This window comes from Enhydrobacter sp. (assembly GCF_030246845.1).
Taxonomy (GTDB): domain Bacteria; phylum Pseudomonadota; class Alphaproteobacteria; order Reyranellales; family Reyranellaceae; genus Reyranella.
On record NZ_CP126889.1, the window covers coordinates 604782 to 716439 of the forward strand.

Genomic DNA, 111658 nt, shown 5'->3' on the forward strand with positions numbered 1-111658 from the left:
GTTCAGGAGCTCGCGGTACTTGAGCGGCGTCAGGCCGGGCTCGGTCACCACGTAGTTCTCGAAGTAGAGGATGCGCTCGAGGTCGCGCAGGGTCATGTCGAGCAGGAGCCCGATGCGGCTCGGCAGCGACTTCAGGAACCAGATATGGGCCACCGGCGAGGCCAGCTCGATATGGCCCATGCGCTCGCGGCGCACCTTGGTGAGCGTCACCTCGACGCCGCACTTCTCGCAGGTGATGCCGCGGAACTTCATGCGCTTGTACTTGCCGCACAGGCACTCGTAGTCCTTGATCGGTCCGAAGATGCGGGCGCAGAACAGGCCATCCCGCTCCGGCTTGAAGGTGCGGTAGTTGATGGTCTCCGGCTTCTTGATCTCGCCGTGGCTCCAGGCGCGGATGCGCTCGGGACTGGCGATCGAGATGCGGATCTCGTCGAAGGTCGGGGTGCCCTGCGGCTGGCCCAGTACGTTGATGAGGTCGGTCATATTCGGGGTCCTACGGGTTCGTTGGACTTAAATTCACGAAAGAGAGAGGCCGGCCGCCGTCAGGCGGCCGACTGGTTGAGTTCGACATTGAGGCCGAGCGAGCGCAGCTCCTTGACCAGCACGTTGAAGGACTCGGGGATGCCCGCCTCGAACGTGTCGTCGCCGCGCACGATGGCCTCGTAGACCTTGGTGCGGCCGGCCACGTCGTCCGACTTCACGGTCAGGATCTCCTGCAGCGTGTAGGCGGCGCCGTAGGCCTCCAGGGCCCACACCTCCATCTCGCCGAAGCGCTGGCCGCCGAACTGCGCCTTGCCGCCCAGCGGCTGCTGGGTGACCAGGCTGTAGGGACCGATCGAGCGCGCGTGGATCTTGTCGTCCACCAGATGGTGCAGCTTCAGCATGTAGATGTAGCCCACCGTCACCTTGCGGTCGAAGGCCTCGCCCGTGCGGCCGTCGACCAGCGTCACCTGGCCCGACTTGTCGAGCCCCGCCATGTCGAGCATGCCGACGATGTCGGCCTCGTGCGCGCCGTCGAACACCGGCGAGGCGAAGGGAACGCCGCGGCTCAGGTTCGCGGCGAGCTCGATCACGCGCTCGTCGTCGAGGTCGGCGATGTCGGCCTTGTAGGACTTCTCGCCGTAGACCTCGCGCAGCGTCTTGCGGACCGTGGCGACCGACGCGTCGCGCGCGCCGTTCACCATTTCGCCGATCTTCCGGCCGAGGCCGGCGGCGGCCCAGCCGAGATGGGTCTCTAGGATCTGGCCGACGTTCATGCGGCTCGGCACGCCGAGCGGGTTCAGCACGATGTCGACCGGCGTGCCGTCCTCGAGATACGGCATGTCCTCGAGCGGCATGATGCGGGAGATGACGCCCTTGTTGCCGTGACGGCCGGCCATCTTGTCGCCGGGCTGCAGCTTGCGCTTGGTCGCCACGAAGACCTTGACCATCTTCATCACGCCCGGCGGCAGCTCGTCGCCGCGCTGCAGCTTGTCGACCTTGCTGTCGAAGCGGTCCTGCAGGCGCTTCATCGATTCGTCGAACTGCTTGTTCAGCGCCTCGATCTCGCCCTGCCGCTTGTCGGTCTTGACCGCGATCTGGCGCCATTGGCCCGGAGTGTACTCGCCCAGCACCTTGTCGGTGACGCGCGTGCCCGGTTTCAGGCCCTTCAGACCGCCCGCCACGGTCTGGTTCAGCAGCATCTCCTGGAGCTGGCCGTAGAAGCTGCGCTCCAGGATGGCCTTCTCGTCGTCGCGGTCCTTGGCCAGGCGCTCGATCTCGTCGCGCTCGATGGCGAGCGCGCGCTCGTCCTTGTCGACGCCGCGGCGGTTGAAGACGCGCACCTCGACCACGGTGCCCTCGACGCCCGGCGGCACCTTGAGCGAGGTATCGCGCACGTCGGCCGCCTTCTCGCCGAAGATGGCGCGCAGCAGCTTCTCCTCCGGCGTCATCGGGCTCTCGCCCTTCGGCGTCACCTTGCCGACCAGGATGTCGCCCGCCTTTACCTCGGCGCCGATGTAGACGATGCCTGCCTCGTCGAGGTTCTTGAGGGCCTCCTCGCCGACGTTCGGGATGTCGCGGCTGATCTCCTCCTGGCCGAGCTTGGTGTCGCGGGCCATGACCTCGAACTCCTCGATGTGGATCGAGGTGAAGACGTCATCGCGCACGATGCGCTCGGACAGCAGGATCGAGTCCTCGAAGTTGTAGCCATTCCACGGCATGAAGGCGACGAGCACGTTGCGGCCGAGCGCCAGCTCGCCGTCGCGGGTCGACGGACCGTCGGCCACGATATCGCCCTTCTTCACCTGGTCGCCGACCTTCACGAGCGGCTTCTGGGTGATGCAGGTGCTCTGGTTGGAGCGCTGGAACTTCAGCAGATTGTAGATGTCGACGGCCGGCCGGTTGGGGCCGACGTCCTCGGTCGCGCGCACGACGATGCGCATGGCATCGACCTGGTCGACCACGCCGGTGCGGCGCGCGGCGATGGCCACGCCCGAATCGCGGGCCACCACCTCCTCCATGCCGGTGCCGACCAGCGGCGATTCGGCCTGGATGAGGGGCACCGCCTGGCGCTGCATGTTGGAGCCCATCAGCGCGCGGTTGGCGTCGTCGTTCTCGAGGAACGGGATCAGCGCCGCCGCCACCGAAACGATCTGCTTGGGCGAGACGTCGATGAAGTCGATCGTCTCGGGCCGGGCGAGGATATACTCGCCGCCCTTGCGGCATTGCACCAGCTCGGACACGAACTTGCCCTTGGCGTCGAGCGCGGCGTTGGCCTGGGCGACCGTGTACCGCCCCTCCTCCATGGCCGAGAGGTAGACCACCTCGTCGCTGACGCGGGCATGCGAGACCTTGCGGTACGGGCTCTCGATGAAGCCGTACTGGTTCACGCGGGCATAGGTCGCCAGCGAGTTGATCAGGCCGATGTTCGGCCCTTCGGGCGTCTCGATCGGGCAGATGCGGCCGTAGTGCGTGGGATGCACGTCGCGCACCTCGAAGCCCGCGCGCTCGCGGGTGAGGCCGCCCGGGCCCAGCGCGGACAGACGGCGCTTGTGCGTCACTTCCGACAGCGGGTTGGTCTGGTCCATGAACTGCGAGAGCTGGCTCGAGCCGAAGAACTCGCGCACCGCCGCGGCCGCCGGCTTGGCGTTGATGAGGTCGTGCGGCATCACCGTATCGATGTCGATCGAGCTCATGCGCTCGCGGATCGCGCGCTCCATGCGCAGCAGGCCGACGCGATACTGGTTCTCCATCAGCTCGCCCACCGACCGCACGCGGCGATTGCCGAGATGGTCGATGTCGTCGATCTCGCCGCGGCCGTCCTTGAGGTCGTGCAGCACCTTGACCACGGCGAGGATGTCCTCACGGCGCAGCGTGCGCTGGGTGTCGGGAACGCCCTCGAAGCCCAGCCGCATGTTCATCTTCACGCGCCCCACCGGCGAGAGGTCGTAGCGCTCGATGTCGAACAGGAGGCCGCCGAACAGCGACTCCGCCTGCTCCAGCGTCGGCGGCTCGCCCGGCCGCATCACGCGGTAGATGTCGAGCAGCGCCTCCTCGCGGTTGGTGTTCTTGTCGGCCGCCAGCGTGTTGCGGATATAGGGCCCGACATTGGCATGATCGATGGCGAGCGTCGGCAGCGTGTCGATGCCGTTCTCCTCGAACAGATCGAGTACGGCCTGCGTGATCTCCTGGCCCGCCTCGACATAGATCTCGCCCGTCTTGTCGTTGATGACGTCGAGCGCGGCGTAACGGCCGATCAGCTCCTCGGGCGACACGCGGATCTCCTTCAGTCCCGCCTCCTTGAGGCGGGCGAGCAGACGCGGCGTCATCTTGGCGCCGGCGTCGGCCACGGTCTTGCCGGTCTTGGCGTTGACGAGGTCGTGCGTGAGCTTCACCCCCTTCATCGCCTCGGCGTCGAAGGTCGTGTTCCAGCCTTCCTTGTCGCGCTTGTAGACGACCTGGCCGTAGAAGGCGGCGAGGATCTCCTCCGGCGACATGCCCTGCGCCTCGGCCGGGTCGAGCTGCTGGCCCTTGGCGACGGCGGATGCGCGCTTCTTGGCCGTGGCATCGTTGTCGAGCGCGAGCAGCAGCGTCGTCACCGGAATCTTGCGGCGACGGTCGATGCGGACATGGATCAGGTCCTTGGCGTCGAACTCGAAGTCGAGCCACGAGCCGCGATAGGGGATGATGCGCGCCGCGAACAGGTACTTGCCCGAGCTGTGGGTCTTGCCCTTGTCGTGGTCGAAGAAGACGCCCGGCGAGCGGTGCATCTGGCTCACGATCACGCGCTCGGTGCCGTTCACGATGAAGGTGCCGTTGTCGGTCATGAGCGGCATGTCGCCCATGTAGACGTCCTGCTCCTTGATGTCGCGGATCGAGCGCGAGCCGGCTTCCTCGTCGACGTCCCAGACGACGAGCTGAAGCGTCACCTTGAGCGGCGCGGCGTAGGTGATGCCGCGCTGCTGGCATTCCTCGACGTCGTACTTCGGCTCCTCGAACTCGTACTTCACGAACTCGAGGCTGGCGCGCTCGGCGAAGTCCTTGATGGGAAACACCGAGCGGAAGACTTCCTGAAGGCCGCTCTGCGTGCGCTTGGCGGCCGGCGTCATGCGCTGCAGGAAGCTCTCGTACGAGCTCTTCTGCACCTCGATGAGGTTGGGCATCGGCGCCACGGACTCGATGTGGCCGAAGAAGCGACGAATCCGTTTGCGCGTATTGAAGGCCGTGGCCATCCTGCGTCCTCGAAGGTTCAAGGGCGGAGAAACACCCGCTGCTTTCTCGGAGCTCGCGGCCCGCCAGCCGCTTGCCCCATCCGTTGCAGAGGGCCACTTGTCGGAAGGGACCCCGCAGGATCCGCTCGGAGAAGAGGCCCCGATGGGGCCGACCTCGGGAGAGGCCGGCCCGACCGGAAAGATTGCTACTTCAGCTCGACCTTGGCGCCCTCGGCCTCGAGCTTGGCCTTGAGCTTCTCGGCATCGGCCTTCGGCACCGCTTCCTTGACCGGCTTGGGCGCGCCCTCGACCAGGTCCTTGGCCTCCTTGAGGCCGAGACCGGTGATCTCGCGCACGGCCTTGATGACGTTGATCTTCTTGTCGCCGGCTGCGGCCAGGACGACGGTGAACTCGTCCTTGGCTTCCGCCGGAGCGGCGCCCGCGGCGGCAGCGCCCGGCGCCGCGGCGATAGCGACCGGCGCGGCGGCGCTCACGCCCCACTTCTCCTCGAGCAGCTTGCTGAGCTGAGCGGCCTCGAGGACCGTCAGGGTCGAGAGCTCCTCGACCAGCTTTTCCAGATTGGCCATTGTCTATCTCCTGATAACCCGAACTTCGTTGATCGTGACTTCGACAGATTGACTCACGCCGCCTTCGCGCCGTCCTTGGCTCCGTAAGCGCCGAACACCCGAGCGACCTGACCGGCCGGCGCCTGCAGCACGCCCGCGACCTTGGTCGCCGGAGCCTGCAGAAGGCCGATGATCTGGGCCCGCAGAGCATCGAGGGAGGGCAGCGTGGCGAGAGCCTGGACGCCCGCGACGTCCAGTGTCTCCTCGCCCAGCGCACCGCCGACGATGCTGAGCTTCTCGTTGTCCTTGGCGAAGGTCGCGACGACCTTCGCCGCCGCGACCGGATCCTTGGAGTAGGCGATGGCGGTCGGACCCGTGAACAAGGACCCGAGCGCCTTGAAGGGCGTGCCCTCGAGGGCACGCAGCGTGAGCCGGTTCTTGGCGACCTTGTAGCTCGCACCGGCCGCCCGCATCTTGCGACGCAGGTCCGTCACTTCCTGGACGGTGAGGCCGGACTGGCGGGTGACCACCATCAGGCTCGCGTCCTTGAAGATCTGGTTCAGCTCGGCGATCGCTTCGGCCTTCTCCGAACGATTCACGGCTTTCTCCAATTGAGGCCCGACCCGACGATCGGATCGAACCGGCTGCGTTAAGACCACGCAGCCTCCGTTTGCGGTTCAGCGAACGGAGACCTCGCGGCCCTGCTCGCCTGCCCCGGAAGTTCGGGTGCGCGCGCATGCCTTCGCAAAGGAATGCATGCGCCGATACCCTTGCCCCCGTCTGCGCTGGCGGGTTTCCCCTTTACGCTCCGCCCGAAGGCGGAAAGCACCGGCGGTCTCGGACAGGTGGAGGTCGAAAGCCTCTCGGCTCCTTCCCTCCTTGCCAGCGCCAGCCGGGACGGCCGACGCCGGAAACTCGTGACCGGTCTCCGCGCTCAGCCCGCGAGCGCGGTGGCGGGATCGAGCTTGATGCCCGGCCCCATGGTCGAACTGATCGACACCTTCTTGATGAAGGTGCCCTTGGCGCCGCTCGGTCGCGCGCGGCTGATCGCGTTGACCAGCGCCTTCACGTTGGCGGCGATCGCCTCCTCGCTGAACGAGGCCTTGCCGACGCCGGCATGGACGATGCCGGCCTTCTCGGCGCGGAACTCGATCGAGCCGGCCTTGGCCGCCTTCACGGCCGCGGCCACGTCCTGCGTCACCGTGCCGAGCTTGGGATTCGGCATCAGGCCGCGCGGGCCGAGAACCTTACCCAGCCGTCCGACCACGCCCATCATGTCGGGAGTGGCCACGCAGCGGTCGAAATTCATCTCGCCGCCGTTGATCTTCTCGGCGAGATCCTCGGCGCCCACGATATCCGCGCCCGCCGCCTTGGCCTCCTCGGCCTTGGCGCCGCGGGCGAACACCGCCACGCGCACCGTCTTGCCGGTGCCGCTCGGCAGCTCGACCATCCCGCGCACCGCCTGATCGGCGTGGCGCGGGTCGATGCCGAGATTCATCGCCACCTCGATGGTCTCGTCGAACTTCGCCTTGGCGTTCGCCTTGACGATCCTGACCGCCTCGTCGAGCGAGTAGGTCTTGGCATGATCGACCGCGGCGGACGCGGCCTTGTATCGCTTGCCGTGCGCCATGGTCCTACTCCACCACCTGCAGGCCCATCGAGCGGGCCGAACCCGCGATCTGGGCCACCGCCGCCTCGACCGAGTCGCAGTTGAGATCGGGCATCTTCTGCTTGGCGATCTCCTCGACCTGCTTGCGCGTCACTTTGCCCACGATCTGGGTGCCGACCATCTTGGCGCCCGACTCGACGCCGGCCGCCTTCTTGAGGAAGTAGGTCACCGGCGGCGTCTTGGTGATGAAAGTGAAGCTGCGGTCCTGGAACACGGTGATCACCACCGGGATCGGCATGCCTGCTTCCATCTTCTGCGTGCGCGCGTTGAACTGCTTGCAGAACTCCATGATGTTCACGCCCTGCTGACCGAGCGCGGGCCCGATCGGCGGCGACGGATTGGCCTTGCCCGCTGGCACCTGCAGCTTGACGTAGGCCTGGATCTTCTTGGCCATGCCTGCCCCTTTCCGTTGGGCGGCGCGGTACGGCCATGGCCGGCCTCCCGCACCTGTACCTGATCAAGTCCTTGATCTACAAAGATTCCTGGACGTGACCGACCACACGAGAAAAGGCCGGCGCGCAGCCAGCCCTTCCGAGGGCGCGGGGTTTAGCAAACTCCCTGCCCCTCTACAACCCCCTGATTCGGGCTTTATATAGGCAGAATTTAAAGCTTTTCCACCTGTGCATAATCGAGTTCGACCGGCGTCGACCGGCCGAAGATCGAGACGGCGACTTTCAGGCGGGCCCGTTCCTCGTCCACGTCCTCGACCGTGCCGTTGAAAGAGGCAAACGGGCCGTCGGCCACCTTGACCTGCTCGCCCACCTCGAAGCTGACCGCAGGCTTGGGCCGCTCCACCCCCTCCTGGACCTGGCGCAGGATGCGAGCGGCCTCGGCGTCGGAGATCGGCACCGGCTTGCCGCGGCCGCCGCCGCCCAGGAAGCCCGTCACCTTGGCGGTGTTCTTGACGAGATGCCAGGTCTCGTCGTTGAGATCCATCTTCACCAGCACGTAGCCGGGGAAGAACTTGCGCTCTGTGTTCACCTTCGAGCCACGGCGGACCTCCACGACCTCCTCGGTCGGCACGATGACCTCGGAAATCTCTTCGCTCAGGCCTTTCTTCCCGGCCTGCTCGCGGATCGACTGGGCGACCTTGTTCTCGAAGCCCGAATAGGCATGAACGACGTACCAACGATGAGCCATGTCACGAAATCCCGAGCAGCGTCTGGACGACGAAGGCGATCACCTTGTCGGACACCAGGAAGAACAGCGCCGCGATCACGACGAAGATAAAGACCATGCCGGTGGTGACCATGGTCTCGCGCCGGGTCGGCCAGGTGACCTTGCTGGCCTCGGCCCGGACCTCCCGGACGAATTCGACTGGATTCATCGACATGCTCGCCATTCAGAAAGTGGCAGGAGTGGAGGGACTCGAACCCCCGGCCCTCGGTTTTGGAGACCGATGCTCTACCAACTGAGCTACACTCCTACGCGCCGCCGCCGGACATAGCCGGCGGCGGGTTCGATTTATAGCATTACTTGACGATTTTGGTGACGACGCCGGCGCCGACGGTTCGGCCGCCCTCGCGGATGGCGAAGCGCAGGCCCTCGTCCATGGCGATCGGCTGGATCAGCTCGACCGTCATGCGCGCATTGTCGCCCGGCATCACCATCTCCGTCCCCGCCGGCAGCGTCACCACCCCCGTCACGTCGGTCGTGCGGAAGTAGAACTGCGGCCGGTAGTTGGTGAAGAACGGCGTGTGACGGCCCCCCTCCTCCTTGGTCAGGATGTACGCCTCCGCCTCGAAGTTGGTGTGCGGCGTGATCGACCCCGGCTTGGCCAGAACCTGGCCCCGCTCCACGTCCTCCCGCCCGATGCCGCGCAGCAGCGCTCCGATATTGTCCCCCGCCTCGCCCTGGTCCAGGAGCTTGCGGAACATCTCCACCCCCGTCACCACCGTCTTGGCCGTCGCCTTCAGACCGACGATCTCGATCTCCTCGCCCACCTTGATCACGCCCCGCTCGACCCGGCCCGTCACCACCGTGCCCCGGCCCGAGATCGAGAACACGTCCTCGATCGGCATCAAAAACGGCTTGTCCTTGTCCCGCGTCGGCTGCGGAATGTAGCGGTCCACCTCCGCCATCAGCTTCAGCACCGCCTGCTCGCCCTGCTCCGGGTTCTTGTCCTCCAGCGCCATCAGCGCCGAGCCCCGGATCACCGGGATGTCGTCCCCCGGAAACTGGTAGCTCTTCAGAAGCTCCCGAACCTCCAGCTCCACCAGGTCCAGCAACTCCGGGTCGTCCACCATGTCGACCTTGTTCATGAAAACCACCAGCGCCGGCACACCCACCTGACGCGCCAGAAGGATGTGCTCGCGCGTCTGCGGCATCGGGCCGTCCGCCGCGCTCACCACCAGGATCGCCCCGTCCATCTGCGCCGCACCCGTGATCATGTTCTTCACGTAGTCCGCATGCCCAGGGCAATCCACGTGCGCGTAGTGCCGGTTCTGCGTCTCGTACTCAACATGCGCCGTCGAGATCGTGATCCCACGCTCCCGCTCCTCCGGCGCCTTGTCGATCTGGTCGTACGCCGTGAACGTCGCTCCCCCAGTCTTCGCCAGGATCTTCGTGATCGCCGCCGTCAGCGACGTCTTCCCATGATCCACATGACCGATCGTCCCAATGTTGCAGTGCGGCTTCGTCCGCTCAAACTTCGCCTTCGTCATGGTGTCATGGCCCTCGTGATTCTCTTTTCCGCCTCGACAATTCGCCCCGAACTGGAGCGGGTGACGGGAATCGAACCCGCATAGCCAGCTTGGAAGGCTGGAGCTCTACCATTGAGCTACACCCGCAACTCCTGAACAGAGCCACCTGCACACTGCAGCCGTTGGTGGAGGGGGAAGGATTCGAACCTTCGTAGACGCGAAGTCGGCAGATTTACAGTCTGCTGCCATTGACCGCTCGGCCACCCCTCCGAACCTGCGGCATGCAGCGCGAGATAAGCCTGTTCGGCCCGCCAAAACGGGCGCGCGTTGCTCGCAAATCCAATGAGTTACGTCAAGCGCCAAATCCCTCTACAACCGTCGCCATGCGCCCGCACCGCCCGGCCAGGCCGGCCCGCGGCGGCCATCAGCCGGTCTGGCTCTACGGCCGCCATCCGGTCCTGGCCGCCCTCGCCAATCCCGCGCGCCGGATCGAAAAAATCCTGGCGACGCCGGAGATGGCCGACCGGCATGCCGCCGAATTCGCCGGCAAATCCCTGCAGATCCTGCCGCGCGACGAGCTGGCGCGGCGCCTCCCGCCAGGCGCCGTCCACCAAGGCATGGCGGCTCTCGCGGCCCCGCTGGACGAGCCGTCCCTCGACGATGTCCTCGCCCGCTGCCGCGACGATGCCCTGGTGCTCGCCCTCGACCAGGTGACCGACCCGCACAATGTCGGTGCCATCCTGCGCTCGGCCGCGGCGTTCGGCGTCGCCGGCGTGATCGTCACCGAACGACACGCGCCGGCCGACACCGGCGTGCTGGCCAAGGCCGCGTCGGGCGGCCTCGAGCTCGTGCCGCTGGTGCGCGCAGTCAATCTCGCCCGCGCGCTCGAGCAGCTGAAGAAGGCGGGCTTCTGGCTCTATGGCCTCGACGAGCGCGGCGACACGCCGTTGGGCGCGCTCGACCTCGCCGGCCGGGTCTGCATCGTGCTCGGCGCCGAAGGCGAAGGCTTGCGCCGGCTCACAATGGAAAAGTGCGATCGTCTCGCGATCATTCCCACGACCGGCCCGCTTTCGGCGTTGAACGTCTCGAACGCCGCCGCGATTGCCGCCTATGAATGGGCGCGGCGGCGCTAGACTAGCCGCCGCAAATGCCATCGGCCTTTGGTCAGCGGCCTGACAGTTCAAACGCCTGGCCGCGCAGCTCTCTTGCATTGCAAACACCAGCGCCGCAAGAAATTCCTATGCCAGAGAGGTTTGGGCTGCTCGGCTAACCTGCCGCCACAAAATCATCGCAGGCCTTCCATAGGCGTTTCCCTGTACCTCAAGGGAGGCTAGGTTGAGGTTGCAACTTGGCCTCGTATCTAGGGCCGTTACTCCGGCATCGAACAGGTAGCTTCGCCGATTGCTTCATGGGTGACCAAGTTGCGGACAAATATGGATAAATGCCGGGTTAGCACAGCGGTAGTGCAGCGGTTTTGTAAACCGAAGGCCGGGGGTTCAAATCCCTCACCCGGCACCAGTCCCGGAGCCGGCCCGTGAGCGGCGCGGTCCTGGTGGCCGGCGGCGCGGGCTACATCGGCAGCCATGTCTCCAAGGCGCTGGCCGAGGCCGGGTTCGTCCCGGTGTGCTTCGACACGCTCGAGAAGGGCCACGAATGGGCTGTCCGGTGGGGACCGCTGGAGCGGGGCGATATCGGCGACCGCGCCCGGCTCGACGAGGTGTTCGCACGTCACCGGCCCAAAGCGGTCGTCCATCTGGCCGGCTACATCGAGGTCGGCGAGTCGGTGCGCGAGCCCGAGCGCTACATGCTCAACAACGCAACCAAGACCGAGGTCCTGATCGACGCCGCCGTGCGCCATGGCGTCGACGGCCTGGTCTTCTCGAGCACCTGCGCCGTCTACGGCCTGCCGCAGACCGACCTGCTGACCGAAAGCCATCGCATCGCGCCGCTCAGCCCCTATGCCGAGTCGAAGGCGCGCGTCGAGCAGGCGTTGCAGAAGGCGGCCTGTTCGGGCTTGCGCTCGGCATCGTTGCGCTACTTCAACGCCGCCGGCGCGGACGCGGGCGGAGAGATCGGCGAAGCCCATTCCCCCGAGACGCATCTGCTGCCGCTCGCCGCCGATGCCGCACTTGGGCTCGGCCCCTCCCTCACCGTGCTCGGCACGGACTATCCGACCTCCGACGGCTCGTGCATCCGCGACTTCATCCATGTGACCGACCTCGCCGATGCGCATGTGCGGGCGCTCGGCTGGTTGACCCGTCGCGCGGGCAACGGCGTCCACGAGTGCTTCAATCTCGGCAGTGGCGCGGGCTACAGCGTTCGTCAGGCGGTGGCCGAGACCGCGCGCATCGCCGGCAAGGCGGTTCCGCACCAGGTAGGACCGCGCCGGCCCGGCGATTCGCCCAAGCTCGTCGGGGACATCTCCAAGTCGGCGCGCGAGCTGGGCTGGCGGCCGACGCGCGATCTCGCGGCACAGATCGAGGACACGTTGCGCTGGCGACGCGCGATGCCGCGCTAAGATGGCAAAAAGTTGGTGGCCGCAAATGCTTGAAACGAGCCGCTTTATTCAGAGCGCTTGCAACCAATCGGTGACATTTCGGAGCGAGGCTTGACGGTCGCGCGGCGGACGCGCAAACGAGCGATATCGCAGTCAGTCCAGAAGCGAGCGCTGGCGTGAAGCCGAGGCATTGGAAGTCTGGCAAGCACCCCTCGTATTGATTCGAAAGGCCTGTTCATGTCCAAGGATGATCTTGTTGTCGTTACCGGTGCGGGTGGATTTATCGGCGGCCATCTGGTCCGCGAGTTGCAGAAGCGCGGCCATACGAAGATCCGCGCCGTCGATGTGAAGCCGCTCGGCGAGTGGTACCAGAAGATCCCGGGCGTCGAGAACCAGGTCGGCGACCTCTCCCTGCTCGAAGCCTGCCGCGCCGCCGCCAGGGGCGCCCGCACCATCTACAACCTCGCGGCCGACATGGGCGGCATGGGGTTCATCGAGACCCACAAGGCCGAGTGCATGCTGTCGGTCCTGATCAACACGCACATGCTGATGGCGGCCAAGGAAGCCGGCACCGAGCAGTTCTTCTATTCCTCCTCGGCCTGCGTCTACAACGGCGACAAGCAGACCGATCCCAACGTCACCGCGCTCAAGGAAGAGGATGCCTACCCGGCCCTGCCCGAGGACGGCTACGGCTGGGAGAAGCTGTTCAGCGAGCGCATGGCGCGCCACTTCCGCGAGGATTACGGCATCGCCAGCCGCGTCGCCCGCTATCACAACGTCTACGGCCCGCACGGCACCTATGACGGCGGCCGCGAGAAGGCGCCGGCCGCGATGTGCCGCAAGGTGATCGAGGCCAAGCTCTCGGGCAACCACGAGATCGAGATCTGGGGCGACGGCCAGCAGACCCGCTCGTTCATGTACATCGACGACTGCACCGAGGGCACGATCAAGCTCCTCAACAGCAACATCGTCGAGCCGCTGAACATCGGCAGCGACCAGCTTGTGAGCATCAACCAGCTGGTCGACATCGTCGAGAAGATCGCGGGCATCAAGCTGAAGCGCCGCTACAACCTCGACGCGCCCAAGGGCGTGCGCGGCCGCAACAGCGACAACACGCTGATCAAGAAGCTGATGAACTGGGCGCCCTCGATCCGCCTCGAGGACGGCATGGAGAAGACCTACAAGTGGATCTATGACGAGATGACGTCGGGCAAGGCGTCGGTCGTCAACGCCGTGCCGCGCGCCGTCGCCGCACAGTGATGTCTTCGATGCGCGGGCCGTGAGGCCTGCGCATCAGCGCCCGACGCGGCGCACCGCCTTGTTGCTCCTCAGGAGACCGTCGAAATAGGCGATGGTCTTCCTGAGGCCCTCGTCCAGCGGCACCTTCGGCTCCCATTTGAGCTTCTCGCGCGCCAGCGTGATGTCGGGGCAGCGCTGCATCGGATCGTCGACCGGCAACGGCCGGAACACCAGCTTCGACTTGCCGTTCACCAGTTCGAGGATCTTCTCGGCCAGATGCCGGACCGGCGTCTCGACCGGGTTGCCGAGATTGACCGGCCCCGTGAAATCGTCCGGCGTGTCGTCCATGAGCCGGATCCAGCCCTCGATCAGGTCGTCGACGTAGCAGAAAGCGCGGGTCTGCATGCCGTCGCCGTAGATCGTGATGTCCTCCCCTTTGAGCGCCTGGACGATAAAGTTCGATACCACGCGCCCGTCGTTGGGATGCATGCGGGGGCCGTAGGTGTTGAAGATGCGCGCCACCTTGATGCGCAGCTTGTGCTGCCGCCAATAGTCGAAGAACAGGGTCTCGGCGCAGCGCTTGCCCTCGTCGTAGCAGGCGCGCGGCCCCAGCGGATTGACGTTGCCGCGATAGCTCTCGACCTGCGGATGCACGGTCGGATCGCCGTAGACCTCGCTGGTCGAGGCCTGGAAGATCTTCGCCCGCACCCGCTTGGCCAGCCCCAGCATGTTGATGGCGCCATGCACGCTGGTCTTGGTCGTCTGCACGGGGTCGTGCTGGTAGTGGATCGGCGAGGCCGGACAGGCGAGGTTGTAGATCTCGTCCACCTCGACGTAGAGCGCGAACGTCACGTCGTGGCGCATCAGCTCGAAGTGCGGATGGTCGAGGCAGGCCGCCACATTGTCCTTGCTGCCGGTGAAGTAGTTGTCGACACACAGGATGTCGTTGCCGGCCCGCAGCAGCCGTTCGCACAGATGCGAGCCCAGGAACCCTGCGCCGCCGGTCACCAATATGCGCTTGCCCATATTCTCGCCAATCCCCCTTTTGACCTGAGACTAGGCGATCAAACTCTTGAAATCACTCGAAATTCGTCGCACTCCAATGAGCACAAGGGCACGTAAAGGGAGTAACGCCATATGGACAGCGAGCTGGTCGGACTGGGCGATATCGTGCGCAGGCACGCGAGCCGGCGGGGCGACGCGGTCGCCCTGGTGCACGAGGGCAGGAGCACGACCTACCGCCAGCTCGACGGCGCCGCCAACCGCGTCGCCCAGGCGCTGATCGCCGAAGGGATCGGTCCGGGCACGCGCATCGCCCATCTCGACAAGAGCAGCGACCTCTACTTCGAGCTCCTGTTCGGCGTGGCCAAGGCCAATGCCGTGATGGTCTCGGTCAACTGGCGGCTCGCGCCGCCGGAGGTCCTGCACATCGTGAACGACGCGGAGGCCGAGATCCTGTTCGTCGGCGAGGACTTCTTCCCGGTGATCGACAAGATCCGCGACCAGCTGCGCATGGTGCGGCGAATCGTGTCGCTCTCGGGCAGCCATCCGGGCTGGGATCCTTACGCCACCTGGCGCGACCGCCATCCCGACCGCGACCCGCATCTGCCGGCCAGCCCGTCCGACACCGCGGTCCAGTTCTACACCAGCGGCACGACGGGGCTGCCCAAGGGCGCCGAGCTGACGAACGCCAACTTTGCCGCCCTGTTCCGGGAGTGGCCGCGGAGCTGGCGCATGAAGCCGGGCACGCGCACGATCGTCTGCCTGCCCATGTTCCATATCGGCGGCGCGGGCTGGGGGCTGGTCGGCCTCTATGCCGGCGCGGTCAACCATGTGGTGCGCGAGTTCGTGCCGGCGCAGATCCTCGACATCATCCAGCGCGAGCGCATCGAGGTGATCCTGCTGGTGCCGGCGATGATCCTGTTCCTCGTCCAGGCGCCGCAAATCCGCGAGACCGATCTCTCGAGCCTCGAGCTCATCGTCTATGGCGCGTCGCCCATTCCCGCCGAGCTGCTGAAGCAGGCGATGGCCGTCTTCGGTTGCGGCTTCCAGCAGGTCTACGGCCTGACCGAGACGACCGGCGCCGTCACGCTCCTGCCCGCCGAGGATCACGATCCGGCCGATGCGAGGAAGCTCCTGTCCTGCGGCTATGCCCAGAAGGAGGTGGAGCTGAGAATCGTCGACGCGAACGGCCGCGAGCTGCCGGCCGGCGAGGTGGGCGAGATCGCGATCCGCTCGTCCCAGGTCATGGCCGGCTACTGGAAGCTGCCGGAGGCAACGGGACGGGCCATCAATGGCGACTGGTTCCTGAGTGGCGACGCGGGCTACCTCGACGACAAGGGCTACCTCTACATCCACGACCGCGTGAAGGACATGATCGTCTCGGGCGGCGAGAATATCTATCCGGCCGAGGTCGAGAGCGCCCTGTTCGGCCATCCCGCCGTGGCCGACGTGGCCGTGATCGGCGTCCCCGACGAGCGCTGGGGCGAGGCGGTGAAGGCCATCGTCGTCAGGAAGCCCGACGCCGCGGTGACCGCGGGAGAGCTGATCGAGTGGGCGCGAGCGAGGATTGCAGGCTACAAGCTTCCCAAGTCGATCGATTTCATCGACGCCCTGCCCCGCAATCCCACCGGCAAGATCCTCAAGCGCGAGCTGCGCAAGGCCTACTGGGCGGACCAGGAACGGCAGATCAACTGAGGGCGGGGAAGCCGGCAGCCGCCATCGGCGAGTCGCCACGCGGCATTCCGCCTCAAACATCCCTCGAAAAAATGGCCGGACGCGGCTAGAACGCCGGAATTCCCGAAACGATAGCCATCAGCCCGCCGATGTCCGAACTGCCCTCGAACCTCACCCCCGTGCGCGACGCCCATGCCTTCGACGAGGGCCGGCTCACCGACTACCTGACGACCCATGTCGACGGCTGCCGCGGACCGCTGCGCGTCCTGCAGTTCGAGGGCGGCCAGAGCAATCCCACCTTCCATCTCACGGATGCCGGCGGGCGCATGTACGTGCTGCGCAAGAAGCCGCCGGGCAAGCTCCTGCCCTCGGCGCACCAGGTCGACCGCGAGTTCCGCGTCATCAAGGCGCTCTCGGACCACACTGACGTACCCGTGCCGAAGCCCTACCTGCTCTGCCAGGACGGCGCCGTGATCGGCACCACCTTCTACGTCATGGAGTACATGCCCGGCCGCATCTTCGCCGATCCCAAGATGCCGGGCGTGTCGCCGGCCGAGCGCGGCCGGATCTTCGACTCGATGAACGACGTGCTGGCCCGCATCCACAATGTCGACTATCGCGCCGTCGGCCTGGGCGACTACGGTCGCGAGGGACAGTATATCCCGCGCCAGATCGCGCGCTGGTCCAGCCAGTACGACCTCTCGCGCACCGAGCACATCGAGGCGATGGAGCTCCTGAAGCAGTGGCTGCCCGCCAATATCCCGCCCGGCGACGAGACGCGCATCAATCACGGCGACTATCGCCTCGGCAACACGGTCGTCCATCCCACCGAGCCGCGCATCGTCGCGGTGCTCGACTGGGAGCTCAGCACGCTCGGCCATCCGCTGGCCGACCTCGGCTACAACTGCATGATGTACCATTTCGGCGAGGGCTTCGGCGCCTCGGGCGGCTATGCCGGCATGGACCTCGCGGCGTTCGGCATCCCGACCGAGGCGGAGTATCTCGCCGCCTATGCGCGCCGCACCGGCCGCAGCGGCATCGAGCACTGGGACTTCTATCTCGCCTTCTCGCTGTTCCGCCTCGCCGCGATCGTGCAGGGCGTCTACAAGCGCGGCCTCGACGGCAACGCCTCCTCGACCACCGCGACCAAGTACGGCAATCGCTGCAAGGCGATGGCCGATCTCGGCTGGTCGATGGTGCAGGCCCGCGCCTGAGCCGTTGCCCGCTCAGGGCTCGTCGGCGACCGGCACCATCGACGTGTCGTTGCCGACCGGGCAGTGGGCGCTGTCGACGACGACGTTGGCGGGATTGCGGAACTTGCTGATGTCGGCCGCCGTCTGCTCGGTCGGCACTCCGGGCGGCGGCGTGCGCAGCGTCCAGGAGACCAGCTTCTTGATGACGCTGCCCAGCGCCTGGTCGATCGCCTCCACGACCTTCGGCACCTTGTCGGCCCGCGCCCGCACGCAGCGCTCGAACGTCGCCTCGCCGATGATCTGGCGGTTCGGCATCTGCACCAGCTTGGCGACGATGCGCACATGCGCGATCGGCGGGGTGCCGTAGTAGTACATCGCCTCGAAATCGCGCAGGTCCGGCTGCAGCAGATAGTTGGGCACGAGGGCGATCGACTCGCGCGCCACGGCAATGATCTTGCGCGAGTTCTCGAACGAATCGACGATGCGCGTCTGCACCATCAACGGCGCCCGGTCCGTCCAGGCCGACTTCGCGTAGTAGTCGAACGACGTTGGCGACTGGGCGATGGCGATGCGGCCGGTATTGAGATTGGCCGCCGCCGCCGGGACCTCGACCGAGAGCTGCCAGCGCACGCTCGGCAGGCCGGGATCGAAGGTGCTCTTGGGCGTCACCTGGTAGAGGTTGGTCGGCTCTTCCACCGCCTGGATCAGCGAACAGCCGGCCAGCAGCAGCGACGCGGCCGCCACGGCCGCGGTAAGGCGTATCATTTGGGCGTGTATCCCTGCTTGCCGCTGAACACGAAGCCCGCCGGATCGCGCTCGAGCTTGGTCGCGATGATGTTCAGATTGGCCGTCAGCTCCCGCAGCTCGCGGATGGCGAGCGAGAACTCGGTGAGGCCCGTCTGGGAGAATTGCTGCACCGGCCCCCGCGTCGCGGTCAGCAGCTTGTTGATCTGGCCCGCCGCGCTGTTGATGTTGGCGAGGGCCACCTTCGCCTCGTCGACGGTCTTGGCCAGCTCGCCGCGCTCCTTGCCGGCCAGCGCCTTGCGGGTCTGCGCATCCTGCGGCCCGAGCTCCATGGCCATCAGGCTGAGCGAATCGGAAAGCCTGTTGAGCCTCTCGAAGGTCTGATGGAAGTCGGCGACGGCAGAGGGGAGCTGGGCGAGCGCCGACTGAATCGCCGCGTCCTGCTTGGCGATGCCGCCCGTCACGGTCGAGAGATTGCGCATCGTGTCGCCCAGCGCGGCGATGTTCTCGTCGCTCAAGAGCGCGTTCAGGCGATCCACCGTGACGCTCGCCTTGGTCAGCAGGGCCTGGGCCGAGGTCGAGGTCGCCTGCAGGAAGGACGCGCCCTCGCGGATCTCCGGATACGGCTTGTCGCCCAGCTTCTTCTTCGGCATGACCTGGTCGGATTCGAGGCGGCCGACGATCTGGATGTAGGCAGCGCCGGCGATGAAGGGCTTCTCGAACACGGCATAAGACCGCTCGCGAATGTCGATGTGGGAATCGACGGCAACCGTCACCTCGATCTTCTCGGTCAGCCGCTCGTGGCCGGTGCTGCGCTGGACGTCGCGCCGCGAGGTGAGCGCGATGTTCTGCACGCGGCCCACGCGCAGGCCGCGGTAGTAGACCGGCGAGTCGACGCTCAACCCCTGCACGTCGCCCGAGAACAGGATCACGTAGTAGGCATAGGAGGTCTGATCGCCCTCGCGCAGCTTCCAGATGACGAAGCCGACGAGGGAAACGACGAACAGGATCATCGCCGCGCCGATCAGCACGTATGGCGATCTATTTTCCATTGTACGCTGCTTTTCGCTCCTGCCCCGCCGCCGCGGCCCGCCCGCGCGGCCCGCGGAAATACTCCTGCACCCATGGATGATCGTAGGCCAGCAATTCGTCCATCGTACCCGCCACGACACGCTTGTCGAGCAGTACGGCGATCCGGTCGCACACGGCATGGAGACTGTCGAGATCGTGCGTCACCATCAGCACCGACAGGCCGAGACTTTGCTGCAGCTCCCGGACCAGCTCGTCGTAATGGGCGGCACCGATCGGATCGAGACCGGCCGTTGGCTCGTCGAGGAACAGGAGTTCGGGATCGAGGGCGAGAGCGCGCGCGAGGCTCGCCCGCTTGCGCATGCCGCCGGACAGTTCCGACGGCTTCTTCTCGGCGGTATCGGGCGGCAGGCCGACCAGCGCGATCTTGAGAGCGGCGATGCAGCGCATGACCTCCTCGTCCAGCCCGGCGTGCTCGCGGATCGGCACCATGATGTTCTCGGCCACCGTGAGCGAGGAGAACAGTGCGCCATCCTGGAACTGCACGCCGATATGCGCCTGCAGGGCGTGCTCCGCCTTGCCGTGCAGGTGACGCGTATCGGTGCCGAGGACCTCGATCTGTCCGCGCCGCGCGGGATTGAGGCCGATGATGGTGCGCAACAGCACCGACTTGCCGGTGCCCGAGCCGCCGACGAGGCCGACGACCTCTCCGCGAAACATGTCGAAATCGAGACGGTCGTGGATCACGTTGTCGCCGAACTGCGTCCGCACGTCGCGCAGCCTCAGGACGACGTCGCGCCCGTCGCGGTGGTCGACGAGCTGCCCGCCCTGCGCCATCGCCTGCTCGGCCGTCGCACTCCGGACCATCACACGCCCGCGAGCAGGAAGATGACGGAGAACACCGCGTCCAGCACGATGACGCAGAAGATCGATTCGACAACCGAGCGGGTCGTGAGCTGGCCGACGCTCTCGGCGCTGCCGCGCACCTGCAGCCCCTCGAAGCAGCCGATCGCGGCGATGATCATGCCGAACACCGGCGCCTTGATCATGCCGGTGTAGAAGTGCCAGATGCCGACGGTGTCGCGCAGGCGGGCGAAGAACTGCACGAAAGTGAAGTCGAGATAGACGGTGCAGGCCACCGCGCCGCCGAGCAGGCCGGCCATGTCGCCCCAGAAGACGAGAAGCGGCATCGAGATCAGCAGCGCCACGATCCGCGGCAGGACCAGCCATTCGATCGGATTGAGCCCGATCGTGCGCATGGCGTCGATTTCCTGATTGACCTGCATCGTGCCGATCTGGGCGGTGAAGGCGCTGCCCGACCGGCCGGCCACGATGATGGCCGTGAGCAGCACGCCCAGCTCGCGGAAGATGCCGATGCCGACCGCCTCGACCGTGAAGGTCTCGGCGCCGAACTGCCTGAGCTGCTGCACGCCCTGGTAGGCGATCACCACGCCGATCAGGAAGCAGAGGACGCCGACGATGACGAGCGCCTTGACCCACACCTCGTACATCTGCCGTACCACGGCGGCAGGCCGGAAGCGCTTCGGATGGGCGAATGCCCCGAGGACGACCACCAGGGTCTCGCCGAAGAACGCGCAGAGGGCGATGATCTGCTGGTAGATGTGGACAAGGCCCTGGCCCACCTCGGCCAGCCAGTGCGACAGCCAGTCGACATGCGGTTCGGGCGGCGTCTGCACATTGTGCTCCTGCACCACCCGGAAAAGATCGGCCTGGCCCTGCTCCTTCGCCCGGACCTCGGTGTCCTGGCCGCCGCCGGCAAGATGCAGAAGCTCCAGCACGCCCGCCGTGTCGAGGCGCCCCACATCCGTGATATCGATGAGATCCGGCCGGCGTTGCACCACAGTTGCGCGGCGCTCACGGCGGCGCAGCGCGCGAAGACTGAAGACGGTCCAGTTGCCCGACGCCTGCAGGACGGAAGCGCCGTCCCGCTCGACGTATCTGAAGGTTGGGGCCGAAGGCATCGGACGGATTAGTCGCGGCGCGCGTTCGGCCTGTCAATCGGCATGGCGAATTGCGTCGCCGCCGAGCCGCTGGCACGATCCCGCGCGGAGGAACCGATGGGCAGATGGCCGGTGCTCGACGAGATCGCGATGATCGACGAGCCGATCGACGACGAGAGCTACGACCGCCGGCTGAAGGAGCTGCAGCACCGGCTGCTGGACCTCCAGGTGCATCACATGCGCACCGGCGGACGGGTGATCATCGGCATCGACGGCTGGGATGCCGCCGGCAAGGGCGGTTCCATCCAGCGCATCATCTACGGCCTGGAGCCGCGCTCGACCCATGTCTGGCGCATCGGCGCGCCGACGCCGGCCGAGCAGGGCCGGCACTATCTCTGGCGCTTCTGGGAGCGACTGCCGGCGCCCGGCAACTGGTCGATCTTCGACCGCACGTGGTATGGCCGCGTGCTGGTCGAACGCATCGAGAGGTTCTGCGACGAAGCCGCCTGGAAGCGCGCCTACCGCGAGATCAACGAGTTCGAGCGTCAGCTCGCCGACGACGGCGTGCGCATCGTCAAGCTGCTCTTCCACATCAGCGCCAAGGAGCAGAAGGAGCGGATGATCGACCGGCTGCGCAAACCCTACAAGCGTCACAAGGTCGGGCTCGAGGATTTCCGCAACATCGCCAAGCGCAAGCAGTATCTCGAAGCCTACAAGGACATGCTGGACAAGACCGACACCGACCATGCGCCGTGGCACGTCATCGCCACGGACGACAAGAAGCAGGCCCGGCTCGCCGCCTTGGGTGTCGTCGCCGAGACCCTGAGCCGGGGCGTGAACATTTCCGAGCACGAACTCGACCCGCGCATCGCCGAGGCAGCCTATAAGCTTTGGGGCTGGCGCCTCGGCGACGGGAAGAACGGCGGCGGCAAGAAGTGACCCCCGCGCGCGCTTTCGCCGGCTGGCGTGTCGTGGCCGGCGCGTTCCTCTGCATGCTGACGGGCTATGCCGTCGCCTATTCCTTCGCCGCCTTCTTCGGGCCGCTCGAGGCGGAGTTCGGCGCCCAGCGCGGCGATACCTCGCTCGTCTTCTCGATCGCGGCCTTCCTTTATTTCCTGCTCGGCCTGCCGGCCGGCCTGATCGCCGACCGGGTCGGGCCGCGGCCGGTCGTGACGGGCGGCCTGCTGATCGTCGCGCTCGGCCTGGTGATCGCCGCGCAGGCCAACGCTTTGTGGCAGGTCTACCTCGGCTACAGCCTCGGCGTCGGCCTTGGCGTCGGCCTCTCCTATGTCCCGAGCGTCACCGCGGTCCAACACTGGTTCGTGCGCCGGCGCGGCACGGCGAGCGGCATTGCGGTCGCCGGCATCGGCGTCGGCACCTTGATCGGCGCGCCGCTCGCGAACACGCTGATTGGCCATATCGGCTGGCGCCACGCCTATCTCGTCCTGGCCGGCCTCACGGCGCTGGGCGCGATCGTCGCCGGCCTCCTGATCCGCCGCGATCCGCACTTCTACGGCATGGAGCCGGACGGCGAGCCGGTACCGCCCGGCGGCGCGCCGGCCGCACCTTCTGGCCTGACCCTCGGCGAGGCGGTTCGGACCAGCCCCTTCTGGGCGGTGTATGTGGCGGCCCTTCTGATGTCCTTCGGCCTGTTCACGCCTTTCGTCCATCTCGTGCCCTACAGCCGCGACGTCGGGCTGGGGGCAGGATTCGGCGTGCTGCTGATCACCCTGCTGGGCGTCGGCAGCACCGTCGGCCGTTTCCTGTTCGCGACCGTCACGCCCTGGCTCGGCCGGCGGCTTTCCTTCGCCCTGATGTTCGTCGGCGCGGGGGCGATGCTGGTCGTCTGGTCGTTCTCCACGACCGCGCCCGCCCTGATCCTTTTCGCCTTGCTCTTCGGCGCCTTCTACGGCGGCTTCGTCGCCATCGCACCCTCGCTTGCCGCCGACTATTTCGGCGGCCGTTCGCTGGGCGCGGTCATCGGTGCCCTCTATAGCGGTGTCGCCTTCGGCGCCCTGCTCGGCTCGCCGGCCGCGGGCTATGCCTACGACTTCTTCGGCTCCTACGCCGGCGCGATCCTGGCCGGGGCGCTCCTGTGCTTCGTGGGTTTCGCGATCATGCTCCTCGCGCCGGAACCGGCGCGCTGGCTGGAGAGGCGTGCACCATCGCGCTGACCCCGCGGCCGAGGTGGGCCGCGACCCAGGGTAGCGCCTCGCGCATCGCCTCCTCGAATTTCCAGGGCGGATTGATCACGGTGAGACCGCAGGCTGCGAGCTTGCCGGGCGCAGCCGCCTCGCCGAGCTTCAGGTCGAGCGTCACCAGGCTCGTCCGCTGCGGCGGCGTTGCGAGCGTGGGCGCCGTGGCGTCCTTGACCGGATACCAGGCCGCGTAGCATCCGGTGGCGAAGCGGCGCAGACCGTGTCGCAAGGCGCGCGCCACGCGGTCGAGTTCGTCGACAGCCTCGAACGGCGGATCGATCAGGACGAGGCCGCGTCGCTCCGGCGGCGGCAGCAGCGCCTTCAGCACCCGGTAGCCGTCGGCATGGCGCACCTCGACGGCGCGATCGCCGGCGAATTCCCGCTTGAGCGCCAGCGCCGCCCCCGGATGCAGCTCGCAGGCCACGAACCGGTCGCCCGGTCGCAGGCCGGCGCGGATCAGGCGCGGCGAGCCAGGATAGTGCCGCAGCGCGTCTTGCGGCGGACCGAACTTGCGGTCGTAGGCCGCGACAGCCGCAAGGTAGCGCGCCACGGCCGGCGGCATGCCGGTCCGGTCCGCTGCGGCAAGGCGCAGGATGCCGGCTTCGGCCTCGCCCGTGCGCCGTGCCTGCTCGCCGACCAGGTCGTAACCGCCGGCGCCGGCGTGCGTGTCGAGCACGAACAGACCTTTGTCCTTGGCCGTCAGGAGCCGCAGGAGCTCGACCAGGGCGACGTGCTTCAGCACGTCGGCGAAGTTGCCGGCATGGAAGCCGTGGCGATAGTTCATCACGTGCCTTTCATCATGTGCCTATAGCATCGGGGCCGCGGTTCGTGCTTCAACCCTCCGACAAAGGGGGACCGCATGGCCACGCACGAGCTTCATTCCTCGCCCGAGACTTGCCACTGGGGCTATTTCGACAGCCAGCTCGAGCCCTCCCTCAGCCTCAGATCGGGCGACATCGCCACCATTCATTGCGTGTCCGGGGCTGCCGAGATCCTGCCCAAGCCGCCGATGAACGTCCTGCCCGAGCACCGCGAGATCCTGGCCAAGCTCAGGCCGCATCTCGGCCGGCACATTCTCACCGGCCCCGTCCATATCGAAGGTGCCGAGCGTGGCGACGTGCTGGCGGTCGAGGTCCTCGACATCAAGTTCCGCACCAACTGGGGCTGGAACGTGCAGCGACCGCTGATGGGCACGCTGCCGGAGGACTTCCCCTCCTACCGTCTCACCCACATCCCGATCGATTCGAACCGCGGCGTCTGCACCCTGCCCTGGGGCACCGAGATCCAGCTCAAGCCCTTCTTCGGCATCATGGGCGTGGCGCCGCCGCCGGAATGGGGCCAGTGCAGCTCCATCGAACCGCGCGCCTTCGGCGGCAACATCGACAACCGGCATTTCAACATCGGCACGACGGTGTACTTTCCCGTCTTCGCGGCCGGGGCCCTGTTCTCGGCCGGCGACGGCCACGGCGTGCAAGGCGATGGCGAGGTGAATCTCACCGCCCTCGAGACGGCGCTCTCGGGCACCTTCCGCTTCACCGTGCGCAAGGACATGAAGCTCAACAATCCGCGTGCCGAGACCGCGACCCACTGGATCACGCACGGCTTCGACCCCGATCTCGACGATGCGGCCAAGGAAGCGCTGCGCGACATGATCCGGCTGATCGCCGCCCGGACCGGGCTGAAGGCGGAGGATGCCTACATGCTGTGCAGCCTCAAGGGCGACCTGCACATCACCCAGACAGTCGACGGCAACAAGGGGGTGCATTGCATGATGGAGAAAGCCCTGATCGGAGGGTAGAATTCGCACGGACCTGATCCCGCACCGCAGGGCCCAGCGCCTGCCTATGCATGGATGCAGGCGGCATTTGTCGTAGATTGTGTCAGGATAGGCGGTATCTCGTTTCGTCCTGCAAGGGGGAGGAATCGCGCAATGAACCTGGCGAGCGGCGTGTTGCAGATATCGACGCTTCTCGGAGCGTCGCTCGTCGCCCGGCTGCTGTTCGATCAGGTGAACAGGATCCTGCTGGTGTCCTTTCCCGAAAGGCTGACGCGCGCCAATTTCGATCTCACCGACGCCGCCCTCGCCCTGTTCGTGGCGCAGCAGGGCTCGGTCGACACGATCATCGATTTCAGCCACGTCTCGGAGGACGTCGACACCAGCGTCATCGTCGCCCGCGCCTATTCGCCGTGGCCGGCGCAAGAGAAGCGGCAGGTCTTCGTCGTCTCGAGCGACGTGATGGAAGGCGTGTTCCGCATGTACGCGCTCCACCACGAGGCCGCCGGCTTCGGCACGACGCGGGTCGTGCGCTCCCTCGACGGCGCCCTGGCGGTCCTGGGAGCGGCCGCGGCAGGCTTCGATCCGGTCACTCCCGGCTGACGCCAGGGCGGCCGATCATCAGGCCGGCTGCAGACGCGCTCGAGTACGCGACGGCAGCGGCGGGAAGGCGAGCGCGATCGCCGCCGCGCCGAGGCCGATGCCGAACGATGCGATATAGAGCCAGCCGTAGCTCGCGAATATGTCGAAGATCCAGCCGCCGACGACCGGCCCCAGCGCCATGCCGAGGCTCGAGATCATGGCGGCGGCGCCGAACACGGTGCCCATGATGCGCATCGGAAAGTACTCGCGCGCGATCACCGCATAGAGCGGCATCACGCCGCCATAGGCCATCCCGAACACGACGGCGACGGCATAGAACTCTCCGAGCTCGCGGACGAAGAAATACGTGCCGGCCGCCAGCGCCTGAATCAGGAGCCCCGCCACCACCACCGGTTTGGCGCCGAACCTGTCGCCGGCCAGGCCGAACAGCAGGCGGCCGCCCAGTCCCGCGAGGCCCTCGACGCTGTAGATCGTGACCGCGGCCATGCCCGGCAGTCCGCAGGCGATGGCGTAGCTGACCGTATGGAAGATCGGGCCGGAATGAGTGGCGCAACAACAGAAGAAGGTGAGCGCGAGCACGATGAATTGCGGCGAGCGCAGCGCCTGTCGCACCGTCATGCCGGAGTCGCCGGCGGCAGCGGCGCCCGGGCCGGTGGCCTCCGGTGCCGCGGGTGCGCGGCGTACCAGGAGCGCCGTGGGCACCAGCAACAGCCATGCCGCCACGGCGATCACGAGCTGGGCGGTGCGCCAGTCATAGGTCGAGATCAGCCAGCGGGCGAACGGCGAGATCGTCATCGGCGCGACGCCCATGCCGGCCGAGACGAGGGACACGGCGAGGCTGCGGTGCTTCTCGAACCAGCCGGTGACCGTCGCGATCATCGGCGCAAAGACCGCGCCCGCCGCGATCCCGACAATCACCCCGTAGACGAGCTGGAACTCGAGCAGGCTGCTGGCGCGGCTCGCCATCGCGAGGCCCAGACCCAGCAGGATCGCGCCGGACAGGACGACGATCCGGGGCCCGAAGCGATCGGTCAGTGCGCCCCATCCGAAAGCGGCGACGCCCATGGTCAAGAAGTCGAAGGTCATGGCGGTCGAGATACCGGTGCGCGACCAGCCGGTGGCATCGGCCATCGGCTGCAGGAAAACCGCCAGCGAGAACATCGCGCCGATCGCGACGCAGCCCATCAAGGCTCCCGCCGCCACGACCACCCATCCGTACGACCGTTCCATGTTGCACTCCCGTTCGGCAGTCGGGAACACATAACCCATCGGTTAACTATTGGCAAATACCCGTCGCCGGGCCCCGGCGGGCAATGGCAACCGCCGGGCCGGCCCGCCGTTGACGAGTCCGAGCTTCACAGGAGACCCTTGATGAAGAGATTGGCCGTCCTCGCACTTGTGCTTTGCGGCCTTGCCGCCGCCTGTACGGTCCGTTCGGAACGGACCGTCGTCGAGCATCCCAAGCCGGCGCCCGCGGTGGTGACCACTCCGCCACCATCGGGAACGACCGTAGTCGTGCCATCCCGATAAGATGGACACCCCGTCCTTCCGGACGGCCCGTCAAGGCGCCGGCTCGACCTTGAGCTCGGTGCCCTCGACGGCGGCCACGCGCACCCTGGCCCCCGCCGCCATGTCCGGGCCGGTCACGATCCAGCTTCCGTCGCCAAGGGTCAGCCGGCCGCGACCGTTGAGGATCGGCTGATCCAGGACGAAGGTGCGCCCGATCATCGCCTTGCCGCGTTCGTTGAGGGCCTCGTCACCGCGCCCCTGCAGCCGGCGCAACGAGCGGCGCAGGAGCACCGCCGACGCCACGGCGACGATCGCGAACAGGAAGAGCTGGAACTCAAGCGCGGCTGCCGGGGCGACCAGCAGCAGCAGGCCGCACGCTGCCGCGCCGATCGCCAGGAACAGGAACACCACGCCGGGCAGCATCATCTCGGAGACGAGCAGCACGGCGGCCAACGCCCACCAGTACCAGAAGACGATCGTCATCGGCGCCTAGCCCGACGGCGGCACCGAACCGCGCGGGCGAGCGGCCTCTGCGGCGCGCGCCTGCGCTTCTTTCGCGAGCTCGCCAATGCCCGCGATCGACGCCATCACGCCTGCCGCCTCGACCGGCAGGAAGAACATCTTGGCGTTGTTGGAGGCGCCCATCTTGGCCAACGCCTCCACGTACTTGGTGCCGAGGAAGTAGTTGATCGCCTGCGTGCCGTTGCCGGCGATCGCCTGGGCGACCACGGCGGTCGCCCTCGCCTCGGCTTCGGCCTGCCGCTCACGCGCCTCGGCCTCGCGGAAAGCGGCTTCGCGCTTGCCCTCGGCGATCAGGATGGCCGACTGCTTCTCGCCCTGGGCACGCTGGATGCTCGACTCGCGCACGCCCTCGGCCTCGAGGATAGTGGCGCGCTTCTCGCGCTCGGCCTTCATCTGGCGGCCCATCGCGACCACGATATCCTCGGGCGGCGCGATATCCTTGAGCTCGATACGCAGCACCTTCACGCCCCACGGGTTGGTCGCCTGGTCGATCACGGCGAGCAGCGTATTGTTGATCTCGTTGCGCTTGGACAGCACCTCGTCGAGCGCCATGTTGCCCATCACGCTGCGGATGTTGGTGAGCGCCAGGTTGGTGATGGCGAGATGGAGGTTCTGCACCTCGTAGGCCGCCCGCGCCGCATCGATCACCTGGTAGAAGGCGACGGCATCGACCTGCACCGTGGCATTGTCCTTGGTGATCACCTTCTGCGCCGGGATGTCGAGCACATTCTCCTGCATGTTCATCTTGCGGCCGACCCGGTCGATGAACGGCACGATGAGATGCAGCCCCGGGGCCAAAGTACGGGTGTACTTGCCGAAACGCTCGATGGTCCAGTTGAAGCCCTGATTGACGGTCTTCACCCCGGCAAACACCAGGACGACGGCCACGACGACCAGCGCCACGACGAAAATCAACGCGCCCATCTTTTCTGTCTCCCCCTGCTCGCGCCGACCCTAGCCCAGCTCGCGGCAGGGAGCCAGATCAGGCGGCCCGCCTCTGGTCGGTGGCCAGCCAGCGATCGAGGAACCTGTCGATCCAGCGGTCGAGCGGCGGATCGTAGAGCGCATGCATGGCGAGGTGGACGCCGCGCTGCTGGGCCCCGGGCATGGCCAGCCGCTCGGCGGCCGTCAGGGTCCAGATCTTCTTCATCTCCAGCGTGACCTCTGGGTGGAACTGGAAGCCGAAGGCGTTGGGCCCGCAGCGAAAGCCCTGCACCGGGTAGCGCTCGTTGGTGGCGAGCAGCTCGCAGCAATCGGGCAAGGTCATGCCCTCGCGATGCCACTGATAGACCTTCATCGGCGCCTTGATCCAGTCGCGTCCGGCCTCGGTCGGCTCGATGTCGACATAACCGATCTCGACCAGGCCTTGCGGATGCGGTCCGACCCGGCCGCCCGCGGCGCGGGTCAGGAGCTGGGCGCCGAGGCACAGACCGAGATAGGGCACGCCGGCCTCGATCACCCTCGGAATCCAGTCGAGCTCGCACCGGATGCCGGCCAGCGTGCCGCAATCGTTGGCCGACATCGGGCCGCCGAAGATCACCACGCCGGCATAGTCCGACATGTCTTCCGGCAGCTCGCAGCCGAGATTGGGGCAAAGACGGTGAAGCTCGTATCCGCGCTTCTCGAGGAGGGTGCCGACCCGTCCGGGTCGCGAATGCTCCTGATGGACGACGATGGCAACTTTCTTGGGCTTTTCAGCCGGGACCGTCATGGATTTGCAAAGTACGCTGGGCTTGTGGCAACGACAAGGCCGACCGACGGCAAAGGGACGAAATGGCGCGCCAACTCGACTTCTACTTCGACTGCTCCAGCCCCTGGACCTACCTCGCCTTTCATGCCGTGCAGCCGCTGGCCGCCGGGATTGGCGCCGAGATCGTCTGGAAGCCCATCCTGGTGGGCGGCGTCTTCAATGCCGTCAACCGGACAGTTTACGAGAACCGGGCGAAGCCCAATCCCCGCAAGCAGGCCTACATGCTCGAGGACCTGGCCGCGTGGGCCCGGCTCTATGGCCTCTCGATCGTCTTTCCGCCGCAGGTCTTTCCGGTCAACAGCGTGAAATGCATGCGCGGCGCGTTCGTGGCGCTCGACGAGGGCAAGCTCGTGCCCTATGCGACCGCCGCCTTCGAGGCCTATTGGGGCGACGACCGCGACCTCTCGAAGGAGGAGGTGCTGGCCGATATCGCGGCGCGCGCCGGCCTCGAACGCCAGCGATTCTTCGCCGCCATCGAGACCGGCACCTGCAAGGCGAGGTTGAGGGCCAATACCGACGAGCTGATCGCCCGCGGCGGCTTCGGCAGCCCGACCATGTTCGTGGGCGGCTCGATGTTCTTCGGCAACGACCGCCTGCCGCTGGTGAAGGCGGCCCTCGAGGCAGCATGAGCAACAACGGCGATCCGCAGTTCTGGGAGAAGGCGCGCGCCCATCTCGTGCGCTATGGCGGCGCCTTCGCACCGCTGATCGCCGAGAGTGCGGCGGGCAACTGGTTCGTCGACGCCGACGGCCGGCGCATCCTCGATTTCACGTCGGGCCAGATGAGCGCGATCCTGGGCCACAGCCACCCCGAGATCGTGGCCGTGGCGCGCCGCTATATGGGCGAGCTCGACCATCTCTACTCGTCGATCCTGTCGCGGCCCGTGGTCGATCTCGCTGCCCTGCTGGCCAGCGTCTCGCCGGGCAGGCTCGATCGCGTGCTGCTGGTCTCGACCGGCGGCGAGTCGAACGAAGCGGCGCTGCGCATGGCCAAGCTCACCACCGGACGGCACGAGGTGGTCGCGACGAGCCGCTCCTGGCATGGCGTGACGGGCGGCGCCGCTTCCGCGACCTATTCGTCCGGCCGCCGCGGTTACGGTCCGCCGGTCCCCGGCTCGTTCGTTCTGCCCGCGCCCGACACCTATCGGTCCCGCTTCATAGATGCCCGCGGAGTGTACGACTGGAAAGCCGAACTGGCCCTCGGATTCGAGCTGATCGACCGCCAGTCGAGCGGCGCGTTGGCGGCCTGCATCGTCGAGCCGATCCTGAGCTCGGGCGGCGTGCTCGAGCCGCCCGAAGGCTACCTCCCCGCCCTCGCAGCCGAATGCCGGGCGCGCGGGATGCAGCTCGTCTTCGACGAGGCCCAGACCGGCCTCGGCCGGACCGGCACTTTGTTCGCCTGCGAGCGCGATGGCGTCGTGCCCGACTACCTCACCCTGTCCAAGACGCTGGGCGCCGGCCTGCCGCTCGCCGCCATGTTGACCACGCCCGAGATCGAGGAGGTGGCCGCCGAGCGCGGCTACCTGTTCTACACCACCCATGCCTCCGATCCCCTGCCGGCGGCGGTGGGCCTGAAGGTGATCGAAATCATCCTGCGCGACCGTCTGGCCGAACGCGCGGCCCTGCTGGGCGAACGCCTGAAGAGCGGGCTTTGCACCCTGCAGCAGCGCTACGAGTGCATCGGCGACGTCCGGGGACGGGGCCTGCTGCTCGGGCTCGATCTGGTCAAGGACCGGCGCACCCGGGTCCCGGACCCCGAGCTCGCCCGGCGCGTGGCCCACGAGTGCCTCGCGGTCGGGATGATGACCAGCGTGGTCCGCGGCGGCTACGGCATCTTCCGGATTGCGCCGCCGCTCACCATCGAAGCGGCCGAGATCGACCTGGGCCTCGAGATCTTCGACCGAGCTTTGGGTAAGGCCCTGCACTGAAATCACTTTCCAGCGTGCGACGGGCCCTGTGCGGTATTTGCGTTTGAAACGGCCCGCTATCTGTTGTACCCGCTGACGCTTTCCGGCCAACGTGTTGGGAGTCTCTGGATGAGAAGCAAGGTCAAGCAGGCGGCACTTCTGGTGGCGGGCGGCCTGGCGCTGAGCGGTTGCAATCTGTTCGGTCCGAACACCGCCGCGCCGGCCAAGAAGCCGCCGGCACCCGACTACCAGGCGGCGGTGACCGTTCCGGCGCCACCTGCGGCCAAGATTCGGGCGACTTGCTACAACGACACCGACCTGTCGGTGATCCACAATCGCATGCTGCAGCAGGAGCTGACGGTGGCCACCCTGCAGTGCCAGACGCCCAACGGCGCCCGCGCTTTCGACGACACCTACAACACCTTCATCAAGAAGTTTCAATCGGAGCTCAGCTCCAATGCCCGTGCCCTGACCGAGCTGTCGCGACGCAAGCGGTTCAATGTCGACGTCCTCGTCACCGAGTTCGCCAACCGCACGGCGCAGCGCGCGCCGGTGGACAAGGAATTCTGCTCGCGCAGCCTGCGCGCGCTCGAATGGGCGCTCGACGGCAAGGTGAACTCGCTGAGCCAAGCCCCGCCACCCTACGATCTCGGGCCCGAGATGAACATCCATCCCTGCCCGCCGAAGTGAGCGACGGTTTGTGGAGCATGTAAGGGCAAGGCGGCCTGCGGGCCGCCTTTCTGTTTTGGAAGGCAGCGTCCGCTCTCAGCCGCCGTGGCGCAGCAGCCGGCCCGAATGCGTGTTGGTCTGGCGGCCGTCGCGCATCGTGATTTCGCCATTCACGAGGATGTACCGATAGCCCTCGGCGCGCTGGATGCGCCGCCACTCGCCGCCCGGCAGATCGTGCGCGATCTCGTCGGGCAGCACCTTCAGGCCATCGAAGTCGTAGACGACGATGTCGGCCGGCGCCCCCTTCCTGAGCACGCCCCGCCCGCGGAAGCCCGCTACCTCGGCCGGCAGCGCCGACAACCGCCAGTGCGCCTCCTCGAGGCTCAGCATGCGGTGCTCGCGCACGACCTTGCACAGCGTTTCGGTGGGATAGCGGCCGGCGGTGAGGAACTTGGTGTGCGCCCCGCCGTCGCTCACGCCGAACAGCACGTAGGGATCGTCCACCAGCTCTTTCAGATACTCGATCCGGCCGTTGGGCGGCGCGGCAAAGAACTCGGTCTCGAGGCCCTCCTCGACCGCCATGTCGAGCATGACATCGACCGGATGCTTGCCCATCTTCTCGCCGGCATGGGCCAGCGTGTAGTCGAGCCATTTCCTGTTCTTGTCGAGCTTGGGGCCGACGATCGCGATCTGCGGCAACGGCCCGGTCGCGGTGATCGGCAGGTTGGCCCGCAGCGCCGGCCGGCGCGCCGGATCGGCGAGCTTGGCCAGCCGCTCGGCGTGCGTGCCGGTGGTGGCCTCGCACCAGACCTGCTGGTCGTCGAACAGGTTCCAGTCCTCGAAGGTGAAGGTGAAGCCTGCGTCGGTCGTGAGCCCCTGCCCCACCACGCGGATGCCACGCTCGCGGCAGCTCTTCAGCCAGGCGAGCACATGGCGGTGGATGTGCGGCCGGTCGTCGAAGGCCTGGACGACGTTCATGATCACCGGCCGCCCGCTCAGCGTCGCCACCTCCTCGTAGAAGGCGCGATCGCGCGCGTTGTCGCCCGACACCAGCAGCATCTGCACGAACCCGTCGTTGCGCTCGGCCAGCACCCTGGCGAACTCGCGGCAGGTGTCGTCGTGCATCACGTCGGTCGGCATCGGCGTGCCGTCATAGTCGCGCTGCACCGCCGCAGGTCCCGCGGGCAGCATGCGCTGGGCCGACCAGCCGCAGGCGCCGGCATCCATCGCCTCGTGCAGCAGCCTTCTCAGCTCGCCATGCTGCTCGGAGGTCGGCCGCTCGCCGGCCTTGGCCGCCTCGAAGCCCATCACCCAGATGAGCAGCGGCGAGATCGGCACATAGGGCAGGATGTTCATCGCCTTGGGCGCCCGGTCGACGGCGTCGAGGAACTCGGGAAAGGTCACCCAGTCCCACGGCATGCCGGCCTTCATCGAGGCCATCGGGATCGCCTCGACCCGCGTCATCGACATCATGGCGCGCTCACGCTCGGCCGGCCGTACCGGCGCGAATCCGAAGCCGCAATTGCCGATCACCACCGAGGTGATGCCGTGCCAGGCGGAGAGCGTGCAATAGGGATCCCAGAAGAGCTGCGCGTCGTAATGCGTGTGCAAATCGACGAAGCCGGGCGCCACGATGAGGCCGCCCGCATCGATGGCTTCGTCGGCCTCGCCGGTCGCGATCCTGCCGATCTCGGCGATGACGCCGTCCTTGATGCCGATGTCGGCACGGAAGCGCGGCAGGCGGCTGCCATCGACGACCATGCCGCCGCGGATCACACGATCGAAACGGGCCATGTCTCCTCCTGCTTTGCCCGAAGCGTGCGTGGGCCCCGGCATGCTGTCAACGCGGGGACGGTCGGCTAAGCTCGCAGGATGGAAACGCTGTCCGTCCGCACCGATACCCTCGAGATCGCCTGCGAGGCGCATGGTTCGGGAAACGGACCTCCGGTCATCCTCCTGCACGGCTTCCCCTACGACCCGCGTTGCTTCGACGAGGTGGCGCCGCCGCTGGCCGCCGACGGATGCCGGGTCCTGGTGCCCTATCTGCGCGGTTACGGTGCGACGCGGTTCCTGTCGGACAGCACGCTGCGCTCGGGCGAGCAGGCGGTGCTGGGCAACGACCTTCTGCAGCTCATGGATGCCCTCGGGATCGGGCGCGCGCTGCTCGCCGGCTACGACTGGGGCGGGCGCGCGGCCTGCATCGTCGCCGCCTTATGGCCCGAGCGCGTGCGCGGCCTCGTGAGCTGCACCGGCTACAACATCCAGGACATAGCGGCGTCCGCCAGGCCGGCGTCAGCCGCGCAGGAGCACCGCCTCTGGTACCAGTACTACTTCCACACCGAGCGCGGCCGGGCCGGCCTCACCCGCAACCGGCGCGACATCGGCAAGCTCCTGTGGAAGCTCTGGTCGCCGCACTGGCGGTTCGACGATGCCGCCTTCGAGAAGAGCGCCGTCTCGTTCGACAATCCCGATTTTGTCGATGTGGTGATCCACTCCTATCGCCATCGCTACGGTTATGTGCCGGGCGATCCCGCCGTTGTCGGCATCGAGGCGACGCTCGCGGCGCAACCCGTGATCGGGGTGCCGACCATCAACCTGCACGGCGATGCCGACGGCGTCGGACCGGCCGCGCCAGTCGATCCTCATGCCAGGAAGTTCACCGGACCTTACGAGCGCCGCCTGATCGCGCGCGTCGGGCACAACGTGCCCCAGGAAGCGCCAGCCGAGACGGTAGCGGCAATCCGCGACCTGATGAGGGCGACATAGTTCCTAGTCGAGCGTCTCCAGCAGGCGGGTGCAGAGGTAGGTGCGCGGCACCAGCGAGGAGTAGTAGATCTGCTCGTAGGCCGCATGCGCCCCCTTGCCGTCGGCGCCGAGCCCGTCGAGCGTCGGGATGCCGAGCGCGGCGGTGAAGTTGCCGTCGCTGCCGCCGCCGGTCAGCGGCACGTCCCGGAGCTCCTTGCCGATTTCGCGATAGATCGCCTGCGCCTTCTCGAACAGCGCCGCGATGCCGGCGTCCTTGCGGTAGGGCGGCCGGTTCATCCCGCCCTCGACCGTCACCTCGACATCCTTGCCGATCGGCTCGAGGTTCAGGAACCAGTGCGTCATCTCCTCGGCCAGCTCGGGCGTCGGCACGCGCAGGTCGATCTCGGCCGTGCACGCGGCCGACACGACGTTGACCCCGGTCCCGCCGCTCACCAGCCCGACATTGCAGGTGATGCCGCGGGCATAGTCGGTCTTGCCCTCGATGCGCACGATCTGCCGCGCCATCTCGAGGATGGCGCTGCGCCCGTCCTCGTGCCTGACGCCGGCATGGGCGGCGCGGCCCTTCACCGTCATCACGAAGCGGCCGACGCCCTTGCGCGACGTCACCACGCGGTCGCCGTCGCGGCCGGGCTCCATCACCAGCGCATACTTGTGGCCCAGCGCCGCCGCCTCGATGCGCGCCCGCGAGGTCGGGCTGCCGACTTCCTCCTCTGGAATGAACAGGAAGGTGACGGGCAGCCTCGTCTTCTTGCCCTGCCGGACCAGATGGCGCAGCGCGTAGTAGGCGATATAGCCGCCGGCCTTCATGTCGTAGATGCCGGGCCCGAAGACGCTGTCGCCCTCGCGGCGGATCCTGAGCTCCTTGTCGATCGTGCCAAGGGGGTGCACCGTATCGAGATGGGCCAGCACCAGGATGCCCTTGCCCTCGCCCTGGCTCCATTCGCGGGGCGTGCGGCATTCCAGGATGTCGCCGAAGCCGTTGATTCCTGCGGTGCGCTCGACCCTGAGCCCGAGATCGCGGAACTGGCCCTCGACATGATCGACCACCTTGTTGACCGACCTGGCGTCGTGGCTCGGGCTCTCGATCGACACCCATTCGACGATGCCGTTCAGCACTTCCTCGGCATCGATCTTCGGTTCGTTCTTGCGCGCTTGGGCCATGACTATTCTCTTGCTTTCACAACGTCCTTTCGCGTCATCCCGAGCGAAGCGAGGGATCCTTCGCGCACCGTCAAAGATCCCTGACTTCGTTCGGGATGACAACTTTGCCGCGGAACGATAGTCCGCTCAAATCGGATCCCAGGTGAAGTATTCGGGCGAGCGCTTGAGGTCGGTGAAGTAGGGCTTCATCGACGGCACCGCATGCTCGGCAATGGCTTCGAGCGTCCAGCCCTCGGAGTTGTGCACCGAACGCACCGGCCGGTTGGCGTTGAACAGCATGATCTCGTTCATGCGCACGCCGAAGATCTGCGAGGTGATGCCGTCGGCCGCATCGGAAAGCAGGAACACGGCCATCGGCGCGATCTTGGCCGGCGTCATCCGCTTGGAGCGCTCCAGCCGCACCTTCTGCGCCTCGGTGTCGGCCGGGATAGTGCCGATCATGCGCGTCCAGGCGAACGGCGAGATGCAGTTCGAGCGCACGTTGAAGGCCGCCATGTCGAGGGCGATCGAGCGTGACAGGCCGATGATGCCCATCTTGGCCGCCGAATAGTTCGCCTGGCCGAAATTGCCGACGAGACCCGAGGTCGAGGTGAAGTGCACGAACGCGCCCGACTTCTGCTCCTTGAAGTAGTTGGCGGCGGCGCGGCTCACGTTGAAGGCGCCGTTGAGGTGCACGTCGATCACCATCTTCCAATCCATGTGGCTCATGCGGTGGAAGATGCGGTCGCGCAAGATGCCGGCATTGTTGATGACGCCGTCGATCTTGCCGAAATTCTCGACTGCGGCCTTAACCATGCGCTCCGCGCCCGCAGGATCGGTGACGCTGTCGGCGTTGGGCACGGCCTTGCCGCCGGCCGCCGCGATCTCCTCACAGACCTTTTGCGCGGGCGTCGCACTGCCCACGCCTTCGCCGTCGACCGCGCCGCCGAGATCGTTCACCACCACCCGGGCGCCTTCCCTGGCCGCCAGCAGTGCCATCTCGCGGCCGATGCCGCCGCCCGCGCCCGTGATCAGCACGACCTTGTCCTTCAGCATGTTGGTCATTCTCGTCTCCCTTCGTCGGTCTCGATATTCCTTGCCGGCTCAGTCGCGGGCAGCCTCGGCGGCGCCTTCCGCGCCGAAGTCGCCGCCGAGCGTCCCGCCCGCCGGCATTTCTTCCTGCAGCCGTGTCATGCGCGGATAGTAGTGACGGAAAGCGGCGCGGATCTCGTCGAACGGAATGTCGGCGAACACGCCGCGATAGGCGAGATATTCCATGTGCCGCCGGCCGCTGAGATCGAACGGGTGATAGATCGAGTCGGAGACCCCGTCCCAGTCGAGCGGCTTGAGGCCGAACCGCTCGGTCAGCTCCCTGTTGAAGGCGGGGGTCGCCTTCACCCAGCGCCCGTCGAGCCAGACGTCGGTATAGCCGTGGTAATAGAAGACGTCGCTGCCCATCAGCTCGGCCAGCCGCCTGGTGGTCATGTGGTTGCGGACGTCGGCATAGCCCACGCGGGCGGCAATGCCCGAGGCGCGGCAGAGCGCCGCCATCAATCCGGCCTTGTTCACGCAATAGCCGTGGCCCGACGCCAGGGTCGTGCTGGCGCGATAGGCCTCCCGCCTCATCGGCGTGTTGTAGGGATCGTAGCGCAGCCCGTCGCGCACGGCGTAATAGAGGCGTAGGGCCTTCTCGCGGGCGCTGCCCGAACCCGCCACGCGCCGAGCCTCGGCGACGATTTCCGGATGGCCCGAATCGACCAGATCGCCGGGCCGGAGATAGGCATCGAAAGCGGCGCCGTCGCGCACCGTGTCGTCGCGCGGCGTCTTCAGAGCGTCGAAATCCATGGCCGGTGTTGTGCCCCGAAAGAAGCGGCAAAGTCCATGAGCGATCGCGCGCAAGTCACCCATGCGCATTTGGCGAGCGGTTTACCTCCATCCGGAACCGTATTTTCATAGCCTCACGAGGGCCGGAGCATTGCATGTCGAAAGAGAGCGTCCTGCCGGAAGCCGCGTCGGCCGGAATCGCGGGACGCCGCAGCCTGATCCTGGCGGCCTGCATGATGGCGACCTTCATGGCGGCCGTGGAAAGCACCATCGTCGCCACCGCCATGCCCACCATCGTGGCCGATCTCGGCGACTTCCATCTCTTCAGTTGGGTCTTCGCCGCCTATCTGCTGTCGCAGGCGGTCAGCATCCCGATCTACGGCCGGTTGGCCGACCTGTTCGGCCGCAAGCGGGTGTTCTTCGCCGGCGCGAGCCTGTTCCTCGCGGGCTCGACGCTCTGCGGCTTCGCCCAGGGCATGCTGTCGCTCATCGTCTTCCGCACGCTGCAAGGACTGGGGGCCGGCGCGGTCCAGCCGGTCGCCTACACGATCATCGGCGATATCTACACGCCGACCGAACGGGCCCGCGTGCAGGGCTTCCTGTCCAGCGTCTTCGGCATTTCCGCCGTGATCGGCCCGTCGCTCGGCGCGTTCCTGGTCGAGCATGTGAGCTGGTCGGCGGTGTTCTGGGTCAATCTGCCGATCGGCGCGCTTGCCATGACCATGCTCGCGGTCTTCTTCCGCGAGCATCTGCAGGCGAAGGCGCCGCGCATCGACTATTTCGCCTCGTTGCTGCTGATGCTGGGAGCGGGCGCGCTGATGATGGCCCTGATCCAGGGCGGCAGTCTCCGTCCCTGGATGCTGGCCGTGTGCATCGTGGTGGGCGTCGCTTCGCTGACAGTGCTGGTGCGCCACGAGCGTCATGTCGAGGCGCCGATGCTGCCGATCCGATTCTGGACCAACCGGGTGATCGCGCTGGGCAATTTCGGCAGCTTCGCCATCGGCATCGTGATGATGAGCGTCAGCGCCTTCCTGCCGACCTACGTCCAGGGCGTGATGGGCCGCAGCGCCGCCGTGACCGGCGTGGTGCTGGGCGCCATGTCGATCAGCTGGGCGGTCGCCAGCACCGCCTCGGGCCGCGTCATGATCCGGACCAGCTATCGCGTGAGCGCGATGTTCGGGGGTGGCATGCTGGTGCTGGGCAGCATCGTCCTGATGGCGATGTCGCCGGCCAGCGGGCCGGTCTGGGCGGGCGCCGGCGCGCTGCTGATCGGCCTCGGCATGGGTTCCTGCAACACGACCTATCTCGTCTCGGTACAGGCCGCGGCGGCGTTGCGCGAGCGCGGCGCGGCGACCGCGTCCAACATGTTCATGCGCATCGTCGGTCAGTCGACCGGTGCGGCGCTGTTCGGGGCGCTGGTGAATATCGGCCTGCTGCACTACGCGCCGCAGGCGGGCGAGGTGGCGGCGCAACTGATGCAGCCTGCCCTGCGCCAGACTCTCGCTGCCGGCGACGTCGCGCTGCTGACCCAGGCAATGGCTGCCGCTTTGAGGAATGTCTATGTCGTGGGCGCGGTGGTGGGTCTCGTCGTCCTCGGCCTCGGTGCCAGCCTGCCGCCCGCGCTCGGCCCGACGACCGAAAGGTCATAGAGCCGACGGCTCGTCGTCGGCCGTCACCAGGAAATGCGCCTGGGCAGTGGCGACCGGCCTGTTGCGGTCATCCTGCCAGGCTTCGGCGAAGACGTTCACCATCCGTCGTCCCTGCTTGGTGACCTTGGCCGAGGCGATCACGTCGAGCGGCCGCGCCGAGCGCAGATAGTCGACGGTGATGTTGACGATCTTCGGCACGGTCTCCGTCTCGATCTCCCACAGGAGATGGAAGATCGCGGCCATCTCCAGCATCGCGCCCAGCGTGCCGCCATGGATCGCCGGCAGGAAGGTGTTGCCGATCAGCGAGTCGTGGAAGCGCATGCGGGTGAGCAGCTCGCCCGTGCCGTTCTCCGGCGCGATCCGCATCCAGCGCGCATAGGGGATCGCCTCGGCGAGGCGGCCTACGTCGCCCCGCTTGCGCGCCTCGGCGAGGTGCTTCATGAGGCCCCGGCTCACGCGACCGCTCCCTTGCCCAGCAGTTCCCGGCCCCTGAGATGAGCGGGGGTCACCTTGCCCTTGGTGCCCAGCATGAAGGTGCCGGCCGCGGCCGCCACAGGATCCTTGGGATCGCCCTGATGAGCGAAGGCGCGGGTGAAGGCGACCGACCGGGTGATGCGATAGCACTCGGCCTCGGCGATCACCGGCTTTCCCGGAACGGCCGGCTTGGCGTAATCGATGCGCAGATCGAGCGTGGCGAAGGGCATCGGTTCCTTGAGCATGGTCGCGACCGCCATGCCGCAGCAGCCGTCGAGCATCGCGGTCAGCGGCCCGCCCGCCAGCACGCGCGTCTCGGGATTGCCGACCAGCTCCTCGCGCCAGTCGAGCTGCATCGAGGCGAGCCCGCGCGCCACCGCGAGCACCTTGAGCCCGAGCGCCTTGTTGTGCGGGATGGTGTCGGAGAAGAGACGCTGGAACAGCGCGATGCGCTCTTCCGGAGTCGTCAGGGGTTTGGCCATGCGCTACTCCTGTAAAGATCCCGCACTCATCGCTCGGGATGACACGGGTCGATGTGTCATCCCGAGCCGAAGGCGAGGGATCTTTCCTTCTTCCTACAACCCCATCTGCCGCGCGGCGAGGTCCTTCATGATCTCGACCGAGCCACCGCCGATCGACATGACCTTGGTCTCGCGATAGATGCGCTCGACCTTGGCGCCGCGCAGGTAGCCCGCGCCGCCGAAGATCTGCATCGCCTCGTTGGCGCAATATTCCAGCGTCGAGGTGGCGAGGTTCTTCAGCATGCAGATTTCCGCCACCGGCTTCTCGCCCTGCCCGACGCGCCAGGCGAGGAGCTCCAGCGTCGACCTCACCGCGTTGATGCGCATCGCCATATCGACCAGCCGGTGGCGCACGACTTGGTTGGCGATCAGCGGCCTGCCGAAGGTATGACGCTCGCGGGCATAAGTGATCGCCTCCTCGAGGCAGACCTTGGCGTAGCCGTAGGCGCCGGCCGCGAGGCCGATCCGCTCCTGGTTGAAGTTCAGCATGATGCCGATGAAGCCCTTGTTCTCCTGGCCGATCAGGTTGGCGGTCGGCACGCGCACATTGTCGAAGAAGAGCTGGGCCGTGTCGGACGCCCACCAGCCCATCTTCTTGAGCTTGGCGCGCGAGAAACCTTCGCGCTCGCGCTCGATCAGCAGCAGCGACACGCCGCCCGCCCCGGCGCCGCCGGTGCGCACGGCGACCGTGTAGTAGTCGGCGCGGACGCCGGAGGTGATGAACATCTTGGAGCCGTTCACGACATAATGATCGCCCTCGCGGCGCGCCGTCGTCCGGAGGTTGGCGACGTCCGAGCCGCCGCTGGGCTCGGTGATCGCGAGGGCACTGATCTTCTCGCCGGCCAGGATCTCGGGCAGCAGCTTGCGCTTCATCCATTCGGGGCCAAGCGCGGCGATCGGCGGAGCGCCGATCGTGTGGCTGTTGAGGCTGGCGTTGATGCCGCCGCTGCCGTGGCGCGCCAGCTCCTCGGACTTGACGATGGCGAAGAAGGGGTCCGTCGGCGCGCCGCCATATTCCTCCGGAAATCCGAGCTGCAGCAGGCCCGCCGCCGACGCCTTCTTGTAGAGCTCGCGCGGAAACTCCTCGGCCTCGTCCCATTGATCGACATGAGGCATGATCTCACGATCGACGAAGCGTCGGACCGTTGTGCGGAATGCCTCGTGCTCCTCGGTGTAGAAGGGGCTCGGTGGGTTGGCCTGCGGGAACGGCAATCCGCGGGACTCGACGGCGGCCATCGCGATCTCTCCTGTCAATCGGCTCGTTGTGCCAGTTTGCGTCTGCACCGCATAGCGTTGACAGCGCTGAATAGCTGTTCATATTGGCAGCGTACGAGGCGGCGTCAGATCGCCCGACACAAGGGATGGAAACTGGTTGATTTTCTGCAACTCACCCTGAACGGGCTTGCGGTCGGCTGCATCTATGGTCTGGTCGCGCTTGGCTTCGTGCTGATCTACAAGGCCACGGAGCTGGTGAACTTCGCCCAGGGCGACCTGCTGATGCTGGGCGCCTTCGTCGCCTACATGGCGGTGGCCTGGTGGAAGCTCGACTACTGGGTCGCCTTCCTGATCTCCGGCCTCTCGGTGGCGGTGTTCGGCGCCCTGCTCGACGCCGTCGTGCTGCGCCGCGTGATCGGCCAGCCGCAATTCGCCGTGGTGATGCTGACGATCGGGCTCGGCGCCATCTTCCGCACCTTCGCCAGCGTCACCTGGGGCTCGGAAATCTACACCCTGCCGACGCCCTTCGGCGGCGTCACCACGATCGGCGGCGTTACGCTCAGCCACCAGTATCTTTCGATCGTGGCCGGCACGTTCCTGCTCTGCGGCGTGCTCTATCTCTTCTTCACCCATACCCGCATCGGCATTGCCATGCAGGCGACCTCGCAGAACCAGCTCGCCGCCTACTACATGGGCATCCCGGTGAAGCTGATCTTCTCCCTGATCTGGGCGATATCGGCCGGCGTCGCCGCCGCGGCCGGCATCCTGCTCTCGCCGGTGACGCTGATCGACACCAACATGGGCCTCGCCGTGGCGCTGAAGGCCTTTGCCGCGGCGGTGCTGGGCGGTTTCGGGTCCATTCCGGGAGCCCTCGTGGGCGGCATCATCATCGGGCTGATCGAGCTCTATGCCGGCGCGACCCTGTCGGAGGGGCTTAAGAACACCGCGCCGTATATCGTCATGCTGGTCGTGCTCGCGATCCGGCCGCAGGGCCTGTTCGGCACGCTCGCGCGCAAGAAGGTGTAGGCGGCGGCATGCGGTTCCTGTTCAAGACCTCCTACGAGCAGGATATCCGGCTTTTCCGCGACCGGACCGACGCCTTCTGGTACGGCCTGCTCGCTTTGCTCGTGGTCGGTCTGCCGTTCGTGATCGACGAGTACTATGTCGGCGAGACGAGCTGGGTCTTCATCTATGCGCTGTGCGGCCTCTCGCTGATGGTGCTGGTGGGCTACACCGGCCTCGTCTCGCTGGGCCATGCCGCCTTCCTCGGCATCGGCGCCTACGCCCACGCCTATTTCCTGCAGCAGGGGCTGCCATGGGTGGTGGCGATGGCGCTGGCGGTCGCGATCACCACGGCGGCCGGCTTCGTGGTCGGCCTGCCGGCGCTGCGCATGACCGGCATCTACCTCGCCATCGCCACGCTCGCCTTCGCCGTGATCATCCAGGAAGTGTTCAGCCGCTGGGAGTCGGTCACCCATGGCTTCGCCGGCATGCCGGTCGACAAGCCGACGATCTTCGGCGTTTCCTTCGACGACGACCGGTCGTTCTACTTTCTCTGTCTCTTCTTCCTCGTCGTGGCGCTGTGGCTGACGCGCAATCTCCTGCGCGCGCCGACGGGGCGGGCCTGGATCGCCATCCGCGACAGCGAGATCGCCGCCCAGTCGATGGGCGTCAACCTCGCGATCTACAAGTCCATCGCCTTTGCCTATTCGGCCGGGCTGATGGGGCTGGCCGGCGCCCTGTTCGCCCACAAGATCGCCTACCTCGCGCCCGACATCTTCACCATCCTGCTGTCGATCCAGTTCCTGCTGCTGGTGATCGTGGGCGGGCTGGGCTCGCTGCACGGCGCCGTGTTCGGCGCGATCTTCGTCGCCCTCCTGCCGCCCGTGATCGCCATCCTGCGCGATTCGATTCCGGAAAGCCTCGCCGGCTTCGCAGCCGCCACCGGCATCGCGCCGATCGGCAGCCTGGGCGCTGCGATCGGCGCGTTCCTCTCGAAGCCCGGCGTCGAGGCCGGCATCTTCGGCCTGATCCTGGTGCTGGTGATCCTGCTCGAGCCGCTCGGCATGTATGGCCGCTGGCTCAAGATCAAGCTCTTCTTCTCGACCTTCCCGATGTACAAGAAGGCGACCTTCAAGCGGCAGAAGAGCTACATGCGATCGGAGCGGCTGCGATGAGCCTGTTCAGCGCCGACGATCTTTCGGTCAGCTTCGGCGGCATCCGGGCCGTCGATGGCGTGAGCTTCGCCGTCGAGAAGGGCGAGGTCTTCACCATCATCGGCCCCAACGGCGCGGGCAAGACCACGATCTTCAACCTGGTGAGCCGCATCTACAATCCGACGGGCGGCCGGCTGCTGTTCGACGGCGCCGACATCACGACCGTGCCGCCGCACCGGATCGCCGCCCTCGGCATCGCCCGCACCTTCCAGAACATCGAGCTGTTCGAGCACGCCACGCTCCTGCAGAACCTCCTGCTGGCGCGCCACGCGCACAAGAAGTCGGGCTTCTTCTCCGAGCTCCTGTTCCTGCCGTCGGTGCGGCGCATGGAGGTCGAGCACCGCGCCGCCGTCGAGCATGTGATCGATTTCCTCGACCTGCAGCAATATCGCGACAGCCTGATCGTCAATCTGCCCTACGGCGTGCGCAAGGTGACCGAGCTTGCCCGCGCGCTCTGCACCAACCCCCGGCTGCTGCTGCTCGACGAGCCCTCCTCCGGCCTCAATGTCGAGGAGACCGAGGACATGGCGTTCTGGATCGAGGACATCAAGACGGTGCTGGGAATCACGGTGCTGATGGTCGAGCACGACATGACGCTGGTGTCGGCCGTCTCCGACCGGGTCCTGGCGCTGAACTACGGCAAGCCGCTGGCGATCGGCACGCCGCGCGAGGTCCAGAACCACCCCGACGTCGCCAGGGCCTATCTGGGTGGCGAGGCATGAGCTTGCAGCAGCCTTCTCGTCCCTCCTGCTCGAACCTCCTCTCCCCCCACGTGGGCGGAGAGAGCCTCTGCATCCGGACATAGGGGCAGGGACGCCATGGCCCAGCCCATCCTCAAGGTGACCAACATCGAGACCTACTACGGTCCGATCATGGCCATCCGCGGCGTCTCGTTCGAGGTGCCGGAGGGCGGCATCGTCACCATCCTGGGATCGAACGGCGCCGGGAAGACCACGGTCCTGAAGACGATCAGCGGCGTCATGGACCCGCAGAAGGGCAGCGTGGCCTTCGCGGGCCGCGAAATCCGGCGCATGGATCCCGACAAGGTGATGCGACTCGGCATCAGCCACGTGCCCGAGGGCCGCGAGGTCTTCCCGTTCCTGACGGTGCGCGAGAACCTGCGCATGGGTGCCTTCACCCGTCGCGACGCCGACGGCGTGGCGCAGGACCTCGAGACCGTGTTCGGCTACTTCCCCGTGCTGCGCGAACGCGCCGACCAGCGCGCGGGCTCGCTGTCGGGCGGCGAGCAGCAGATGCTGGCGATCAGTCGCGCGCTGATGGCGCGGCCCAAGGTGATGCTGCTCGACGAACCCTCGCTCGGCCTCTCGCCCAAGCTCGTGAAGGACATCTTCGAGATCATCGTGCGCATCAACCGCGAGCGCGGCGTCACCATCCTGCTGGTCGAGCAGAACGCCAGCATGGCGCTGCGCACCGCCGACTACGGCTACGTTCTCGAGGTCGGCCGCATCGTGATGGCCGACACCTGCGCGCGGCTGGTCGAGAAGGAGGACATCAAGGAGTTCTATCTCGGCATCAAGGAACAGGGCGCGCGCGGACAGCGGCGCTGGAAGAAGCGCAAGACCTGGCGGTAGCGAGGCAATGCGATGAGGGACAACGGCTTGCCCGTCTCGGGTGCATCGATCGAAGTCGAGGGTTGCGACACCATCGCCAGGCTGTTCTGGCACCAGGTGGGCGCGCGGGGCGACCGCACGGCGTTCCGTGAGAAGGATCTAGGCATCTGGCAGGCGACGAGCTGGCGCGACTACGGCGAGCGGGCGCGCGCCGTCGGCATGGGCCTCGCCCGGCTCGGCCTGGTACGCGGGGAGGTCGTCTCCATCCTGGCGGAGACCGTCCCCGAATGGCTCTATGCCGACATGGGGACGATGGGCGCGGGCGGCGTCTCCAACGGCATCTACCCGACCGACTCCGCCAAGCAGGTCGAGTACATCCTGAGCGACAGCCGGTCGCGCTTCCTGTTCGTCGAGGACGAGGAGCAGCTCGACAAGTTCCTCGAGGTGCGCGAGCGCTGCCCGCTGGTGCGCAAGGTGTTCGTGTTCGACATGGAGGGCCTGTCGGACTTCCGCGACGGGCAGGTCATGCCGTTCGACGAGCTGCTGGCGCTCGGCCGCCAGCATCAGACGGAGCATCCGCGCCTGTGGGAGGAGCTGGTATCGGCCTCGCGGCCGGACGACCTCGCCCTTCTCGTCTATACGTCGGGCACGACCGGGCCGCCCAAGGGCGCCATGCTCTCGCATCGCAATGTCATCTTCCAGATCGGCAATGCCGACGCTTTCATCCCGATGGCGGCGGGCGACGAGCAGCTCGCCTTCCTGCCGCTCTGCCACATCGCCGAGCGCACCTTCACGGTCTTCCTGCCGCTGCGCTCGGGGGCGATCGCCAACTTCGCCGAGAGCGTCGAGACCGTGCCCGAGAACGTGCGCGAGGTGGCGCCCACGATCTTCTTCGCCGTGCCGCGCATCTGGGAGCGCTTCTACTCGGGCATCGCCATCCGCATGAAGGAGGCGACCTGGATCGGGCGCACCGCCTACCGCTGGGCGGTGAGCGTCGGGCTCGGAATCGCCGAGGCGGAGCTCGACGGCCGCCGGCCCTCCGCGTTCCACCGCCTGCTCTTCCGGCTGGCCGACTTCCTGGTGCTCGACAACATCAAGCGCGCCATCGGCATGCATCGCGTGCGCTTCGCCGGCACCGGCGCCGCGCCGATCGCCCCCGATCTCATCAAGTGGTATCGCGCGCTCGGTATCGACATGCGCGAGGTCTACGGCCAGACCGAGAATTGCGGGCTGGCAACCGGCATGCCGGACCGCATCAAGCTCGGCACCGTGGGCATCGCTGCGCCCGGCACCGAGGTGAAGGTGTCGCCCGACGGCGAGATCCTGCTGAAAGGCCCGCACGTCTTCATGGGCTATCTCAACAATCCGCAGAAGACGGCCGAGGCGGTATCCGATGGCTGGCTGCACACCGGCGATGTCGGCTTCCTCGACAACGAGGGCTACCTCAAGATCACCGACCGGATGAAGGACATCATCATCACTGCGGGCGGCAAGAACGTCACGCCGTCGGAGATCGAGAACCAGCTCAAGTTCTCGCCCTACATCTCCGATGCGGTCGTGATCGGCGACCGGCGCAAGTTCCTGAGCTGCCTCGTGATGATCGACTACGAGAACGTTGCCAAGTATGCCCAGGACAGCAACGTGCCCTTCACCGACTTCGCCTCGCTCTGCCGCACGCGCGAGGTGATCGAGCTGATCGGCGCCGAGATCGAGCGGGTCAACCAGAACTTTGCGCGCGTCGAGACCGTCAAGAAGTTCCGGCTGATCGAGCAGCAGCTCACGGCCGAGGACGAGGAGCTGACCCCGACCATGAAGCTCAAGCGCAAGTTCGTGAACGAGAAGTACAAGGCCCTGATCGACGGCATGTACGTGGAGGCGGCGTGATCCCGCGCGGGGCGCGTCCGCGGTGGAAGAAACCCAACGGGAGGAGGAAATGACACCATCGGCAAGAATAGCGGCGTTGGCGGCCATCCTGGCGACAGCCACCGTCGCCGGCGGCGCATCGGCCCAGACGCGCGGCGTGACCGCCAACGAGATCGTGCTGGGCATGCACACCGATCTGTCCGGCGTGGCCGCGACCTACGGCGTATCGTCGTCCAACGCGGTGAAGATGCGCTTCGAGGAGATCAACGCCCAGGGCGGCGTCAACGGGCGCAAGATCAAGGTAATCGTCGAGGACCAGGGCTACCAGGTGCCGAAGGCGGTGCAGGCCTGCAACAAGCTCATCAACCGCGACAAGGTCTTCGCCTTCATCGCGCCGCTCGGCACGCCGATGAACAATGCCTGCTTCAAGGAGGAGTTCGCGGCGGGCGTGCCCAACCTCTTCCCGTTGTCCTCGGCGCGCTCGATGTACGAACCGTTCAACCGGCTGAAGTTCATCGCGGGCGCCACCTATGTCGACCAGATTCGCGCCGGCATCAACTATCTGGTGACCAAGCAGGGCAAGAAGAAGCTCTGCGTGATGTACCAGGACACCGACTTCGGCAAGGAGATCGTCGAGGGCGCCGAGGAGCAGGCCAAGAAGCTCGGCATCAAGATCGTGGAGATGACGGCGCACAAGCCGACCGACAGCGACTTCACCGCCTCGCTCACCAAGCTCAAGTCGGCCGGTTGCGACCTGGTCGCCATGGGCACGATCGTGAAGGACACCATCGTTCCCTACACCGCCGCGCGCAAGGAAGGCTGGAACGACGTGACCTTCCTCGGCTCCGCCGCCACCTATGACCTGGTCGTCGGCGCCGCGCCGGGGATGGACGGCTTCTACGGCATGGGCCTCACCGAGATGCCCTATGCCGACAGCAAGGTCGCCTCGGTCGCGAACTTCGTGAAGCAGTACAAGGCGAAGTTCAACATCGATCCCAACATCGGCGCGGTCTACGGCTATGTCGCCGCCGACCTCACCGTGAAAGGCCTGCAGAACGCCGGCAAGAACCTGACGCTCGACAGCTTCATCTCCGGCATGGAGGCGATCAAGGGCTACCACGATATCTTCGGCGGGCCCGAGATCAACTTCGGACCGAAGATCCGCCAGGGCGCGAACTCCTCGTTCCTGGCCGAGGTCAAGGGCGGCCGTTGGACGCGCGTCACCGAACCGCTCGGCTTCTAGAGCGGCGATGTCACCGCCCCGCTTTCCGGAGCGGGGCTTTTTCTTTGGTTTGCGCATCCTCTGCCGCTAAGGTCGCCCCGACATGAGCGAACTTTCGGGACGGGTGGCGATCGTCACCGGCGGCGCCTCTGGCATCGGCGCCGCCTCGGCCAAGCTGCTGCAGGACGCGGGCGCGGCCGTGATCGTGGCCGACGTGCTGGAGGCCAGGGAAGGAGCCGGCCGCTTCGTGCGTCACGATGTGGCCTCGGAGGGCTCCTGGAAGGCCCTGCTGGCCGACGTGATGGATCGCGAAGGCCGGCTCGACATCCTGGTCAACAACGCCGGCATCAGCGGCGGGATGGGCAATGTCGAGACCACCACGGTCGAGGAGTGGCAGCGCGTGCAGGCGGTCAATTCGGAGGGTGTGTTCCTCGGCTGCCGGCACGCCGTCGAAGGCATGAGGAAGACCGGCCCAGACAAGCCCGGGACCGGCGGCTCGATCGTCAACATCTCGTCGGTCGCCGGCCTGGTGAGTGGTGCCGGATCGCTTGCCTACACCGCCAGCAAGGGCGCGGTGCGGCTTCTCACCAAGAGCGTGGCGCTCCATTGCGCCGAGAAGAGATACGGCATCCGCTGCAATTCCGTGCATCCGGGCGGCGTCGATACCGCGATCTTCGACCCGCTGTGGCAGGCGGTGGGACGCGAGCAGGGCAAGGCCTTCTTGGGCACACGCCATCCGATCGGCCGCATCGCCGAGCCGCCGGAGCTGGGCCAGGTCGTGCTCTGGCTCGCCTCCGACCGCTCGAGCTTCGTGACTGGCGCCGAGATCGTGGCCGACGGCGGCCTCACCTGCGGCCTGACGAGGAGGACGCCGCTTGGCCCGTCTTGAGAGCAAGGTGGTGCTGATCAGCGGCGGCGCGTCGGGGATCGGCGCCGCGACCGCGCGGCTGGTCGTGTGCGAGGGCGGCAAGGCGGTGATCGCCGACCGCGACGAGGAGAAAGGCCGCCTTCTCGCAAGGGAGCTCGGCGCCTCTGGCCTCTTCCTGCCGCTCGATGTCACCCAGGAGCCCGCGTGGCAGAAGGCCGTCGCCGGCACGATCGACACCTTCGGCGGCCTGCACGGGCTGCTGAACGCCGCCGGCATCGGCACGCGCACCGACATCGAGAGCTGCACGCTGGCGGAATACCGCCGTGTCAACGACATCAATGCGCTGGGCACGTTCCTCGGCTGCAAGGCCGCGGTCGCGGCGATGAAGCAATCGGGCGGCGGCTCGATCGTCAACATCTCGTCGGTGCTGGGATTGCGCGGCGCCCCCTATGCCATGGCCTACTGCGCCAGCAAGGGCGCCGTGCGGCTGCTGACCAAGCACGTGGCGCTGCATTGCGCGCAGATGAAGTACAATATCCGCTGCAACTCGGTGCATCCGGGCTATATCGACACGCCCATGATCGCGCCGCGGCTCGACCAGGCCGTCGGCAACATGTCGGGCCGGCAGTGGCTCGAGGAGCTGCATCCGCTCGGCCGGCTCGGCCGTGCCGAGGAAGTCGCGAGCATGATCCTGTTCCTGCTGTCGGACGAGTCGAGCTTCTCCACCGGCGCCGAGTTCGTCTGCGACGGCGGCCTGACCGCTTGATCTCCGGGACCGCGAGCCTCCGGCTCGCTCACGACCTCCGAGCGGACAAGATGCCCGCGGTCCGGAAGATTACCTCATCCCGGTGATCGAGGCGCTCGTCGCGCGCGGGTCGCGCTTGGGCCAGCGGCCGGCCTCGACTTGGGCGATGAAGTCGCCGACGATGCGGTTGAACTGGTCGGGATCCTCGAGATTGATGGTGTGGCCGCAATTCGGCATCACCGCGAGCGCCGCGGCCGGGATCTCGCGCTTCATCAGGAGCGCGGGGGCGAGACAGGGCCAGTCCTCGTCACCGGTCAGGATCAGGGTCGGCACCGCGAGCGCACGCATCCGGTCGACGAGATCATAAAGCGACGGCCGCTGTCCCTGGCAGCCGATCTGGGTGTTGGCCGAGCCCAGCGCCGAATGCTCGGCGAGCGCCTTCTTGAACTCGGCGAAGCCGCGCGGGTCCTTGTTCTCGAACTGCACGCGCGTCGGTCCATAGGCGTACTTCTCGGCGAAGGCCGCCATGCCGTCGCCGAGCAGCGACGCCGCCACCGCCTCGACCTCGGCCCTGAAACGGGCCTGCTGGTCCTTCTCCGCGCCGTAGCCGACGCCCGCCACCACCAGAGACCGGGCGCGCGACGGGTGACGGAAGCCGAAATGCAGGCTCGCGAATCCGCCCATCGACAGCCCGACGACATGCGCGCGGTCGATCCCGAGATGGTCCAGCACGACCAGGATGTCGTCGGTAGCGCGCTCCTGGGAGTAGCTTTCGGGCTTCTCCGGCACGTCGGACGGCGGATAGCCGCGGGCGCCGTAGGTGATGCAGCGATAGCGCTGGCCGAAATGGCGCATCTGCATCTCCCAGGAACGATGGTCGGCCGCGAATTCGTGGACGAAGATGATCGGCGCCCCGGCCCCGGTTTCCTCGACATAGAGCTTCACGCCATCGTCGGTCGTCGCGTAAGGCATTGTTTTTCTCCGGCAAGCCTCGACATTAGCTCATATGGCGGGCCGAGACCCGCCGGTGCTACGGTTTTGGCCATGAGCGAGATCGGGACAGGATTGCAGAACGCGACGGGCATCCGCCAGACCGTTGCCCGCGCCGGCTATGCGTTTGTCGAGGCCTCGGATATGCGCACGGCGCTCGGCCGGTTCGGCACGCTGGCCGACTGGGCCGCCTTCGCCGAGAGCTGGAACGATCTCGAGACCGACACCTACATGGCCGATGGCGGCCGCTATCGGCGGCGGCGGTTCGCCGTCTTCGCCGCACCGCGCCAAGGGGCGATCGTCCGCGGAGCGCATCAGCCGCACTACCAGAGCCTCGACTACAACACCCTGAACGGCGGCATCGAGCGCTGGTTCGAGCCGATCAGGCCCGAGATCGCCGACGGCCCGAGCTTCCGCACCATCCTCGAATATTGCCGCTCGCTGTTCGGCCGGCTGGCCCCCGACGTCGCGCACTGGCATGTCGAGGCGCATCAGTTCCGCATCGAAGCCCGGCCCGGGGAACAGGGCAAGCCGACGCCCGAGGGCATGCATCGCGACGGCGTCGACTATGTGCTGGTGCTGCTGGTCGCCCGCCGCAACATCCGCAGCGGCACGACCACCGTGCACGATCTCGACAAGCGCGCGCTCGGCAGCTTCACCCTGACCGACCCGCTCGACTCGGCGCTGGTCGACGATGCGCGCTGCTACCACGGCGTCACGCCGGTCGAGCCCGAGAACCCCGCCCAGCCCGCCTATCGCGACGTCCTGGTCGTGACGTTCCGGAAGAAGCAGTCCTGATCGACGATCATGCTCGTTCGGCCCTGCGTCCCGGCGGCATCGTGATCATGAACTGCGAGAGACTCTTCGCATCAGGTAAGTGTCCATGATCCAGCCATGCGCCGCCCGGGCATCGCGGCGCAGGCGGTTGATCTTCGCGGCGGCTTCCTTCAGGCGGCCGGCAACGAGGATCTCGTCCGACGTCCCGAGATAGGCGCCCCAGAAGATCTCGACCTCCTGATCGGCAAAGCGGTTGTAGGTCTCCTCGCCGTCGAGCATCACCACGACGCTATCGGCGCCATCGGGCCAGCCTTCCTTCAGACGCCGGCCGGTCGTGATCAGCACCGGCTGGCCGATGCGGTTGAGCGTGATGCGGTGCCGGGCCGCCAGGATCTGGAGGCTGCTGATGCCGGGGATGACCTCGTACCGCAGTGCCTGCCCCGGCTTGCGCGCGAGCGCCTCGACGTTGCGGATCGTGCTGTCGTAGAGCGCGGGATCGCCCCAGGCGAGGATGCCGCCGCACTGACCTTCGCCCAGCTCGCTGTCGATCATGCGCTGAAAGGCCGCCTGCTTGTCGCGATTGAGGTCGTCCACGCAGGCGGCGTAGTCCGCCGGCGCGCGCTCGCGCGGCGGGCTCCGCGCTTCGACGACGCGGTAGGGGTGGTCCTCGATATAGCGACGCAGGATCTCGAGACGCAGCGCCACCATGTCCCGCTTGAGCGAGCCCTTCTCCAGCACGAAGAAGACGTCCACCCGGTTCAGCGCCTCGACCGCCTCGACCGTCACCTGCCGCGGATCGCCGGGCCCGATGCCGATGATCAGGATCGTTTTCATCGCGGTGGTCCTAACGTGCCATCCAGGAGACAGCAAGCTACTGCGCTGTCAACGATCCGCCGCCCACGGCGACGAAGAGCCGGTCCAGGAAACAGAGGCCTGGTCATTCGAGGACGGCGGGATGCGCGCCCGCCTGGGGCCTGGCGCGCCGGATCAGCACGAGGAAGGGAATGGTGAACAGCGTCAGCAGCATCATCAGCCGGAAGTCGTCGATATAGGCGATCATCGCCGCCTGGTTGGTGATCATGGCGTTCAACGCCGCGATGCCCTTGGCGGTCGAAATATCGACATGGGCCGCCAGGGCGGCGGGGTTGGACGTCATGTCGTAGGGCGTGACGTGCTCGGCGAGCGAGGCATGCAGGCGCTGGGTGTTCTGCGTCAGCAGGAACATCACGACCGAGATACCGATCGAGCTGCCGAGATTGCGCAGCAGGTTGAAGAACGCGGTGCCTTCGTTGCGCAGCGGGCCGGGCAGCGTCGTGAAGGCGACGGTCGAGAGCGGCACATAGACGAGGCCCACGCCCAGGCCCTGCAGCACGCCGGAGACCACGATCGGCCAGTAGTCCATCAGAAGCGACCACTGGGTCATCTGCCAGAGCGAGTAGGCCGTGACCAGAAGACCGGCTGCGATGATCAGCCGGGCGTCGAAGCGCTGGATCAGCCGGCCGACGATCATCATGCCGAGGAGCGTGCCGAGGCCGCGCGGCGCCGTGACGAGGCCGGTCAGCACCACCGGATACTGGAGCTGGTTCTGCAGGAGCGGCGGCAGCAGCGCCAGGGTGGCGAACAGCACGACGCCGACCAGGAAGATGAAGACATTCGAGGCGAGGAAGTTTCGATCCTTGAACAGGCCGGGATTGAGGAACGGGTGCCGGCTCGTGAACATGTGCACGATGAAGAGATAGAAGCCGAGGCTCGACACGACCGCCTCGACGATGATCTCGGTCGAGGAGAACCAGTCCAGCAACTGGCCGCGGTCGAGCATCAGCTGGAGCGCCGCGATGCCGACGCTCAAGGTCGCGAAGCCGAAGAAGTCGAAACTCGACGAGCGCGGGGCACGGCTTTCCGGCAACGTCGAGACCAGCCCCAGGAAGGCCAGCACGCCAATCGGCAGGTTGATGTAGAACACCCAGCGCCAACTGTAGTTGTCGGTCAGCCAGCCGCCGAGCGCGGGCCCCAGGATCGGCCCCATCGTGACGCCGATGCCCCAGATCGCCATGGCGCGGCCGAAGTTCCGCGCCGAGTTGATGTCGAACAGCACCGCCTGCGAAAGCGGCACCAGTGCCGCGCCGCCCACGCCCTGCAGGAAGCGGAAGGCGACGATCTCGGGCAGCGTCTCGGCCAGTCCGCAGAGCGCGGACGCGACGGTGAAGACGACGATGGAGACGAGGAACACGCGGCGGCGGCCGAATTGGTTGGCCATCCAGCCGGTGAGCGGGATCGTGATCGCGGCGGCGACGATATAGGAAGTGAGCACCCAGCCCATCTCGTCCTGCGTGGCCGAGACCGTGCCCTGCATGTGCGGCAGCGCGACATTGGCGATCGTCGTGTCGAGCGCCTGCATGATGGTCGCCAGCATCACCGAAACGGTGATGATGCCCTTGTGGGGCACCTCCTCGAACCGTCCTTGCGACGATCGACCCGTGTCGCTCACGGCTATTTCCAGAAGGCAAGCGAGCGGCGATGGTGCGTGTCGACCTCCACCGTGACGCTCATGCCGGCGGCCAGCGGCACCTTGTTGGGGTTCCCATCGATCGAGAGCCGCACCGGCAGGCGCTGCACGACCTTGACCCAGTTGCCGGACGCGTTCTCCGGCGGGAGCAGCGAGAAGCTCGAGCCCGTGCCCGGGCTGAGGCTCACCACCTTGCCGGTGAAGCTCTCGCCGGGAAAGGCGTCGACGTCGAAAGTGGCGCCCTGACCCGGCCGCATGTAGGTGAGATCGGTCTCCTTGAAATTGGCCTCTACCCAGACATCCGTATCGGAGACCAGTGCGAACAGCGGCGCAGCGGCGTTGACATAGTCGCCGACCTGGAGCTGCTCGACCTTGGTGACGATGCCTTCGATCGGCGCGTCGATCTCGGTGTAGGAAAGCTCGAGCCGCGCATGATCGAGCGCGGCCTGCGCCTGACGCACGCCCGGCTGGCTGTCGACGGGGGCGTCGGGCTTGCCGCCGAGCTCGGCAAGCGCGCTTGCCGTCCGCTGGCGCGCCGCCGCCAGCCGCTGGCGCGCCGTTTCGAGATCGTGCGTCGCCTGGTCGAGCCGGGAACGGGAAGCGATGCCGGACGCGGCGAGCTTGCTCTGACGGTCGAACTCGCGCTGCTCGAAAGCCAGGGTGTCCTCGGCCGCCTTCTCCTCGGCACGCGCCTGGGCGTAGGCCGCCTGCAGCGTGGCGATGCGCAGCCGCGCGCTCGCGAGCTTCGCCTCGGCCGATTCGACGGCGATCTCGAACGGCCGCCGGTCGAGCTTGACCATGGGCTGGCCCTTCTTGACGACCTCGTTGTCGTGCACGTCGATCTCGACCACGCGGGCCGAGATGTTGGCGCTCACCTCCACGCGCGCCGCCTGGATGTATGCATCGTCGGTCGAGACGTAGCGGCCGCCCAGCAGGTAGAAGGCGATCGCCCCCAGGACGACCACGACCGGCCCGGCCGCCAGCAAAATGGTCCGGACCCTGCTTCGGCGGGTCTTCAAGGCGAGAAACGGGGCTTCGAACGGCATTTTCCTGGAGGTCCGATTGAGGGGGAGCGGAACCTAGCAGGTTGGTCGCTCTGGGATTATACCGTACAATATGAATAGATTAGTTGGTATTAACGAACAATGCACGGAACGGAATTCGCCGAGTTGAACGCCTTCGTTGCCGTCGCCGAGCGCAGCAGCTTCGCGCGCGCCGCCGCCCAGCTCGGCGTCGTGCCCTCCACCATCAGCCAGATCATCCGCACGCTCGAGGAGCGGCTGGGCGTGCGCCTGCTGAACCGCACGACGCGCAGCGTCTCCCTGACCGACGCGGGCGAGCGCCTGCTCGCGCGAATCCGGCCGGCCATCATGGAACTGGGCGCCGCGGTCGAGGACCTGAACGAGTTTCGCAACATTCCGACCGGCACCCTGCGGCTCAGCGTTTCCACGGGCGCGGCGCACATCGTGCTGGCGCCGATCGTGAAGGACTTCCTCGCCGCACATCCCGCCATCTCGCTCGACATCACCACCGACAACCGCCAGAGCGATATCGCCAGCGGCCGTTTCGATGCCGGCATCCGGGTGGGACGATTCGTCGCCAAGGACATGCAGATCGTTCGCGCGAGCGCGCCGTCGCGACTGATGGCGGTCGCCTCGCCCGACTATCTGCAGCGAAACCCGCCGATCCGGGTGCCGCAGGATCTGCAGCACCACAACTGCATCCGCTTCCGCGGCAACGACCAGATCTCGACCTGGGAGTTCGCGCGCGGCAAGAGGACGCTCCATCTCTCGGTGAACGGCACGCTGGTCACGAACAACATGGAGCTGGTGCTGCGCGCCGTGCTCGACGGTGTAGGCGTGGGCTATACGATCGAATCGTACGTCGCCGCCGAGCTTGCGCAGCAGCGGCTGGTGCCCCTGCTGACCGACTGGTCGCCGCAGCACCAGAGCTACTATCTCTACTATTCCGGCCGACGCCAGCTTCCGGTGCCGCTGAAGGCGTTCATCGCCTTCCTGCGCCAGCGGAGAAAAGCATAGACCGAGGAGCGCTTACTGGCTGTCCTGGTGTCCGTTGAACCGCCGGTAGCGGATGGTCGCGGCGCCAAGGCACAGGATCAGCACGGCGAAACCCGCCGCCCAAAGAAGATAGCCGACGCTCTGGAGAATCTGACCGGATGACATGACGCGCTCCTTCTGCAAGGAGACAACACCACGCTCCGGCGCAAGTTGCGCGTGCGACGTCAGGACGCTCCGGTTCTGTCCACGCTACATCGCGAGGTAGCGACGACGAATATCGGTATTGGCCCTCAGTCCCGCCACATCGTCGCGATGCACGATATGGCCCTTGTCGATCACCGCGGCATGCGAAGCAATGCTGAGGCAGAAGTGCATATTCTGTTCGGCCAGCAAGATGGTCGCGCCGCCTGCGCCCAATTCGCGCACGAGCTTGCCGATCTCCGCGACGATGATCGGCGCCAGCCCTTCGCTCGGCTCGTCCAGCAGCAGCACCAAGGGATTGCCCATCAGTGCGCGCGCGATCGCGAGGAGCTGCTGCTCGCCGCCCGACAACCGGCCCGCGGCGCGGCGCCGCAGCCTGGCGAGCAGCGGAAAGGTTTCCCAGATACGCGGCACAGTCCAGTCGCTGCGGCCGTCAGGGCCGGGTTTCGCCGCGATCAGGAGGTTGTCCTCGACCGTGTGCTCGGGAAAGACCTGACGATCCTCCGGCACGTAGGCGAGACCGAGCCTGGCCCGTGCGTGGGGCGGGGCGTGAGTGATGTCGCGGCCGCCGAAGAAGACGCGACCCCGGCGCGCGGGAACGACGCCGGCCAGCGTCTTCATGGTCGTGCTCTTGCCGGCGCCGTTGCGGCCCAGCAGCGCCAGCGTGCGGCCCTCTTCCAGCGCCAGATCGATGTCGAACAGGATCTGGCTCGCGCCATAGAAGGCGCAGAGCTCCTCGGTGCGCAGGAGCTCGGTCACGCCGCGTGCTCCTCGGTGCCGAGATAGGCGTCGATCACGAGCTGGTTGGCGCGGATCTCGTCGGGTGTGCCTTCCGCCAGCACGCGGCCGTAGCAGAGCACGCGGATGGTGCTCGCGACCGAGAAGACGATGTCCATGTCGTGCTCGATGAAGACCAGGGTGAGCTTCTGGCGCTCCCACAGACCGCGCACCCGTTCGATCATGCGCCAGCGCTCCTCGGGCCCCATGCCCGCGGTCGGCTCGTCGAGCAGCAACACACGCGGCTCGAGCGCCAGCGCGAGCGCGATATCCAGCAGCTTCTGATCGCCATGCGAGAGGATCGCGGCCTGCGTGTCGACCACCTCCTCCAGGCCCGCCATCTCGGCGACCTCCATCGCGCGCTGGCGGACCGCGGGCGACGGGAAGCGGCCGCGGAGATTGCCCCACTGGCCGACATGGGAGGTGACCGCGGCCATCAGGTTCTCGAGCACGGTCATGCTGGGGAAACAGCTCGCCACCTGGAAGGCGCGGCCGATGCCCTCGCGCACGCGGGCGGTGCGCGACAGGGCCGTGACGTCGCGCCCGTCCAGCAGCACCTGGCCGGCGTCGGCCGGGAAGGCGCCGCAGATCAGGTTGAAGAAGGTGCTTTTGCCCGCGCCGTTCGGGCCGATCACCGCCGACAGCGAGCCCGACGGAAAATGCAGCGACACGTCGTCGATGGCGCGCACGCCGCCGAACGCCTTGATGAGATTGCGGACCTCAAGGCTCATCGCGCCCTTCCCCTCCAGCGCAGCCGGAGGAAGTCGAGCACGCCGCGGCGCAGCCCCAGCGCAAAGGCCAGGATCACGATTCCGAGCACCAGTCCGTAATACTCGGTCGTGCGGGTCACGATATCGTTCAGCGCCAGCAGGATCATGGCGCCGGCCAGCGGTCCCAGGAAGCTCTCGATGCCGCCCAGCATGACGGCGAAGATCGCCTGGCCCGAATTCGGCCAGTCGGCGAACTCGGGATAGGCTCCCGACACGAAGAGCGCGGCCAGCACGCCGCCCAGACCCGCGAAGCCGCCGGCGATCACGAAGGCGGCGAGCCGGGCCCGCCACAGCACGACGCCGAGAAAGGCGGCACGGTTCTCGTTGTCGCGGATCATGCGCAGCGTGGTGCCGAAGGGGCTGGCCGATATGTGGCGCAGGGCGAGCAGACCCAGCACCGCAACGATCGCACAGAATTGGTAAAGATGGAGCTGCGAGCCGAGATCGAAGCCGAAGATCTCCCGTCGCGGAATGCCGCCGCGCAGGCCCTGGTCGCCGCCAGTCAGGCTCTGCCACGAGATGATGATGCTGAAGAACAGCATCTGCATGGCCAGCGTCACGAAGGCGAAATAGTCGGAGCTGAGCCGCACGCAGACCGCGCCAACCGCAAGCGCCGCGACGCTCGTGGCCAGGACCGCGAGAATGGCGGCCACCGGCAGCGACATATCCGTGAGCTGCATCATCAGGGCGAAGGCATAGGCGCCGAACCCGTAGAACATGCCATGACCGAACGACACCATGCCGGTGCTGCCCACGAGCAGATTCAGTGACGTGGCGAACAGCGCCATGGCGCTCAGCCGGATGACGTAGTCCTCGAAGGCCGGATTGCGATGGACCGCGGGGATCAACAGGATGACGATCAGGACCACGGCGGCGATGATCGTGTCGCGCAAGGCGGGCCGGATCTTCATGCGGTGCGGCGGCCGAACAGCCCTTGCGGGCGGAAGACCAGGATCAGGATCATGACGGCGTAGATCAGCCCGTCGGTGAAGCCCGGAAAGCCGATCGTGCCGAAACCGCGCAGCAGCCCGATCACAAGAGCCGCCACCAGTGCGCCGCCGATCGAGCCCATGCCGCCGATCACGGTCACGATGAAGCTTTCGATCAGGATCGAGAAACCCATTCCGGGCGAGAGCGAGCGCACCGGCGCCGCCAATGCGCCGGCGAGCCCGGCCAGGGCCCCGCCGACCGCGAACACCACCGCGAACAGGAGCGTGGTGTTGATGCCGAGCACCCCCACCATCGCCGCATTGTGCGCGGCCGCGCGGACGGTCTTGCCGAGCCGCGTGAACGCGAGGCCGAGGCCCAGCGCCAGGGCGATCGCGGCCGCGACGCCGATCAGCACCGCATAGAAGGGCGGCACGACGCCGCCGGCGATGAAGAACGGCGGCACCTGGAAGGCCGCCGGCATGCCCATGGCATGGAAGTCGGGCCCCCACACGATCTTCACCACGTCGTCGAAGATCAGCACGACGGCGTAGCAGATCAGGAGCTGCATCAGGACGTTGCTGCCGTAAACGCGCGCGATCAGCAGGCGCTCGAACAGCACGCCGAACAGCGCCATCGCCGCCGCCGCGGCAAGCACCGCGAGTGCATAGCTCGTCGTGAGCTCGAGGGTCGTATAGGCGACGTATCCGCCCAGCATGTAGAAGGTGCCGTGGGCAAAGTTCACCACCCTCAGCACGCCGAAGATGAGCGTCAGCCCGGCGGCGACGAGGAACAGCAGCATGCCCACGATCAGGCCGCTGGTGGTCTGCGTCACCACGCAGGCGGCGGTCGCGAGGCAATGCCCGAGCGCGTCGAGATCCATCGTCAGGCGGCAGCGTCAGATGTAATGCTGCTGCTTCTTCCACTCCGTCTCGAGCTCGACGATCTTGCCCCAGTCGGCCGGCTTCACCGAGGTGATGTAGGGCGGCTTGGGCACCGTCTGACCCCAGCCGATCGCGTAGCCGATGGTGGTGTGGTCGTCGCGCATGGTGATGGTTCCGTCGACGCCGAAAGGCGTTTTGATCTTCATCCCGGTGAGCGCCGCCGCGACCTTCTTGCCGTCGATCGATCCGGCCTTCTTCACGCCCTCCTCGACGAACTGCAGCGCGACGCTGTTCTCCCACGACCAGTTGGTGGGATATTCGTTGAACTTCTTGCGATAGGCCTCGCCCCATTCCTTGTTGGCGGGCGTGTCGGGGAAGGTCTCGATGTAGCGCGTGGCGGCCTGGATGCCCTGCGGTAGGTTCTTGATCGCCGTCAGCACCGGATAGTCGAAGTTGGGGCTCGCCACGGTCATCTTCGAGAACAGCGCGTAGACGTTGCCCTGGTTGACGAAGGCCGAGAGATCTCCGGCATAAAGCAGCGTGAACAGCGCCTGCGGCTTGGCCTGGATCAGCTTGGTGATGACTTCGGTGAGGTCGGGCTGGCCGAGCTTCGGCCAGGCCTCGGTGTTGAACTCCGCGTCCGGCTTGAGCTTCTTGAAGAATTCCAGGTACTGCTTGGTCGTGTCGCGGCCGTAGGCGTAGTCGGGCGAGCAGGTCGCCCACTTGGTGATCTTCTTCTCGTTGGCGAAGTCGGCGAGGTAGGCGCTGCCGGCGATGGCGTCGTGCACGCCCTGCCGCGCTACGCGAAAGGCCGTCGCCACGCGGATCTTGGGATCGGCGGTCAGCGACGAGGTCTCGCTGTTCGAATGGATGCAGAGCACGCCGAGATCGCGCACCACCTCCTGCACGGCAAAGGCACCCGACGAAGCCTCGGCATCGATCAGGATTTCGCATCCGGCGCTATTCACCAGCTCGCGCGCCACGCGCGCCGCCTCCTGGGGCTGGCCCTTGGAATCGCGGAACACGAACTCGATCTGCCGGCCGAGGATGCCGCCTGCGGCGTTGATGCGCTCGGCCTCGAGCTGCAGGCCATTGCGCGAGGACGTGCCCAGCAGCGCGATCGGTCCGGAAAAAATACTCTGCATGCCGATGCGCAGCGTCTTGGCCTGCGCCCGTGCCACCCACGGCGCCGCGAGAACGCCGGTGACACCGGCGGCGGCGCCGGCGAGAAGGCTTCGACGTCCGATTCCACGCATCCGCATTGTGTTTCCTCCTTGTTCCGCATCGAGCCGTGGTTGTTTCGTTGAGCACATCCTAGCTGGAAAACGCAGACCACAAACGCCGCGTTTGCATTTGTTTCGCTGTTCGGCCCGTTGACAAAGGCGCTGCCGACATCCCCCAATCGCCGGCAGGCCATTGCGAGGGACTTCATGACCGACGTCGCCGTGTTGCCGCTCAAGCCGGATCCGCTTGCGCAGGCGCGCAAGATCGGGCCGTCGGTCGGTGCCGTCGCCGACGAGATCGAAGCGACGCAGGAGATTCCCGAGCCGGTCGTGACGGCGCTGCACGAGTCGCGGCTCTTCCGCATGCTGCTTCCGCGCTCGGTGGGCGGCGATCAGGTCGAGCCGTGGACCTATTTGCGCGCGGTCGAGGAAGTGGCGCGCCATGACGGCTCGGTCGGCTGGAACGTCTTCGTCTCGAACAGCTCGGCGCTGATCGCGCCCTTCATCCCCATCGACTCGGCGCGCGCGATCTACGGTGATCCGCGCGGGCTTGTCTCCTGGGGACCGCCCAATCAGCATCGCGCGATCGCCACGGCCGGCGGCTACCGCGTGACGGGCGAATGGCATTTCTCCAGCGGCCGGCGGCAGGCAAGCTGGATCGGCGTGCACTGCCAGGTGATCGAGCCCGACGGCTCGCTGCGGCTGAATCGCTTCGGCCGGCCGACCGTTCGCACGCTCCTGATGCCCAAGGAACAGACGACGGCGATCCACGACTGGCACACGCTCGGCATGCGCGGCACGGCGTCGGAAGGCTACAGCGTCCGCGACGTGTTCGTGCCCGAGGCATTCTCCGGCACGCGCGAGGACCCGACGCTGCGCCGCGATCGCGGGCCGCTCTATGCCTTCACCATGCAGGGCCTCTATGCCGTCGGCGTCGCCGGCGTGGCGCTCGGCATCGCGCGGGCGATGCTCGAAGCTTTCGTCGCGCTCGCCGCCGAGAAGGCGCCACGCTACCAGGGCAGGCTGGCGGACAATCCGGCGGTGCAATCCGACTTCGCTCGGCATGAGGCGGCGTTGGGCGCATCGCGCGCCTATCTGGTCGAGGTGCTGGAGGAGGCATGGGAGAGCGCCGACGACGTCGAGCCGCTGGAGGCCCGACAGCGTGCGCGCGTGCGGCTCGCCTGCAGCCATGCCATACAGAATGCGCTCGACGTCGCCGATCGCGTCTTCAAGGCGACCGGCACATCCGCGATCTTCCTCGGCACGCCGTTCGAGCGCCGCTTTCGCGACATCCACACCCTCTCCCAGCAGATCCAGTCCCGCGACGCGCATTTCGAGGCCGCCGGGCGTGTCCTGCTCAAGGGCGATCCCGACGGCACCTTCATGGGCTGAGGCGCATGCCCATATGGCGATCATGTCACGGGCGCTGATCGCAATCGGCCTCGTCCTGGTGCTCGCCGGTTTGCTGTGGCCCTGGCTCGTTCGCCTCGGCCTTGGCCGGCTGCCGGGGGACATCGTGATCCGGCGCGAGGGCTTCACCTTCTATGCCCCGATCACGACCGGCCTGATCGTCGGGATTGTCCTGTCGCTGATCTTCTGGCTGATCAACCGCTGACTCCGGCGTCGACTGACCTATGCGCGGCGGCCTAATGGCTGCCCGCGGCCCGACGGTAGCGGGCGAAACGGCGGTGGCCCCATTCGCGCATGCGCTGGAAGACGACATAGAGCATCGGGATCAGGAAGATGCCGACCGTGCTCGCGACCAGCATGCCGGCGAAGACCGACGTGCCGATATCGCGTCGGCTGATCTGGGCGGCGCCGTGGGCGAAGACCAGCGGTACGAGCCCCAGGATGAAGGCGAAGGAGGTCATCATCACCGAGCGGAATCGCATGCGTGCTCCCAGCACGGCGGCATCGGCGATTCCCATGCCCTGCTCGCGCTGCTCCCTGGCGAACTCGACGATCAGAATGCCGTTCTTGGCGGCGAGCGCGATCAGCACCACGAGCCCGATCTGGGCGTAGAGATCGAGCGTCAGGCCGGCGATCAGGATGCCGGCATAGGCGCCCAGCACACCGACTGCCACCGACAGCAGCACCGGCATCGGGATGACCCAGCTCTCGTACAGGGCGACCAGGAACAGGAAGGCGAAAATGACGGCCATCGCCAGGATCGGTCCGGTCTGGCCGCTCGCCTCGTGTTCCTGATAGGCGGTTCCCGTCCATTCGAACGCGTAGCCCGGCGGCAGGGTCTTGGCCGACACCTCCTGCATCGCGGCGAGTGCCGCGCCCGACGAGCCGCCCGGCGCCGGGCTGCCGTTGATCGTGATCGAGCGGTAGTTGTTGTAGCGCGTGATCACCTGCGGGCCGACGACGAAGCGCAGTTGCGTGATCGACCGCATGGGCACCATCTCGCCCGCCTTGTTGCGGATGTGGATCTGCCAGATGTCCTCGATATCGCGACGGTTGGCCGCCTCGCCCTCGACGTTGACCTGCCAGGTCCGGCCGTAGAGATTGAAGTTGTTGACGAAGAATCCGCCCAGCGTCGACTGCAGCGCCGTGAATACGTCGTTCATCGACAGCCCCAGCGCCTGCGCCTTGTCGCGGTCGATGTCGAGATAGATCGACGGCGTCGTCGCGGTGAAGGTCGAGAAGACGCGGGCAAGCCGGGGATCCTGGTTGGCGGCGGCGATGACGCCCCGCATCACGCTGCCGAGCGTGACCGGGTCCTGCCCCTCCAGGGCCTCGAGCTGGTACTCGAAGCCGCCGCTGGTCGACAGGCCGATGATCGGCGGCAGGTTGAAGGCGACGATCGACGCCGTGCGGATCTGCTGCGCCTCCTCGAACGTCTTGCGGATCAGCGCCTGCGCCGAATCCTGGGCCGACCGGCGGTCGGCGAACGGCTTCAGCTTGGCCAGCATGAAGGCGGCGTTGCTCTCGTTGGCCGAATCGAGCAGCGAGAAGCCGATCACGGCGAACACGTCCTGCACCTGCGGCATCGACTTCAGGATCTGCTCGACCTGGCGCGCCGTCTCGCCGGTCCGTGCCACCGACGCGCCGTCGGGAAGCTGGATGTTGAGGAAGAACGCGCCCTGGTCCTCCTCGGGCAGGAAGCTGGTCGGCGTGATGCGCGAAAGCCCGTAGGTGCCGGCGCCGATCACCACCAGCAACGGCAGAGACAGCGCCGCGACGCGCACCAGCCGGCGCACGATCGCGGCATAGCCATCGCGTGCCAGATCGACTCCGCGCAGCGCCAGCGCGATCAGGCCGCGCTTCCTCGGCTCGTGCCGCAGGAAAATGGCGCACAGCGCCGGCGACAGGCTGAGCGCGTTCAGCGCCGAGATCAGCATGGCGATGCTGATCGTGACCGCGAACTGGCGGAAAAGCTGGCCGGTGATGCTCGGGATGAACGCGACCGGCACGAACACCGACAGCAGCACCAGGCTGATGGCGATGATCGGCCCGGTGATCTGCCGCATCGCCTTGAGCGTCGCCTCGCGAGGCGGCAGGTCGGGCTCCTCCTCGAGCACGCGCTCGACATTCTCCACCACCACGATCGCATCGTCGACGACGATGCCGATGGCCAGCACCATGGCGAGCAGCGAGACGGTGTTCGCCGAGTAGCCGGCGATCAGGAGGAAGGCGAAGGTACCGATCAGGCTCACCGGAACGGCGACGGCGGGAATGATGGTGGCGCGGAAATTGCCCAGGAAGAGGAAGACCACGATCACCACGAGGACGAACGCCTCGGCCAGCGTCCAGAGCACGCTCTGGATCGTGTCCTCGACGAACACCGTCGAATCGTAGACGACCTGGGCCTTGAGGTCCGGCGGGAAACGCTTGCCGAGCCGCTGCAGCGTGCGTCCGACCTCGGCCGCGGTCCGCACGGCGTTGGCGTCGGGCGCCAGATAGAGCGCGACGCCGACCGACGCCTGGCCGTTGATGCGCGTCTCGGTGTCCTCGTTCTGGGCGCCGATCTCGACCCGCGCCACGTCCCCGATCCGCAGCACCGAACCGTCGGGATTGGCGCGTAGCACGATCTGGCGGAACTGCTCCGGCGTGGTCAGCGTCCCCTGCGTCTGCACGTTCATCTGGAACTGCTGGTCGTTGGCCACCGGGCGGGCACCGATGCGGCCGACCGGCGCCTGCACATTCTGCGCCTGGATGGCGTTCACCACGTCCGACGGCGACAGGCCGAGGCTGGTGAGACGCTGTGTGTCGAACCAGATCCGCATCGAGTAGTTGAGCTTGCCGAACAGCAGCGCCTGTCCCACGCCGGGCACGCGCGCCAGCTCGTCCAGCACGTTGATCGTGGCGTAGCTCGTGACCTCGACCGGAGTCATCTTGCCGGTCTCGCTGTAGAAGTTGAGGAACTGCAGGATGGCGGCCGACCGCTTGATCACGGTGAGCCCCTGGAGCTGCACCGCCGGCGGCAGTTGCGGCAGCGCCGTCTGCACGCGGTTGTTGACGTTCACGGTCGCTGTGTCGGGATCGGTGCCGACCTCGAAGCTGACGGTCAGCCGGTAGCTGCCGTCATTGCCGCTGGTCGACTTCATGTAGATCATCCTGTCGACGCCGACGATCTGCGCCTCCAGGGGCTGCGCCACCGCCGCTTCGACCACGGCGGCCGACGCGCCGGGATAGGTCGCGGTCACCTGCACGCGCGGCGGCACGATGTCGGGGAACTGCGCCACCGGAATGCGCGTGAGCGCGATGGCGCCGGCGATCGTGATGACGATGGCGATGACGACCGCAAGCCGCGGGCGCCGGATGAAGACTGCCGAGATCACCGCCTCGCCCTCAACGCCGCGGGCCGGGGTCGGAAGCCGGTGCGGCCGAGGCCGGCGGCTGGGCCCGGGGGGCGGCCGGGCCCGGCGACACCCGCTCGCCGGGCCGGACGCGCTGGATCCCGTCGAGGATCACCTTCTCGCCTTCCTTCAGGCCGCCGGTCACGGATGCCGTCATCGGCGTCGACTGGCCGAGCGTCACCCGCCGCTGCTCGGCCTTGTCGTCGCTGCCGACGACATAGACGTAGTCGCCCTTCTGATCGGACAGCACCGCTGCCCGGGGAATGGCAAGCGCCTCGGTCGGCTCGGCATCCTGCAGGATCACGGTCACCAGCTCGCCGTCGACCAGCTCGCGCGCGCCATTTCTGGCGTTGCCCAGGCGCGGATTGGGAAGGACGCCGCGCAAGGTCATGGTGTCGGTGGTGCCGGCCACCGAGTTATCGACGAAATCGAGCTTGCCGTTATGCCGATAGAGGCTGCCATCGGGCAGGCGGAGCTTGATCACCAGCGAGTCCGGCCGCACCGCCAGCCGGTGCTGCAGATCGATGACCGTGCGAGTCGACACCGGAAAGAGGACATACATCGGATCCTGGCTCACGATCGATACCAGGACGCCGGTCGCCGAGCTGACATAGTTGCCGACGGTGACCGCGGTCCGGCCGATCTTGCCGTCGATCGGGGCGCGGATCTCGGTGTAGCCGAGGTTGATGCGGGCCTGCTGGAGCTGCGCCTCGGCGCCCAGCACCTGGGCCTTGAGCGCCTGCTGGCTGGCGACGGCGGCATCGACGCTCGATTGCTGCCCGGCCGGCGTGCGCAGCAGAGCCCGGGCGCGGTCCAGCGTCAACTGCGCGTTCTTGAGCTGGGCCTCGAACTGGGCGATTGCAGCCTGCCTGGCCTGGACCTCGGCGCGGAAGGGTCCCTGCTCCAGCCGATAGAGAAGGTCGCCTTTCCTCACTTCGGCGCCGTCGTCGAACAGCACCTCATCGAGATAGGCCGCCACGCGGGCGACGACGTCGACACGGTTGGTGGCCTGGATGCGGCCGACGAATTCACTGGATCGCGTGACCGGCTGCCGCGTCACCTCCACGACCCCCACCGCCGGCGGTGCCGGACCTTCCGGCTGCGCCGCACCCTGGCCGCCCGCAAGGAGCAGCGCCAGACCGGCCGCCGCGACATGCCGCAAAAGCGTCTTGACCGTTTCCACCCTGTCCCCAATGGTGCTAACGCAACGGTACGGTATCGTTTCACTATACGCGATCACAAATGGCGACAAGCGTATCGGTGCGTGAGGATCGAAAGCCGCGGATGAAGCGGCGGCCGCGACGCGGCGGCCGGCCGACGGCCGCCGAAGGGCGCCGCCGGCAGCAGCGCCTGCTCGATACGGCCATCGCGCTGTTCATGAGCCGGGGTTTCGACGGCACATCGATCGAGGCCGTGGCCGAGGCCGTCAGTATGTCGAAGCGCACCGTATATGCACGCTACCGCGACAAAAACGAGCTCTTCGGTGCCGCGCTGCGGGCGCTGATCGACCGCTCCCTCGCTCCGTTCAACCAGTTCCAGACCGGCCCGCGCCCGCTCCGGCCCACGCTGATGGCGATCGGGCGACACCTGCTGTCCGTCGCGCTCACCCCGCAGTCCGTGGGCCTCTACCGGATCCTCGTGGCCGAGGCCGAACGCCATCCGGAGCTGGCCCGTCTCGCCCATGCCGAGGGGCGTCAACAGGCGATCCGCGGCATCGAGGCCGCGCTGCGCCGGCATGCCGGCGAGCTCCGGGTCCGCGACCTCGGAGCGGCGGCGGAACAGTTCCTGAGCCTGGTCGTCGACAGCAGCCTGCGTGGCGCCGCGCTCGGCCTTGGCTCGGGCACGGCCGACATCGACAGGACAGTCGGCGCGGCGGTCGATCTGTTCCTCGATGGCGCGGCGACCGGCCGTCGCGGTTGACGACGGCGTCGATTGCGCAGCGCGCCGCCGCCTGTGCACCTTTCTGGGCATTTGGGTATTATTGCGCTCCGGCAGACGCGGGCGACCATTCCTCGACGACCGTACCGGTCGCAGCGTCCAGCAGGCGCGTGCTCCGCCGTGCCAGGCCGTGCCTCGCCATCACCTCCTCGACGGTGGCGGAGGACCCGACGCCGGGAAAGACCGGCCGGCCACCTGGCACGCTGGCCTCCGTGCGCGTGAGATAGAACGCGTCATAGCCGATCGTCAGGAAGAGCTGGAAGACGTCGGTGCCGCCGACCACCGCCAGGATCCCATCCTTGATTCCCAACCGCTTCCATGCCTCCTCGAAGGGCGTCGACGCCGGATTCCAGAGGATGGCCCTTGGATTGTGCGGATCGGTCACCAGCCGGTTGACGCGGCGGGTCAGCACCAGTCGATGCCGGAGCTTTTCCTTCTCGCCGCCCTCGGCTGAATGACGGCCGTTGGCGACGGCGGACGCGCGGTCGACCGAGTCCTGGTAGAATTCGTGGTCGGCCGGAATCCTGATTGCGTCCGGGAAGCGTCCGTCGGCCGTGGCGATCATCCCTTCGCGGGAGATCACGGCGTAGCCTTCGATGCGGGGACGCGCTACGGTCATTCGGACAGCTCCAGGCGGCACGGTCTTGCCATCTTCGAAGCCTAGCGTACAGCCATGCGGTTCGCCCTTTTCCTCTTCCTCGGGCTCGTGCTTCTCGCCGCGGCTGCCTTGGCCGGCGAGCCGGACGATCACGGCGTGACGGTCCTGCGCGGCAGCTCGGCGCCCCCATCTCCTGCGCCTCCGCCGGCGAGCGAGACGCCGAGCACGGTCCAGCGCGAGATCGTCTACACGCCCTATCCTGTCTATCTCTCGCCCGGCTTCGTCGTGCCGGGCTTCATCGTATCGACCCGGCATCATCGGTCTTTTCCCGTGACGACGACGACCGTGCCCAACGGCTGGCCGCTGTTCGTCGGCAACTCGACGCGACACTGACGACCGGTCATCGCACGGCGGAACCATAGGCCGCTGGGCGGCGCGCTTCGGGATTGCTAAGACGGGCCAGCTTCAACGGCCTTCACAGCAGGAAGAACGCCATGACCGACGCAGTGCAACGCTCCACGCAGGGGCGGATCGGCATCCTCACCATCAACAATCCGCCGGTGAATGCGCTGGCCGCCCCGGTGCGCGACGGCATCAAGAGCGGCATCGAAGCGTTCGGCGCCGACCCCAACATCGACGCCATCGTGCTGATCGGCGGCGGCCGGACCTTCATCGCCGGCGCCGACATCCGCGAGTTCGGCAAGCCGCCGCGGGGCGCCAACCTCAACGACGTGATCGCCGCGATGGAGAACTGCCCCAAGATCGTGGTCGCGGCGCTGCACGGCACGCCGCTGGGCGGCGGCCTCGAGACGGCGCTCGGCGCGCATTATCGCGTGGCGCTGCCGACCACGCGCGTCGGCCTGCCCGAGGTGCATCTCGGCCTGCTGCCCGGCGCCGGCGGCACGCAGCGCCTGCCGCGGCTGACCGGCGCCAAGTACGCGCTCGACGCCATCCTCTCGGGCCGCCATATCCCGGCGCCCGAGGCCAGGAGCAAGGGGATCGTCGATGCCCTGGTCGAGGGCGACCTGCTGGCGGGCGCGGTGGCGCACGCCCAGATGCTGGTGGCCCAGAAGGCACCGCGCCGGCGCGTGCGCGACCTCGATGTGACGCTCGAATCGCCCGATCTTTTCAAGGACACCGAGAAGGCGATCGCGCGCCGCGCCCGCGGCTTCAAGGCGCCGTGGAACATCATCAAGTGCGTCCAGGCCGCCTGCGAGCTGCCGTTCGACGAGGGCATGAAGCGCGAGCGCGAGCTGTTCGTGGAGCTGGTGACGTCGCAGGAATCGGCGGCGCAGCGCTACTACTTCTTCGCCGAGCGCGAGGCGGCCAAGGTGCTCGACGTGCCGGCCGACACGCCGCAGCGCGAGATCAAGACGGCGGGCATCGTCGGCGCCGGCACGATGGGTGGCGGCATCGCCATGAACTTCGCCAATGCCGGCATTCCGGTGACGCTGCTCGAAGTGAAGCAGGAGGCGCTCGACCGCGGCCTCAAGACCATCCGCACCAACTACGAGAACACCGCCCGGCGCGGCGGCATGAAAGCCGAGGACGTCGACAAGCGCATGGCGCTGATCAAGCCCACGCTCAGTTACGACGACCTCAAGGACGCCGACGTCGTCATCGAGGCGGTGTTCGAGACCATGGAGGTCAAGGAAGGCGTCTTCAGGAAGCTCGACGAGATCGCCAGGCCCGGCGCGATCCTGGCCACCAACACCTCGGGCCTCGATGTGAACCAGATCGCGGCCTACACCCGGCGACCGGGCGATGTGATCGGCATGCATTTCTTCTCGCCGGCCAACGTCATGAAGCTCCTGGAGAACGTACGCGGCAAGGCGACCGCGAAGGACGTGATCGCGACGGTGATGTCGCTTTCCAAGAAGATCGGCAAGATCCCGGTGCTGGTCGGCGTCTGCGAGGGCTTCGTCGGCAACCGCATGCTGCGCCAGCGCGGCGTGCAGTCGGCCTACATGCTGGAGGAAGGGGCGCTCCCGCAGCAGGTCGACAAGGTGATCTACGACTTCGGCTTCCCCATGGGCCCGTTCGCCATGAGCGATCTCGCCGGCAACGATGTCGGCTGGCGCATCCGCCAGGGCAAGAAGGAGAAGGAACAGCGTAACGTGCGCTACACCGGCTACATCGCCGACGCGATCTGCGAGCTCGGTCGCTTCGGCCAGAAGACCGGCTCGGGCTACTACAAGTACAACCTGCCCGACCGCACGCCGATCCCCGACCCCGAGGTCGAGAAGATCATCGAGGACACCTCGAAGAAGCTCGGCATCACCCGTCGCGCCATCTCCGACCAGGAGATATTGGAGCGCTGCCTCTATCCCATGGTCAACGAGGGCGCCAAGATCCTGGCCGAGGGCATGGCCCAGCGTTCGCTCGACATCGACGTGATCTGGGTCAATGGATACGGCTGGCCGGTCTATCGCGGCGGACCGATGTGGTGGGCCGACAACGTGGTCGGCCTCAAGACCGTCCACGACGCCCTGCTGAAGTATCGCGACGCCTCCGGCGACCCGTTCTGGGAGCCGGCGCCGCTGCTCAAGAAGCTCGTGCAGGAAGACAAGAAGTTCTCTACGGTCTGACACGATGCGCTGCGACACCGAGGCTGTTTCTAAAAGGAGGGAATCCCCATGGCTGACGCCGTTATCGTCTCCACTGCCCGCACGCCGATCGGAAAGGCGTTCCGCGGCATCTTCAACGACACGCACGGCGCCGACATGGGAGCGCATGTGATCAAGCACGCCGCCGAGCGCGCCAAGGTCGCGCTGGGCGAGATCGAGGACGTAATCCTGGGCTGCGCCGCGCCCGAGGGCACGACCGGCTCCAACGTCGCGCGCGTGGCGGCGATCCGCGCCGGCGCGCCGGTCAGCGTGTCGGGCGTGACCGTCAACCGCTTCTGCAGCTCCGGCCTGCAGACCATCTCGATGGCGGCGCAGCGCGTGCTGGTCGACAAGGTGCCGGTGATGCTGGCCGGCGGGCTCGAATCGGTGTCGCTGGTGCAGGGGCCGCCGGGCGGCAACAAGAACCGGCTGGTCAATCCCTGGGTTCAGGAGCACTGCCCCGGCATCTACCATTCGATGATCCAGACCGCCGACACGGTGGCGGCGCGCTACAAGATCAGCCGCGAGTACCAGGACGAATATTCGCTGCAGAGCCAGATGCGCACGGCGGCGGCCCAGCAGGCGGGCAGGTTCGACGACGAGATCGTGCCGATGGAAACCACGATGATCGTCACCGACAAGAACACCGGCGAGACCTCGAAGAAGACGGTCAAGCTCGCCAAGGACGAGGGCAACCGCCCCGACACCAACATGGAAGGCCTCGCCAAGCTGCAGCCGGTGATGGGCCCGGACAAGTGGATCACCGCCGGCAATGCCAGCCAGCTTTCCGACGGCGCCTCGGCCGCGGTGGTCATGAGCGACGCCGAAGCGGCCAGGCGCGGCCTGAAGCCACTCGGCATCTACAAAGGCCTGGTTGTCGCGGGCTGCGAGCCGGACGAGATGGGCATCGGCCCGGTCTATGCGATCCCGAAGCTCCTGAAGCGCTTCGGACTCAAGATGGACGACATCGACCTCTGGGAGCTCAACGAGGCCTTCGCGGTGCAGGTGCTCTATTGCCGCGACAAGCTCGGCATCCCGAACGACAAGCTGAACGTCAACGGCGGCTCGATCTCGATCGGCCATCCCTTCGGCATGACCGGCGCGCGTTGCACGGGGCACATCCTGATCGAGGGCCGCCGCCGCAAGGCCAAGAACGTCGTCGTCACCATGTGCATCGGTGGCGGCATGGGTGCTGCAGGCCTGTTCGAGGTCGTGCACTAAAAGACCCGGCGAGCAGCATCGACGCGGTTTGCCTATCGATCCGGCCAGCGCGGCAGCTCCGTGCCGCGCAAGGTCGCCTCGAGGAGCGGCAGGCGGTCGTTTCCCCAAAACATCCGCTGGCCGACGAAGAAGGTCGGAACACCGAACGCGCCGCGCCGTTCGGCCTCGTCGAGCAGCGCCTCGTGCCGGCCCCGCGTCGCCGGCGCTTCGAGATCCTGCCGGAATCGGCCTTCCGCCAGCCCGAGCCGCGCCGGCAGGGCGGTGATCGCCGCAAGGTCGATCGTCACGCCATCGACGAAAACGAGTTGCTGCAGAAGACGGCAGCAGGGCACGAGCGCTCCCTGCTCGCCCGCCGCCAGGCAAGCCAGCGCCGGCAGAACGGGGTCGACGGCGAAGGCGGCGGGCTCGTGGAAGGGAATGCCGTAATAGGCTGCCCAAGCCTTGGCGTCATATTCTCGGTAGGGCCCATTGTACGGTCCCGAACCCTGGACGTCGCGAAAGGGATTGCCGCCGCGGCGGCGATCGATCAGTCGGCCGCTGGCGATGGGTTTCCAGACGAAACGATAGCCGGTCTGCGCTTCGATCCGTTCGACCTGGCTGGCCGCCAGGTATGAATAGCGGCTGCCGACGCCAAGGAAGAAATCGACGGTGTCCATCCGGTGTCCCAGTCGCGCCGCATTTCACAAATTTGGCGAATTGACGTATATTATGTGACCCTCTGCTGAAATCGAACAGGGCCTCATTGCCATGGGTGCTCGCGAAAAGATCACCGAGCTGGTTGCCTTCGTGGCCGAACTGACCGACGTGGATCAGCGGCGCGCCTGCCTTGCCGAGCTCGATCAGCTCCTGCTCGCCGAAAGGCCAACGGCGCGCGAGCGGCCGCAGCTCCTGATGACGAGGCCGGCCGGCGGCATGGCGCTGGTCGTCGGGCGCTCGGACTAAATCCTTCCCGGCTGGACGACGTATGTCCGCGGCGGCCATCGGCCGTGCCGCTCGTGACAAAGCTGTGGACCCTTGGGCCGTGCACTTCCCGACATCGAGGGGCGCGCCTATGGTCTCTGACGGGGGGCGGCTTTCGAGCGAAAGCCTGCCGGGATGTGGAGTTCTACGATGCCAGGTCAAGCGGATCAGGGATGGTCTGCGGACGCGTATGGGTTGCCGGTTCGGCACTCGTACCTCGATACCATCTGCAAGTGGATCCTCCGGCTCGTGTTGCCGGCGGTCTTGGGGCTGGGCGGCCTGCTGTTCTACTGGGTCTGGCTGGACGGCGAGCGCACCATGGTGGTGTGGCGGGTGATCGGCATGATCCCGCTCACGGTCTCCTTCACTGCGATCGCCATCTGGGCGCTCCAAGCCTGGCTGCCGCCGGTGGAAAGCGAGCATCCCGCGCCCGAGACGGTACGGCTGGAACGGCCGCGCCTGGGCCAACGCCGCCATCATCCTAAACGGCCGCCGGCGCTCATCGCCTATTCCGCCGTAGATCCTCCTCGTCCTTCCACATCATGAACTGCGGGCCGAGATCGGCGATCTTGGTGGCGCCGATCTGCGCCATGGTGAGATCGATCTCGCGGCGGAAGATCTGCAACGCCTTGGCAGCGCCGGCGGTCCCGCCGGCGGTGACGCCGTAGAGCGTCGGCCGTCCCACGAAGCAGAACTTCGCGCCAAGGCAGAGGGCCACGATCGCATCCATGCCGCGGCGGATGCCGCCATCGAACATCACCGTCATCTTGTCGCCCACTGCGTCGCGGATCGCCGGCAGGACCTCGAGCGGCGACGGCGCGATGTCGAGCTGCCGCGCGCCGTGATTCGACACCATGATGCCGTCGACCCCCAGCGCATGGGCGCGCAGCGCATCGTCGGGATGCATGATCCCCTTCAGCACGAAGTTGCCCTTCCACAGCGCGCGATAGCGCTCGACATGCTTCCAGGTCATCGGCGCCCGGTTCTGATGAGCGACGAAATCGGCCACCTTCTCCGCATCGGCCCCCGGCCCGGCATACTTCGCCCAGTTGTCGAACATGGGCGTGCCGTGCTGCAGCCATTCCATCATCCACCCCGGATGGCGCAGCGCCTCGAACTTGGTCTTCCAGCTGAGCTTGAGCGGCCGGCTGAAGCCGTTGCGGACATTGCGCTCGCGGTTCGAGCCCTCCGGCACGTCGACGGTGAAGACCAGTGTCCTCAGTCCCGCATCGGCCGCGCGCCTGATCATGTCCTCCGACACGCTCTGGTCCTTGGCCGAATAGAGCTGATACCAGCCGTGATCGGGCGCGAGCTTGCCCAGATCCTCGATCGAGGCCGTGCTGGAGCCCGACATGATGAACGGCACGTTGGCCTCGCGCGCCGCCTCGGCCAGCATCAGGTCGGCGCCGCGCCGGAACAGGCCGGCGAGACCGGTCGGCGCGATGCCGATCGGGCTGGAATAGGTGCGACCGAACAGCGTCGTCGACTGATCGCGCACCGAGACGTCCACCAGGTAGCGCGGCACGATGCGCGCCTTGCGAAAGGCCTGCTCGTTGGTGACGAGCCCGACCTCGTCGTCGGTTCCCCCTTCTATGAAATCGTAGGCGATCTTGGGCAGGCGCTTTTTTGCAAGCTTGCGCAAATCCTCGATATTGACCACGCCGTTCATGCGTTCTCTCCCATGGCGCGGATATTGGCGTGCTTTGAAGCAGGGGGCCAGCGATGTTAGACGACCCGCCATGCAAATCAGGCCCGCCCGAAACGACGACCAGGAGTCGCTTGCCCATCTCCTGGAGGAGCACGAGCATCACTACGGCAATCCCGTTCCGCATGGCGCCGGAGCGCCGGCCGCTTCCTTCCTGATCTCGCCACCGCATGGCGGCCCGGTCTGCCTCGTCGCCGAACAGGACGGCCGGCTCCTGGGCTTCGCCATCCTCAATCCCTACTTCCCAGGCCCCAATCTCAGTCACGGGCTGTTCCTGAAGGAGCTCTATGTCGCCGCCCATGCGCGGTCCGACGGCGTCGGCGAGCGCCTGATCGAAGGCATCCGCGAGCTCGCCCGCGAGCGCGGCGTCAGCCGCGTGATCTGGACGACCGGCGAGCACAACGACGGCGCCCAGCGCTTCTACGACCGGCTCGGCATGCGGCGCGAGAAGAAGGTCTACTACGTGATGGACCCTTGAGCCGCGGAGGCAGGCGCAAGAGCGGCACGCACGGGCGGCTTTGCTATGATGCGGCCGCTTCACCGACGAGAGGTCGCCTTGGCGCTCATCCTTCACCACTACGACTTCTCGAACTTCGCCGAGAAGGCACGCCTGATGCTGGGCTTCAAGGGCCTCGCCTGGCAGGGCATCGAGCAGCCGCCGATTGCGCCCAAGCCCTTCCTGACGCCCCTGACCGGCGGCTATCGGCGCATTCCCGTGTTGCAGGAGGGCGCCGATCTCTGGTGCGATACGCGGCTGATCGCGCGCGAGCTCGAGCGGCGCGTTCCGACGCCCACCCTCTTCCCTTCCGAGACGAGCGGAACGGCAGAGGCGATCGCGTGGTGGGCCGAGCACCAGCTCATGCGGCCGATGGCGCTCTACGTGTCAGGCATCAATGCCGACCACATGCCCGCGGGCCTGCACGAGGACCGCGCCCACATCCACGGCGTGCCGGTTCCCTCTCTCGAAGCCGTGCGCGCAGCCGCCGTCCGCAATGCCCATCTGGTGCGGCCGCAGCTCGAATGGCTGGCCGGCATGCTGAAGGACGGGCGCGGCTATCTCCTCGGCGAGCGAGCCTGCATCGCCGACATTGCCTGCTACCACGTCGTCTGGTTCCTGCGCGGCCGCAAGATCGACTGTCGCGCCATGCTCGATCCCTTTCCCAAGCTGATCGCCTGGCGCGACCGCATGGCGGCGATCGGACACGGCCGGCGATCCGACGTGTCGCCGGACGAGGGGCTTGCTGCGGCGCGCGCCGCGACGCCCGCGGCGCCGCGATCGTCCGACCCGCAGGACGGCGATCCCCTGCCTGGCGACCGTGTCCGCGTGCGCGCCGCCGACAATGCGAGGGACTGGGTCGAGGGCGAGGTGCTGTTCATCGATGCCGAGGAGATCTCGCTCCTGCGCTCGGATCCGCAGGTCGGCGAGGTCGCTGTCCACTTCCCACGGCTTGGCTACGACTGGCGGCGCGTGCGAGAGCCGTCCTAGAACAGGAGTGCGTAGATCTCCCTTTCCTCCCGAACGCCCCGCAGGGCGTGGCGGCCGACCGACATCAGGCGGCCTGCTGCCGGTAGCGCCGCGGCATCGGCCAGATCGGCCGAGACCAGGACCGGGCAGCCAAGCGGCGCGCACAGCGCCTCGATGCGCGACACCTCGTTGACGGCCGGGCCGATCATCGTGAAGTCGAGCCGGTCGACGGCGCCGACATTGCCGAACAGCACGTCGCCGACATGCAGCGCGAGATCGACGGCAGCGGCGATCTTGCCGGCCGCCCGTCGTTCCGCATTGAGCGCGGCGATTGCCTGCACGGCATCTGCCGCGGCATCGAGGGCGCGGCGGCAGGTTTGCGCGCGACTGTCCTCGTCGAACGAGAAGGTCGCGAGCATGCCGTCACCGAGGAACTTCAGGACCTGGCCGCCATGCTGCCGCAGACAGTCGGTGAGGGTCTCGAAGACGTCGTTCAGCAGGTCCACGAGATCATGAGCGGGTGCTGCGTCGGCAATCGCGGTGAAGCCCTGGATGTCGGCGTACCACAAGACGGCATGCAGGCGCTCGACCGAACCGCGGCCGATGCCGCCGTCCTGGACGCGACGGCCGGCATCGTCGCCGAGATACACCTGCAGCAGCCGCGATGCATTGACCCGCCCGGCATAGGCCTTCATCGCCAGCGACAATGGCGGCAGCACCGCATGCAGCAGCGCCATGTCGTGCGGCCTGAATCCGTCCGGGCGGTCGGTCATGAACGAATAGACGACGCCCAGGCCGGCCGGGATGCCGTCGCGATCGTCGAAAAGCTCGGCGACATAGTCGGTCGCGCCCGCGGCGAAGAAGCGTTCGAGGGCCGGAAAATCCCGCTCCTGTGGCCCTCTGACGAGCCGCCGGCGCAGGCACGGATTGCGCTCGCCGGCCCTGGCCCGCTTGGCGAGATGATGAAAGACGCCGCCCGTCCAGCTCGCCGTCGTCGCGTGCTCGTGGCCGAACTGCGCCGCCTTGACGAAGTCGAGGTCGCGCTGCCAGGCGAAGCCGAACCCCCACCATCGCGGGTGCAATGTCTCGAGCGCCGCGTAGCCGCGCGAAAGAGGAACCCCGTGATCGAGCAGGCGGCCGCAAAAGCCTCCGAACAGATCGCAGGCGGCCTGGCCACGCAGGCCTTCACTGACGACCCACCGATTCACCTCGGTGATGCAGCGACCGAGGGAATCGTCGTAGGCGCGCGTGGAAAGAGGCGTCGAGATGTCCTGCAACATGAAACCGCCACTCCGGGAGGCCGGCCGTCAATCGCCCATCGTCTCGCCGGAACCGCCGAACTCGGCCAGAAAATCCTTGAGCTTTGGCAGCCCATCCTTCATGGGCAGCACGGTCTCGGCGTAGTTGACGTGAACTCCGGGCTCGAAGACGAGCGTCGGCAGGGTCGCGGCGAAGACGTCGATCAGTCCGAGCGGCGGATGGATGGTCATGAGGTGACCGCCGCATTTCCTGCAGTACTTCCGCAAGCATCGCGGAGTCTTCTGACAAGCGATACTCTCCGTGCCTGACGTGATACGAACGTCGTCCGGCTTCCAGAATGTGAACGCATTGACCGGATCGCCCGACCACAAGCGGCAGGAGCGGCAATGGCAGTAGCCCATGGCCTCGGGCGCCCCCGAGACCTCGAGCGTGACTGCACCGCAATAGCAGCCGCCGACGTGAGTCATGGCATTCTCTCCATTGAGGGGCTGTTCGCGGCCGCAACCTGCCCGCCGCCCCGCCGGCAGTCACGCCGGTATTGCTCGGCCCCCGGCTGCAAATTTGCAGGCCCACGAAAGCCTATATAGGCTCGCCGCCATGAACTGGGACGATCTCCGAATCATCGCCGCGGTCCGCGACGAAGGCACCTACGCCTCGGCCGGCGCGCGGCTGCGGATCGACGAGACGACGGTCGCGCGGCGCATGGCGCGAATCCAGGCCTCGTTGGGGGTCACGCTGTTCAACGCGGTCGACGGGGTGCGCAAGCCGACGGCGCATTGCGACGCGGTCGTGTCGCATGTCAACGCGATCGCGCGCCACGTCGCCGAGATCAGCCACGTGGGAAAGGCCGTACAAGGGCCGATCGGCAAGTTCAGGCTCGCCTCGACCACCTCGATCGCCGAGCAGATCCTGGCGCCGCATGCGGCGCGGCTGCTGAGCGCGAATCCCGGACTGAGCCTCGACTTCATGACATCGCCGGGCAACGTCAACTTTTCCCGCTGGGAGGCCGATCTCGCCATTCGCCTGCGCAAGCCCGACAAGGGCGACTTCACGATCAGCAAGCTCGTCGACATCCAGCTCTACCTGTTCGAGCCGGCCGTCCTGCCGGCGGGGATGCGCGAGCCGATCGTCTGCCGCTTTCCCGAAGAGCTCGATCACATGCCGGATGCCCGATACCTTGCCGCGACGGGGCTGGACAGCAAGGCCCGTTGCAAGACCGGCGACTACCGGATCGTGCGCGAGCTGATCAGGAGCCATGCCGCGGTCGGCATCCTGCCGGACTATCTGTGCGGCGACCTTCTTCGCGACCGGAAGCTGCGCATCACGCCGCTGCCGGAACGGCGCGACGTGTGGCTGCTGGTCCAGAACCACCTCAAGCGCGATTCCGCGGCCCGTCTGGTGATCGATTGGGTGCGCCAGTGCTTCGGCAAGGCCTGGCCGGCAAACCAATGATCGGCAAGGCGGCTATTCGTCGTTGGCGGCAAGAGCGATGCGACGGCGGGGAGCCAGCGCTCAACTGGCCGCGAACCGCTCGATGCCGAGCCCGTCAATCGGCACGTTGGTGGCGCCGGTCGCGACCAGCTCCGCCATCATGGCGCCAGTACCGGGGCCGAGCTGGAAGCCGTGGGCCGAGAAACCGAACTGGTGATAGATGCCTTCCGACGTCGAGCTGGGACCTATGACAGGAAGGTCGTCCGGCATGCGCGCCTCGATGCCGGCCCAAGCGCGCATGATGGTCGCTTCGCGCATGACCGGAAACAGCTCCCATACCGTAGCCGCCGAGACGGCGAGCTTCTGCCAATCGAGCACGGTGCGGTTTTGGTCGCGGAATGGTTGCGCGCGATGGCCACCGCCGATGACGACCGTGCCGTTGCTGACCTGCTTGAAGGAGAGCTTGCGCCCGCGCAGGATTACCACCGGCTCGATGAAGGCCGGCAGGCGGCTGGTAACCATCAACATGGGCGCGATGACTTCGAGCGGCACCGGCTCGCCCAGCATCGACGCGATCCGATCGGCCCAAGCGCCGGCTGCATTCACCACCTTCGGCGCCTCGATCGGACCGCCGCTGGTTTCCACGCGCCACTGCCCACCGACGCGCGAGAGGCCGGTGACCACGACGCCTTCCATCACCTCGGCGCCCTTCTCGATCGCGCGCTTGCGAAAGGCCTGGGTGGTGCGGAAGGGGTCGGCCGCGCCATCGCGCCTCGACACCACTCCACCCGGACAGTGATCGGACACCGCCGGCACCAACCGCCTCAGCTCCGTGCGATCGATGAGTTCCTCGTGCACAAAACCCCTGAGCCGCAGATCGTCGACGCGAGCCTGGAAATCCGCAAGCTCGGCCTCGCTCTCCGCCACCAGCACGGTGCCGTGGCTTGCAAAGCCGCAATCGTCGCCCACCAGCTCCTCGACATGCTCCCAGATCGCCATGGAGGAAACCGAGAGCGGAATTTCCGCGATATCGCGCGCAAGCTGGCGCACACCGCCGGCATTCACGCCAGAGGCGTGCCGGCCGGCATAGTCCTTCTCCACCAGGATCGGCTTCAGGCCGCGCAGGGCCAGATGCAATGCCGTCGAACAGCCATGCAGGCCACCGCCGATCACGACCACGTCTGCGATGCGCGCCACCTCAGCGCTCCACCGCCTTGCGTTCGGCCTCGCTGATCGGCAGCGAGGCGAGCTCGGCGAGCGTGATGGGCTTCACCGGTGGGCGCAGCCGGTAGTAGCCGACATCGGCCGGCCGCGCGTGGCGCCCCGCGGCGATCAGCTCGGTGACGGTGAGGCCGCAGAGCCGCCCCTGGCACGGCCCCATGCCGCAGCGCAGGAAGGCCTTCATCTGGTTCGGCCCCTCGCAACCCATTGCCGTCATGTCGTGAATCTGCTTCGCCGTCACCTCCTCGCAACGGCAGACAATGGTTTCCCCTTCGGGCAGCCGGAACGCGTCCGCGGGTCGATAGAGCGTATCGAGGAAGCCGCGACCGAGCTCTTCCCGCTGCAGCCTTTGCCGCACGCTTTGCGGATCGGGCACAGATGCCGAAGGCCTCAGCGCATGCACAGCCGCAATGGCCGCGATCCGGCCGCGCTCGGCCGCCGCCGCTCCGCCGGCAATACCAGCACCATCACCAGCCACGGCAATGCCAGGCACGGAACTTCCGAAGTCGACATCGAGTACGGGCTCGAGGCAGAGTTGGCGTTCGTTCCAGCGATGGGCGACGCCGGCCGCGCTGGCGAGGTTGACGTTGGGCACGACGCCCTGATGCAAGAGCAGCATGTCGACCCGCCGACGATAGTCCTTGCCGGACGACCGATACTCGACATGCTGAAGCTTGCCCTCGCCGTGCGCCGACAGGCGCTGGATCGGGATCACCGGCACCTTGGCCTTCACCTCGCGCAAGAGCGCCAGTCCCTTGGACCAATAGGACGACAGCAGGAAGTCCGGCAGGTGCGGCAAGGCCCGCAGCCAATTGGAGCGCGGTGTCGTGTCGAGGATCGCCTCGATCTTCGTGCCGGCACGCAGCAGCTGCGCGGCCAGCAACCACAGGAGCGGGCCACAGCCGGCGAGAAGGACGCGGCCATCCGGCACCAGTCCGTGCGCCTTGAGCGCCGTCTGCGCGGCGCCGGCGGTCATGACGCCGGGCAGCGTCCACCCGGGAAGCGGAAAGGGCCGTTCCAGCGATCCGGTGGCGATGATCACGCGCTGGGCCTGGATCATCCGGGCCTTGCCGGCGACCGAGACGCCGACCAGTCGCGACGGATCGAGACTCCAGACGGTGGCACCGGTCACGATCAGCGCGCCGCTCGCCTTCGCCTCGGCCGCAAGCGCGGCGCCGGCCCAGTAATCCTCGCCCAGCACGGCATGGCTCTTGATCGGTGTCGAGGTGATGCCGCGATAGATCTGGCCGCCGATGTCGGGATTCTCGTCGAACAGGACGGTCGACGCACCGGCGCGAGACGCCAGCGCCGCCGCCGCGAGCCCGGCAGGGCCGCCACCGATAACGACGAGATCGTAGGAGGAGGCGAAATTGGAGGCTTCGGTCACCGGCCCACCTCCCGCTTGCCCTGCTGCGTTTCGACGCGCATGCCGTCGCGCACGGGCACGAGGCACCCTTGGCGGCTGCCGACACCGTCGATGGTGACGAGGCATTCGAAGCACACGCCCATCAGGCAGTAAGGTGCACGCGGCGCGCCCGATACCGGCGTGGTGCGGCAATGATCGATTCCGCCGGCCAGCATCGCCGCGGCTACCGTGTCCCCCGAACGGGCGCGGACGGTTTTGCCGTCGACCTCGATGGCGACGATGCTGGCGGCTTCATCCAGCCTCTTGAACATGGAACCTCCGCGCGCTGAAAGGAGCGACCAGCATCTTGTCGAGGGCGCCGCGCGCAATCATCGGCGCCACGGTGAGCGCGTGGTTGGCCGCGAGCGTGACGCCCGAATGGCAGCAAAGCACGAACGCACCGGGATGCGTCTCGGACTCGTCGTAGATCGGAAAGCCGTCCTGAGTCATGACGCGGATGGCGCTCCAGGTGCGCACCACGTTCACGTTGGCGAGCAGCGGGAACTGGCGCACCGCGCGCTCGGCCTCGGTCGCGCTCACGCCGAGCGTGAGGCCCGCGGGGTCGGTGCTCTCTTCCTTGGAATCGCCGATCATCACCGTGCCCTCGTCGGTCTGGCGCAGCGTGACCACCGGATAGTGAAGGAATGGCCGCAGCCGCTCGGTGACGACGATCTGGCCGCGCTCAGGCTTCATCGGCGCTTCGAGACCGACCATGGGTGCGAGCCGCATATTGGCGTTGCCGGCGGCGAGCGCCACGCGACCTGCCCGCACCGCGCCCTGCATCGTGCTCAAGTGGAACTCGCCGCCTTCCCGCGAGATGTTCCCAACCCGGTGGCTTGGCAGATACTTGACGCCACGCGCATGGAGCGCCGTGTGCAGCGTGCGGAACAGCCGTAGCGAGTTCACGTGTCCGTCGAGCGGGCAGTAGCTCGCCCCCACGACCTCGCGGCCGATGTCAGGCAGCATCTTCGCCACCTGGCTATGATCGAGAATCTCGGTCCTGTAGTCGACGATGCCGGGCTGGTTGTGCAGGCGCTTCAGCGTGGTGGCACGCGCCTCGAGTTCCCGCTCCGACAGAGCGAGATGGAAACCGCCGGGCCGCTGGAAGCAGACGTCGAGGCCAGTCTCCTCCTTGAGCGTCGCCGCGAACCCTGCCCAAGCGTTGGACGAGCGCACCGTCCAGCCGGCATAGGCCGCGAGTCCCAGCCCCTTGCTCTGCACCCACACCAGCGCGAAGTTGCCGCGCGAGGCGCGGACGGCGCGATCGCCTTCGTCGAGCAGGGCGACGCGGCACCCCTCGCGCGCCAGGCCCCAGGCCGTCGCCGCCCCGACCAGCCCGCCTCCCACGACGGCGACGTCGTAGTCGCTAGCGGCCATCGGCTGCGGCCCTTCCGACAAGCAGCCGTTCGAGGCCGTAGGCCCGATCCAGCGCCACCAGCGCCACGACCGTCACCGCGATCACGCAGGCCGACACCGATGTCACCAGCGGGTCGATATTGTCCTGGATGTAGAGGAACATGCGGACCGGCAAAGTCTCCGTCCCCGGTGCCGCCACGAACACGGTCATGGTGACTTCGTCGAAGGAATTGATGAAGGCAAGCGCCCAGCCGCTCACCAAGCCGGGCAGCACGAGCGGCAGAATGATACGCTTCATGACCATCCATTCCGAGGCGCCGAGCGACAGTGCGGCATGCTCCAGCGCGCGGTCGAGGCCCACAGCCGACGCGAGCGTCAGTCGCAGCGCGAACGGGAAGACGATCACGATATGGGCCAGCACGAGCCCGGTGAACGTCCCGCCCAGGCCGACCTCGGTGAAGAACCGCAGGAAGGCGATGCCCAACACCACGTTGGGGATCATGAGCGGCGACATGAAGAGCGCCGTGAAGGTCTCGCGGCCGGCGAAGCGATGGCGCGCGATCGCCAGCGCCGCCGGAACGGAAATGGCGACTGCGATGGCCGACGACAGCGCACCCAGCCCGATGCTGCGCCAGAAGGCCGAGATGAACTCGGGGTAGCGCGCGATGGCCTGAAACCAGCGCAGGGACCAATGGCTCGTCGGAAACGAAAGATAGCCTTCGGGCGTGAAGGCAACCCAGCAGACGACGACGATCGGCGCCAGGGTGAAGATCACGAACAGCGTATGATAGCAAAGGGCGAGCGCTCCGTTGCGGCTCATCCGAACACCTGCGCGTAGCGGCGCTCGACCCACCGATTGGCGCCGAACACAATCAAGACCAGCGCCAGCAACAACAGAACGGCAACGGTGGCACCCAGCGGCCAGTTGAGCGTGTTCAGGAATTCGTCGTAGGCGAGGGTCGAGGCGACTTTCAGACGGCGGCCACCGATGATGGCCGGCGTGGCGAAGGCGGACGCCGCGAGGGCAAAGACGATGACCGCGCCGGACAGGATACCGGGCATGGCTTGTGGCAGCACGATCCGGCGCAGCACCGTGAACGGCCCCGCCCCCAGCGTGATGGCGGCATTCTCGACCTGGGGATCGAGGCGCTGAAGCGCGGCCCAGACAGCCAGCACCATGTAGGGCATCAGCACGTGCGTCAACGCCACCACGATGCCGGTCTCGGTGAACATGAAGGGCAGCGGCGCCGAGATCAGCCCGAGCGACAGCAGAACCGCGTTGACCAGTCCCGACTTGCCGCCGAACAGCAGCGCCCAGCCGAGCGTGCGCGCCACCACCGAAATCAGGAGCGGCCCCAGGATCACCAGCAGGAAAAGGCCGCGCCACGGGCTCTTCATGCGGTTGAGGATATATGCCTCCGGCGTGCCGAACAGGGCTGAGAGCAGCGTCACCAGGAGCGCGATGCGAAAGGTTCGCCAGAACATCTCGCCGTAGTAGGAATCCGAGAAAACCTCGCGCCAGTTCTTGAGGATGAAGACAGGCACGATGCCCTTGTATTGTCCCCAGTCGTGGAAGCTTAGCGCCACGGTCATGCCGAGCGGCACGACTACGACCGCCGCAAACAGCATCAACGCCGGGAGGCTGAGAAGATATGGGGTTTGCTTCATCTCGATGCCAACGCCAAATGCACCGCCGCGCCTTCTGCCGGCATCGCCTCGCCGGTGTTTTGGCGGATGACCGTTACCAGCCCGCCCGATGTCTCGACCTGATAGAGCCAGTGATTGCCCTGGAAGATGCGGGTGCGCACCCGGCCAGCGAGCCCCGAAGCGGCAAACGAGATGCGCTCCGGCCGCACGGCCACGCCGTCCACCAGATTGGTCTTGCCCAAGAAGCTCGCCACGAATGGCGTCGCCGGCCGCTCGTAGGCTTCATAGGGTGGGCCGATCTGCTCGGCGCGCCCCTTGTTCATGACGACGATCCTGTCGGAGAGCGCCATCGCCTCGGCCTGGTCGTGCGTCACCAGCAGGGTCGTGGTGCCGACCGTGCGCTGGATCTGCCGCAGCTCGATCTGCATCTCCTCGCGCAGCTTGGCGTCGAGGTTGGAAAGCGGTTCATCGAGCAAAAGGATGCGGGGCTGGATCACCAACGCACGCGCCAGCGCCACACGCTGCTGCTGGCCGCCCGAAAGTTGGCGCGGGAAACGGCCGGCGAAGCTTCCGAGCCCCACCAGCTCCAGCGTCTCGCCAACGCGCCTGGTACGCTCGGCGGCGACCACGCCCTGCATTTCGAGTCCGAACGCAACGTTCTGCGACACGGTCATATGCGGGAAGAGCGCATAGCTCTGGAACACCACGCCCAGCCCGCGCTGGGCCGGCTTCACCGCCAGAAGATCGCGGTCCTCCAGCCGGATCGCTCCGGAGGTCGGCTCCACGAAGCCCGCGATCATCTGCAGGGTCGTGGTCTTGCCGCAGCCCGAAGGGCCGAGAAGCGAGACGAACTCCCCCTTCTCGACGCCGAGCCACAGACCATCGACTGCGGTCTGCTGGCCGAAGCGCTTGGTCAGATTTTCGAGCTGGAGAAACGCCAATCGCCTAGCGCTCCACCTCGCGATTCCAGCGCTTGGTCCACTCGTCGCGATGGGCGTTGATCGTATCCCAGTCGGGATTGATCAGCTTGGCCGCCCTCTCGCCGACCGGTGCCATCTTGGCGAGCTCCGGCGGCACCTCGACTTTCTTGTTCACCGGCCCGTAGCCGTAGTCCTTGAGCAGGATGAGCTGCAGCTTGGGCTGCAGCATCGCCTCGATGAACTGCGAGGCGAGCGGCGAGGCGTTGGCCTTGGCGATCGGGCAGGCCGAGGCCAGCAGCGTCACCGCGCCTTCCTTCGGATAGACGAAATCGACCGGGAAACCCGTATTGGCGAAGGACTGCACGCGGCCGGAGCCCCAGACCGCCAACAGGCCCTGCCCCGACTCGAACAGCTCCGTCATTTTGCCCGGCGACGGCTCATAGGCCAGCACGTTGGGATTGACATCGGCCTTCATCACCTTGAAGCCCGGCTCGATGTTCTTTTCGCCGCCGCCGTTCAAGCGCGCAAACATCATGAGCGTATAAAGACCATAGGTGTTGTTGATCGGCGGAATGACGATCGTCTTCTTGTACTTGGAATCCTTGAGGTCGTTCCAGGAGGTGGGTGCGGACCAGCCCTTCTCCTTGAAGACCTTGGTGTTGTACATCAGACCAGTCGCGACCAGACCGATGGCGACGGCCTTGTCGTCCTTGAAGCGCGCACTCGTATAGAGATCGTCGACCGGCAGGCCTGCGATCTTGCCGCAAAAGCCGAGCTGGATGGCCTGGTACATCGGGCCGTCATCGACGATCGCCACGTCGATCACCTGGTTGGCCTTCTGCGCCTGCAGCTTGGCGAGCGTGTCGGTCGAATTGCCGGCGACGTACTCGACCTTCACCTTGTGCGCCTTCTCGAAGTCGGGAATGACTTCCTTGCGCATCGTCTGCTCGAACGAGCCGCCGTAGCCCGCGACAGTGAGCGTCTGCTGCGCCGAGGCCGATGCACCAAAAAGCGCGATCGCGCCCGCGAAGACCGACAGCCGTGCCAAACGTCTCATTGCCCCTCCCGTTGGCCGATTCTCTCGACTTCGGCCATGCTTCCCGTCCGCCAGTCGATCGTCAAATTCGGAATTGCCGCCTTATTCATAACAGGATGTTATAGAAGGCCATGCGCCTCAATCCTCGCCAGATCGAAGCCTTCCGCGCCGTCGTGCTGACCGGTGGCGTCGGCGCGGCGGCCAAGCTGATCAATGTCACCCAGCCGGCCGTGAGCCGCATGATCCGCGACCTGCAGCACCATCTTGGGCTCGCGCTGTTCGAACGCCGGGGCACCGGATTGATACCGACCAGCGAGGCCCTGTCGCTCTATGCCGAGGTGGAACGCGCCTTCGTGGGGCTGGAACGCATCGCCGAGATCGCGTCCGAGTTGCGCATGCATCGCACGGGTTATCTTCGTATCGCTGCCCTGCCGGCCCTCGCCAATGGTTTCCTGCCGCGCTTCGTCGGGCGCTTTCTCGACGAGCGGCCGAAGCTCAACATCGTGCTGTCGGGTCTGGTGTCCCACGCCGTGGTGACTGCCGTGGCGCAGGGCCAGTGTGATCTCGGCTTCGCCGAGAGCTCGATCGAACATGCCGCCGTTCAGCTCGAGCGCATGCCCACCGCGCCCTACGTAGCCGTCGTGCCACAGGCGCATCGGCTTGCCCGCAAGACGAAGCTGAGGCCCGGAGATTTCAACGGCGAGAACTTCATCTCGCTCGGCCCGTCGACGGTATCCCGCTTTCGTATCGATCGCATCTTTGCCGAGCACGGCGTGGATCGCGTCATGCGCATCGAAACACCGCTGTCGGAGATCGCCTGCGCGCTCGCAGGCTCAGGTGTGGGTCTGGCGCTCTGCGAGCCTTTCACCGCCACCGAGTACGCCACGCGCGGCATTGTCGTACGACCGTTCGAACCCCGAATCGATTTCGAGTTCGCAGCTCTCTATGCCGCCCACCGCACGGTGCCGCCGGTAGCGCGGGAGTTCATCGACGGCTTCAGGGACCACGTCACGGCGTTCTTGCGCCATCGCCGGGCAGCACGAACGTAAGCTCGTGCTTGTTGTGATGCAGGTGCATCACGCGGGCACCCTCGATGGCCGCGAAGGCGGCGGCCGCGTCGTGATCGGTGGTCCCCTGGAACTTGAGGGTGCAGACGAAGTTCCTCGCCAATCCCGCGGCGCGCCAGCGCTCTACCAGCCGCAGTAAGCGCCCCGGGTAACAGATGACGTCCGAGAACAGCCAGTCGACCGGGCCGATGCTCTGCGGATCGAGCGCGAAGGCGCTCTCGCCCCGCCATTCGACTCCCGCCATTGCCATAACCTCGGGATCGAGCGGTGCCTTGTCGACCGCGACGACCCGCGCACCGAGTCTCGCCAGCACATGGGTCCAGCCGCCCGGCGCCGCCCCGAGATCGACACAACGTTGACCAGGCTGTGGCCAGCGGCCGAGACGCACCAGCGCCTCCCAGAGCTTGAGATAGGCCCGGCTTGGCGGCCCTTCCCTGTCCTTGACGAACGCCACCTCCCCATTGGGAAAAGGAGCGCTGCAGCGCGCGGCGGCCAGCAGCCGGTCCGACGCGAGCAGTGTCCAGGAGCCGAGCGGCGCAGTCGGCGCGGCCGCCGGAAAGGCGACGGGCCTGGCGGAAACATGCGGCAGGCGCTCCTGGATCAGCGCTGCGCGGCGGTGATGCAACGGGGCGTACACTGCCCAATTGCGCTGGATCACCCGCAAGGCCTTCGCCGCCTCGCCAATCGAGGCGATCGGGCGCTCGACGCAATCCCGCCAGATGTTGGCGGCCCACGCGGCCGGAATCGCAGGCATATCGCTGATGAAAAGGCGGCCGTGCCGCGCGCGAACCGGGACACCGGAACGGCGCAGTTCCTCTTCGAGTTGCGGCTCGAAGCCTTCGGCGGCGAGATAGGCGGTGGTCATTCCTTCAGGAAACTATCGAGCGCCGCCAGGTGTCGCTGCTTCGCAGCCTCGTCGCAGAAGGCGGCCTGGAAGCCGTTGCGCGCCAGGGTGACGATCTCCGCCTTCGTCAGGTCGAGCGCCTGCCGCACGGCCAGGAAATTCTCCGTCATGTAGCCGCCGAAATAGGCCGGATCGTCCGAATTCACCGTCGCCATCAGGCCGGCCTGCAGCATGCGCCGAAGCGGATGCGCCTTCATGTCGGGCACGACGCAGAGCCGCAGGTTGGACAGCGGGCAGACCGTGAGCGGCATCTTCTCGGCGGCGAGCCGCACCGTCAGCGCCGGATCATCCAGAGCGCGATTGCCGTGATCGATGCGCCGCACGCCGAGCAGATCCAGCGCCTCGCGCACATAGTCGGCCGGGCCCTCCTCTCCGGCATGGGCCACCGTCAGCAGGCCGAGACCGCGCGCCCGCGCGAACACGCGCTGGAACCTGGAGGGCGGATGGCCCTTCTCGGAGGAATCGAGACCGACTCCGATCAGGCGCTCGCGCCAGGCCAACGCCTCGTCCAGCGTGCGCTCGGCGTCCGCCTCGTCGAGATGACGCAGGAAACACATGATCAGGCCGCTCGTGACGCCGAGCTCGCGCTCTCCCTCGCGCAAGGCGCGCCACAAGCCGTCGATCACCGTCCGAAAGGCGACACCCCGTGCGGTATGGCCCTGCGGATCGAAGAAGATCTCGCAATGGCGGACATTCTGCGCGGCCGCGCGGCGCAGGTAGGCCATGGCGAGATCGTAGAAATCCTGCTCGTGCACGAGCACGCTCATGCCCTGGTAATAGAGGTCGAGGAAATCCTGCAGATTGGCGAAGCGATAGGCCTCTCGCACCGCCTCGACCGTCGGATAGCGCAGGGTGATGCCGTTGCGTTGGGCAAGCATCAGCATCATCTCGGGCTCGAGGCTGCCTTCGATATGGATGTGCAGCTCGGCCTTGGGCAATCGAGCGATGAATGCGTCGAGGTCGGTCATGAAGTGCAACCTATCACTTCAGCCGGCGTTCGGCAGACAGGGGTTTCGGGCGCGGGGCATCATCGAAGGAGCATTTCATGGCCAGACAATCGCCGTCCCAGCGCAAGAGCGTCGGGCGCGTCATGCACGAGTACAAGCACGGCGAGCTGAAGAGCGGTCGCGGCGGGCGCGCCGGCAAGGTGAAGAATCCGCGCCAGGCGATCGCCATCGCCCTGCACGAGGCCGGCGCCTCCAGATACGAAAGCAAGGAAGAGAACCGTCGCAGCTATCGCCGCACCAAGCAGAAGGAAGCGCACGGCGAGACCGCCCAGCAGGAGGCCGAGGGCAAGAGCCACGTGGGCGCCCGTGGCCGGCGCGAGAGCAGCCGTTCGATGGGCGGCAAGAACGCCAAGACCACGACCCGGCGCGGCCGCCGGGCCGCCGCCACGCGCAAGCGCCGGAGCACGGCCCGCAAGTCGACCAGCCGCCGCAGCTCGTCGCATCGCCGCAAGAGCACGGCGCGGCGCCGTCGGGCGGCCTGATCTTGCCGGCCCCGCCTCGCGGTCCAAGGAGACTTTCATTCCCCCTGCCGGCCGTCTAACCTCCGTTCCGACACGGAGGAATTCATGGCGAAGTTCGGCATCGGTCAATCGATTCGCAGGGTTGAGGATCCGCGCCTCCTGACGGGCGGCGGCCGTTACACCGATGACACCAAGCTCTCGGCGCCGGCGGCCCGGCTCTACGTGCTGCGCTCCCCGCACGCTCATGCCGACATCCGCAGGGTCGACACCACCGCGGCAAAGAAGGCGCCGGGGGTGTTGCTGGTCCTGACCGGTGAAGACGTGAAGAAGGCCGGGTTCGGCGACCTGCCCTGCCTGGTGCCGGTGCAGAACCGAGACGGCACCCCGCGTGGCGACACGCCGCGACCGATGCTGGCGCAGGGCCGCGTGCGGCATGTCGGCGACCCGGTGGCGATGGTGGTGGCAGAGACGCTGGAACAGGCCAAGGATGCCGCGGAGCTGATCGAGGTCGACTACGCCCCTCGCCCGCATACCGTCGGCACCTACGAATCGGCGCAGCCCGGCGCGCCGCTGGTGCACGACAACATCAAGGGCAACCTCGTGTTCGACTGGGAGATGGGCGACCGCGCGAAGACGGAGGCCGCCTTCGCCAAGGCCGACCGCGTCGTGACGCTCAAGCTCGTGAACAACCGGCTGGTCGTGAACTCGATGGAGCCCCGCGGCGCCATCTGCGAGTACGATCCCCGGGACGATCGTTCGACGCTCTGGGTGTCGTCGCAAGGCGTGAGCATCATCCGCCCCGTGATCGCCGACATGATCCTGAAGATCGGACAGCCCAAGCTGCGCGTGCGCACCGGCGACGTGGGTGGCGGCTTCGGCATGAAGATCTTCGTCCATCCCGAGTATCCGATGGTGGTATGGGCGTCGCGCGAGCTCAAGCGCACCGTGAAGTGGATTCCCGACCGGCAGGAGGCCTTCCAGTCCGACGTGCAGGGCCGCGACCACGTGTCGTTGGCCGAGATGGCGCTCGACAAGGATTGCAAGTTCCTGGGCCTGCGCGTCACGACCTACGCCGCGCTCGGCGCCTATCTCAGTCATTTTGGCGCCTTCATCCCGACCATGGCCGGCACCAGCATGCTGGCCGGGCTCTACCAGACGCCGACGATCTACGTGAACGTGAAAGGCGTCATGACCAACACCGTGCCGACCGACGCCTATCGCGGCGCCGGCCGGCCGGAGGCGGCCTACCTGCTCGAGCGCTTCGTCGACCATATCGCGCGCGAGACCGGCCTGACGCCGGACGAGATCCGCAAACGCAACTTCGTGAAGCCCTCTCAGATCCCGTGGAAAACCGCGTTCGGCGACACCTACGATTCGGGCGACTTCGAAGGCGTCATGCGCAAGGGCATGGAACAGGCCGACTGGAAGGGCTTTGCCGCCCGCCGCGCCCAGTCGGAGAGCCGCGGCAAGTGGCGCGGCATCGGCATGGCGACCTATGTCGAGAAGTGCGGCGGCGGAAACCCCGAGACCGCCATCGCCAGATTCAACGATGACGACACGCTCACGCTCTATCTCGGCAACCAGACCAACGGCCAGGGCCATGAAACCGCCATCAGCCAGATCGCCTCGGCGCGGCTGGGCATCGACGTCGAGCGCATCAGGATCGTGCAGGGCGACTCGGACGTCGTGCCCGACGGCCTGACCGGCGGCAGCCGCATGGTCTCGGTGGCAGGCGCGGCGACCATGGGCGTTGCTGACAAGATCATCGCCAAGGGCAAGCTCGTCGCAGCGAGCGTGCTCGAGGCCTCCGCTGCGGACATCGACTATGACGACGGCGCCTTCAAGATCGTCGGCACCGACCGCACGATGAGCCTGTTCGACGTTGCGCGGGCCGCCAGAGACCCGAGGCACCTGCCGGCCGGCGAGAAGCCCGGTCTCGACGACGAGTTCACGCGCACGCCAGCGGCCGACACCTTCCCCAACGGCTGCCATATCTGCGAGCTCGAAATCGACCCCGATACCGGCACGCTCGAGATCGTGAACTACAACGTGGTGGACGATTTCGGCACGGCCCTCAATCCGCTGCTGCTGCAGGGCCAGGTCCATGGCGGCGTCGGCCAGGGCGTGGGCCAGGCGCTGACGGAGAAAACGGTCTACGATCACGAGTCGGGCCAGCTCATGAGCGGCAGCTTCATGGACTATGCCCTGCCGCGGGCCGACATCGTGCCGTCGGTGAAGTTCGACATGCACAACAGCCTCTGCACGACCAATCCGCTGGGCGTGAAAGGCGCCGGCGAAGCCGGGGCGATTGGCGCGCCGCCGGCCGTGGTCAACGCGATCATCGACGCGATCCGCCCGCACACCGGTGTGAAACACGTCGACATGCCGGTGACCGCCGCGAGCCTGTGGCAGGTGATCGAGGCCAACCGCACGAGGAAGGCCGCGTGAGATGGCCGGCCACGATCTCGTCGCCCTCTGGGAGGCGCACTGCCGGCACGAATTCGAGACCCGCGATGTCGACTCGACCATGGCGACCATGGTCGAGGCGCCCTACGTCAACCATGTACCGACGATGACCGGCGGCGTCGGGCACGATCAGCTCAAGCGCTTCTACAAGTACCACTTCATCGGCGGCAATCCGCCCGACACGACCCTGACCCCGGTCAGTCGCACGGTCGGCGCCGACCAGATCGTCGACGAGATGCTGTTCGCCTTCACCCACACCAGCGAGGTCGACTGGATGCTGCCCGGCGTGCCGCCGACCGGCAAGCGGGTCGAGATCCCGCTGGTCGCTATCGTGCGATTCGTCGGCGACAAGGTCGCGCACGAGCACATCTACTGGGACCAGGCCTCCGTCCTGGTGCAGATCGGCCGGCTCGATCCCAAAGGCCTGCCGGTTGCCGGCGTGGAGACGGCGCGCAAGGTGATGGACAAGACCAGGCCCAGCAACGGGCTCATGAGCCGTTGGCAGGAAAGCGAAGGCAAGCCGATCTAGGCATCACCACGAGAGCGGCGTGGTCACTGCACCGACGACAGCCCCGCCGAGGCCGCCGATGACGGCGCCCGGCACGGCGCCGACGACCGTCGTCGAGCCGACGACAGCGCCCGCGCCTGCGCCGATCGCACCGCCGGTAAGAGCACGCGTCCCCGGGTCCTGGCCGCAAGCCGCGAGACCGAACATCACGACGAGCAGCGCAATGGATCTGCGCAAGAAAGAGCCCTCCGTCATTCCTTCGGAAGAACGCGGCGATCTTCGTTTGGTTTCGTACTAAGCGGCCGACTGCTCGGTTTCGATGCCCAGCTTCGCCATCAGCTTGACCAGAATTGGCCGCTGTCCCGCCAGGATCTTTACCATGGCCTCGCGCGGTCCGAACCAGGCAGCGCGGTCGACTTCGGGAAAGGATGCAAGGCGGCCAGAACGCGGCGGCCATTCCATCTCGAACAGGCCGGGCTTCAGGGCGGCGGGGTCGAGATCGGCCTCGACCGCCCAGGGATGAACAAGCTTGCCGCTGGGCTGGCGCACCGGCGGCAGTCGCTGGAAACGGCCGGTCACGACCAAGCCTGTCTCCTCCAGGGTCTCGCGCCTGGCGGCGGCAAGCAAATTCTCTCCCAGCTCGATCTCGCCCTTGGGAATCGACCACGCACCGTCGTCCTTGCGCGTCCAATAAGGCCCGCCAGGATGGACGAGGAAGAACTCGATCGGGGAGCTTGCGCCTTCCACTCGCCGATAAATGACGAGGCCGGCGCTGGCCTTCTTCTTTGCCATTGCCGTTACAACGCCGATTGATGGAAAGTGTTTCCGCTGCGCCGTGCCGCACAAGCGAAACACCCATGCTACATCGACTGGGCTTCCCGCTCGCGCTCGGCCTGATCCTGCGCTACCACCTTGCGGAAGTTCAAGAGATCGGTGCCGCGAAGTCGCACAGGCTTCAGGGCCGCGTTGCCGATGGGGTTGGCCGGACGGCCATTGACGCGGATCTCGAAATGGAGGTGCGGACCGGTGCTGCGGCCGGTATTGCCGGTATAGCCGATCAGGTCGCCCTGCTTCACATGGGCCCCCGCCACGATGCCCGGCGCGAAGGCGGAAAGGTGGCCGTAAATGGTGGCGAGCCTGTCCGGATGCTCGATCTCGATCCAGTTGCCATAGCCGCCCTTGGCCTCCGCCCCCAGCACCGTGCCGTCACCGGCGGCATAGACCGGCGTGCCCACGGGTGCCGCCAGATCCACGCCGTCATGCATCTCCATGGTGCGGCTCGCAGGGCGGTTCTTGGCGAAGCCCGCAAAGCGCTGCGCGCCCGCCGGCGCCAGGCCGAGCGACAGTCCAAGCGCTGTCGGCTGGTTGACCGACGCGGCTCCCGTGAGCAGGGGGCTTGGCGCCAACGCCGCTGCCGGCGCCTGCCAACGTCCACCGGGAGCCGGCCCCTTCTGACGGGGCGATGCCTTGGCGAACGGATGGCCCCACGGCTGATCCATCGGATCGACTCGCATGCCGAAGCCCGATGTCACTGTGATCGACTTCAACGGCATCTCGAGCTCTGGCGGCAAGGTGCCCTGGCCGTTCGCGAGCCAGAATGACTCCCGCGCCGCATTCGCCGGGCGAAAGCGATGCAGCGCCAATGTCCCCTTGGCGGCGGTCTTGATCTCGGCCCAGAGCACGCGCCCCACCTCGATCGGATCGCCTGCGGCCGTGAAAGCCTGTTCGTAGCGGACATAAAAGCGATCGCCTTCACGTATGTCGTGATCGATGTCGATCGTCGCGGCCAGCGCCTTCACCAGCTCGAGCATCGCCGCTCGCGGCACGCCTGCCGCGGCAGCCGAGTCGGTCAGGCCGCCCTGGACGATGCCGCTCACACCGATGGCGCGCGTGAAGGGAAGATAGCTCTGCAGCTGCGCATCCTCGCAGCCGCAACCGAGCAACCGCTCTTCCTGCGGCGACGCGGCCAAGGCGGGTGTTGCCAGGCAGACGCCGACAACAGCGAGCATCGCCACAGGCGACGATATCCTGATCATCAGCCCTCGAAAGCTGGAGGGGGTGCGACGGCCGCCATATCCAACACGAAACGCAGCCCGGAGGTGTGACAAGCCGGTGACGAGTCAGTGGCCGGGCTTCCAGTCGCGTATTTCGCGCTTCGCCTGCGCAAGCTGCGCCGGTGTCATGCGCGCCTCGAGCGTGGCCTTGTCCTTGATCGCCTGGTCCCGGCGATCCTGGTTCTTCGCCGTGTAACGCTCGATGGCGAGGCTGATCCATTTGTATGCCTGCACGTCGTCGTGTGGCGGAATGCCTTCACCGAAGCCGTACATGAACCCGATATCGTTCTGCGCCCGCGCATAGCCCTGTTGCGCCGCACGCAAATACCATTTAGCGGCTTGCGCATGGTCGCGCGGCACGCCCTCGCCGCTCCAATACATCGCGCCCAGAAGGGTTTGCGCTTCGGCATTGCCTTGCTCGGCCAACGGCCGCCAGATAGCGATGGCCGTCGCAAAATCCTTGTTGTGATAGGCCACCGCCGCCGTGTGCATACGCTCCGCGACCGACTGCGCCGACGCCCCGGTCGAAGCGGCGATCGACGCCAGCAAGATCAACAATCCGACTCGCATCCGGACATCGTATTGCCCGGCCCTGTCGAAGTCATCTCGCCATCTGCAGGCCACATGAAGCTGCACCGACGTCTTATTCACCGGCCGGCGGGCACGCTATAGTCGCGCGGCAACGGAGGACGGGAATGCAGGAACGGAAGATCTACGGCCGGCGCGAGGGCGCGGTCGGCCACGTCGTATTCAACAATCCGGCCAAGCTGAATGCCGTCTCGCTCGACATGTGGGACGGCTTCGTCGGCCTCCTCAAGGACTATGAGAAGGATCCCGCAATTCGTTGCGTCGTGGTGAGCGGCGCCGGCGGCAAGGCATTCGTTTCCGGCGCCGACATCTCCAAGTTCGAGAGCGAGCGCGCCAATGCCGAGGCGCAGGTGCGCTACGATTTGATCTCGAAGCAGGGTTACGAGGCGCTCTACGACCTCCCCAAACCGACCATCGCCAAGATAACCGGCTACTGCATCGGCGGCGGCATGAATCTCGCAGCCTGCTGCGACATGCGCTTCTGCGGCGAGGGCGCCCGCTTCGGCATTCCCGCCGCCAGGCTCGGATTGGGCTACGGCTTCCTGCGTATCGAGCGCCTGTCGCGCATCATCGGCTTGCCGCGGGCGATGGAGTTCCTGTTCACCGCCCGACAGTATTCGGCGAAGGAAGCCTACGAGATGGGCCTCGTGAACGCCGTTGCGCCCGACGCCGAGCTCGATGCCCTTGTCGCAAAAACGACCGATGCAATCGCCCAGAATGCGCCGCTCACCATCGCGCTCGCCAAGGCCGCCGCGCGCGAGATCGCCAAGCCCGAATCGCAGCAGGACCACAAGAAGCTCGAGGTCCTGGCCAAAGGCTGCTTCGACAGCGAGGACTACAAGGAAGGTCGGACCGCCTTCATGGAGAAACGCAAACCGGTCTTCAAAGGGCGTTGACGCTGCATAGCGAGTGTTCGTGAGAGCAACAGCACCCCGAGGAACACCATGACCGACCTTCCGCTTTCCGATCTGTTCGTGCTCGACCTCACCGCGCACCGTGCCGGACCGACGGCGGTGCGTCAGCTCGCCGACTGGGGCGCCAGGGTGATCAAGATCGAGCCGCCGCCCCCCGCTTCCGATGGCGGCAAGACCGACACGATGGGCGGCTCACGACACGGCTTCGACTTCCAGAACCTGCATCGCAACAAACGCTCGATCACGCTCAACCTCAAGAGCGCGGAAGGCCACGCGATCTTCATGCAGCTCGCGGCCAAGGCCGACGTCATCGTGGAGAACTACCGGTCGGACGTGAAATACCGGCTGAAGGTCGACTACGACACGGTGGCCAAGGTCAATCCCCGCATCGTCTACGGCTCGATCGCCGGCTTCGGCCAGAGCGGGCCGGACGCGGCCCGGCCGGGCGTCGACCAGATCGCGCAGGGCATGGGCGGCCTGATGTCCATCACCGGCGAGCCGGGCCGCGGCCCGATGCGCGTCGGCATCCCGATCGCCGATCTCACCTCCGGCCTGCTGCTCGCCCAGGCGATCATGCTGGCCCTCTACAATCGCGAGCGGACCGGCAAGGGCCAATGGGTCCATACCTCGCTGATCGAGGCGCAGATCTTCATGCTCGATTTCCAGGCCGCGCGCTGGCTCATGAAGGGAGAGGTCGCCAAGCAGGCCGGCAACGATCATCCGACCTCGATTCCCACCGGCGTGTTCCCGACGAGCGACGGCTACATCAATATCGCCGCAGGCGGCGACAGGTTGTGGAAGCGCTTCGCCCGGACGCTGGGCAATGCCGAGCTGATCGACCACCCCGAGCATGCGACGCCGGCATTGCGTTCGCAGCATCGCAAGGCGCTGAACGAGCGCATCCGCGCCGTTACGAAGACCAACACCTCCGCACACTGGATCGCGGCGCTCAACGAGGCGGGCGTGCCCTGCGGCCCGATCAACACGATCGACAAGACCTTCGCCGAGCCGCAGGTCGAGCATCTCGGCATCGCGCGGCCGGTGAAGCATCCGGAGCTGGGCGAGTTCAAGGTGGTGGGGCAGCCGATCAACCTGTCCGACTTCCCGCAGCCCAAGGAGCTGCGGCCGACGCCCGAGCTCGGCCAGCATACGAACGACGTGCTGGCCGACCTTGGCTACGACAAGAAGGCGATCGACGGCTTGCGCGCCGCCGGCGTCGTCTGAGGCCGGTCAGGCGGCCGGCAGCTCGATCGTCGTCGCCCGCTCGCCGCCGCTCATGATCGTGAGGACTGGCGGACGGCCATGCGGCGTCTGCCCGAAATGATCGGAGTCGGCGCCCGAGATCGACAGCCGCACGCGGCTGCCCTGGGCGAACTGCCAGGCCACCGGCAGCAACGCGAACCTGAGGAGCTGCGGCTCGCCGATCGGCATCGGCTTCGCGTCACGGCGGGCGAAGCTGCGCCATGGCCAGGTGGTGCGATAGTTGGCGGGACAAGGCGCTTCGGCGCGATGGATGGCCCGCAGCACACCCTCGGTGACATAGCGCACGGTGCCGTCGGCTTCGACCTCCGACAGGTAGGCGAACACGGCGGCATCGGGCTCGCTCGAGGCGAGCCAGAGAGACAGCACGGGATGGCCCGCCATCTCCAGCGCTTCCGCCAGCGGCTCCGACGTAAAGCCGGGCAACTTCGCCTCGCGCTGCGGCCAGTCGTGATAGTAGGCCGTCGCGTCGATTCCGGCGATGCGCTCGTAGCGCGTCTGCAAACCGCTGCCGGCCGTGAAGTCCGTCTGGCAGATTGTGCTCGCTTTCTCGTGCGGCGACGTCTGCGCGAGCCGCCAGTCGGTCGCAGTGTGGAGCCGCCGGGTGCCCGAGACGGGCGGCCAATTGCTGGCGGCGCGCCATTCCTCGGCATGCATCACGAAATAATGAATCGGATCTTCATCCAGGAGGCCGGTATCGCGGCGGGCGAGATGCTGGTCGAAGAAGCGCAGCACCTCGCCCAGCACCGGGAACTCCGGCTCCTGTCGCGTCCGCCATGGCGAGGCATTGACGCGGGCGCCGTGATCCCACGGTCCCAGCAGCAGGCGCCGCTCGCGATTGGGCAGGGAGAGGAAGCGCGACAGCGCGCCGTTGGCATAGCCCGCGCCGTCCATCCAGCCCGACACGGCGTAGACGGCGACGTCCTCGGGAATCCGGTCGAGATAGTTGTAGGGACTGAACGAGGCCGAGGTGAAATCCGGATCGTAGGGCAAGGCATCGTCGCGGCATCTGAACTCGGTGATGAAGTCGGGCATGCGGAAATTCGCCAAGTGCCCCTTGACGGCTGCCCGCGCCAGCGATCCATCGCGATCCTCGTCCACCGGTGCGGGGCCGAGAAGCGCGGGATTGGCGAAATAGCTGAACTGGCGACGCAAGTCGCGACGGTCGTGGTCCAGCGCCTGCATCAGTTCGTCGTACACCAGCGCCAACCGTTTGATCAGCAAGCCGCCCGGATAGTAGTTGTCGGCCCAGGTGTCCCAGACGGCGAACAGCGGTGCGATGGCCTTCACCGCAGCGTGACCCGTACTGGCGAGAAAATCGCAGGCGGCGCCGAGATAGGAAATGCCGGTCGCGCCGATCGAGCCGTCGCTCCAGGATTGATCCACGATCCAGTCGGCGATGGCGCGGTAGTCCTCGCGCTCGCGCGGCGAGCGGAAGGAGTCGCGGGTGCCGAAGCTCGCGCCCGTGCCGCGGGCGTCGACCACCACCAGCGCATAGCCGCGCGGAACGAACATGTCGCGATAGCGATATGTGTTGGGCGAGGGTTCGACGTCCGTGGCGCCGGGTGCCAGCTCGAAGCGCCGCACATAGGGCGTCAGGATGAGCACGGTCGGCCAATGCCGGCCAGGATCACCGTCCGGCAGGATGACATCCACCGCCAGCCGGCAGCCATCCGCCATCGTCACATAGAGCGATCGCGGCGCCCCTATTTTGAACTCGGCGGGTCGGCGCGCGAGGTATCGACTCGGCGACACCCGCCACGCCTTCCCAAGATCGTCGCGATCCGGCATTCGATCTCCCGCTTCGGTCGAGCCGCAGTGTCGCGGTTCGCAGCCGGGACATCAACCGCCGGTGCGCTCATCGCATCAACGAATGAGACGCGCGGCGCGTGACACATCAGGAATGCATATCTCGAGCACTACGCCGGCACAGGCGTTTGTCGCCGCGGCGAACGCCGTACCGACTCCGGCACGCGGATCGATTGAGCATGCGGCGGACCGGCAACCTTCCGGCGATCGCGTCATTTCTCCCTGATGATCAGAGGAGCCGACATGATCCGTCCTCTCCTGCCCGGCTTGCTGATATCCCTCGCTCTCGCCGCTCCGGCCAGTGGCCAGCAATGGCGGCAATACCAACCCGACGGCGGAAGCTATCGTATCGATTTCCCCGGCCAGCCGGCCGAGGACGTGCGCGAGGTCGTGACCGATGTCGGCCCCGTCCGGCTGCGGACGTCGTCCATCACGATCGGCGACAAGATCTTCATGACCATCACCTCGCACTATCCGCGGCACGTGGCGATGGGCGATCCGCAGAAGAACCTCGATGGCGCACGCGACAGCACCATCCGGAAGGTCGACGGCACGCTGCGCGCGGAGAAGCGCCTGGACGTGGGCGACAAGCCTGCCCGCCATCTTCTGATCGACCTGCCACGCGGCAATCTGGCGGACGCGCTGCTGGTGCTCGACGATCACCAGCTTCTGCAGGCGATCTACGTCGGTCCGCAGCGGGCCGAGGAACCGCCGGAGGCCCGGCGCTTCCTCGGCTCCTTCACGCTTCTGAGATAGCGATCGACGCTACATGCCCAGCATCGAGACGAACTTGGTGTTGAGGTAGGCCTCGAGCGCCTCGATGCCGCCCTCCGAGCCGTAACCCGAATCCTTGATGCCGCCGAACGGCACCTCCGGCAGGGCAAGGCCGTGGTGGTTGATCGACACCATGCCGCTTTCGAACGCCGCTCCGACCTGCGCCATGGTCTTGGTGTTCCTGGTGTAGGCGTAGGCCGCGAGCCCCCAGTCGAGGCGGTTCGCTTCCTTCATCACGCCGTCGAAATCCGTGAACGGCGTGATCGGCGCGAGCGGGCCGAACGGCTCCTCGTTCATGATCCTGGCGCCGAGCGGCACGTCGGTCATGACGGTGGGCTCGTAGAAGTAGCCCTTGTTGCCCTTGCGCTGCCCGCCGGTCTGGACCTTGGCGCCTTTGGCGATCGCATCGCTCACGAAAGCGTCCATCGCATGCAGGCGACGCTCGGCCACCAGCGGGCCCATCTTGGTGTCGGCTTCCAGCCCGTTTCCGACTTTCACGTTCTTGGCGTAGGTCGTGAAGCGTTCGACGAACTCGGGATAGACCTTCTCGTGCACCAGGAAGCGGGTGGGCGCGATGCAGACCTGGCCGGCGTTGCGGAACTTGTTGGCACCCAGCACATTCACCGCCTGGTCGAGATCGGCATCCTCGAACACGATGGCCGGGGCGTGTCCGCCGAGCTCCATGGTGACGCGCTTCATGTGCGCGCCGGCAAGGGCCGCGAGCTGCTTGCCGACCGGCGTAGACCCCGTGAAGGTCACCTTCTTGATGACGGGATGCGGGATCAGGTATTCGCTGATCTCCGAAGGCACGCCATAGACGAGCTGGATCACGCCGGCCGGCACACCGGCGTCGACGAAGGCCTTCACGAGCTGCGCGCACGAGCCCGGCGTGTCCTCCGGCCCCTTGACGATGATCGAGCAGCCGGTGGCGATCGCGGCCGACGCCTTGCGCACCACCTGGTTGATCGGGAAGTTCCAGGGCGTGAAGGCGGCGACCGGCCCCACCGGCTCCTTCATCACGAGCTGATGGATGTTCTCGGCGCGCGCCGGCACGATCCGGCCGTAGGTGCGGCGGCCCTCCTCGGCCATCCAGTCGATGATGTCGGCCGCGAGGTTGGTCTCGACCTTGGCCTCGAACAGGGGCTTGCCCTGCTCCATGGTCATGATGGTGGCGATCTCGTCGAGGCGCTGGCGAATCAGGTCGGCCGCCTTGCGCATGACCTTGTAGCGTTCGAAGGCGGATACCTTCTTCCACTGCCGGAAGCCCTTGTCGGCAGCGGCCAGGGCACGATCGAGGTCGGCTTTCTCGGCATGGGCGAGCTGGCCGATCACTTCCTCGGTCGCCGGATTGACGATGGGAATGGTCCGTCCCTGGGCGCCCTTGGTCCAGGCACCGTCGATCATCAGGGAGACATCGCTGTAGGTGGTCATGGCTTCCTCCGTTTCTCGTCAGCTTCCGCGATAGGTCGAGTAGCTCCAGGGCGTGCACAGCAGCGGCACGTGATAATGCCCTTCCGGCTCGGCGATGGAAAAGCGCAAAGGCACGATATCGAGGAATGGCGGGTCGTCCACGTGAACACCCCTACTGCGGAAATGGTCACCGAGCGCGAAGCGCAGCTCGTAGCGGCCGATCGGCAGCGGCCGACCGTCGATCAGGGGCCGGTCGGTGCGGCCGTCGTCGTTCGTCGCCGTGCGAACGATCCGATGCGCCTGGCCGCCGGCGAGTTCGTAGAGCTCGATGCCGACGCCGGCGGCGGGCCGTCCGGCATGCGTATCGAGTACGTGCGTCGACAGCCGGCCGGCGATCTTCGGCATGCCCTCGCCCGTTACCGCCGCGGCCAGCCGCAACCGGGTAATGTAGAAGATCTCCTGCAGCGCCGCCGCGAGCTCCGCTGCGGCGTCATGCTGCAGCCGTCGCTCGAATTGATGCAGGATCGAATCGCGGCCGTGGCGGCGGACGCAGATGACGAAGGGAAAGCCGAACTTTGCCCGATAGGCATCGTTCAGGCGGTGGAAACGCGCGAATTCCTCGTCCGACAGCGCGTCGAGACCGGCGCTCGCCTGCTCGCTCCTCGATTCGGCGGTCACGGCACCGGCGCGCGCCGCCTTTCCCGCCAGGTCGGGATGGTTGCGCAGGAAGGCAAGCTGAGCCTCGCGTGGCGCCGATTGCACCGCCGCCATCATCGCGGCGTGCAGGTCGGTGACCGCAGCGAACGGGCGTCTGGCATGGGCCGTCGCTGCGACCCAGGGCGCGAGCTCGAAGGTCGCGCCAAGTGCGGCCGTGAAATCAGCAAGATCCAGGCGATTGAGGTCGGCCAGCGCCACGGTCATGCTGCCGACCTAGCATGATGCGATGAGCGTCTCTATAGTCCGGCCGGCCCATCGAGCGGGCCTACTGAAGGAAGGGAGGACCACATGACCGACCGCAGCCGTGTCACGCGCCGCCGCCTTGGCCGCGCTTCGCTGGCCGGCGCCGCGCTGCTCGGGGCGCCGTTGCCGCTGCGCTACGCCCTGGCGCAATCGGGCCCCGCCAACCTCAAGGTCGCGCTGCTGTTGCCGACGTCGGGCGTGCAGGCGCAGATCGGCCAGGCCTGCAAGCGCGGCGCGGACGTGGCCAACGCCGTCCTCGCCGACATGAAGATGCCGGTGAAGCTCGAGATCATGAACTACGATACGGAGACCAAGCCGGACGTCGCCCGCACCCAGGCCGAGAAGGCAATCGAGGCGGGAGCCCACGTGCTGGCAGGCGCCTTCGATTCCGGGCAGACCATCGCCATCGCCCAGGTCGCCGAGCAGCGCGGCGTGCCCCTCATCGTGAACATCGCCGCCGCACCGCAGATCACCGAGCAGGGCTACAAGTTCGTGGTGCGCAATTTCCCGACCGCGCCGATGCTGATCAAGGGCGCCTTCGAGCTCCACAAGGAAATTTTCCAGGCGTCCGGCACCACGCCCAAGACCGCCGTCCTGATGAGCATCAACGACACCTTCGGCACGGCGATGATGGGCGGCATCAAGGCGATGTTCCCCAAGCTCGACATGCCCTACCAGCTCGTCGATATCATCAGCTACGACCCGGCGGCGAAGGACCTCTCGGTGGAGGTCGCCAAGGCCAAGGCCACCAAGGCCGACATGCTGATGCCGGTCTGCCGCCTGAACGATGCCAAGCTCATGATCCAGGAGCTGGTGAAGCAGCGCTGGGAGCCGATGGCGGTGATGAACCCCGGCTCGCCCGGCCTCTACGAGCAGGACTTCCTCAAGACCATGGGCAAGTACGGCGAGTTCCACATCTCCAACGTGCCCTGGCTCGATCCCAAGTCGGCCATGACGCAGTCGCTGGAGAAGCAGCATGCCGCGAAGTTCCCCAAGGACCAGCTCGATCTCAACGGCGGCTTCACCTTCGAGGCCATGCTGATCGCGGCCCAGGCCTGGCTCGATGCCAGGTCCACCAAGGCCGACGCGCTGATGGAAGCGCTGCGCAAGATCAAGATCGACCATCACGTCATGGTCGGCGGCCCGATCCAGTTCGACGCCAAGGGCCAGAACGTGGGCATCAAGGCCGCAGCCGTGCAGAACCTCCACCGCAAGCCCACCGTGGTGATGCCCAAGGCATCGGCCGCTGCGGAGCTCGTTTTCCCCGAACCCGGCTGGAACGACAAGCGACGGACGTGATTTGCGATGGCGGGCTTCCAGCTTGCTCATGCGCCACTGGAGCTCGTCATCGGCCAACGGCAGACCCTGGGGAATGAACAAGTGCTTTCGGCAAGGCTATGTCATCCCGCGCCGAGCAGGGGATGACACGACACTGGTTGGATGCCTGATCTTGTTTCTTGTTGGCGGCGTGCTCCCTTGAAATGACCCGGTCCTGAACCCGTGACCTCGGATTTCCTCCTCGCGCTCGCCCAGGCCGTCACCAAGGGATTGCTGACCGGGATGGTGTACGGGCTGATGGCGCTTGGCCTGTCGGTGATCTTCGGCGTCATGCGGGTGGTCAATTTCGCGCACGGCGAGATGATGATCGTCGGCATGTATCTCGCCTGGGCGGGCTTCGAGTATTTCCAGATCTCCCCGCTCCTCAGCCTGCCGCTGATCGCGGCGCTCTTCTTCGCGATCGGCTACGTCCTGCAGCGCGGCCTGATATCGCCCTTCATCGGCCGGCCCGAGCATCAGCAGTTCCTGTTGCTGCTCGGCGTCGCCCTCATCCTCGTCAATGTCTGCCTCGCGGTCGTGGGACCTGATTCGCACGGCGTCCAGCTCGACTCGCAGTTCGACTCCTACCAGATCGGCCCCCTGGTGTTCGATGCCGTCCGGTTGCATGCCGCCATCGGCGCAGTCGTGATTGCCGGCCTGTTGTGGCTCTTCTTCACCCGCACGCGTGTCGGCAAGTCGATCCGCGCCGCCGCCGACAACCATATGGGCGCGCTCGTGGTCGGCCTGAACGTGCGCTCCCTCTATGCCGTCACCTTCGGCGTCGGCGCGGCCTGCGTCGGCGCGGCGGGCGCATTGATGATCACGATCATTCCCGTGACGCCGTCGCTGGCCGCCGAATACACCCTTCTCGCCTTCGTGATCGTGATCGTGGGCGGGCTCGGCAGCATGACCGGGGCGCTGATGGGCGGCCTGCTGATCGGCGTCAGCGAGGCGGTCGCCGGTCTGCTCGCCGACCCCTCCCTCAAGAGCATGTTCAGCTTCGGCCTCCTGATCCTGGTGCTGCTGCTGCGCCCGCAGGGGCTGCTCGGCAAGCGCGGCGCATGACGGCCTTCCATCGCCTGCTCGACGGTGCCGCGCCGCGCTCGCTCTGGATGCTGGGCGCACTGCTGCTTCTGCTCGCCGTCGCGCCGCACCTCGTCGACACATACGCCCTTTCGGTCCTGATCCTGATCCTGTACTTTGCCTATGTCGGCCAGGCTTGGAACATCATGATGGGCTTCGCCGGCGAGCTGTCGCTCGGCCACGCGCTCTATGCCGGTCTGGGCGGCTATGTCGCCGCGGGCCTTTTCATGCACTACGGGATCGGGCCCTGGCTGGGCTCGTTTGCCGCGGCCGCCGCGGCGGCGCTCGCCGGCGCCATCGTGGGCTATCTCGGGTTCCGCTTCTCGCTGGCGGGTGTCTACTTCGCACTGCTCACCATCGCCTTCGGCGAGTTCACGCGCATCGCCTTCGATCATCTTGCGTGGTTCGGCGGCTCGGCCGGCCTGTTCCTGAAGGTCGACATGGCGCCCAATCCGTTTGACCTGCGCGGCGGCCCTCTCCTCTTCTACTACGTCATCCTGGCACTGGCGGCAGGCGCCTTCGTGTTGAGTCGGCTCCTGTTGGAGAGCCGGCTCGGCCGCTACTGGCTCGCCATCCGCGAGGATGCCGAAGCGGCGCAGGCGGTCGGCGTTCCGGTCCTGCGCTGCAAGCTCTCCGCCGTGATGATCTCGGCTGCCCTCACCTCGCTCGCCGGGGTCTGGAACGCCTTCTACTACAACAACCTCTTTCCCGAGACAGCCTTTGGCATTGGCCGCTCCATCGAGATCACCTTGGCGCCGATCATCGGCGGCCTCGGCACACTGTTCGGCCCGTTTGTCGGTGCCGTGCTGCTGACGGGATTGGGGGAAATTTTCACCAGCCTCGGCGACACATTGGGCATTCCCGGCATCAAGCAGATCTTCTACGGGCTCGCCCTGCTGATCATCATCATGTACCGGCCGGCCGGCGTCTGGCCCTGGCTGGCCGAGCGGCTCGGCTTCAGGGAGCACCGACGATGACCGGCGCCAGCCTGGAGCTGACCGGGATCGGCAAGAGCTTTCGCGGCCTGCGGGCCGTGCACGATGTCAGCTTCGAGGTCCCGCCGGGCGCGATCCATGCGCTGATCGGCCCCAACGGCGCGGGCAAGACCACGATCTTCAACATGATCGCGGGCGTCTACCGGCCCGATGCAGGCACCGTCTCCCTCGACGGCCGCGTCGTCTCCGGCCTGCGCCCCGACCAGGTCTGCGCCGCGGGGGTCGGCCGCACCTTCCAGCTCGTGAAGCCGTTCAAGGGGCTGAGCGTGCTCGAGAACGTGACCATCGGCGCGCTGCATCGCCATCGTGACCTCGGCGACGCGCGCGCGACTGCCGAAGCGATCCTCGTACGGCTCGGCCTCGGCGGGCGGCGTCATCACATGGCCGAGAGCCTCACCCTTCCCGACCGCAAGCGCCTCGAAGTGGCGCGCGCGCTCGCGACCGAGCCCAGGCTCCTGCTGCTGGACGAGGTGATGGCGGGCCTGAGGCCCACCGAGGTCGATGTCATGGTGGCCTTCCTGCGCGACCTCAACGCCAGGACCGGCCTCACCATCCTGCTGATCGAGCATGTGATGCGTGCGGTGATGGCGCTCGCGGCCGAGGTCGTGGTCCTGAGCTACGGCGAGAAGATCGCGCAGGGCACCCCGCGCGAGATTTCGCGCGACCAGGCAGTTCTCGATGTCTACCTGGGCGAGGAGGATGCGGCGTGAGCGCGCCGCTGCTCGAGGTCGAGGGCCTCGATCTCTACTACGGCGACGCCCAGGCGCTGAACGGCGTTTCGCTCGATCTCGCGGCGGGAGAGATCGTGGCCATCGTCGGCGCCAACGGCGCGGGCAAGAGCTCGCTGATCCGCGCCATCCATGGCATCGAGAAACCGGCGGCCGGCAAGGTTCTGTTCGACGGCACCGACATCACCGGCTGGTCGAGCTATCGCGTCTGCGAGGCGGGGATCGGGCACGTCGCCGAAGGGCGGCAGGTCTTCCCCAACCTCACCGTGCTCGAGAATCTGGAAATGGGAGCGACGCCGAAGCATGCGCGAGCGGCCGAAAAGAGGACCCGCGACCGCGTGCTCGCCCTGTTTCCCCGCCTCGCCGAACGGCGCCGGCAGGCTGCCGGCACGCTGTCGGGCGGCGAACAGCAGATGCTGGCCATCGGCCGCTGCCTGATGGGGCAACCGCGGCTCATCATGTTCGACGAGCCGTCGCTCGGCCTTGCGCCGGCGATCGTGCAGGAGGTGTTTCGCATCGTGCGGCGCCTCAACGACGAGGGGCTCGCCATCCTGCTGGTCGAGCAGAACGTGACGGCCTCGCTCAAGATCGCCCATCGCGCCTATGTGCTGGAAAACGGACGGATCGAGCTCTCCGGCTCGGGGGCCGAGCTCCTTGCCGACGATCGCGTGCGCCAGGCCTATCTCGGCCTGTGACACGGCGGCGGCATTTCGTTCCGCCACGATCCGCTCTATACCGTCGGTCATGGCGGCATCGTCCAACGCGGCGTCAGGCGGAGCGGCCCTCGTTACTCGCTATTATCTGGCGATGGGCGTGCCGTTCGCGATCGATCTCGCGAGTTCCACCGTCTACGCCTTCATCAACAGCCAGCCGGGCATCCTCCTGCCGATGGTCGCTGTGTCGGCGGCCTTCCTGGTGGCTGGCGTGGCGAGCGGGGCATGGCTGCTGTTCCGGCCCGTCCGGCGCTTCATGGCCGGCAATCGCAGCTTCTCGTCCATCGAGCCCGGCCTCGCGAGGCTGCCCCGCTCCTCCGCGGCGCTGATGGCCGCCCTCTATGGGCCGATGCTGGCGCTGCGCCTGCTATCGCCGCGCCTCGGAGTCACCTTCGGGGCGAACGTCGAGATCAACACCTGGATCGACACGGCGGCAACGTTCTTCGTTCTCACGGCCTTCAATGTCGTACTGACCTACTTCGTGGTCAGTGCCTATCTCGACAGCCTGTGCAGGTATTTCTTCCGGACCCGCGGCGTGAACCTCAGCACGTTTCCCGGCGCGTTCCGCTACAAGATCGGGGTGGCGATCCTGTTCGTCTCGTTCGCCGCCATGATCCTGCTGGCCGGCGACATCGCGAGCTACAGCGGCGATCGCCTGGTACGCGAGGCGACGATGGACGTCACGGCCTCCGTCGCGGGCGTGGCCATCATCTACTACTGGATCGCCCAGGCGCTGACCGCGCCGATCACGCGCCTCGACTACGGCATGCGGCATGTTGCCGAGGGCGATCTCGCCGTTCGCCTGCCCGTCACGTCCGACGACGAGGTCGGCCGCGCGACCAGCGGCTTCAACCAGATGGTCGAAGGGCTGGCCGAGCGGCGATATCTGCGCGACACCTTCGGCAAGTATGTCAACGAGAGCGTCGCCGCCGCCATCCTGGCCGATCAGGAGCGCGGCGGACGCGTCGCCGACACCCTGGCCGAGGCAACGCTGATGTTCACCGACATCGAGGGCTTCACGGCACTCTCGGAGCGGCTCGCGCCGCCGGAAGTCGCGCACATCCTGAACCTCTACTATGCGACGGTCGTCCCGGTGATCCATCGGCATCGCGGCGTGGTGAACAGCTGCATCGGCGACGGCCTGTTCGCCAGCTTCAACCTGCCGCTGCCCGAGAAGGATCATGCCGCCGCGGCCCTGCAGGCATCGCTCGAGATCCAGCGCGCCCTCGCGGCCACGGCATTTCCCGCCGGGGTCGCGGTGCGCACGCGAATCGGCATCAATACGGGACCGGTGGTCGGCGTGACGATCGGCACCGCCGACTGGCTGAGCTACACCCTGCTGGGCGACGCGGTGAACGTGGCCTCGCGCGTCGAGCAGCTCAACAAGCAGTTCGGCAGCTCGATCCTCGCGACCGAGAGCACGGTTTGCGCGGCCGGCAGCGGCTTTCGCTGCACCCGCCTCGGCCCGACCGACGTTCGAGGCCATCAGGGCAATGTCGTCGTCTATCGCCTCGATCCGCCGGCATGAGCGCCACCCACGCCGAGATCGCCGCCCTCCGGCGACATTATCTCTGGAGAGCCACGTCGGTCGCCTTCCTGAGCGTGGCGATCAACCTGATCTACGTCTCGATAACCGGCGCATGGCCCATCCTGTGGCGATCGGCTGCGAGCGGTTTCTTCCTGCTCCTGGGCGTCAACTGGCTGATCGCGCGACAATTGTTCGAACCGATTCGGCGCTTCCTGGACGGCGAGACTCCGTTCGAGAACATTCAGCGGCGGCTGACCCAGCTCCCCCTGCTTTCGGCGCGGTATGTCGGCCTGCTGTCGATCGTCGTCGTCGCCTTCCAGACCTCGACGCCCTGGTGGATCCCGTCGGTCGGACTCGTGCTGCCGCCGCCGACCATCGCCGACTTCGCCACGATCTGCATCGTCCTGCCGGTCTTTTTCTTCACCTATACCTACTTCGTCGTCAGCGACTATCTGGCCGGGCTCTGCGAGTTCATCTTCAGCCGTTACGGACACAATCTCGGCCTCTTCTTCGGCAGCTACCCCCTGAAGCTCCTGGTGGCGCTCGTGGTCATCTCAGTGGCGCCGCTCGCCACCATCGTGGTTCACCTGTTTTCGTACGACGGAGAGCGTCTGCAGCTCGATATCCTGATCGATGTCGCTTCGGCCGTCCTCGGCATCACGATCTCGGCCTATTTCATCAGCCGCTCGCTGCTGCGCCCGATCGGCATCCTGTCGCGCGCCATGACCAGCGTCGCCGGCGGCGACCTCGCCGTGCGCGTGCCGGTCACCTCCAACGACGAGGTGGGCGAGCTGACCGGCCGCTTCAACGACATGGTCGATGGATTGCGCGAACGAGAGCGCATCCGCGAGACCTTCGGCCGCTACGTCGACGAGAACATCGCCGCCGCCATCCTGCGCCGCCAGGGCGACGGCCAGCGGTCGGGCGAAATCGCCGAAGCCACCATCCTGTTCACCGACATCGAGCGCTTCACGACGATCGCGGAGTATCTGGCGCCACACGAGCTGGTGGATGCCCTGAACGACTATCTCGAGACCGTCCTGGAGCCGATCCGCCGTCACGGCGGCGTGGTGAACACCTTCATCGGCGACGGCCTGTTCGCCTCGTTCAACGTGCCGCTCGCCTGCGAGAATCATGCTGCCGCGGCGGTGCGGGCGGCCATCGACATCCAGCGGGCGGTCGGCCGCCGGACCTTCGGCATGGCGGGCGTGGCGCTTGCCACACGGATCGGCGTCAGCACCGGATCGGTGATCGGCGGCGACGTCGGTGCCGGCAAGCGCCTGAGCTTCACCTTGCTGGGCGACACCGTCAATCTCGCTGCACGCCTGGAGGAGCTGAACAAGGACCACGGCACGCGCATCCTCGTTTCGAGCAGCACCTGCGCGGCCTGCCGCGGCGGCTTTGCCTTTCAGCCGCTCGGAAAGGTCGCCGTGCGCGGGCTCAGCGAACCGATCGCCATTTTCAGCGTCGACCCTACCGTCGGGAAGGCCTAGTTGTCTGCCGACCCTCGCCAACCCAACATCGGAGACCTGATCCATGGCAACCGCGTCCCAGCCGGCCATCAGCCGATTTCCCGTCCCGGCGCTGTCTGACCTGCCGGCCGACATCCGCGAACGGATCGTCGCCGTCCAGGAGAAGTCCGGCTTCATTCCCAACGTGTTTCTCGCGCTGGCGCATCGGCCCGACGAGTTCCGGGCGTTCTTCGCCTACCACGACGCCCTGATGGACAAGCCCGGCAATCTCTCCAAGGCCGAGCGCGAGATGATCGTCGTGGCGACGAGCAACGCCAACCAGTGCCAGTACTGCGTGATCGCGCATGGGGCCATCCTGCGCATCCGGGCGAAGAATCCGCTGATCGCCGACCAGGTGGCGGTCAATTACCGCAAGGCCGACATCACGCCCCGCCAGAAGGCGATGCTGGACTTCGCCATGCGCGTGGCCTTCGAGGCCTATGCCGTCGGTGACGAGGCCTTCGCCACGCTGGCGCAACACGGCTTCAGCGAGGAGGACGCCTGGGATATTGCCGCGATCGCCGCCTTCTTCGGGCTGTCCAACCGTATGGCCAATGTCATGGGGATGCGGCCCAACGACGAATTCTATACGCTCGGCCGCTGACCGCTCTCACAACAGGTTTGTCGCCATGGACGCCTCCGGTTTGTCGCCCGACCAGATGAAGCTGCAGGCGCACGCCCGCGAGCTCGCCGCCGGCCCGATCGCGCGCCGCGCGGCCGAGATCGACCGGACGGAGCAATATCCCTGGGACAATGTCGATCTCCTGAAGGAGGCCGGGCTGATCGGCATGACGATCCCGGCGCAGTATGGCGGCCAGGGCAGGAATTGGCTCGACGCCGTGCTCGCGATCGAGGCCTTGTCGGCGACCTGCGCGGTGACCGGCCGCATCGCCGTCGAGACCAACATGGGGGCGATCAGCGCCGTGATGGCCTACGGCTCGGAAGAGCAGAAGAAGCTGGCGGCGGCCATGGTGCTGGCCGGCGACAAGCCCGCGATCTGCATCACCGAGCCCGAGGCCGGCTCGGATGCGAACGGCATGAC

The 111658-nt window shown here is 66.9% G+C and carries 110 protein-coding genes, 4 tRNA genes and 1 pseudogene (2 of these 115 only partly in view); 52 read left to right on the top strand and 63 right to left on the bottom strand.

Features of this window, described 5'->3' with window-relative positions; translation table 11 throughout:
• The 12 genes and pseudogenes from rpoC to OJF58_RS03255 all read right to left on the bottom strand — a co-directional run.
• A pseudogene (gene rpoC / locus OJF58_RS03200) lies at positions 1 to 483 on the bottom strand (DNA-directed RNA polymerase subunit beta'); its annotated part reaches 3600 nt to the left of the window's first position; the annotation flags it as partial.
• Positions 484 to 542: 59 nt separating this feature from the next.
• Positions 543 to 4712 (bottom strand): DNA-directed RNA polymerase subunit beta, encoded by a 4170-nt coding sequence (rpoB, locus tag OJF58_RS03205; RefSeq protein WP_300781626.1) that lies wholly within the window; start codon positions 4710 to 4712, stop codon positions 543 to 545.
• 185 nt (positions 4713 to 4897) lie between these two features.
• Positions 4898 to 5278 carry a 50S ribosomal protein L7/L12 gene (gene rplL / locus OJF58_RS03210; protein ID WP_300781627.1) on the bottom strand — a complete coding sequence of 127 codons (381 nt, stop codon included), beginning with the start codon at positions 5276 to 5278 and terminating at the stop codon, positions 4898 to 4900.
• A gap of 53 nt (positions 5279 to 5331) precedes the next feature.
• Entirely contained in the window at positions 5332 to 5856 is a 525-nt protein-coding gene (gene rplJ / locus OJF58_RS03215; protein WP_300781628.1) for a 50S ribosomal protein L10, read from the bottom strand.
• Between the two features lie 335 nt (positions 5857 to 6191).
• Positions 6192 to 6887 carry a 50S ribosomal protein L1 gene (gene rplA / locus OJF58_RS03220; protein ID WP_300781629.1) on the bottom strand — a complete coding sequence of 232 codons (696 nt, stop codon included), beginning with the start codon at positions 6885 to 6887 and terminating at the stop codon, positions 6192 to 6194.
• A gap of 4 nt (positions 6888 to 6891) precedes the next feature.
• On the bottom strand, positions 6892 to 7320 hold the full coding sequence (rplK, locus tag OJF58_RS03225) for a 50S ribosomal protein L11 (protein WP_300781630.1): 429 nt from the start codon (positions 7318 to 7320) through the stop codon (positions 6892 to 6894).
• Positions 7321 to 7529: 209 nt separating this feature from the next.
• Entirely contained in the window at positions 7530 to 8066 is a 537-nt protein-coding gene (gene nusG / locus OJF58_RS03230; protein WP_300781631.1) for a transcription termination/antitermination protein NusG, read from the bottom strand.
• 1 nt (position 8067) lies between these two features.
• On the bottom strand, positions 8068 to 8259 hold the full coding sequence (gene secE / locus OJF58_RS03235) for a preprotein translocase subunit SecE (RefSeq protein WP_300781632.1): 192 nt from the start codon (positions 8257 to 8259) through the stop codon (positions 8068 to 8070).
• Between the two features lie 17 nt (positions 8260 to 8276).
• Positions 8277 to 8352, bottom strand: a tRNA-Trp gene (locus OJF58_RS03240).
• A gap of 46 nt (positions 8353 to 8398) precedes the next feature.
• Positions 8399 to 9589, bottom strand: a complete 1191-nt coding sequence (tuf, locus tag OJF58_RS03245) for an elongation factor Tu (RefSeq protein WP_300781621.1) — start codon at positions 9587 to 9589, stop codon at positions 8399 to 8401.
• Positions 9590 to 9641: 52 nt separating this feature from the next.
• Positions 9642 to 9715, bottom strand: a tRNA-Gly gene (locus OJF58_RS03250).
• A gap of 36 nt (positions 9716 to 9751) precedes the next feature.
• A tRNA-Tyr gene (locus tag OJF58_RS03255) sits at positions 9752 to 9838 on the bottom strand.
• Positions 9839 to 9951: 113 nt separating this feature from the next.
• Between OJF58_RS03255 and rlmB the strand changes: the two genes are divergently transcribed.
• The 4 genes from rlmB to OJF58_RS03275 all read left to right on the top strand — a co-directional run bounded on the left by rlmB (position 9952) and on the right by OJF58_RS03275 (position 13325).
• Positions 9952 to 10701 (top strand): 23S rRNA (guanosine(2251)-2'-O)-methyltransferase RlmB, encoded by a 750-nt coding sequence (gene rlmB, locus OJF58_RS03260; RefSeq protein ID WP_300781633.1) that lies wholly within the window; start codon positions 9952 to 9954, stop codon positions 10699 to 10701.
• A gap of 310 nt (positions 10702 to 11011) precedes the next feature.
• A tRNA-Thr gene (locus tag OJF58_RS03265) sits at positions 11012 to 11086 on the top strand.
• A 16-nt stretch (positions 11087 to 11102) separates the two neighbouring features.
• Complete coding sequence (galE, locus tag OJF58_RS03270) at positions 11103 to 12086, top strand: UDP-glucose 4-epimerase GalE (protein ID WP_300781634.1); 984 nt, start codon at positions 11103 to 11105, stop codon at positions 12084 to 12086.
• 216 nt (positions 12087 to 12302) lie between these two features.
• On the top strand, positions 12303 to 13325 hold the full coding sequence (locus OJF58_RS03275; protein WP_300781635.1) for an NAD-dependent epimerase/dehydratase family protein: 1023 nt from the start codon (positions 12303 to 12305) through the stop codon (positions 13323 to 13325).
• Positions 13326 to 13358: 33 nt separating this feature from the next.
• On the opposite strand, the gene OJF58_RS03280 is transcribed toward OJF58_RS03275, so the two are convergent.
• Positions 13359 to 14330 (bottom strand): UDP-glucuronic acid decarboxylase family protein, encoded by a 972-nt coding sequence (locus tag OJF58_RS03280; RefSeq protein ID WP_300781636.1) that lies wholly within the window; start codon positions 14328 to 14330, stop codon positions 13359 to 13361.
• Between the two features lie 111 nt (positions 14331 to 14441).
• Between OJF58_RS03280 and OJF58_RS03285 the strand changes: the two genes are divergently transcribed.
• The gene (locus tag OJF58_RS03285) at positions 14442 to 16001 is read left to right on the top strand and encodes a fatty acid--CoA ligase (protein WP_300781637.1); all 1560 of its coding nucleotides are present in this window, start codon (positions 14442 to 14444) and stop codon (positions 15999 to 16001) included.
• Between the two features lie 128 nt (positions 16002 to 16129).
• Positions 16130 to 17194 (top strand): phosphotransferase, encoded by a 1065-nt coding sequence (locus OJF58_RS03290; RefSeq protein WP_300781638.1) that lies wholly within the window; start codon positions 16130 to 16132, stop codon positions 17192 to 17194.
• 12 nt (positions 17195 to 17206) lie between these two features.
• Here the strand turns inward: OJF58_RS03290 and OJF58_RS03295 are convergent, their stop codons facing one another.
• The 4 genes from OJF58_RS03295 to OJF58_RS03310 are packed head-to-tail and all read right to left on the bottom strand — an operon-like array spanning position 17207 to position 20928.
• Positions 17207 to 17938: an ABC-type transport auxiliary lipoprotein family protein gene (locus tag OJF58_RS03295; RefSeq protein ID WP_300781639.1), complete on the bottom strand. Its 732-nt coding sequence runs from the start codon at positions 17936 to 17938 to the stop codon at positions 17207 to 17209.
• Positions 17935 to 18969 carry an MlaD family protein gene (locus tag OJF58_RS03300; protein WP_300781640.1) on the bottom strand — a complete coding sequence of 345 codons (1035 nt, stop codon included), beginning with the start codon at positions 18967 to 18969 and terminating at the stop codon, positions 17935 to 17937. Before OJF58_RS03300 ends, OJF58_RS03295 begins: the two co-directional genes overlap by 4 nt.
• Positions 18959 to 19813 (bottom strand): ABC transporter ATP-binding protein, encoded by an 855-nt coding sequence (locus OJF58_RS03305; protein ID WP_300781641.1) that lies wholly within the window; start codon positions 19811 to 19813, stop codon positions 18959 to 18961. Before OJF58_RS03305 ends, OJF58_RS03300 begins: the two co-directional genes overlap by 11 nt.
• On the bottom strand, positions 19813 to 20928 hold the full coding sequence (locus tag OJF58_RS03310; protein WP_300781642.1) for an ABC transporter permease: 1116 nt from the start codon (positions 20926 to 20928) through the stop codon (positions 19813 to 19815). Before OJF58_RS03310 ends, OJF58_RS03305 begins: the two co-directional genes overlap by 1 nt.
• A 96-nt stretch (positions 20929 to 21024) precedes the next feature.
• On the opposite strand from OJF58_RS03310, the gene OJF58_RS03315 reads away from it, so the two are divergent.
• Both OJF58_RS03315 and OJF58_RS03320 read left to right on the top strand, forming a co-directional pair.
• Positions 21025 to 21846, top strand: a complete 822-nt coding sequence (locus OJF58_RS03315) for a polyphosphate kinase (RefSeq protein WP_300781643.1) — start codon at positions 21025 to 21027, stop codon at positions 21844 to 21846.
• Entirely contained in the window at positions 21843 to 23081 is a 1239-nt protein-coding gene (locus OJF58_RS03320; protein WP_300781644.1) for an MFS transporter, read from the top strand. Before OJF58_RS03315 ends, OJF58_RS03320 begins: the two co-directional genes overlap by 4 nt.
• Here OJF58_RS03320 and rlmJ read toward each other — a convergent pair.
• Complete coding sequence (gene rlmJ, locus OJF58_RS03325) at positions 23023 to 23889, bottom strand: 23S rRNA (adenine(2030)-N(6))-methyltransferase RlmJ (RefSeq protein WP_300781645.1); 867 nt, start codon at positions 23887 to 23889, stop codon at positions 23023 to 23025. The genes OJF58_RS03320 and rlmJ overlap by 59 nt on opposite strands.
• Before the next feature lie 75 nt (positions 23890 to 23964).
• Here rlmJ and OJF58_RS03330 point away from each other — a divergent pair, with 75 nt between their 5' ends.
• Positions 23965 to 24903 carry an acetamidase/formamidase family protein gene (locus OJF58_RS03330; protein WP_300781646.1) on the top strand — a complete coding sequence of 313 codons (939 nt, stop codon included), beginning with the start codon at positions 23965 to 23967 and terminating at the stop codon, positions 24901 to 24903.
• Between the two features lie 132 nt (positions 24904 to 25035).
• Entirely contained in the window at positions 25036 to 25482 is a 447-nt protein-coding gene (locus OJF58_RS03335; RefSeq protein WP_300781647.1) for a hypothetical protein, read from the top strand.
• Positions 25483 to 25500: 18 nt separating this feature from the next.
• Here the strand turns inward: OJF58_RS03335 and OJF58_RS03340 are convergent, their stop codons facing one another.
• The 4 genes from OJF58_RS03340 to OJF58_RS03355 form a co-directional block, all read right to left on the bottom strand.
• Positions 25501 to 26712 carry an MFS transporter gene (locus OJF58_RS03340; RefSeq protein WP_300781648.1) on the bottom strand — a complete coding sequence of 404 codons (1212 nt, stop codon included), beginning with the start codon at positions 26710 to 26712 and terminating at the stop codon, positions 25501 to 25503.
• 330 nt (positions 26713 to 27042) lie between these two features.
• Positions 27043 to 27474 (bottom strand): NfeD family protein, encoded by a 432-nt coding sequence (locus tag OJF58_RS03345; protein WP_300781649.1) that lies wholly within the window; start codon positions 27472 to 27474, stop codon positions 27043 to 27045.
• 6 nt (positions 27475 to 27480) lie between these two features.
• Positions 27481 to 28437, bottom strand: coding sequence for an SPFH domain-containing protein (locus OJF58_RS03350; RefSeq protein ID WP_300781650.1), 957 nt, complete (start codon positions 28435 to 28437; stop codon positions 27481 to 27483).
• 58 nt (positions 28438 to 28495) lie between these two features.
• Positions 28496 to 29224: a glutamine amidotransferase gene (locus OJF58_RS03355; RefSeq protein WP_300781651.1), complete on the bottom strand. Its 729-nt coding sequence runs from the start codon at positions 29222 to 29224 to the stop codon at positions 28496 to 28498.
• A 62-nt stretch (positions 29225 to 29286) separates the two neighbouring features.
• Here OJF58_RS03355 and OJF58_RS03360 point away from each other — a divergent pair, with 62 nt between their 5' ends.
• From OJF58_RS03360 to OJF58_RS03370, 3 genes are all read left to right on the top strand, one after another.
• Positions 29287 to 29892: a 2-hydroxychromene-2-carboxylate isomerase gene (locus tag OJF58_RS03360; RefSeq protein WP_300781652.1), complete on the top strand. Its 606-nt coding sequence runs from the start codon at positions 29287 to 29289 to the stop codon at positions 29890 to 29892.
• Complete coding sequence (locus OJF58_RS03365; RefSeq protein ID WP_300781653.1) at positions 29889 to 31190, top strand: aspartate aminotransferase family protein; 1302 nt, start codon at positions 29889 to 29891, stop codon at positions 31188 to 31190. Before OJF58_RS03360 ends, OJF58_RS03365 begins: the two co-directional genes overlap by 4 nt.
• A gap of 108 nt (positions 31191 to 31298) precedes the next feature.
• Positions 31299 to 31859 carry a hypothetical protein gene (locus OJF58_RS03370; RefSeq protein WP_300781654.1) on the top strand — a complete coding sequence of 187 codons (561 nt, stop codon included), beginning with the start codon at positions 31299 to 31301 and terminating at the stop codon, positions 31857 to 31859.
• Between the two features lie 75 nt (positions 31860 to 31934).
• Here the strand turns inward: OJF58_RS03370 and OJF58_RS03375 are convergent, their stop codons facing one another.
• Positions 31935 to 33632, bottom strand: coding sequence for an amidohydrolase family protein (locus OJF58_RS03375; RefSeq protein WP_300781655.1), 1698 nt, complete (start codon positions 33630 to 33632; stop codon positions 31935 to 31937).
• Between the two features lie 78 nt (positions 33633 to 33710).
• Between OJF58_RS03375 and OJF58_RS03380 the strand changes: the two genes are divergently transcribed.
• A complete protein-coding gene (locus OJF58_RS03380) occupies positions 33711 to 34604 on the top strand; it encodes an alpha/beta hydrolase (RefSeq protein ID WP_300781656.1) in 894 nt (297 codons plus the stop codon).
• Between the two features lie 3 nt (positions 34605 to 34607).
• Here OJF58_RS03380 and OJF58_RS03385 read toward each other — a convergent pair whose 3' ends face one another.
• The 3 genes from OJF58_RS03385 to OJF58_RS03395 all read right to left on the bottom strand — a co-directional run bounded on the left by OJF58_RS03385 (position 34608) and on the right by OJF58_RS03395 (position 37589).
• Positions 34608 to 35765 (bottom strand): M20 family metallopeptidase, encoded by a 1158-nt coding sequence (locus OJF58_RS03385; RefSeq protein ID WP_300781657.1) that lies wholly within the window; start codon positions 35763 to 35765, stop codon positions 34608 to 34610.
• Between the two features lie 126 nt (positions 35766 to 35891).
• Positions 35892 to 36809, bottom strand: coding sequence for an SDR family NAD(P)-dependent oxidoreductase (locus OJF58_RS03390; protein WP_300781658.1), 918 nt, complete (start codon positions 36807 to 36809; stop codon positions 35892 to 35894).
• A gap of 39 nt (positions 36810 to 36848) precedes the next feature.
• Positions 36849 to 37589 (bottom strand): transglutaminase family protein, encoded by a 741-nt coding sequence (locus OJF58_RS03395; protein ID WP_300781659.1) that lies wholly within the window; start codon positions 37587 to 37589, stop codon positions 36849 to 36851.
• Positions 37590 to 37723: 134 nt separating this feature from the next.
• On the opposite strand from OJF58_RS03395, the gene OJF58_RS03400 reads away from it, so the two are divergent.
• Positions 37724 to 39217 carry an MDR family MFS transporter gene (locus OJF58_RS03400; protein ID WP_300781660.1) on the top strand — a complete coding sequence of 498 codons (1494 nt, stop codon included), beginning with the start codon at positions 37724 to 37726 and terminating at the stop codon, positions 39215 to 39217.
• Here OJF58_RS03400 and OJF58_RS03405 read toward each other — a convergent pair.
• The 3 genes from OJF58_RS03405 to OJF58_RS03415 all read right to left on the bottom strand — a co-directional run bounded on the left by OJF58_RS03405 (position 39212) and on the right by OJF58_RS03415 (position 41448).
• The gene (locus OJF58_RS03405) at positions 39212 to 39673 is read right to left on the bottom strand and encodes a PaaI family thioesterase (protein WP_300781661.1); all 462 of its coding nucleotides are present in this window, start codon (positions 39671 to 39673) and stop codon (positions 39212 to 39214) included. The genes OJF58_RS03400 and OJF58_RS03405 overlap by 6 nt on opposite strands.
• Positions 39670 to 40173, bottom strand: coding sequence for a PaaI family thioesterase (locus OJF58_RS03410; protein ID WP_300781662.1), 504 nt, complete (start codon positions 40171 to 40173; stop codon positions 39670 to 39672). The genes OJF58_RS03405 and OJF58_RS03410 overlap by 4 nt, the downstream gene beginning before the upstream one ends.
• Before the next feature lie 93 nt (positions 40174 to 40266).
• Entirely contained in the window at positions 40267 to 41448 is a 1182-nt protein-coding gene (locus OJF58_RS03415) for an acyl-CoA dehydrogenase family protein (protein WP_300781663.1), read from the bottom strand.
• 156 nt (positions 41449 to 41604) lie between these two features.
• Between OJF58_RS03415 and OJF58_RS03420 the strand changes: the two genes are divergently transcribed.
• From OJF58_RS03420 to OJF58_RS03455, 8 genes are all read left to right on the top strand, one after another.
• Positions 41605 to 42453 carry a branched-chain amino acid ABC transporter permease gene (locus OJF58_RS03420; RefSeq protein ID WP_300785149.1) on the top strand — a complete coding sequence of 283 codons (849 nt, stop codon included), beginning with the start codon at positions 41605 to 41607 and terminating at the stop codon, positions 42451 to 42453.
• Between the two features lie 8 nt (positions 42454 to 42461).
• Positions 42462 to 43604, top strand: a complete 1143-nt coding sequence (locus tag OJF58_RS03425; protein WP_300781664.1) for a branched-chain amino acid ABC transporter permease — start codon at positions 42462 to 42464, stop codon at positions 43602 to 43604.
• Complete coding sequence (locus tag OJF58_RS03430) at positions 43601 to 44365, top strand: ABC transporter ATP-binding protein (RefSeq protein WP_300781665.1); 765 nt, start codon at positions 43601 to 43603, stop codon at positions 44363 to 44365. Before OJF58_RS03425 ends, OJF58_RS03430 begins: the two co-directional genes overlap by 4 nt.
• Positions 44366 to 44461: 96 nt before the next feature.
• Positions 44462 to 45235 carry an ABC transporter ATP-binding protein gene (locus tag OJF58_RS03435; RefSeq protein WP_300781666.1) on the top strand — a complete coding sequence of 258 codons (774 nt, stop codon included), beginning with the start codon at positions 44462 to 44464 and terminating at the stop codon, positions 45233 to 45235.
• A 12-nt stretch (positions 45236 to 45247) separates the two neighbouring features.
• A complete protein-coding gene (locus tag OJF58_RS03440; RefSeq protein WP_300781667.1) occupies positions 45248 to 47098 on the top strand; it encodes an AMP-binding protein in 1851 nt (616 codons plus the stop codon).
• Between the two features lie 49 nt (positions 47099 to 47147).
• Positions 47148 to 48320: an ABC transporter substrate-binding protein gene (locus OJF58_RS03445; protein ID WP_300781668.1), complete on the top strand. Its 1173-nt coding sequence runs from the start codon at positions 47148 to 47150 to the stop codon at positions 48318 to 48320.
• Positions 48321 to 48402: 82 nt separating this feature from the next.
• Positions 48403 to 49188, top strand: a complete 786-nt coding sequence (locus OJF58_RS03450) for an SDR family oxidoreductase (protein WP_300781669.1) — start codon at positions 48403 to 48405, stop codon at positions 49186 to 49188.
• Positions 49175 to 49933 (top strand): SDR family oxidoreductase, encoded by a 759-nt coding sequence (locus tag OJF58_RS03455; protein WP_300781670.1) that lies wholly within the window; start codon positions 49175 to 49177, stop codon positions 49931 to 49933. Before OJF58_RS03450 ends, OJF58_RS03455 begins: the two co-directional genes overlap by 14 nt.
• A 69-nt stretch (positions 49934 to 50002) precedes the next feature.
• Here the strand turns inward: OJF58_RS03455 and OJF58_RS03460 are convergent, their stop codons facing one another.
• Positions 50003 to 50884, bottom strand: a complete 882-nt coding sequence (locus OJF58_RS03460; RefSeq protein WP_300781671.1) for an alpha/beta fold hydrolase — start codon at positions 50882 to 50884, stop codon at positions 50003 to 50005.
• A gap of 72 nt (positions 50885 to 50956) precedes the next feature.
• On the opposite strand from OJF58_RS03460, the gene OJF58_RS03465 reads away from it, so the two are divergent.
• The gene (locus OJF58_RS03465; protein WP_300781672.1) at positions 50957 to 51700 is read left to right on the top strand and encodes a 2OG-Fe dioxygenase family protein; all 744 of its coding nucleotides are present in this window, start codon (positions 50957 to 50959) and stop codon (positions 51698 to 51700) included.
• A gap of 45 nt (positions 51701 to 51745) precedes the next feature.
• Here OJF58_RS03465 and cobF read toward each other — a convergent pair whose 3' ends face one another.
• The 3 genes from cobF to OJF58_RS03480 all read right to left on the bottom strand — a co-directional run bounded on the left by cobF (position 51746) and on the right by OJF58_RS03480 (position 55231).
• Positions 51746 to 52513 (bottom strand): precorrin-6A synthase (deacetylating), encoded by a 768-nt coding sequence (cobF, locus tag OJF58_RS03470; protein WP_300781673.1) that lies wholly within the window; start codon positions 52511 to 52513, stop codon positions 51746 to 51748.
• A gap of 103 nt (positions 52514 to 52616) precedes the next feature.
• Positions 52617 to 54167 carry a DHA2 family efflux MFS transporter permease subunit gene (locus OJF58_RS03475; RefSeq protein WP_300781674.1) on the bottom strand — a complete coding sequence of 517 codons (1551 nt, stop codon included), beginning with the start codon at positions 54165 to 54167 and terminating at the stop codon, positions 52617 to 52619.
• Between the two features lie 2 nt (positions 54168 to 54169).
• Positions 54170 to 55231 carry an HlyD family secretion protein gene (locus OJF58_RS03480; protein ID WP_300781675.1) on the bottom strand — a complete coding sequence of 354 codons (1062 nt, stop codon included), beginning with the start codon at positions 55229 to 55231 and terminating at the stop codon, positions 54170 to 54172.
• A gap of 99 nt (positions 55232 to 55330) precedes the next feature.
• Between OJF58_RS03480 and OJF58_RS03485 the strand changes: the two genes are divergently transcribed.
• Complete coding sequence (locus OJF58_RS03485) at positions 55331 to 56224, top strand: LysR substrate-binding domain-containing protein (RefSeq protein ID WP_300781676.1); 894 nt, start codon at positions 55331 to 55333, stop codon at positions 56222 to 56224.
• Positions 56225 to 56236: 12 nt separating this feature from the next.
• On the opposite strand, the gene OJF58_RS03490 is transcribed toward OJF58_RS03485, so the two are convergent.
• The 6 genes from OJF58_RS03490 to OJF58_RS03515 form a co-directional block, all read right to left on the bottom strand.
• Positions 56237 to 56368: a hypothetical protein gene (locus OJF58_RS03490; protein ID WP_300781677.1), complete on the bottom strand. Its 132-nt coding sequence runs from the start codon at positions 56366 to 56368 to the stop codon at positions 56237 to 56239.
• A gap of 84 nt (positions 56369 to 56452) precedes the next feature.
• The gene (locus OJF58_RS03495) at positions 56453 to 57163 is read right to left on the bottom strand and encodes an ABC transporter ATP-binding protein (RefSeq protein WP_300781678.1); all 711 of its coding nucleotides are present in this window, start codon (positions 57161 to 57163) and stop codon (positions 56453 to 56455) included.
• A complete protein-coding gene (locus OJF58_RS03500) occupies positions 57160 to 57912 on the bottom strand; it encodes an ABC transporter ATP-binding protein (RefSeq protein ID WP_300781679.1) in 753 nt (250 codons plus the stop codon). The genes OJF58_RS03495 and OJF58_RS03500 overlap by 4 nt, the downstream gene beginning before the upstream one ends.
• Positions 57909 to 58862, bottom strand: coding sequence for a branched-chain amino acid ABC transporter permease (locus tag OJF58_RS03505; RefSeq protein WP_300781680.1), 954 nt, complete (start codon positions 58860 to 58862; stop codon positions 57909 to 57911). The genes OJF58_RS03500 and OJF58_RS03505 overlap by 4 nt, the downstream gene beginning before the upstream one ends.
• Entirely contained in the window at positions 58859 to 59761 is a 903-nt protein-coding gene (locus OJF58_RS03510) for a branched-chain amino acid ABC transporter permease (protein ID WP_300781681.1), read from the bottom strand. Before OJF58_RS03510 ends, OJF58_RS03505 begins: the two co-directional genes overlap by 4 nt.
• Positions 59762 to 59776: 15 nt before the next feature.
• Complete coding sequence (locus OJF58_RS03515; protein ID WP_300781682.1) at positions 59777 to 61024, bottom strand: ABC transporter substrate-binding protein; 1248 nt, start codon at positions 61022 to 61024, stop codon at positions 59777 to 59779.
• Positions 61025 to 61192: 168 nt separating this feature from the next.
• Between OJF58_RS03515 and OJF58_RS03520 the strand changes: the two genes are divergently transcribed.
• Positions 61193 to 62377 (top strand): acyl-CoA dehydrogenase family protein, encoded by a 1185-nt coding sequence (locus OJF58_RS03520; protein ID WP_300781683.1) that lies wholly within the window; start codon positions 61193 to 61195, stop codon positions 62375 to 62377.
• Positions 62378 to 62390: 13 nt separating this feature from the next.
• Positions 62391 to 62600 carry a DUF2905 domain-containing protein gene (locus tag OJF58_RS03525; RefSeq protein WP_366526813.1) on the top strand — a complete coding sequence of 70 codons (210 nt, stop codon included), beginning with the start codon at positions 62391 to 62393 and terminating at the stop codon, positions 62598 to 62600.
• A 31-nt stretch (positions 62601 to 62631) separates the two neighbouring features.
• Here OJF58_RS03525 and OJF58_RS03530 read toward each other — a convergent pair whose 3' ends face one another.
• Entirely contained in the window at positions 62632 to 65772 is a 3141-nt protein-coding gene (locus OJF58_RS03530; protein WP_300781684.1) for a multidrug efflux RND transporter permease subunit, read from the bottom strand.
• Between the two features lie 10 nt (positions 65773 to 65782).
• The gene (locus OJF58_RS03535; RefSeq protein WP_300781685.1) at positions 65783 to 66973 is read right to left on the bottom strand and encodes an efflux RND transporter periplasmic adaptor subunit; all 1191 of its coding nucleotides are present in this window, start codon (positions 66971 to 66973) and stop codon (positions 65783 to 65785) included.
• 101 nt (positions 66974 to 67074) lie between these two features.
• Here OJF58_RS03535 and OJF58_RS03540 point away from each other — a divergent pair, with 101 nt between their 5' ends.
• Positions 67075 to 67710 (top strand): TetR/AcrR family transcriptional regulator C-terminal domain-containing protein, encoded by a 636-nt coding sequence (locus OJF58_RS03540; RefSeq protein ID WP_300781686.1) that lies wholly within the window; start codon positions 67075 to 67077, stop codon positions 67708 to 67710.
• 58 nt (positions 67711 to 67768) lie between these two features.
• Here the strand turns inward: OJF58_RS03540 and OJF58_RS03545 are convergent, their stop codons facing one another.
• Positions 67769 to 68347, bottom strand: a complete 579-nt coding sequence (locus OJF58_RS03545; protein ID WP_300781687.1) for a dihydrofolate reductase — start codon at positions 68345 to 68347, stop codon at positions 67769 to 67771.
• A 54-nt stretch (positions 68348 to 68401) separates the two neighbouring features.
• Here OJF58_RS03545 and OJF58_RS03550 point away from each other — a divergent pair, with 54 nt between their 5' ends.
• The 3 genes from OJF58_RS03550 (at position 68402) to OJF58_RS03560 (ending at position 72153) form a co-directional block, all read left to right on the top strand.
• On the top strand, positions 68402 to 68719 hold the full coding sequence (locus tag OJF58_RS03550; protein ID WP_300781688.1) for a hypothetical protein: 318 nt from the start codon (positions 68402 to 68404) through the stop codon (positions 68717 to 68719).
• Positions 68720 to 68820: 101 nt separating this feature from the next.
• Positions 68821 to 70914, top strand: a complete 2094-nt coding sequence (locus tag OJF58_RS03555; RefSeq protein WP_300781689.1) for a 3-hydroxyacyl-CoA dehydrogenase NAD-binding domain-containing protein — start codon at positions 68821 to 68823, stop codon at positions 70912 to 70914.
• Between the two features lie 48 nt (positions 70915 to 70962).
• Positions 70963 to 72153 (top strand): acetyl-CoA C-acyltransferase, encoded by a 1191-nt coding sequence (locus OJF58_RS03560; protein ID WP_300781690.1) that lies wholly within the window; start codon positions 70963 to 70965, stop codon positions 72151 to 72153.
• 32 nt (positions 72154 to 72185) lie between these two features.
• Here OJF58_RS03560 and OJF58_RS03565 read toward each other — a convergent pair whose 3' ends face one another.
• Positions 72186 to 72809 carry a DsbA family protein gene (locus tag OJF58_RS03565; RefSeq protein ID WP_300781691.1) on the bottom strand — a complete coding sequence of 208 codons (624 nt, stop codon included), beginning with the start codon at positions 72807 to 72809 and terminating at the stop codon, positions 72186 to 72188.
• 91 nt (positions 72810 to 72900) lie between these two features.
• Between OJF58_RS03565 and OJF58_RS03570 the strand changes: the two genes are divergently transcribed.
• Positions 72901 to 73095 (top strand): hypothetical protein, encoded by a 195-nt coding sequence (locus tag OJF58_RS03570; RefSeq protein WP_300781692.1) that lies wholly within the window; start codon positions 72901 to 72903, stop codon positions 73093 to 73095.
• A 267-nt stretch (positions 73096 to 73362) separates the two neighbouring features.
• The gene (locus tag OJF58_RS03575; RefSeq protein ID WP_300781693.1) at positions 73363 to 73659 is read left to right on the top strand and encodes a hypothetical protein; all 297 of its coding nucleotides are present in this window, start codon (positions 73363 to 73365) and stop codon (positions 73657 to 73659) included.
• On the opposite strand, the gene OJF58_RS03580 is transcribed toward OJF58_RS03575, so the two are convergent.
• Entirely contained in the window at positions 73613 to 74782 is a 1170-nt protein-coding gene (locus OJF58_RS03580) for an alpha-hydroxy acid oxidase (protein WP_300781694.1), read from the bottom strand. The two genes, OJF58_RS03575 and OJF58_RS03580, sit on opposite strands and share 47 nt — an antisense overlap.
• A 70-nt stretch (positions 74783 to 74852) precedes the next feature.
• On the opposite strand from OJF58_RS03580, the gene OJF58_RS03585 reads away from it, so the two are divergent.
• Both OJF58_RS03585 and OJF58_RS03590 read left to right on the top strand, forming a co-directional pair.
• The gene (locus tag OJF58_RS03585) at positions 74853 to 75296 is read left to right on the top strand and encodes a GNAT family N-acetyltransferase (protein ID WP_300781695.1); all 444 of its coding nucleotides are present in this window, start codon (positions 74853 to 74855) and stop codon (positions 75294 to 75296) included.
• Positions 75297 to 75374: 78 nt separating this feature from the next.
• On the top strand, positions 75375 to 76304 hold the full coding sequence (locus OJF58_RS03590; protein WP_300781696.1) for a glutathione S-transferase family protein: 930 nt from the start codon (positions 75375 to 75377) through the stop codon (positions 76302 to 76304).
• Here OJF58_RS03590 and OJF58_RS03595 read toward each other — a convergent pair.
• A complete protein-coding gene (locus OJF58_RS03595) occupies positions 76301 to 77563 on the bottom strand; it encodes an adenylate/guanylate cyclase domain-containing protein (RefSeq protein WP_300781697.1) in 1263 nt (420 codons plus the stop codon). The genes OJF58_RS03590 and OJF58_RS03595 overlap by 4 nt on opposite strands.
• A gap of 27 nt (positions 77564 to 77590) precedes the next feature.
• Positions 77591 to 78010: a GFA family protein gene (locus OJF58_RS03600; protein WP_300781698.1), complete on the bottom strand. Its 420-nt coding sequence runs from the start codon at positions 78008 to 78010 to the stop codon at positions 77591 to 77593.
• Positions 78011 to 78140: 130 nt separating this feature from the next.
• Between OJF58_RS03600 and OJF58_RS03605 the strand changes: the two genes are divergently transcribed.
• A complete protein-coding gene (locus tag OJF58_RS03605) occupies positions 78141 to 78995 on the top strand; it encodes a LysR family transcriptional regulator (RefSeq protein ID WP_300781699.1) in 855 nt (284 codons plus the stop codon).
• 60 nt (positions 78996 to 79055) lie between these two features.
• Here OJF58_RS03605 and OJF58_RS03610 read toward each other — a convergent pair whose 3' ends face one another.
• Genes OJF58_RS03610 through OJF58_RS03645 form a run of 8 tightly spaced genes read right to left on the bottom strand, consistent with a single transcriptional unit; the run spans position 79056 to position 86580 of the window.
• The gene (locus tag OJF58_RS03610) at positions 79056 to 80171 is read right to left on the bottom strand and encodes an FAD-dependent oxidoreductase (protein WP_300781700.1); all 1116 of its coding nucleotides are present in this window, start codon (positions 80169 to 80171) and stop codon (positions 79056 to 79058) included.
• 1 nt (position 80172) lies between these two features.
• Positions 80173 to 81582, bottom strand: a complete 1410-nt coding sequence (locus tag OJF58_RS03615) for a (2Fe-2S)-binding protein (protein WP_300781701.1) — start codon at positions 81580 to 81582, stop codon at positions 80173 to 80175.
• Positions 81579 to 81872 (bottom strand): (2Fe-2S)-binding protein, encoded by a 294-nt coding sequence (locus tag OJF58_RS03620; protein ID WP_300781702.1) that lies wholly within the window; start codon positions 81870 to 81872, stop codon positions 81579 to 81581. Before OJF58_RS03620 ends, OJF58_RS03615 begins: the two co-directional genes overlap by 4 nt.
• Positions 81853 to 82977 (bottom strand): FAD-dependent oxidoreductase, encoded by a 1125-nt coding sequence (locus OJF58_RS03625; RefSeq protein WP_300781703.1) that lies wholly within the window; start codon positions 82975 to 82977, stop codon positions 81853 to 81855. Before OJF58_RS03625 ends, OJF58_RS03620 begins: the two co-directional genes overlap by 20 nt.
• Positions 82967 to 83776, bottom strand: a complete 810-nt coding sequence (locus tag OJF58_RS03630; protein ID WP_300781704.1) for an ABC transporter permease — start codon at positions 83774 to 83776, stop codon at positions 82967 to 82969. The genes OJF58_RS03625 and OJF58_RS03630 overlap by 11 nt, the downstream gene beginning before the upstream one ends.
• Positions 83773 to 84624, bottom strand: coding sequence for an ABC transporter permease (locus OJF58_RS03635; protein ID WP_300781705.1), 852 nt, complete (start codon positions 84622 to 84624; stop codon positions 83773 to 83775). Before OJF58_RS03635 ends, OJF58_RS03630 begins: the two co-directional genes overlap by 4 nt.
• Positions 84621 to 85544, bottom strand: coding sequence for an ABC transporter ATP-binding protein (locus tag OJF58_RS03640; protein WP_300781706.1), 924 nt, complete (start codon positions 85542 to 85544; stop codon positions 84621 to 84623). The genes OJF58_RS03635 and OJF58_RS03640 overlap by 4 nt, the downstream gene beginning before the upstream one ends.
• Before the next feature lie 4 nt (positions 85545 to 85548).
• Positions 85549 to 86580 (bottom strand): ABC transporter substrate-binding protein, encoded by a 1032-nt coding sequence (locus OJF58_RS03645; protein WP_300781707.1) that lies wholly within the window; start codon positions 86578 to 86580, stop codon positions 85549 to 85551.
• A gap of 110 nt (positions 86581 to 86690) precedes the next feature.
• Here OJF58_RS03645 and OJF58_RS03650 point away from each other — a divergent pair, with 110 nt between their 5' ends.
• A complete protein-coding gene (locus OJF58_RS03650) occupies positions 86691 to 87608 on the top strand; it encodes a LysR substrate-binding domain-containing protein (RefSeq protein ID WP_300781708.1) in 918 nt (305 codons plus the stop codon).
• On the opposite strand, the gene OJF58_RS03655 is transcribed toward OJF58_RS03650, so the two are convergent.
• Both OJF58_RS03655 and OJF58_RS03660 read right to left on the bottom strand, forming a co-directional pair.
• Entirely contained in the window at positions 87568 to 88491 is a 924-nt protein-coding gene (locus OJF58_RS03655; protein ID WP_300781709.1) for an SAM-dependent methyltransferase, read from the bottom strand. The genes OJF58_RS03650 and OJF58_RS03655 overlap by 41 nt on opposite strands.
• Complete coding sequence (locus tag OJF58_RS03660; protein WP_300781710.1) at positions 88488 to 89498, bottom strand: adenosine deaminase; 1011 nt, start codon at positions 89496 to 89498, stop codon at positions 88488 to 88490. The genes OJF58_RS03655 and OJF58_RS03660 overlap by 4 nt, the downstream gene beginning before the upstream one ends.
• 77 nt (positions 89499 to 89575) lie before the next feature.
• Between OJF58_RS03660 and OJF58_RS03665 the strand changes: the two genes are divergently transcribed.
• From OJF58_RS03665 to OJF58_RS03675, 3 genes are all read left to right on the top strand, one after another.
• Complete coding sequence (locus tag OJF58_RS03665) at positions 89576 to 90019, top strand: DUF6496 domain-containing protein (protein ID WP_300781711.1); 444 nt, start codon at positions 89576 to 89578, stop codon at positions 90017 to 90019.
• 84 nt (positions 90020 to 90103) lie between these two features.
• Positions 90104 to 92446 (top strand): xanthine dehydrogenase family protein molybdopterin-binding subunit, encoded by a 2343-nt coding sequence (locus tag OJF58_RS03670; RefSeq protein WP_300781712.1) that lies wholly within the window; start codon positions 90104 to 90106, stop codon positions 92444 to 92446.
• Position 92447: 1 nt separating this feature from the next.
• Positions 92448 to 92993, top strand: coding sequence for a nuclear transport factor 2 family protein (locus OJF58_RS03675; RefSeq protein ID WP_300781713.1), 546 nt, complete (start codon positions 92448 to 92450; stop codon positions 92991 to 92993).
• A 3-nt stretch (positions 92994 to 92996) separates the two neighbouring features.
• Here the strand turns inward: OJF58_RS03675 and OJF58_RS03680 are convergent, their stop codons facing one another.
• The 4 genes from OJF58_RS03680 to OJF58_RS03695 all read right to left on the bottom strand — a co-directional run bounded on the left by OJF58_RS03680 (position 92997) and on the right by OJF58_RS03695 (position 95575).
• Positions 92997 to 93209: a bacteriocin gene (locus OJF58_RS03680; protein ID WP_300781714.1), complete on the bottom strand. Its 213-nt coding sequence runs from the start codon at positions 93207 to 93209 to the stop codon at positions 92997 to 92999.
• Between the two features lie 57 nt (positions 93210 to 93266).
• Positions 93267 to 93764: an NUDIX domain-containing protein gene (locus OJF58_RS03685; protein WP_300781715.1), complete on the bottom strand. Its 498-nt coding sequence runs from the start codon at positions 93762 to 93764 to the stop codon at positions 93267 to 93269.
• 68 nt (positions 93765 to 93832) lie between these two features.
• Positions 93833 to 95008 (bottom strand): M23 family metallopeptidase, encoded by a 1176-nt coding sequence (locus OJF58_RS03690; RefSeq protein ID WP_300781716.1) that lies wholly within the window; start codon positions 95006 to 95008, stop codon positions 93833 to 93835.
• Positions 95009 to 95092: 84 nt separating this feature from the next.
• Complete coding sequence (locus tag OJF58_RS03695; RefSeq protein ID WP_300781718.1) at positions 95093 to 95575, bottom strand: tetratricopeptide repeat protein; 483 nt, start codon at positions 95573 to 95575, stop codon at positions 95093 to 95095.
• A 146-nt stretch (positions 95576 to 95721) separates the two neighbouring features.
• Between OJF58_RS03695 and OJF58_RS03700 the strand changes: the two genes are divergently transcribed.
• On the top strand, positions 95722 to 96510 hold the full coding sequence (locus tag OJF58_RS03700) for an enoyl-CoA hydratase (protein WP_300781719.1): 789 nt from the start codon (positions 95722 to 95724) through the stop codon (positions 96508 to 96510).
• A gap of 48 nt (positions 96511 to 96558) precedes the next feature.
• Positions 96559 to 97752, top strand: a complete 1194-nt coding sequence (locus tag OJF58_RS03705) for a CoA transferase (protein WP_300781720.1) — start codon at positions 96559 to 96561, stop codon at positions 97750 to 97752.
• 6 nt (positions 97753 to 97758) lie between these two features.
• Here the strand turns inward: OJF58_RS03705 and OJF58_RS03710 are convergent, their stop codons facing one another.
• Positions 97759 to 99579 (bottom strand): CocE/NonD family hydrolase, encoded by a 1821-nt coding sequence (locus OJF58_RS03710; RefSeq protein WP_300781721.1) that lies wholly within the window; start codon positions 99577 to 99579, stop codon positions 97759 to 97761.
• Positions 99580 to 99840: 261 nt separating this feature from the next.
• Between OJF58_RS03710 and OJF58_RS03715 the strand changes: the two genes are divergently transcribed.
• Complete coding sequence (locus OJF58_RS03715) at positions 99841 to 100353, top strand: hypothetical protein (RefSeq protein WP_300781722.1); 513 nt, start codon at positions 99841 to 99843, stop codon at positions 100351 to 100353.
• A 9-nt stretch (positions 100354 to 100362) separates the two neighbouring features.
• On the opposite strand, the gene OJF58_RS03720 is transcribed toward OJF58_RS03715, so the two are convergent.
• Together OJF58_RS03720 and uraD are read right to left on the bottom strand one after the other, a co-directional pair.
• Entirely contained in the window at positions 100363 to 101802 is a 1440-nt protein-coding gene (locus OJF58_RS03720; protein WP_300781723.1) for an NAD-dependent succinate-semialdehyde dehydrogenase, read from the bottom strand.
• 18 nt (positions 101803 to 101820) lie between these two features.
• Entirely contained in the window at positions 101821 to 102702 is an 882-nt protein-coding gene (gene uraD / locus OJF58_RS03725) for a 2-oxo-4-hydroxy-4-carboxy-5-ureidoimidazoline decarboxylase (RefSeq protein ID WP_300781724.1), read from the bottom strand.
• Between the two features lie 84 nt (positions 102703 to 102786).
• On the opposite strand from uraD, the gene OJF58_RS03730 reads away from it, so the two are divergent.
• The 9 genes from OJF58_RS03730 to acdA all read left to right on the top strand — a co-directional run.
• Positions 102787 to 104040, top strand: a complete 1254-nt coding sequence (locus OJF58_RS03730; protein ID WP_300781726.1) for an ABC transporter substrate-binding protein — start codon at positions 102787 to 102789, stop codon at positions 104038 to 104040.
• Positions 104041 to 104241: 201 nt separating this feature from the next.
• A complete protein-coding gene (locus tag OJF58_RS03735; RefSeq protein ID WP_300781728.1) occupies positions 104242 to 105123 on the top strand; it encodes a branched-chain amino acid ABC transporter permease in 882 nt (293 codons plus the stop codon).
• Positions 105120 to 106118 (top strand): branched-chain amino acid ABC transporter permease, encoded by a 999-nt coding sequence (locus OJF58_RS03740; protein WP_300781729.1) that lies wholly within the window; start codon positions 105120 to 105122, stop codon positions 106116 to 106118. Before OJF58_RS03735 ends, OJF58_RS03740 begins: the two co-directional genes overlap by 4 nt.
• Positions 106115 to 106846, top strand: coding sequence for an ABC transporter ATP-binding protein (locus OJF58_RS03745; RefSeq protein WP_300781730.1), 732 nt, complete (start codon positions 106115 to 106117; stop codon positions 106844 to 106846). Before OJF58_RS03740 ends, OJF58_RS03745 begins: the two co-directional genes overlap by 4 nt.
• An 8-nt stretch (positions 106847 to 106854) precedes the next feature.
• Positions 106855 to 107559 carry an ABC transporter ATP-binding protein gene (locus OJF58_RS03750; protein ID WP_300785151.1) on the top strand — a complete coding sequence of 235 codons (705 nt, stop codon included), beginning with the start codon at positions 106855 to 106857 and terminating at the stop codon, positions 107557 to 107559.
• Positions 107560 to 107677: 118 nt separating this feature from the next.
• Positions 107678 to 109105 carry an adenylate/guanylate cyclase domain-containing protein gene (locus OJF58_RS03755; protein ID WP_300781731.1) on the top strand — a complete coding sequence of 476 codons (1428 nt, stop codon included), beginning with the start codon at positions 107678 to 107680 and terminating at the stop codon, positions 109103 to 109105.
• Positions 109102 to 110598, top strand: a complete 1497-nt coding sequence (locus OJF58_RS03760) for an adenylate/guanylate cyclase domain-containing protein (RefSeq protein WP_300781732.1) — start codon at positions 109102 to 109104, stop codon at positions 110596 to 110598. Before OJF58_RS03755 ends, OJF58_RS03760 begins: the two co-directional genes overlap by 4 nt.
• 43 nt (positions 110599 to 110641) lie before the next feature.
• Positions 110642 to 111220 carry a peroxidase-related enzyme gene (locus OJF58_RS03765; protein WP_300781734.1) on the top strand — a complete coding sequence of 193 codons (579 nt, stop codon included), beginning with the start codon at positions 110642 to 110644 and terminating at the stop codon, positions 111218 to 111220.
• Between the two features lie 25 nt (positions 111221 to 111245).
• Positions 111246 to 111658, top strand: partial view of a 3-sulfinopropanoyl-CoA desulfinase gene (gene acdA / locus OJF58_RS03770; protein WP_300781735.1) — the start only. The gene runs 784 nt beyond the window's last position; only the first 413 of its 1197 coding nucleotides appear in the window; its start codon is at positions 111246 to 111248; the stop codon falls past the right edge of the window.

Coding starts and splice junctions, on each gene's coding strand:
- rpoB (WP_300781626.1), bottom strand. CDS start 4,712: ATGGCCACGGCCTTCAATACGCGCAAACGGATTCGTCGCTTCTTCGGC.
- rplL (WP_300781627.1), bottom strand. CDS start 5,278: ATGGCCAATCTGGAAAAGCTGGTCGAGGAGCTCTCGACCCTGACGGTC.
- rplA (WP_300781629.1), bottom strand. CDS start 6,887: ATGGCGCACGGCAAGCGATACAAGGCCGCGTCCGCCGCGGTCGATCAT.
- rplK (WP_300781630.1), bottom strand. CDS start 7,320: ATGGCCAAGAAGATCCAGGCCTACGTCAAGCTGCAGGTGCCAGCGGGC.
- nusG (WP_300781631.1), bottom strand. CDS start 8,066: ATGGCTCATCGTTGGTACGTCGTTCATGCCTATTCGGGCTTCGAGAAC.
- secE (WP_300781632.1), bottom strand. CDS start 8,259: ATGTCGATGAATCCAGTCGAATTCGTCCGGGAGGTCCGGGCCGAGGCC.
- tuf (WP_300781621.1), bottom strand. CDS start 9,589: ATGACGAAGGCGAAGTTTGAGCGGACGAAGCCGCACTGCAACATTGGG.
- rlmB (WP_300781633.1), top strand. CDS start 9,952: ATGCGCCCGCACCGCCCGGCCAGGCCGGCCCGCGGCGGCCATCAGCCG.
- OJF58_RS03275 (WP_300781635.1), top strand. CDS start 12,303: ATGTCCAAGGATGATCTTGTTGTCGTTACCGGTGCGGGTGGATTTATC.
- OJF58_RS03280 (WP_300781636.1), bottom strand. CDS start 14,330: ATGGGCAAGCGCATATTGGTGACCGGCGGCGCAGGGTTCCTGGGCTCG.
- OJF58_RS03285 (WP_300781637.1), top strand. CDS start 14,442: ATGGACAGCGAGCTGGTCGGACTGGGCGATATCGTGCGCAGGCACGCG.
- OJF58_RS03290 (WP_300781638.1), top strand. CDS start 16,130: ATGTCCGAACTGCCCTCGAACCTCACCCCCGTGCGCGACGCCCATGCC.
- OJF58_RS03295 (WP_300781639.1), bottom strand. CDS start 17,938: ATGATACGCCTTACCGCGGCCGTGGCGGCCGCGTCGCTGCTGCTGGCC.
- OJF58_RS03300 (WP_300781640.1), bottom strand. CDS start 18,969: ATGGAAAATAGATCGCCATACGTGCTGATCGGCGCGGCGATGATCCTG.
- OJF58_RS03305 (WP_300781641.1), bottom strand. CDS start 19,813: ATGGTCCGGAGTGCGACGGCCGAGCAGGCGATGGCGCAGGGCGGGCAG.
- OJF58_RS03310 (WP_300781642.1), bottom strand. CDS start 20,928: ATGCCTTCGGCCCCAACCTTCAGATACGTCGAGCGGGACGGCGCTTCC.
- OJF58_RS03315 (WP_300781643.1), top strand. CDS start 21,025: ATGGGCAGATGGCCGGTGCTCGACGAGATCGCGATGATCGACGAGCCG.
- rlmJ (WP_300781645.1), bottom strand. CDS start 23,889: ATGAACTATCGCCACGGCTTCCATGCCGGCAACTTCGCCGACGTGCTG.
- OJF58_RS03330 (WP_300781646.1), top strand. CDS start 23,965: ATGGCCACGCACGAGCTTCATTCCTCGCCCGAGACTTGCCACTGGGGC.
- OJF58_RS03335 (WP_300781647.1), top strand. CDS start 25,036: ATGAACCTGGCGAGCGGCGTGTTGCAGATATCGACGCTTCTCGGAGCG.
- OJF58_RS03340 (WP_300781648.1), bottom strand. CDS start 26,712: ATGGAACGGTCGTACGGATGGGTGGTCGTGGCGGCGGGAGCCTTGATG.
- OJF58_RS03345 (WP_300781649.1), bottom strand. CDS start 27,474: ATGACGATCGTCTTCTGGTACTGGTGGGCGTTGGCCGCCGTGCTGCTC.
- OJF58_RS03350 (WP_300781650.1), bottom strand. CDS start 28,437: ATGGGCGCGTTGATTTTCGTCGTGGCGCTGGTCGTCGTGGCCGTCGTC.
- OJF58_RS03355 (WP_300781651.1), bottom strand. CDS start 29,224: ATGACGGTCCCGGCTGAAAAGCCCAAGAAAGTTGCCATCGTCGTCCAT.
- OJF58_RS03360 (WP_300781652.1), top strand. CDS start 29,287: ATGGCGCGCCAACTCGACTTCTACTTCGACTGCTCCAGCCCCTGGACC.
- OJF58_RS03365 (WP_300781653.1), top strand. CDS start 29,889: ATGAGCAACAACGGCGATCCGCAGTTCTGGGAGAAGGCGCGCGCCCAT.
- OJF58_RS03370 (WP_300781654.1), top strand. CDS start 31,299: ATGAGAAGCAAGGTCAAGCAGGCGGCACTTCTGGTGGCGGGCGGCCTG.
- OJF58_RS03375 (WP_300781655.1), bottom strand. CDS start 33,632: ATGGCCCGTTTCGATCGTGTGATCCGCGGCGGCATGGTCGTCGATGGC.
- OJF58_RS03380 (WP_300781656.1), top strand. CDS start 33,711: ATGGAAACGCTGTCCGTCCGCACCGATACCCTCGAGATCGCCTGCGAG.
- OJF58_RS03385 (WP_300781657.1), bottom strand. CDS start 35,765: ATGGCCCAAGCGCGCAAGAACGAACCGAAGATCGATGCCGAGGAAGTG.
- OJF58_RS03390 (WP_300781658.1), bottom strand. CDS start 36,809: ATGACCAACATGCTGAAGGACAAGGTCGTGCTGATCACGGGCGCGGGC.
- OJF58_RS03395 (WP_300781659.1), bottom strand. CDS start 37,589: ATGGATTTCGACGCTCTGAAGACGCCGCGCGACGACACGGTGCGCGAC.
- OJF58_RS03400 (WP_300781660.1), top strand. CDS start 37,724: ATGTCGAAAGAGAGCGTCCTGCCGGAAGCCGCGTCGGCCGGAATCGCG.
- OJF58_RS03410 (WP_300781662.1), bottom strand. CDS start 40,173: ATGGCCAAACCCCTGACGACTCCGGAAGAGCGCATCGCGCTGTTCCAG.
- OJF58_RS03415 (WP_300781663.1), bottom strand. CDS start 41,448: ATGGCCGCCGTCGAGTCCCGCGGATTGCCGTTCCCGCAGGCCAACCCA.
- OJF58_RS03425 (WP_300781664.1), top strand. CDS start 42,462: ATGCGGTTCCTGTTCAAGACCTCCTACGAGCAGGATATCCGGCTTTTC.
- OJF58_RS03430 (WP_300781665.1), top strand. CDS start 43,601: ATGAGCCTGTTCAGCGCCGACGATCTTTCGGTCAGCTTCGGCGGCATC.
- OJF58_RS03435 (WP_300781666.1), top strand. CDS start 44,462: ATGGCCCAGCCCATCCTCAAGGTGACCAACATCGAGACCTACTACGGT.
- OJF58_RS03440 (WP_300781667.1), top strand. CDS start 45,248: ATGAGGGACAACGGCTTGCCCGTCTCGGGTGCATCGATCGAAGTCGAG.
- OJF58_RS03445 (WP_300781668.1), top strand. CDS start 47,148: ATGACACCATCGGCAAGAATAGCGGCGTTGGCGGCCATCCTGGCGACA.
- OJF58_RS03450 (WP_300781669.1), top strand. CDS start 48,403: ATGAGCGAACTTTCGGGACGGGTGGCGATCGTCACCGGCGGCGCCTCT.
- OJF58_RS03460 (WP_300781671.1), bottom strand. CDS start 50,884: ATGCCTTACGCGACGACCGACGATGGCGTGAAGCTCTATGTCGAGGAA.
- OJF58_RS03465 (WP_300781672.1), top strand. CDS start 50,957: ATGAGCGAGATCGGGACAGGATTGCAGAACGCGACGGGCATCCGCCAG.
- cobF (WP_300781673.1), bottom strand. CDS start 52,513: ATGAAAACGATCCTGATCATCGGCATCGGGCCCGGCGATCCGCGGCAG.
- OJF58_RS03480 (WP_300781675.1), bottom strand. CDS start 55,231: ATGCCGTTCGAAGCCCCGTTTCTCGCCTTGAAGACCCGCCGAAGCAGG.
- OJF58_RS03485 (WP_300781676.1), top strand. CDS start 55,331: ATGCACGGAACGGAATTCGCCGAGTTGAACGCCTTCGTTGCCGTCGCC.
- OJF58_RS03490 (WP_300781677.1), bottom strand. CDS start 56,368: ATGTCATCCGGTCAGATTCTCCAGAGCGTCGGCTATCTTCTTTGGGCG.
- OJF58_RS03500 (WP_300781679.1), bottom strand. CDS start 57,912: ATGAGCCTTGAGGTCCGCAATCTCATCAAGGCGTTCGGCGGCGTGCGC.
- OJF58_RS03505 (WP_300781680.1), bottom strand. CDS start 58,862: ATGAAGATCCGGCCCGCCTTGCGCGACACGATCATCGCCGCCGTGGTC.
- OJF58_RS03510 (WP_300781681.1), bottom strand. CDS start 59,761: ATGGATCTCGACGCGCTCGGGCATTGCCTCGCGACCGCCGCCTGCGTG.
- OJF58_RS03515 (WP_300781682.1), bottom strand. CDS start 61,024: ATGCGGATGCGTGGAATCGGACGTCGAAGCCTTCTCGCCGGCGCCGCC.
- OJF58_RS03520 (WP_300781683.1), top strand. CDS start 61,193: ATGACCGACGTCGCCGTGTTGCCGCTCAAGCCGGATCCGCTTGCGCAG.
- OJF58_RS03525 (WP_366526813.1), top strand. CDS start 62,391: ATGGCGATCATGTCACGGGCGCTGATCGCAATCGGCCTCGTCCTGGTG.
- OJF58_RS03540 (WP_300781686.1), top strand. CDS start 67,075: ATGAAGCGGCGGCCGCGACGCGGCGGCCGGCCGACGGCCGCCGAAGGG.
- OJF58_RS03545 (WP_300781687.1), bottom strand. CDS start 68,347: ATGACCGTAGCGCGTCCCCGCATCGAAGGCTACGCCGTGATCTCCCGC.
- OJF58_RS03550 (WP_300781688.1), top strand. CDS start 68,402: ATGCGGTTCGCCCTTTTCCTCTTCCTCGGGCTCGTGCTTCTCGCCGCG.
- OJF58_RS03555 (WP_300781689.1), top strand. CDS start 68,821: ATGACCGACGCAGTGCAACGCTCCACGCAGGGGCGGATCGGCATCCTC.
- OJF58_RS03560 (WP_300781690.1), top strand. CDS start 70,963: ATGGCTGACGCCGTTATCGTCTCCACTGCCCGCACGCCGATCGGAAAG.
- OJF58_RS03565 (WP_300781691.1), bottom strand. CDS start 72,809: ATGGACACCGTCGATTTCTTCCTTGGCGTCGGCAGCCGCTATTCATAC.
- OJF58_RS03570 (WP_300781692.1), top strand. CDS start 72,901: ATGGGTGCTCGCGAAAAGATCACCGAGCTGGTTGCCTTCGTGGCCGAA.
- OJF58_RS03580 (WP_300781694.1), bottom strand. CDS start 74,782: ATGAACGGCGTGGTCAATATCGAGGATTTGCGCAAGCTTGCAAAAAAG.
- OJF58_RS03585 (WP_300781695.1), top strand. CDS start 74,853: ATGCAAATCAGGCCCGCCCGAAACGACGACCAGGAGTCGCTTGCCCAT.
- OJF58_RS03595 (WP_300781697.1), bottom strand. CDS start 77,563: ATGTTGCAGGACATCTCGACGCCTCTTTCCACGCGCGCCTACGACGAT.
- OJF58_RS03600 (WP_300781698.1), bottom strand. CDS start 78,010: ATGACTCACGTCGGCGGCTGCTATTGCGGTGCAGTCACGCTCGAGGTC.
- OJF58_RS03605 (WP_300781699.1), top strand. CDS start 78,141: ATGAACTGGGACGATCTCCGAATCATCGCCGCGGTCCGCGACGAAGGC.
- OJF58_RS03620 (WP_300781702.1), bottom strand. CDS start 81,872: ATGTTCAAGAGGCTGGATGAAGCCGCCAGCATCGTCGCCATCGAGGTC.
- OJF58_RS03625 (WP_300781703.1), bottom strand. CDS start 82,977: ATGGCCGCTAGCGACTACGACGTCGCCGTCGTGGGAGGCGGGCTGGTC.
- OJF58_RS03630 (WP_300781704.1), bottom strand. CDS start 83,776: ATGAGCCGCAACGGAGCGCTCGCCCTTTGCTATCATACGCTGTTCGTG.
- OJF58_RS03635 (WP_300781705.1), bottom strand. CDS start 84,624: ATGAAGCAAACCCCATATCTTCTCAGCCTCCCGGCGTTGATGCTGTTT.
- OJF58_RS03645 (WP_300781707.1), bottom strand. CDS start 86,580: ATGAGACGTTTGGCACGGCTGTCGGTCTTCGCGGGCGCGATCGCGCTT.
- OJF58_RS03650 (WP_300781708.1), top strand. CDS start 86,691: ATGCGCCTCAATCCTCGCCAGATCGAAGCCTTCCGCGCCGTCGTGCTG.
- OJF58_RS03655 (WP_300781709.1), bottom strand. CDS start 88,491: ATGACCACCGCCTATCTCGCCGCCGAAGGCTTCGAGCCGCAACTCGAA.
- OJF58_RS03660 (WP_300781710.1), bottom strand. CDS start 89,498: ATGACCGACCTCGACGCATTCATCGCTCGATTGCCCAAGGCCGAGCTG.
- OJF58_RS03665 (WP_300781711.1), top strand. CDS start 89,576: ATGGCCAGACAATCGCCGTCCCAGCGCAAGAGCGTCGGGCGCGTCATG.
- OJF58_RS03670 (WP_300781712.1), top strand. CDS start 90,104: ATGGCGAAGTTCGGCATCGGTCAATCGATTCGCAGGGTTGAGGATCCG.
- OJF58_RS03675 (WP_300781713.1), top strand. CDS start 92,448: ATGGCCGGCCACGATCTCGTCGCCCTCTGGGAGGCGCACTGCCGGCAC.
- OJF58_RS03685 (WP_300781715.1), bottom strand. CDS start 93,764: ATGGCAAAGAAGAAGGCCAGCGCCGGCCTCGTCATTTATCGGCGAGTG.
- OJF58_RS03690 (WP_300781716.1), bottom strand. CDS start 95,008: ATGATCAGGATATCGTCGCCTGTGGCGATGCTCGCTGTTGTCGGCGTC.
- OJF58_RS03700 (WP_300781719.1), top strand. CDS start 95,722: ATGCAGGAACGGAAGATCTACGGCCGGCGCGAGGGCGCGGTCGGCCAC.
- OJF58_RS03705 (WP_300781720.1), top strand. CDS start 96,559: ATGACCGACCTTCCGCTTTCCGATCTGTTCGTGCTCGACCTCACCGCG.
- OJF58_RS03710 (WP_300781721.1), bottom strand. CDS start 99,579: ATGCCGGATCGCGACGATCTTGGGAAGGCGTGGCGGGTGTCGCCGAGT.
- OJF58_RS03715 (WP_300781722.1), top strand. CDS start 99,841: ATGATCCGTCCTCTCCTGCCCGGCTTGCTGATATCCCTCGCTCTCGCC.
- OJF58_RS03720 (WP_300781723.1), bottom strand. CDS start 101,802: ATGACCACCTACAGCGATGTCTCCCTGATGATCGACGGTGCCTGGACC.
- uraD (WP_300781724.1), bottom strand. CDS start 102,702: ATGACCGTGGCGCTGGCCGACCTCAATCGCCTGGATCTTGCTGATTTC.
- OJF58_RS03730 (WP_300781726.1), top strand. CDS start 102,787: ATGACCGACCGCAGCCGTGTCACGCGCCGCCGCCTTGGCCGCGCTTCG.
- OJF58_RS03740 (WP_300781729.1), top strand. CDS start 105,120: ATGACGGCCTTCCATCGCCTGCTCGACGGTGCCGCGCCGCGCTCGCTC.
- OJF58_RS03745 (WP_300781730.1), top strand. CDS start 106,115: ATGACCGGCGCCAGCCTGGAGCTGACCGGGATCGGCAAGAGCTTTCGC.
- OJF58_RS03760 (WP_300781732.1), top strand. CDS start 109,102: ATGAGCGCCACCCACGCCGAGATCGCCGCCCTCCGGCGACATTATCTC.
- OJF58_RS03765 (WP_300781734.1), top strand. CDS start 110,642: ATGGCAACCGCGTCCCAGCCGGCCATCAGCCGATTTCCCGTCCCGGCG.